Origin of the sequence: Maridesulfovibrio sp., from assembly GCF_963666665.1 — a bacterium.
Taxonomy (GTDB): Bacteria; Desulfobacterota; Desulfovibrionia; order Desulfovibrionales; family Desulfovibrionaceae; genus Maridesulfovibrio.
This window is the reverse complement of the sequence record NZ_OY762999.1, coordinates 278,186-393,528: the sequence shown is the minus strand read 5'-3', so window position 1 is coordinate 393,528 and position 115,343 is coordinate 278,186. Positions and strand designations below refer to the sequence as shown.

The window sequence follows — 115,343 nt, the reverse complement described above, 5'->3', positions numbered from 1 at the left end:
GTTTGCTCAAACTGGATATGCCCGGCCTGTCCACCAACCTGCCTTCCGGCAAATTCGACGCCTTCAAAGACCTCATCTTTGATATTGTCGAAGGAGGACACAAAGTTCTGGTCTTCTCCCAGTTCGTACAGATGCTGCATGTAATCCGTTCATGGCTGACTATTAAGGGTATCCCCTTCGCCTACCTTGATGGCTCCAGTAAAGACCGTTTTGAACAGGTTGACCGCTTTAACGACAGCCCGGATATCCCCATCTTCCTCATCTCGCTGAAAGCGGGTGGTACCGGACTTAACCTGACCTCTGCCGACTATGTTATCCATTACGATCCGTGGTGGAACCCGGCAGTGGAAAATCAGGCAACTGACCGTACCCACCGTATCGGTCAGAAACGTCAGGTATTCGCGTACAAAATGATCTGCCAGAACACCGTCGAAGAAAAGATTCTCGGCCTGCAGGAAATGAAGAAAAGCGTTGCGGACGCCATTATTCCGGGCCAGTCCGCACTCAAGTCGCTCACCCGTGACGACCTTGAAATGTTGTTCGAAATTTAATGCAGCTGTAACAGTCAAATAAATTCTCATGATTAAATAGGCCCGGAATCAGTCATTGGTTCCGGGCTTTCATATTCAGGAGTAAAATCAATGGACAACGCTGAAAAACTGAATCTTATTGCATTCACGGACACTCCGCTCGCCTATCGCAATTTCCAATTGCATTCTAAGGTTGAAATTAAATTCTGCGCCGATTTGGATGGCTTTTTCCAAGAGGCGCTGAGCAATGACTTTTCCGGGATGATTTTTGAGATGAAAAAAGTTATGAATACTCCGACACGTGAACGCGATAATATTTTCACGATTGCAGCCAATCAACCACTCATGCGCACCCGAATTCATAAGAATATCGCAATTTTTGTGGATGACCCGGATCGCTTTCTTACAGATTGCGTTCAGAAGAAGAAGGCTCTGGTCCGCCAACATGAAAGGGTAAAAGTCAACCTGCAGGCAATGGTCAGCCATGAAGACGATCATGTCATGGTGAATCAGTCCACCGCAAAAATTACAAACCTATCCGAATCAGGATGCTTCCTGACAACAACCGCCGATCTTTCGGATAATCATTTTATCAATATTAAAATTACAGCGTTATCAAACAGACTACCCATCTGCGGTGGCATCAGCTGGAAAACAGATTGTAACGCCAAACTCCAAGGGTATGGCATCCAATTCATACAAATCCACCAAGATCAGACACAGCAACTGTACGATGAATTCATCAAACCCGGGCTGCGCAAGGACACAACTCCAGAAAACTAATCCAGTACAGCCGATCAAGCTCACTCTTCTCAGAAAGTTTTAATTTTTGATGTTGACAAACTTCAACCTCCGTTTTAGTTGAAAATGAATATCAACTTCATAGATAAAATTTAGCGGAGGATAAAATGTTCATTCCCGATTCAATGTGCGGTTGCGCAGCCGAAATCAAACTAAATAACCGTGACGCGATCAGGGTTTCCCTGTTCGACGTGCAGTTTGCCCCGAAAGCGATGGTCCTGATCGGTATGGGAATTAAAAAAATCGCAGCTAAGCATGGCCTTCCGGAGGGGATCATTAAGAAACATATGAAAGGCAACCTGTTTATAGCACCGCCGTCAAAGAATCTATACTTCCTGTTCCATGTACCGGAAATTGATGCAGACATGCATATTACAATTCCCCCCTGCCACTTTGATTTTTTAGGCTAAGACCGGACAACACAATTTTCACGGGAGTTAATCTGGCCAGACTTTCCACTAATTCAAGTTAGGAAAGTCCGTCTCCGGCACCTGCTTCGGCCTGCAGGTGAACAGATTACTCCCGTGATTTTTAACATTCTAACAAGCTAATGGGACAACAGATAAAACAATGAATCAATCAAATAATCAGGTCATAATCTACACAGACAACCCAGAACCATATACAAATTCCAACCTGTCTAAATACATTAATATGGAGTTCTGCTCCTGCCCGAATCAATTCTGCCATGCCCTGCTGGGAAAAAAATATTCCGGGCTGGTACTTGATGTCCGCAAAGTGATGCAAACTCCCTGCTGCGATAGAAACCGGATACTAAGCGTTTCGTCCGGAATCCCGACAATACGCACTCTTGAAAAATACAAACGCCCGGTATTTCTGGACGATCATGAAAACTTCATCTGCGACTGCCTGACCCGCAAAACATCTACTTCAGGCCCAGCATGCCCGATCAATGTTTACCTTGCAGCAGAAATAAGCATGGAAGATGATCCGGCCATGGCCCAGAGGATCCATGGAACAATCCACCATCTTTCCGAGGAAGGATGTTCATTCCACACTAATGACGATCTTAAAAGCAACGACTTTCTATATTTGAAAATACCATCGCTAAATAACAGACTGCCCATATTTTGCGGTCTTTACGTTGAAAATTGTGCTCACCGTTGTTCCTGCGGTTTCAGAGTGAAATTTATAGATATAAAAGAGGATCAGAAGAAAGAAATAAGTGCCATCATTACAGATATCGGAGTACTTCCTAATACGTAGACACCCAGTGTCAGGGTATGCAATACTGTTGCATCATGATCAAACATTATGTGCCGATATCTCGCATCCTGACGACTATACTATCTTGTATACTCTTGTTGCTCTCAACAGGCTGCTCTTTTTTTTACAAACCCATAGAGCAGGCACAGTACTATGCCCTGAATCAACAATATGATGCCGCAGTTGATGAACTGAGCTACCTTATTGATTCCGACGCCCCGGAAGAGGAAAAAGCACAGGCCTTCATGCTTCGCGGCAAGGCTTATACATCACTTAAAGAATACCGCTATGCTTACCGCGACCTGCAGGTGGCATGGAAGCTATCCTGCCACATATACCAAATTTCTCCTGAACCGCAGCAGGCGGCAAAAACAGAGCAACACCAAGAATCGGTAAATGCCACCCAAGAACCTGCCCCTGTGCCATTCAGCCCCGCTCTGGCATGCCTTGAACAACTCCCTCAGCTCATAGACAATCTCAAACCATTTACCAGTGAATTCGGAGCAATTATGGCCACGCAGGAAGCATCAGCCATTATAAAAAAGATGTATCCTGAAATGCCCAGATAGGATTATTCATGCTTATAAAAAATGAGCGGACCGGGTTATCCCGATCCGCTCATTTTGCATTATATAGTCAGCTTTACTTTCTACTTTAATTTCTTGCCGTCATGCCAGGCGCGCCCGACACACTCGCCGACATTCCAGTAGCGGTTGTCAGGCATGGTCAGGGTAAACGGATTTACCTTCTTGATATCCGGTGCGTCATCGGTAAGGACTTCCTCATCGCACCATGTGGCGACAACTTCACCGACAAAAAGCGTATCATTGGGCAATTCCATAGAATCAAAAACCTTGCACTCAATGGCTACCGGGCATTTGCTGATCACAGGAGCATTTTCCAGCACACCGGTTTCAACTTCAAACAGGCCGGACTTATCAAGTTTTGAACCGGAAACCAGCCCAACAAAGTCAGTAACTTCAACCATATCCACAGAAGGGATATTCACGCTGAATTCACCGCTGGCCTTGATCGCAGCATTTGAAAAATGCCGTTTACCCACAGATATCATCATCAGGGACGGATTATAATTAACGCGCGACACCCATGCCAGAGCCATGAAATTGTTACGCCCCTCATACCTTGAACCCAGAATTGTCTGTGGCATTGGCAGGGTGAACCCCTGAACGCCTATATTTTTCTTAGCCATTTAAACTCCTATGTAAAAAATCAGCAGAGCTAACAATTCCATAAATATTCATTGAATGCCACTGGAAATTACAAGAACAGCAGCAACGATACAGCCATCACCGCCATACCGCTGACCAGCCCGTAAATTGAGAGATGGTGCTCACCGTATTCCTCGGCAGCAGGCAATAATTCATCAAGGGAAATAAACACCATAATCCCGGCAACTCCGGCAAAGATTATCCCGAATACGGTCTCGGACATAAACGGCATAAGTAACATATAGCCGACCAAAGCACCGATAGGCTCGGCCAGACCGGACAGGAATGAATAAATAAAAGCCTTCTTCTTATCCCCGGTGGCGTAATAGATTGGAACTGAAACCGCGATACCTTCCGGAATGTTATGGATAGCAATAGCTACAGCAATAGCAATACCCAGACTGGGATCACTGAGCGCTGCAGTAAATGTAGCAAGTCCTTCGGGGAAGTTATGGATGCCGATTGCAAGAGCAGCCATAGTACCCATACGAAACAGCTTCCGCTTACCATGTTCGCTCTCCAATCCCCCGCTCTTTTCGAGACCATTCGGGGTCATATCCTCAATGCGATGCATCTCGTGCGGGTTCTCGTAGGACGGCACGAGTTTATCGATCAGGGCAATTAGAGCGATACCGCCGAAGAAAGCGATAACTGCGGCCCATGTTCCCGCGACCATACCCATATCGGCCTGCAAGGCTACTTTGGCTTTAACCATGATTTCCATAAAGGAAACGTAAATCATCACCCCGGCGGAGAAACCTAGCGACAGGGAAAGAAAGCGCGGATTGGTACGCTTGGCGAAAAAGGCCAATGCAGAACCGATACCTGTGGAAAGTCCGGCAAATGCAGTCAGCCCAAAAGCAAATAACACACTTTCTGTAAACATACCCTGTCTCTACTTTTTCATATTAAAACTACAGACTAACGGGGCCTCAATTATCAAAATCTTACGCGGTCCCAGTTGGGAATCCGGGTTAGCCTTGATAATCGGGACAAGGTTATCCTGATTGGAAATATCCACCTTGTTCACCCCGCTGTTCCTTGTTGCGTGGCAAAGCCAAATGTGCCCTTCGTCGTCAGGCACAATAAGTCCGACATGATAATGCAGGATCTTATAATTCTTGAATTTTATAGCCTTGCTCATAGAGAAAAGATAAACATGCCCGGGTGTCATCTGCTTTATGACATCAGCCCATGCCGCACGGTCGCTAAGTTCAAAACCGCGCAGACTCATGCCGTTGTTCTCTTCAATTACAGCAGTCTGGCCGAAAGGAAGTACGGCTCTACGATTCATCCCCTCAGTCAAGTTAAGGACAAGGTCGTAACCAAAGTCCCAATCCTCACCAAAAGGAGAATCCGGGCCGCTGTCCGCAAGACGGTCAATGGTGGTATCAGCAAGGCTGAAATTACGCGCAAAATAGTAGCGTGAAGCCGCAACGGTAAATCCGCTGCAATTAAGCCCCGGTTCCTTGAGGTAAACTCCCGGCTCTGCGAAAAAAGTAAAGTCGCCGAAACGGTTTATGGCGGCATCTCCACGGTAGGGAATACCCTCAAAATACCCAAGGATACCCACCGGACTTGAACATTTAACAGGAGCAGATCCCAATCCACGCGGATCGGGAATACTTGTTTTGACACACCCCGCCATGAGCGAAACAGTCAAAACAAGCAACGATATACAAACTTTCCTACAGAGCATTTAAACCTCTTTCTCTAAATCACCCGGTTCGGAAGCAAGACTCCTGAACCGCTCGATATTCTTACGTCCCCCAAGCACGCCGACAATATCCCCCTGCTCAAACTGAAATGATCCGTCCGGGTTCTGGATAAAATGATCGTCCCGCAGCACCCCGGCCACGGAAACCCCGGTTACAGTACGGATTTTACTGCCGGCAAGGGATCTTCCCATTATTTCGGCATGTTCACTCACTTCAACCCAGCTCAAATTGAGAGATTCAGCAGCCTTGCTCAAACGGAAAAGCTGGGCGGACTTGGGATAATTCCGTTCTACATCAGTGGTATACCTCTCCCGGCGCATGGAATCCATCACATTTTGAATTTCAACTGCAGGAAGACAAAAATTAAACAGGGTCTGGCGGACCATCTCCAATCCGGTCTCAAATTCAGGCATAATGATATGATGTGCGCCAAGTTCATTGAGAACTTCAAGATGTTCCGGGTTGCGGGACAGAGCCACAATCGGGCATTGGGGGGCCAGATGATGCACCTTCTGCAGCACGGAAGAAGACCCACGCACCGAAGGAATTGTCAAAAGCACCATCCGTGCGTGAGAAACCCGGGCCGCCTCAAGCACTATCTCCTGTCCGGCGTCACCATAAATAACCGCCCTTCCGTCTTCAGCTGCCAGTTCAACCTTATTGGCGTTAAGTTCCACCACCACGTGCGGAATATCAATCTCCCGCAGCGAATCCGCAACATATGATCCGAAACGACCATATCCGAGAATAACAACATGCCCGTCCAGTTCACTTTCCGGAAGGTTGATGGTCTGCAAAGGATCGCTTTTGCGACGGCTCTGGAGCATTGAATAAAGCGGCCCGGTGCAAGAGGCCATAATCGGAGTCAGCAACATGGTTACGATCCCCACACCCATGAAGAGCGGAAAATACTCCTTGGGGAAAGATCCGGACTCAGCTCCCTGCTGCAAAAGCAGAAAAGAAAGCTCACCAACTTGAAACATGCCTAAGCCCAAGGCCAATGGAATAACGTTTCGATAGTTGAAAAGACGAGCCACGGATCCGAAGATCAAGCCTTTACCCGCAAGTATGGCGACGGCCAGAATCAGGATGGTTCCGATATTTTCCCACACATAAAATGGATCAATTAACATACCCACTGAAGCGAAAAAGATAAGACTGAAAATATCACGCAGAGGCAATATGTCGCTTAAAGCCTGATAGGCATAGCGCGATTCACTAAGTACCATCCCGGCCACAAATGCCCCGAAGGCAAACGACAGACCAAGCATATGGGTGGCATAGCCAATTCCAAGGCCGATAGCACTACAGGAAAGCATGAACATTTCCCGTGAATTCCAACTGGCCACGATGCGCATAAATCCCGGAATAACCCGCGAACCGAGCATGAACATGGACACAAGGAATAGCACGGTCTTGATTCCGGCCAGCCCCAAAGCCTGCAACCCGAATGAGTCTGAGCCAAGCTGGGGCATGATAATCAGCATGGGAACAATGGCTATATCCTGCACCACCAGCATGCCGAGCATTACCCTGCTGGAGAGAGTGCCTACCAGTCCTTTGCTTTCAAGGGTTTTGAGCACAACCATAGTACTGGAAAGGGCAATAAATGCCCCGAACCACATTGATAAATGCGAGTCCCAGCCCATAAGTTGCCCGGTTCCCCATCCGAAAGCCATAGTCAGAATTATCTGCAGGGGAGTCCCGATTAATGCCACATGACGTACCGGTTTGAGTTCCTTGATGGAAAATTCGATACCCAAAGTGAACAAAAGCAGGGCAACCCCGATTTCAGCCAACAATTCAATTTCATGCACGCCGGAAACAGTAATCCCCCCAGTATGAGGACCAACCAGAACCCCGGCAACAATATAGCCCAGCAAAAGGGGCTGACGCAGCATGCGGGCAACAAATCCGCCCAGCATACCCGCAACAATAAGAATAACCAGATCAGAAGCGATTCCCACAGCTACTCCTCAAGATGTTCTGCGCAGTATACGCAATACCTGCTTTCCGGAAGAGTCAGTAACCGGGCAAGGGGAATATCCTCGCCGCACTCTTCACACTCACCAAAGAATGAATCTTTTTCCAAACGATTCAGCGCATCCTCAAGATTTAAAATGCGCTGCCGGGACTGGGCAATCGACGACTTGTTGATACCTTGATTGAGCATGGTATCAAGGCGGGAAAGCCTGCCTATAGCCGCGTCTGGTTTGACCGGTTCCACTGTTTCTTCCAACTCTTTTACCTGTTTGATCAGGCTCTTAATTTCAGTTTTAATTTTATTTCTAAGTTCTTCTTTTTGTTTATCATTCATACGAATCTCCATTAAGAGTCCAATCCTACCCTCGCCAAGTTCTGCTTGCAAGATGAATCGGTCAAAAATCAAAAAGCCCCCTCTGCAGCTGCAGAGGGGGCTTTTTGATTTTATTGCTACTTGTTTATTTGTCAGGCTGGATGTCCTCGATAACTCTATTCAGCTCTGAAGCCATTCCGGCAACATCCTGAACAGCTTTGGCTGATTCACTCATTACCTGTGAAGTTTCAAGGGAGATCCTGCTGATATCCTCAGTGGCCCGGTTGATTTCTTCACTGGTTGCAGACTGTTCTTCAGCAGCTGTGGCGATGGCCCGAACCTGATCAGAAGCATTTACAACCAGTTTAACGATTTCAGCCAAGGTTTGACCAGATTCATTGGCCAGTTCGCTGCTGCGCTGCGCAGAATCAGCGGCATCCTCAGTCGCAGAGATATTCTGCCTGGTCATGTTCTGGATCTTGGATATGGCATTACCGACTTCTCCGGTGGCAGACATGGTATTTTCTGCCAACTTGCGTACTTCATCGGCTACGACAGCAAATCCGCGACCTGCCTCCCCTGCACGGGCAGCCTCAATAGCAGCATTCAGAGCCAAGAGGTTGGTCTGGTCCGCGATATCATTGATAACACTCAGCACGTTACCAATTTCCTTAGCTTCAACACCAAGCTGCTCCATGGAATCTTTCAATTCATCAGCCTGTTTGCGCACGCCGTCAGCAGACTCAATCATCTGCTGCACCAACTTCGAACCATTCTGAGCCTTGTCACGGGCAGCATCTGCATCTTCCGCTGCAAGACCTGCATTCTGAGCAACCTCAAGCACGGTGGCATTCATTTCTTCCATGGCGGTTGAAGTCTCAGCCACACGGTCTCGCTGCTCCTGAGCGCCACGGTTGGACTGCTCAATCTGGGCGGAAAGCTCTTCTGCTGCACTGGAAAGGGATTGCGAAATCTGCTCCGCATCAGCGGCAGCAATGGTTATGCGCTCGTTCTGTTTCTCGATTGCAAGGGCCTGCTGCCTGATTTCAGTCATATCGATCCACATGGTTACAGAACCAAGCATCCGGCCATCCATATCATGAAAAGGAGTGGTCGAAATAAGAACATATTTCAGATCACCCTTATGGGTGGTATACTCTATTTCCTTTTCAATCATGGTTCCAGTTTTCATGGCATCTTGAGCCATTGTTTTTCTGGAAGGATCCCCATAAAAGAAATCCCCGGCGGGAATCCCTTTCACCTGGTCCGGTTGCTTGCCAATTGCAATAAAATCACAAATAAGCTTGTTGGCCCAAAGGATATCACCATTAGGATCCACAATAGCACACGGAGCGGTCAAACCGTTAAGCACACCATCTGAAAAACCGAGTTTATTTTTAAGCTCTTCAACCATGGTACTAATCTTGCCTGCAAGAATTTCAAATTCATACCGATAGGTTCCCTTCAACTCAGCTCTAAGGTTGCCTTCTGCAATTTCAGTTGAAAACTCAAGAATATTGTCAACAGGCCTGAGCACCAACTTTTTAAGAATAAAGACCATTATTCCGCTAAGCAGTATAATTACAACAAAACCGCCTTCAAGCAGGACATTGCGCTGATGAGTTGCTGCAGCTGTCAGGTCGTCCTCATAGGCACTGACCACAATGGCCCACCCTGTGACGGGCATAGTTTTGAAAACCATAAATTTTTGACGGCCTTCCCATTCATAGGCAATGCCTCCTTCCTTCTTGGAAAGAACAGTCTGGGTAAAATCGTATTTAGAAATGTCCTCAAGATACAACTTTTTATTTATCGCATGAGCAATAACGCGGCCTGTACTATCCAGCATAAAACTATAGCCGTCTTTGCCCACTCTGAACGGATCGATAAAACTTTTGGTATACCGTTCCCACTTGGGGAAAACGCCTATTCCGCCGACAACTTTACCAGATGAATCACGTACAGCATGAGCGATAGCAAAAATTAATATTCCGCCACCACTTTTAGAGATGAGAATTTCATTCTGAATATAAAACTCTGTACCGGAAAGAACCTTCTTAACATATCCGCGAGAGGAACGGTCTGCCCCGGCCATACTACTGCCTTTTGCATTATATCCAGCGACAACTTTACCGTTTTTATCAAATAAGAAGGCTGCCCAATAATCACTGGAAGAATCAATCAACGATTTCAGGAGTCCGTCGATGGGACCGGTATTGCCCGACTCGAGCGCTTCTTTTGCTGGTTCACCTTTAGCCATGATCCTGACAACATCAGAAGTCTGTCCCATATAAAGTTCTAGGGCTTTTGCAGATTGGTCAACCATGCTTTGCATGGCATTTTTCTGTTCTTTAAAAACAGCTTGATAAGTACTGTCCGCAACCCACCAGACCCCGATGGAAATAGTTAAGGCTATAAGGACAAATACAATGACAGCGACAACTGAATTAATACTCTTAACCTTCATACGCAGTCTTCCCATTTTAATCGTTAGTAAACCCACCACCTATTCCAACAAATTTATAAAAAAATATAACACAAGTGCAACAAATTAAACAATCATGAATCGATTAGAAAATTGATGCATCCAATGTATCGGACGCTTTTGCTGAAAAGTTAACAGACCCACTCCACCATTGCCTGATAACGTTTTTTCTGCCACAAGGGGAAAACACAAAAGCAAATAGCAACCAAAGAGGTAATAAAAATGAGCAACGAACCTGATAAGATCATATATTCAATGGTCCGGGTAAGTAAATTTTACGAAAAGAAACCCATCCTGAAAGATATCTCCCTTTCATACTTTTACGGAGCAAAAATCGGTGTACTGGGCCTGAACGGTTCCGGTAAAAGTTCGCTCCTGAAAATTCTGGCCGGGGTCGATGACAGCTTTGAAGGAGAAACACATATTTCTCCCGGCTTCACCATCGGTTACCTCGAACAGGAACCGCTGGTAGATGAAACTCGTACTGTTCGTGAAGTAGTTGAAGAAGGCGCTGCAGAAGTAGTGGCGCTCGTTAATGAATTCAATGAAATTAACGCACAGTTTGCTGAGCCCATGGAACCGGAAGAAATGGACGCCCTGCTTGATCGTCAGGCCAAGGTTCAGGAACAGATGGACAATTGCGGGGCATGGGACCTCGACTCCCGGCTTGAGATGGCCATGGATGCCCTGCGCTGCCCTCCCGGAGACACTCCGGTTTCCGTAATCTCCGGTGGAGAAAAACGCCGCGTGGCCCTTTGCCGCCTGCTGCTTCAGGAGCCGGACATCCTGCTTCTTGACGAACCCACCAACCACCTTGATGCTGAATCTGTTGCATGGCTGGAAAGACACCTCCAGAACTACGCTGGAACCATTATCGCCGTAACCCATGACCGTTACTTCCTCGACAATGTCGCCGGATGGATTCTGGAACTGGACCGCGGCCGTGGTATTCCTTGGAAAGGCAACTATTCCTCTTGGCTTGAACAGAAAGAAAAACGTCTGTCCAACGAAGCCAAATCCGATGAAAAACGCCGCAAGACACTTGCACGCGAACTGGAATGGATTCGCATGTCTCCCAAAGGCAGACGATCCAAGAGCAAGGCCCGTATCAGCGCATACGAATCCCTTGCCAACCAGCAGAGCGATGAATATTCACGTGACCTGGAACTCTACATCCCGCCGGGACCGCGCCTCGGTAAACAGGTTATCGAGCTTAAAGGTGTACACAAGCAGGCTGGAGACAAGCTGCTTCTTGAAAACACCAGCTTCATGATCCCCGCAGGTGCAATTGTCGGTATCATCGGACCCAACGGTGCCGGTAAAACCACCATGTTCAAAATGATCAGCGGACAGGAGCAGCCGGATCAGGGTGAAATAATCATAGGGGAAACCGTACAGGTTACCCACGTTGACCAGCACCGCGATGCCCTTGATCCTGAAAAATCAGTCTACGAAGTAATTTCCGGCGGCAACGAATTCGTTAAGCTGGGTGACAGGGAAATCAACGCCCGTGCCTATGTCGGCAAGTTCAACCTTACCGGGTCAGAACAGCAGAAAAAATGCAAAGTCCTTTCAGGTGGGGAACGTAACCGCGTCCACCTCGCGCTCATGCTTCAGGAAGGCGGAAACGTACTCCTGCTTGACGAACCGACCAACGACCTTGACGTAAACACCATGCGCGCACTCGAAGAAGGCTTGAACAACTTCGGCGGATGCGTACTGGTTATTTCTCACGACCGCTGGTTCCTTGACCGTATAGCGACCCACATTCTCGCCTTTGAAGGCGACTCTTCTGTATACTATTACGAAGGTTCCTACTCTGAGTATGAGGAAGACCGCAAAAAAAGACTGGGCAAAGATGCAGACCAGCCTCACCGCATTAAATACAGAAAACTTACCAGATAAAATAAAACTGGGAAGAAAGTTAAACTTTCTTCCCAGTTTTTTATTTTACTGAAACTTCATTGAGATGAACCTGCCGAACAATCTTTAGACCTGCCGGGCAGACAAGATCGCGACCGCATTTCTTGGCTCGGTACAGCTGTTCATCTGCCTCTTGAATCAAACTCTTGAAATCATCATGCCCACGCAGCTCAGCCACTCCGAGACTGACAGAAACAGGTAAATAGGACTCTCCCACCTTGAACATACGTTCACGGATACAGGAGCGCAGTCTTTCGGCCACCTTTATCCCGTCATGCACCCCGGAATGGGGAAGAATTATCAAAAACTCTTCTCCTCCTAAACGACCGAAATGATCCACTTCCCGTAGAACGTCGCTGCAACGAGAAGCTGTTTCCTTTAAAACTTCATCTCCCACACAATGCCCGTAATCATCATTGACCTTCTTAAAATGGTCAATATCCATCATCAGCACTGACAGCTTGCTGTTGAAGCGGAGTGCGGACTTGAAAAGACAGTCACCGGCTTCAAGAACCCTGCGGCGACTGCATACTCCGGTAAGCTCATCAACAGCCACCAGCTTTTTCAAATCTTCCATTGCTGCATACTCCCGGCGCAAAGACCTGCCGAAAGTATAAAGAAAAAAAGCACCGAAAGCATTAGCCAGCAAAAGATAAACTGCAGAGTTTACGAAAGAACTTGAGTGGACAGGCAGGACTGATGCCAACGCAGCCAGATACAGAACAGATCCGCTAACAGCAGCTACAAAGGGCTGTATGATACGGGGCGGCAGAAGAATATAATAAGCCAAGACAATAAAAACAGTCACCGGCACACTAAGTGAGCCGATATCAATAAATTTAACTGCCAGCTCCAATGACTCTGCTGCCAGAACCGAGAACATACACAAGGACATGCATAGGTATTGTACCTTTAATCTGACATTGTCTGCCAAAAGCAGGATAAACGCAAAAACGGCCAGCAGGCATGCGCTCAAGTTTCCTAGCAAAATAGTATGAAATTCAGTCCCGGAACCAAGAACGGTATAATTCCTGTACCCGTCTGCAATATATGTAACTATCGTGACGAAATATAAAAAAAGAAGTCTAAACCTGACAGAAGGCCATTTATCTCTTTGAAATGACTTTTCAAGAGCAGAATCTTTAAACTCGCCCATAAAATTTAATTTATCCACAGCTCCCCCTCGAGCAAAAACGAGGGCAAGATTTAACTTTAGGAACGAGTTAAGTCAAGTTTGGTTACATTTCCTTATGCAGCAAAAGATTGAGCGCGAACTAGAATAATACAAATAATACTTTTCACATCGCAGATTAATACATCAATACAACACCTTAATCTCTCAATACAGAGATTAAACCATTTTTTATAACAAAAACAACCCTCGCACCATGAACTACCGCATCAGTTACACAGGCAGTCCATTCTTCAACTATCTCATCCCCTTTGAGTTCATAGCTGATATTCTCCCACTGGTAGCGGGAAACGGTCTTCATTTTATTAAAATATTTTCCAAGAGATGGTTCACATCCGTTCGGCAACCCACAGCAGGCCCGCCACAACGAAAGACTTCCGGCAACAATATTCCAATTCAAACCGGCAGGAATCCCGGCAATCTCCGTGGCTGCCTGCATTGGAATCATGACTTTCCCTGCATCTGAAAACACATGGTTTATTTCTGCTCTCCCTTCCTGAATCAGCTGGACATTTCCCAACTTAAACGGAGATACGTGTCCGAAATAAACAGTCCTTAAACTTCCGCCTTCAAGTTCAAAATCCAATACCAGCTTAGGGATTTGACCCCGCTCCTGCAAAAGATCCATACCTTTAAACCTGAGCAGGCCAAAATCAGAAGGAACCGTCAGCTCCGAAATATCATTCGGTTTTCCAAGCAATAAAGATAGAAGGTAAAGCGCAGGTTTCTCAAAACTATAAGAATAAATTTCATTTACCAACATCAGAAACCCTTTCTTCATGCTGCTCACATGCTCCAGTAATACCGATCTTGCTCAAGCCTTCATTCAAAATGCGTGAATAAAAAAGCCCTTGTTCATCCTTTCGAAATGCAACAAACAACTCATTAACACCAAAAGCCCTTGGATCGATCTGGACAGTTTCGCTACGCTTTCCAACGTCCTGATCAGTAACTGCCAGATAACTGAAGACCAAAGGATCAACCACTGCGCAATTGATCCTGCCTTTGATGACTTTCATGATATTACTTTTGTCGGAAGGGGCAAAATCAGCATCAATGGTGCCGTTAGCCACAGCCATATCCAGCTCGGGAGTATTCACATATCCGGCTACAAAGCCCACCCGCAGTCCGGCCAGATCATCAACATTTTTCCAGCTGACCGGATTCTTTTTACGTTCCAGCAGACTAACGGGACTACAACCATAACTTTTTGAAAAAATGTACTTTTCAGCTCTTTCTTTGGAATAGTATTCAGGGAAGTAACCTGCGACCATAAAATCCGTTTCCACCATACGCATTGTTCTTTTCCAAGGCATAAACAAAATCTTCAATTCATAGCCCATGGCCGCGAAAGCTTGACGTACAATTCTGGCACTGGTCCCGCCTTCAGGGAGCCGTTCTCCTACATACGGCGGCCATTCAAGGGAGCTGAGATAGATCACATTCTCGGCACTTGCGTTTGCAACACTGATCCCCAGCAAAAGCAGTATCATCGCAAAAAAAATTTTGAAGCGCCCGACAGACATAAATCAACTCCATCTATATTTTGATAAATATGTACCTTATCAGTTAGTTGAGCAAGAACAAAACAAAAAAAGAAATGCGCCATTAAATGCCGCATTTCAATCTAACCACAACCGGATATTTATGTAAACAGGAGGAGATTTCAAGCCGCTTTCCACTTCACGAAAGAACTACTGCTACAATTCATTGTTTACACCGGATATCTTCCGGTCAACGACCAGCAGAATCTGTGCTCCAACGTACTCCAAAACGAGTGGACAACCTGACTTTAGCAGCTGACGTCATCAGTCCCCATACAGCTGCTTTCCAGACAAATCGGAAAACAGGGTTGCGACTAATCAGACTCCTTAAAAGGAGCCTCGACACCTCCTCCCGGTTAACTCATCAAAAAAACAACGTCTTTATTATAAAATAAGTCCTTTTTTCTTTTTGTCAGCCTCACATACGCTTAAAACCGTCACCGGGTTCCAATGCATGAACGTGAGCTTCTTCTCTCCGGATAACCGGTGAATATTGATGCATATCATCAGGAACAGTAAAAAATTGCATTGTATCCTGAAGCTTAACTGCCTGCGCAGACAACTCTTCAGAAGTAGACGAAAGCTCTTCTGCAAAAGCTGCGTTGCGTTGAATTACCTCATCGAGTTGAGTGATAGCCTTTGAAATCTGCTGCCCTCCCTCATATTGTTCACGACTGGCGGCAGCAACTTCCCCAACAAGCTCTTCATTGCGGTTGATGTCTTTAATCATGGTATCCAGAACTTGCTTAGCCCTCTCGGCAACCTGCAGACTTGATCCGGTCAGTTCCCTGATCTCCCCGGCTGCCACACCGCTCCTTTCTGCCAGCTTCCGCACCTCTGAGGCTACCACGGCAAACCCTTTACCATGCTCCCCGGCCCTTGCTGCCTCGATAGCAGCATTCAAGGCCAGAAGATTAGTCTGACGTGCAATATCTTCAATTATGGAGGTCTTCTCTGCAATATCCTTCATTGCACCAACGGTTTGAGAAACAGCCTCGCCTCCATTCACAGCTTCCCGGGCAGTTTTCACTGCAATTTCACGGGTCTCCTCTGCAAGCTCTGTGTTTTTGGAAATATTGCTGGTCATCTGGGAAATGGAGGCAGAAACTTCCTCCACGGAAGCAGCCTGCTCTGTGGCTCCGGCTGAAAGGTGCTGGGCAGATGCGGAAACTTCCTCACTTCCTGCAGCAACCTGCTCGGCAGCAGATTTCACTCCCACAACAACCTCACGCAAAGATGAAATCATACTTCCCAGTGAACGCATCAACTTACCGATTTCATTTGGAGAGTCACTTGTGACCGAATCAGAAAGATCCCCGGCAGCCATTTTCCCGGCCACATGCATTCCACCACTGACAGGAACAATTACCAGCCGGCGGACCGAGAAATAAACAATACCGCAAACGACCAGAATGATGATTGCCCCGACAGCGGTCAGAACATTACGTTGCATAACAGCGGCAGAAGCCATGTCACTCTCATAAGCTGTCAACATGACCAGCCATCCCGTTTTGGGATCGGTCTTAAAGATCATGGCCTTGCTGCGTCCCTGCCAGTCATAAAATTCCTTCCCAGCACCGGCAGCAAGTGCCCTTTTCATAAATCCATATTTACTTAAATCCTGCAGAATCAATTTCTCAGCAGGATGATAAAGCACCAGTCCTGTGGCGTCTGTAACGACCCCGTATCCTTCAGTACCGACAACCACAGGCTTCACAAAACGATCCGCAAATTTCGCCCAGTCGCCGAAAACGGCAATCCCCCCCAGCAGACGACCTTTTGCATCCCTGACGGCTGCACTGGCCCCGAAAAGCAGGCTTTTATCAGTTTTGGACCTGAATACAGACTTGGTTATGTAGCTGTCTTCACCTTTTAAGACCGCTTTAACGTAATCCCGGGAACTAATATCGATTCCATCAAGTGCGCCACCCTTGCTGTCCATTCCAGAAACAACTTTGCCATTGCGATCGAATGCGAGAACGGCCCAGATAACGCCATTATTCAGCATGGTTTCTTTAAACAACTTTCCGGCAGTAGAAGCTTTACCTTCAAGTAAGTCCTTCACCGCATCCTGTCCGGAAAGACTCTTAACCACTGCCACTGTATCAGTAACAAATAAGTCCAGCGAAGAAGCAATAATGGCAGCCTGACTGGTGGCTGCCTCCATAGAATTATCAAGAACCATTTTATAGGAAGAATTCTGAACATAGAAAACAAGGCCGCCAATTCCAGCCAGAATGGGTATGATAATTGGCAGCAGTATCACCCTCAACAAACTTCTTGATACCCAGCTCATGCTAATGCTCTCCAGTTAAAATCCTAAAAACAACATGACCACTCACACTGAGTTACAAAATAATCAGACTCAACATTACCCCAACTGGGTATCCTAGTCCAACACAAAAGCTAACAGCGAAGCCACTAACCCCCTTTAATATCCCCGCAAAACAACTAAAAAAGCCCGTAAGCGTGAGCACTTACGGGCAATAAAAAAAGCTGAACTTAAATTATGCGTCAACCATCATTTCAGCACATTCCATGGCAGCTTTAAAGCTATCAAGGGAGGCTTTTCCGGTTCCGGTTATATCATATCCGGTCCCATGATCTGGTGAAGTGCGCGGGAATGGCAGGCCGAGGGTAATGTTCACCGCCTCACTGAAATGAAGGAGCTTGAGCGGAGCCAAGCCCTGATCATGATACATAGCCAGTACTGCGCTGTAATCACCCTGTGCGGCAAAATAAAAAACAGTATCGCCGGGAAACGGCCCTTCCACATCAAATCCTCTGGCCTGCGCTTCAGCAATGGCAGGTTCAATAACCTTGATTTCCTCATCACCTATACGCCCGGACTCCCCGGCATGTGGATTCAGCCCGCAAACAGCTATGGGTTTGGTAAGACCCAGCGACTTTACCAAGCTGTCGGTCAATTCAATACAACGCAGAATCCGCTCCTTGGTGACCAGTCCCTTAATGTCCACAAAACGGGGATGAGTTGTCACAAGGCTGACCTTGAGCTTCGGTCCGCCAAGATGCATGCAGACATTTTCCCGTCCCACACCGGAACGGGTTGCAAGAAATTCAGTATGGCCCGGAAAATCAAATCCTGCCAATTGAAGCATGGCTTTATTCAAAGGACAGGTAACCAGTCCGGCCAGAACTTTACGATTCAGCAGGTCCATGGCAGTTTCCATGGCCTCCCCGGCACAACGTCCGCCCTCAGGATCAGCGAGACCGACCTTCAGCTCAAAATCGTCCAGAGCTTTCGGGCAGAACAAATAATATCCCGGCTCGGTATCAACAATCTGCTCCGGATCATCAAGCACAGTATAAAATTTATCCAGTCCCAACCGCTCAAGATGGTACAGCAGACCATTCTCCGGGCCGATCATCAAATAAGCACGGTCAGCCGGACGCTCAGCAAACAATCGGCAAGCCAGTTCAGGACCCAATCCATTAGGATCACCGAGAGTAATACATATATTTTTTTTCATAACTATTTCCTAAAATAAAAAAGGAGGCCGATAGCACGACCTCCCAATAATTAATAAATTTAAAACTACTAAAAAGTTTTGGGATTCTTAAACCCTTTTCACAAAAGGGGTTAAGCCGCCGGAGGCATTCTTCTACCCCTGCTTTGGTCTTAAGGCAATAGCTCCCAAAGGCGGCAGAGTCAGTTCCAGATAATAGGGAAAAGCGCCCAGATCTCCGGCCTTGCGGGCCTCGACCTTGCCGACATTCCCCACGTTGGAGCCGCCGTAAACTTCAGCATCGGAATTGAATATTTCTTCCCAGTTTCCGTCTTGCGGACAACCGAGGCAATACCCGGACCGCACAACCGGAGTGAAGTTGAACACCCAGAGAACGGGACTGTCACCTTCACTCTTGCGCAGAAAACTTATAGTCGAGGACTTGTAATCGTTAAAGTCCACCCACTCGAAACCGGACCAGTCCGTATCGTGCTTATACATGGCCGGATTCTCATGCATGACCCGGTTCAGATCAATGACCGTGTTACGCAATCCCTGATGGGAAGGAAAACCTAGCAGCATCCAATCAAGCTCCTGCCGACAATTCCATTCATTCCACTGCCCGAACTCACAGCCCATAAAGAGCAGATTCTTGCCCGGATGCGCCCACTGATAACTGAAAAGCAAACGCAAGTTAGCCATCTGCTGCCACATGTCACCGGGCATTTTGGAAAGCAACGCTCCTTTACCATGCACCACTTCATCATGAGAGAGCGGCAGGAAAAAGTTCTCGCTGAAAGCGTAGATCATGGAAAAGGTCAGGTTGTTATGATGGTATGAGCGATGGATGGGGCTCTTTTCCATATAATCAAGAGTGTCATTCATCCAGCCCATATTCCATTTAAAGGTAAAACCAAGACCTCCGGTATAAACAGGACGTGACACACCGGGCCATGAGGTTGATTCCTCGGCAATCATCATAGCGCCGGGGAATTGTTCGTGAACTACGGAGTTAAGCTTCTTGAGCAGTTCAATGGCTTCGATATTCTCATTTCCGCCATGCTCGTTGGGAATCCACTCCCCTTCTCGGCGGGAATAATCGAGGTAAAGCATGGAAGCCACAGCATCGATACGCAGCCCGTCAATATGAAATTCCTTAAGCCAGTAGAGAGCGTTGGCGAGCAGGAAGTTGCAGACCTCGTGCCGCCCAAAGTTGAATATGTAGGTCCCCCAATCCGGATGCTCGCCCTTGCGGGCATCGGCATGCTCATAAAGAGATGTACCATCAAAACGTCCCAATCCCCAGTCATCCTTTGGGAAATGACCCGGAACCCAGTCTAGGATAACACCCAATCCGGCCTGATGGCACTGATCGATAAAATAGCGCAGATCATCAGGTGTACCGTGCCGCGAGGTGGGCGAATAGTAATGGGTAGTCTGGTATCCCCATGATTCATCAAGAGGATGCTCGGCAATGGGCATAAGTTCGATGTGGGTGAAGCCCATATCCTTAGCGTAAGGAATCAGCTCTTCGGAAAGCTGGCGATAGGTACGGTAATCCCATCCTTCCCTGCGCCACGAACCGAGATGGACCTCGTAGACAGACACAGGCTTATCCAGAGGCAATCCGGTCTGACGCCGTTCGGACATCCACTTATCGTCCTGCCATTCGTAATTATCAAGCCCCCAAGTCACGGCGGCATGACCGGGACGCATTTCAGTGCGGAAAGCAAGAGGATCAGTCTTAGTCACTTCGTGACCGTCATTCTGAACCACATGATACTTATACATCTGCCCGGGCTTCACACCTGGAATAAAGCCGGCCCAAATACCGGACACTCCCACGGGCATGAGTTTATTGGCCCTGTTATTCCAGCCGTTAAATTCACCGGTAACAAAAATTTCACGGACATTGGGTGCCCAGACCGCAAAACGGTAACCTTCCTGACCTTCCTGCAGGTCAAAATGTGCACCGAGTATGCGGTATAAATCCCAATGTTCCCCTTTGCCGAACAGAAAAAGATCAAAAGGGGCAATATAGACAGGTAAAGTTTCTGGCATCAGGGCAAAGTCCTCTGGTTTGCTGCGATCATCAGTAAATACAACAGCCTGTATAATTTTTTGAACCGACAAGAAAAGGTTCTACAATCTGGCGCCAAGCTCGCGATATAATTTTATATATTCGGCAGCTGAACGATCCCATGTGAATTCCTTACGCATGGCCCGTTTCACCATTTTCTGCCACTCTTCACGGTCATGCCATGCATCCACGGCCTGCATTACCGCTTCATAAAAGAGTTCTGAATCAAGTTTCTCAAAGGTAAAGCCGGTGGCATCAGATGCCGGATACGGAGTAATGGTATCACGCAAACCGCCCACGGCGGTAGCCACCGGTGGAGTACCGAAACGCAGTGCGTAGATCTGGGTCAATCCGCAAGGTTCATAACGTGAGGGCATTAGAAATATATCGGACCCGGCTTGGATTCCGTGAGCCAGATATTCGGTATATCCTACCTGTACGCAGAACTGTCCTGGATACTCCTCCATAAACTCCAGCAAGCGTGCTTCGTACCCTAAATCACCCTCGCCAAGCACGATTACCCCTACATCTTTCTCCATCAGCCTCGGCAGGATGTCAATAAGCAGATCGATCCCCTTCTGCCCGCGCAAACGCCCGATAAATCCAAGAACAGGCTTATTCTCTAACTGGTCGGACATGTAAAAATCACGCAGCATGCTTCTCTTACACTCCTGCTTGCCGCGAATATCTTCAGCAGTGTAGCAGCAGGGTAGGAACTTATCATTACCGGGGTCCCAGATGGAATAATCTGCCCCGTTCAGGATACCGTGCAACTTGTGAGACTGGTTATTCAGAAAGCCCTCCAGACCGCAGCCAAATTCCGGCCCAAGAATTTCCTTAGCATAAGACGGGCTGACCGTGGTCACCGCATCACTATAGGCAATACTGGCCTTAAGCATGTTCAGGTCACCGTAAAACTCGGCCCCGTGCATGGACCATGCTTCGGCAGGCAGGCCGGATTCATGAAACAGCCTCTCGGAAAAACGGCCCTGAAAAGCAAGGTTGTGGATAGTGGTCACGGTCTTCGTATTCTTCCAAAAAGAATCCGTTGCCCGCTCAAAATACAGGTACGGGGGCACCAACGCGGACTGCCAGTCATGGGAATGAATCACCGCCGGAGGCGACGGAAGCATTCTCGCCCACTTAAGCACGGCTTTACAGAAAAAGATGAACCGTTCGCAGTTGTCGAAATAATCACCGTAATGGGTATTGTAATAATGACGACGATCAAAAAATTCACCACGAGACACAAAGTATACAGAAATGCCGTCGTAGTCAGTCTGGTAAATTTCCGCAGTTGTGTCCGGCCATGGATAGCCCACATGCAGATCGGAATACACCAGCCGCAATTTATGACCGTCGAGATTCATACGCCCGTAAAAAGGGGTGATTACAGCGGTCTTGGCACCCTTGGCATGGATTGCAGGAGGCAAAGCTCCCATAACATCGCCAAGGCCCCCGGTTTTTGAAAAGGGGTACATTTCAGAAGTAACATAAAGAACGTCGTGCACTGGTCCGACTCCCTTCAGTTTTCAGCTTGTTATTATTTATTGCCAACAGCAGCGTGGTTCTGCAAACGAACCAGCTTGGATGAAAAATCGCTCAGAATATCGCGATGATCGAAAACGAGATCAGGCAGGCTGTCCAGTTTAAAAAAGCGAGCTCCTCCGGCATCATCACCGGCCTGCAAAGCCGATGTATCACTGGTTACAGCACTATAGGTAACGCTTATGGTATGCTGGCGGTCATCGCGGCAAGGCATGGAATAGACACCCACCAGACCGGTAAGCACCACCTCCAGCCCGGTTTCTTCCTTTGCCTCGCGGACGGCAGCGTGTTCAAGGGTTTCTCCGTAATCAACGAACCCACCGGGCAAAGCCCAGCCCAAAGGAGGATTGTTGCGTTCAATAAGCACAACCCCGAGGATAGGATCATAAATAATAACATCAACAGTGGGAACAGGATTACGGTAATGTACAACGTCTTTCCCGCAGTGGGGACACGGTTTTGATCCGAGCATTAAAACAGCCTTTCTTTAATCAACTACAAATACATGAACTTTTATGCATAACAAGCATATGACTATCAGTTACTATAAATACCGCGAATGGAATTTCATTACAAGGAAATACGCTTTTTTTTCTAAAACTTTACCTTTGTAACATCCAAACACCAGTTCAAAATCTTGTACAACCCTTCTCAGAGCCCGTTAATCAACGCATAAAGGTTGATTCAGGCCGTACTGAAATCCTTAATATGATTTTCTGCGCGGATAGGAAATGAAGACTTTTATGTCTCAACAATGAAAAAGGCCCCGTTGGTTAAATCCAACGAGGCCCGTTTCAGCATTTTCTCAGCAAAAGTTTGAAGGTAATATCTACTTAGCAACTGCTGTGCCAAAGCCCCAAATGCCCACATAGAAGCAACCAACATACTTAAATAACTTAAATAAAATTAAAAACAGGGAACACCGAATGAAGCTAATATTAGTACAATATTTTTAACCTGACTGAAAAATACCGGATGAAACAAGCATCGAGGGTAAAATATTTTTTACCTGAATCACTGATCATGACTAAGACTGCAAAGAAACTATCCATCCGCCAAATTCTAAACGAACCAATGCAGAAAAATCTCACTGCTCACCAATTTTGCCTTAAAATGAAAAAGGCCCCGTCGGTCAATTCCGACGAGGCCTATTTCAGCATTTTGTTCAGCAAAAGTTTGAAGGTAATACTTACGTAGCAACCACTGTGCCAACACTTTACACCCGCACCTAAACGCAAACAAGATACTGAAATAACTTACTTAATCTCAAAAAAAGAACACACCAACCGAAGCTCATATTAGTACAAGTTTTTTTACCTTACAAAAAGATAACGGATAAAACAGGCATCGAGGGTAAAATATTTTTTACCGGACTTACCACCCACGACTTAAGCTGCAAATAAATTTTCCGTCCGCCAAATTCTAAACGAACCAGTTCATAAAATTTCACTGCTCACCAATTTTGACTTAAAATGAAAAAGGCCCCGTCGATCAATTCCGACGAGGCCAGTTTCAGCATTTTTGTTCAGCAAAAGTTTGAAGGTAATTTGTATATAGCAACCGCTGTGCCAACACTTTACAGGCATCACACAAACACTATAATGTGCTAAAATAAAATAATAAATTAAATTTTACTTTTAACACAAATCTCCGCCATTCAGTTCAAAAACTTTTACCATTCCCAAAAGACCCCACCAAATACGGCATCGGAAGTAAAATATTTTTTACCGCACAAATAAAAAGACCTGCCCTTAAAAAAGGACAGGTCAAAAAAATATTTAGATAAGGATTTAATCCACAATCACAAATCCGGCACGGGTTAACTGCTCACGCGTGACCACTCCATCTCGAAATATTTTGATTTTATTTTCCGTGAGCGGTTCCACTACAGTTGATGGATTACCGCCTTTCGGGCCGGGGTCAGGAGTATAAACTCCCTCCACCATGATAGTCAGTTCTGCATCCAACTCTGCGGCAACACCGGTCCCGGGCTTGCCGCTCATATTGGCACTGGTGGCAATAAGCGGAGTGCGAGCCTTAAGGCACAGCTCTGCTGCGTGGGAGTGATCGGTCCAGCGGACTGAAGTATATCCACGAGAATCCTTGACTGCAGAAGGAAGCTCTTCCCGGGCCTTAACCAGAATGGAAAGAGGTCCGGGCCAGAAGAGTCTGGTCAGTTTAAGTAATTCAGGAGAAACAGATTCAGCAACAAGGTCAAGCTGATCAATACTGCCGATAATCAACGGCAACGGCTTGGACACAGGACGCCCTTTAATACGGGCGACACGGTTCGCAGCCCTTTCATCCATGGCATCTGCACCAATGGCGAAAAGGGTTTCCGTAGGATAGACCAGGACCCCTCCGATCCTTATTATATTTACAGCTTCCTGCTCATTCATTCCTGTTTTACTCCAAAAGACGCATTACAGCATACGGAGCGACTATTAATACCAACTTTATGCTTTATGTCCAGCATCTTTTAATGCTCGAGAAATATCATTATTAACAGACTACACAGAAGACTGCAGAAGCTGCATGACTTTATCATCCGTTTGGCATAATAAAAGATGCTGTCAGTATATGAACAAATGGAGATGATAAATGATTGCTGCCACACACAATTTCGAAGCTGAGAAAGTTGAAAACTTCCTATCTGCAGTCAAAAATTCAATCCCTCTCTGGGTTATGGGAACAGAAGAACTTTCCCATCAAACAGGATTAATCAACGTTTTTCAGCACCTTTCGGCTGGCCATCCTATATTTGAGGAAGTCAGCGCCGAACTTTCCCTGCTGGCATGGCAACAGAATCCGCTGAACCGTTCTGCAGCAGTGCGATGCATGGGTTTAAATGAAACATCATGCCCTAACTCTCTGTTGGGCATACTGCAAACATTGATCAAAACCCCGGTGTCAGAAATCCCTCTCCAAGACCTCGAGAACCTCTTTCAGGCAGGGGACCACGCCCTGATTATCCGTCACCTTTTTCCCTTACTGCGTGGATCGGACGGTATCAGCTGGCTGACCCATTCATGGGATACCCTCCTGCGCATGGGTAATGCTGAACTCCCGCAGACAGCACTGGATCTGGTCAACTGGAGCGATGAGTTAACCCAACTGAAACAAAGGCTTAAAGCTCAGTACAATTTTTTATACAGTTCGACAGATGAAACATTGCAGGCCCTGAATGAACTTGATCACGATATCTGGTCATTGTGGCAGGATTATATACGCAGTGAACTATTACTCCGCACCGGACAGACCCAAGAAGGGACGGAACTGCTCGCTGAACTTTGGAAAAACAATTTTTGGAACCTGAACTGGGGACAAAAACTGCACGGCCTGCTTAACCCGATCGACACATCAAACGCCCTCGCCAACTCAGAAGAAGTCGCCATCCTGCTCTACTCGTGGAACAATGGACAGCTTATTGAAAACACGCTCAAGAATGTAGCTGCATCAAATATCGGAAATGCACGGATTTTCGCCTTGAACAACGGTTCTGATGACAGCACAGGACAAGTGGTCAATGACGCACAATATATTTTCCGCAAGGATCGCTACAAGCCGATACATCTGCAGGTTAACGTCGGTGCTCCGGCAGCGCGTAACTGGCTGCTGGCCGAACCGGAGGTACGCAAAGCCAAGTGGGCAGTATTTCTGGATGATGATGTGGAACTTGAACCGAACTGGCTTGAAGAGCTGCTGGCAACCGCACATAGTTACGGAAATCCCGGAGCCGTGGGCTGCAGAATAACATCCACCGGAACACCAAGATCATTGCAATCCGCAGACTACCATCTCTTCCCGCCCGGGAACGGGACTTCACAAATAGAAGGACTGACCGAACGGATCATGGTCTTTGACAGCTGCCGCAACGGGTTTGATTATGGGCAATTTTCTTATACCCGTCCGGCGACGCATGTCTCAGGCTGCTGCCATATGCTGAATATGGAAGCAATCCACAAGTGCGGAGATTTCGATGTACGTTTCAACCCGACCCAGTTCGATGATCTTGAACGTGACCTGCGCGCAGCTCTCGGCGGCTATGAACATGTTTACGCCGGCCAGCTGCGCATCGGGCATATCCAACACTCAAGCCTTGCCAAGGCAAGCAACGTGCGTTCCATGGCTCAGGTCTTCGGGAATAAGATAAAACTGGAGAGCAAATACAGCGAGCATGACCTGAACGTCCTCTTTGGAAAAGACCTGGCCATGCTCTGGCAGGATGCTGAACGCAAATGGAAAGAGCTTGCAGAAGCCCTTACCAACAGATAGCAGAAAAAACTTTATCAGCTATCTGGCTAACCATTCAGCGGTAAGCTTTTCCATCTCTTCGGGAGAAAAAGAAGGATTGTCGTACATGCCCTTGGCGAAACGCTGGGAAAATCCGTGATAAAGAATCAACGCAGCTGCAACGGAAACATTAAAGCTTTGGATCATGCCCTGCATGGGAATATAAACTTCGTCCGGCACCAGTTCCGAAAGCTCCGGGGCAGTTCCGCTATGCTCATTACTCAGGATAACAGCAGAAGGTTTACTGAGATCAAAGTCCATAAGCGGCCTTGCTGTCTCGGAAAAACCTGTTCTAAGCACCTGATATCCCTGTTCGCGCAATCCGCTGACCATCTCCACCGGATCAGTATGTTTGGTGCACTCTACCCATTTCTTCCCTGATGCAGAAGTTTTTTTTGCAAGTTCGGGCCATTGTGATACAGTATAGTATAAATGTATGCCGTAAATGCCGAAAGCATCACAGCTCCTAAGGATGGCCGAAACGTTGTGGGGATCCCATACATTATCAATAATAAGGGTAAAATCCTTCTGGCGTTTTGCCAGAACATCCCTAACCCGTGCTTCTCTTTGAGGTGTTCTTTGTCTTTCCATGGCGTACTGGGTACCCAACCTTTTGCAAGTTTGCAAGGGTTGACCTGAAACATGTTGCAGCGCAACAAAAAGTAGAACATAAGCACCCACATTTGATTGATTTAAAAAAAATGATGTGTAATGATTTCAGAGGATATTTATTTCACGGAGGCTTTAATGCGTGCGCTGATTGCAGAGGATGAATTTGTAGGACGGAAACTGCTCTCGACCTTTCTTGCTCCACTTTTCGTGATTGATGTTGCGGTCAATGGAAGAGAAGCGGTGGAAGCATACAAAATGGCATACGAAGAAGGAGATCCATATAGTCTAATACTTATGGATATCATGATGCCTGAACAGGACGGACTCTCCGCCCTCGAAGAAATTAGAACTTTTGAGAATGAAAAAGGAATGTCCCAGAACTGCAAAGTCATTATGACCACAGCTCTGGACGACCCCAAAACAGTCATCCGTTCCTTCCACGATGCAGAAGCATCAGCTTTCATTGTCAAACCCGTGAACAGGGAAAAACTTTACAAAGAGCTCGAAAAAATCGGGCTGATGAACAAATAGATTTTCCGGCAGATGGAGCACCACTTATGAGTGAAGACGATTCTCTAATTGAAGAATTCTTTTCCGAAGTAAATGACAAGTACTACCCGCAGGTACTTGAAGGAATCGACCTCCTTGATGAACAGCGCATTGAGGAAGGCATTGAGGTGCTCTCACGCCCGCTGCACACCATCAAGGGTGTCACCGGATTCATGTCCGGCTTCGAGCCGGCCTCCACTTTTACCCACAAGGTTGAAGATTACCTGAAGAAGATGCAGGCAGGAGAGGTTGAACACGATCTCATGCAAATTGCTCTTGCCATTGAATCCGTTAACACAATCTTCATGCTTATCGAACAGCTGCGGGAATCCGGCAGCTTCGACAAGTCCCTGACTGATGACATTGAATCACGGCTCTCAGGCGAAAGCCAGAAAACCGGAGCAGCAGATGAATCCGGCCTCAATCCGATTGAGATGGAACAACTTACGGATGCCCAGATATTCACCCTCAAAGTAAATAGAATATACAGTTCCGAACAATTGAAAATGGTTGAAGAAAGTCTGCTGTCAATAAATGACGAAAACAGGGTCCTTTTTGATTTTGGGATCACCATGTCCGTAGGTTCAGCATTTTTCGAATTGATCGCCTCATATTCAGAAAATTGTGATATTGGCGTTACCGGCATGAACAGTCATTGCACGAGCACCTTTTATTCCTGGGGCTTCCAGCGTTACCTGACGGTATTTGACAGCAGGGATAGCTTTCTGAACAACACTGGAGTTTGAGGATAATGAAGGACAGTATTTCCAGTTGCATAAGCCAGCTTCAAGAATCAATTGTCAGCCTTGAGCACGGTTCCTGTGATATCAATGATGTGCTGAAAGCACTGGGACTTGATAATGCCCAGATGAGATCGGCCCAGATAATCGCCCTTATGGATATGCTGAGTGACGGCATAACTCCCATCACCCCCGACCTGATCACTTCACTGCTTGATATCGCTGAAGCCCAGAAAAAATTTTTCTATTGCATCGGAGGACTGCTTGATCAAGGCGGAGCCCCGGTTGAGTCAAGAAAAGAAACGGAACCTGTATGTGATACAGAGTCTAGAGAAAAACTTGCAAGCGCACCGGATAAATATGAACAGGAAATGATGGCCGAGATGCTGGCCATGACCGGCGAAGCCCCCCCTGAAGATGAGGGCTGGGAAAAAGTTGAGTCCCAGAGTGATTTTTCACCCGCTGAAACAGAACAGGCTTCTGAGCAAACGGAAGACATTGAATCTGAACCAGTTGCAGCAGCCGCAAAACAGATTCCGGACGAAGAACAAAGCACCACGGTCCAGCCAACTCCCGCTAAAAAGAAAGATACACAGGCGATTTCATCCATCCGAGTTTCGACCCAGCAACTGGATTCATTGATTGAACTGGTAGGAAAACTGATGGTTACCTATGCAGTCATAGCTCAGACCAAAACGGACAATATTTCTAAAATTGCATCCAGTCTTTCCGAACTGGATAAAGTTATCCGCAATCTGCAATCAGAAGTGGATGAAATCAGGCTGGTGCCCTTGAAGCAGATCTTTATGCCCATGCACAGGCTGGTCAAGTCGACTTCCCAGAAGCTCGACAAGCGCATTAAATTCACCATCAACGGTGAAGAACTGGCCCTTGATAAAACTATCGTGGAATGCCTCAATGAACCGCTGGTACACCTGCTGCGTAACGCGCTTGACCATGGTATTGAGTCCGCCGAAGACCGCCAGATGTGTGGCAAAGATGAAATGGGCAATGTCAGCTTGAATGCTTTCCGCAAAGGAGAATTCGCCTACATTGAAATTTCCGATGACGGTAAGGGACTTGATGCAGATGTGTTGCTCAGCAAAGCCATGGAGCGCGGCCTTGCTGATCCTGAAAAGGAATATGCCAAGGAAGAAATTTACGAGTTTATCCTTCAATCCGGATTCTCCACAGCAAGTGCTGTCACGGATATTTCCGGGCGCGGTGTTGGCATGGACGCGGTAGTCACAGCTATTCAGAATACGCTTGACGGTAAGGTTTCCATTTCCAGCGAACTTGGCAAGGGTTCCACCTTTACCATTGCCATCCCATTAAGCCGCTCGGTGAATGAAGGTATTGTGGACGCACTTGTAACAACGGTAGGACCCGAAACATTTATCTTTCCCAGCCGGGAAGTGCTTGAAGTATACGAACCGGTGGAAAAAGAATTTACCGATCTTCCTGACGGCCGTGAAACTGTTTCCGTACGTGGAAAAGTTCATCCTCTTATCCGCATGTACAAAGTTTTTGACCTCCCGGCTCCATCCGAAGAAGTCATACCCAAGGTCATCCTCGTCAAGATGGGGGATACTGTTGCCGCGATTATGGTTGATGAAGTTCTGCGCCAGCAGAAGGCCGTGGTAACCGGATTCACCCTGCCGGTAAATTCCATCTACAAGCTGCCCATTCTCGGTTTCGGAATGATGGGCGAGCATGATGCCCTTGTAGTGGATACGGAAACCCTGATTGCTTCCTACATGGAAGGAGATTCCTGACGCCCGTTCATGACCTTCCGTTAATTTCTCAACACCGCAATTTTACTTCTGAGAGTGAATTATCCGCCACTCTCGTGCTCCTGTATTAAAAGAATCACACAAAATACTGCCTGTCATCATGGTCTTTCAGCTGAAAGTGATATAATATTATGTTACGAAATAGAATATTTAGCCTGAGCTATCCCTTTGAGGGGGCAGAAAATGATCCATTTCATAAGAATCTTATTTTGTTGCATAGTTCTTATATGCGCGACAGCCTCTTTTGCAGACCAAGAGGATATACCGCAAGCAGCCGTAGCAACGGACTATTGGCCTCCTTTCAGAATCAAACTGCAGGGAGACAAGCTTGGCGGAATTGATATCGATATGATGGACCTGATTGGAAAACGGATGGGAGTAAATTTCAACATTACCCGAATTCCATGGCCTCGCTGCCTTCTGTATATGAAAAACGGTCAAAAAGACTTCATGACCGGAATTGCAAAAAACAGCGAAAGAGAAAAATATATAGTCTACTCAGATATCCCCTATTATTCATGTCGCCCGGCATTTTATACTCTTAAGGAGTCAGGATTCACCATAAATAAGTATGAAGACCTGAAAAGAATGAAAATCGGCTACACCCGTAATTCTGCATATTTTCCCAGATTTGATGCAGACTCCTCCCTATATAAAATTGATAAGGACTCGGAAAAACAACTTCTGGATATGCTGACGGCCGGTCGCCTTGATGTAATTATCGGCACTGACTGTCAGGTGGACTACGAACTGAGGATACGCAAGCAGCAAGGAATAATTGTAAAACAACCATATACACCAGATTACAGCATAGACCTGTACATCGGCGCATCCAAGAAATCCAGATGGAACTTCAGAATGCGAGAACTGAATAAGGTACTCCGGGAACTCAAAAAACAAGGTGTGATCAAAGACATAGCTGAAAAGTACCTCAATAAAGATTAAAAATACGGCCACAATTTTCCAAGTCCACAGGAATAACTTTTCTCTGTGGGCTTTGTCTGTTATGCATGCGAGTTCACGCGAACGACAATCAACAGCTCAGGAATTTAGCAGATGAAAAAAGCCATCCTTTTTGCAGCACACGGATCAAAAAACAGAGCCGCCAGCTCAGCTATGGGCAATATTTTGAAGATGGCTAAAGAGGCCCATCCGGACATCCCGGTCTTCAGTGCTTTCACTTCCGGACATGTACTTAAAAAACTTCGTGAACAAGGCCAGAAACTACCTACAGTTAAGCAGAATCTTGAAAATTTATCTGCAGAAGGATTTACTCATGTAGTGGTTCAGTCACTGCATGTTATTCCCGGGACTGAATTCACCAACATCAGCAGGCTGCTGGACCGAGTCGAAAAAGGCGAAATTGAATTTGAAAAAGCAGTGCTCGGCGAACCGCTGCTGACCAACGATCAGGAAATCGACGAAATTTCCGACATCATACTCGCTTTGCTGGAAGACCGAGATCCGCAAAAAGAGGCGCTGATCCTCGTTGCACACGGCTCCAAATATTCCGATAGCGGTAATTCCCTGTACGACAAATTCAAGGAAGTTCTGGAAGCAAAAGACAAAAACGCATACCTCGGAAAACTCAACTCGGAAGGAGGCATTGAAGAAATCAGTGACCGCATCGAAAAATCCGGGGTAAAGAGAGCATACCTTCTCCCTCTGCTCTTCGGGGCCGGTGACCATGTAAAAAAAGACATGGCCGGGGAACATGAAGGATCATGGAAAAATGTTGTAGCTTCACGCGGAATAGAGCCGATTACCGTAGTGCAGGGTGTCGGGGAATTTGATATTTTCGCCCAGCGCTGGATGGACAAACTCGAAAAGGCCATCAGGCAACTGGAAGAATAATCGGTTCATAAAAAATTTGCTGCTTGATTGTCCCCCGCACCGCATATACATTATGCTGGTGCGGTTAATTTTTTTAAAGACTGAAAACAATGAACAAAAAAATCATCGTGCGCAGTCATGACGGGAAAGTCATGGAGCTTGCACCACCAGAAGGGCTGAACATAGCCCAAACCCTTTTCCTGAACGGAGCATTCCAAGGAGTGCCACTCTGTTCGGGCATGGGGCGGTGCGGCTTATGTAAGGTGCGCTTTGAATCCGACCCGCCACAACCACGCAAGGAAGAGCTACATAAGTTTTCCACCGAAGAGATAGAATCGGGATGGAGGCTATCCTGCCTGCATCAGGCAAAAGCAGCCGCAATATTTCTACCCAAACCGGAAAGGGTCGTTCCAAAAGTTTCAGATAAATTTTCCCGGGAGCTAACCGAAGATCTCGCCCTTGCAGTAGATCTGGGCACCACTGGGATGCACTGGGCTTTCACGCTAAATGGAGAAACCGTAAAATCCGGACAGGAGCTTAATCCTCAGATCGGCCTCGGCAGCGAGGTAATGTCCCGGCTGGCCTTTGCAGCAAAACCGGAACAGCGCAAGATTCTTTCCAAACTGGTAACCGATCGGCTGCAATCTATCATTTTAGAAACAGTCCCGGTAAAAGAGCTGGTTGTCTCCGGCAACCCGTCCATGACCTCCATCCTTGCGCAGGATGATGTGGAAAGTTTAAGCCGCGCACCTTACTCCCTGCCGGATAAGGGAGGTAAGCGGGTAAAACTTGACGCAAAGCTCCCTGAAGCGTACATCCCGCCACATCTGGCTCCGTTTGTTGGAGCAGATATAACCGCCGGGATCGTGGCCCTGAATTTTTCCGAAGTAAAAGCGCAGCCGCCATATCTCTTCGCTGATCTCGGCACCAACGGCGAGTTTGTACTCTGCCTTTCCGAAGAGGAATACATTGTCTGCTCCGTTCCTATGGGGCCGGCCCTTGAAGGAGTGGGCATGAGCAACGGACGTACAGCCGGACCGGGGGCAGTGTCTGCTTTCACCCTGACCCCGTTAGGACTTACGCCGACAGTCATAAAAGCGGATACACCGGAACAGAAACAAAAGCCCGGTATAACCGGGACAGGTTACCTCTCACTCTGTTCCCTGCTGCTCAAATCAGGTGTGCTGACCTGCGAAGGGCAATTCGGTGCGGGAAACACTCCTTTTGCCGCAAAGCTGGCCGACAAGAGGACAGAGAGAAACGGGACTCCGGTCCTTGATCTGGGATACGAGGGATTAACCCTTCCGGCCCCGGATGTGGAAGAAATATTAAAAGTAAAAGCGGCCTTCAACCTCGCAATGTCCGCCCTGCTGAACAAAGCCGGGCTGGCTCCTTCCGATCTTAAAGAACTGATCCTCGGCGGGGCAATGGGCCAGCACGTAAATATAAATGATCTGGTTGCTACCGGATTCATCCCTGCGGAAAGCGCTGCAATCACCCGCGCCGCAGGCAACACCTCCCTTAAGGGAGCAATAGTTTTAACACACAATCAAGAAGCAAGGGATTTCGCCGCCAGCCTGCCCGCATGTTCCAAAGTTCTGGAACTTGCCGGAAGCAGCGATTTTGGACAGAAATACCTTGAGAGGATGATTTTCAAATATGTCTATTAAAGTAAGTTCACTTTTCCCCCTGCCGACCAAGGAAGTATCCAAGGAATTGGATAACTACATAAAAATTTTACAAAAAACAGTTCCCCTGAAAAGCAAGCACAGCACGGAACTGAAATACGCCATCCGCGATCTCTCCCGAGACCTGACCGGCGAACGAGCAAACCTGTCCAACGACTACATGGGTGATCCACGCAGCCTGAACGCATACCTGCGTTACTTCCTGCCTTGGAACCTGTACCGCTTGGCGCGTTTATTTCAGGGGCTGGACATCAAATTACCCGACAACGGTGTGGTCGTTGACCTCGGAGCCGGACCGCTTACTGTGGCTCAGGCCCTGTGGATCGCAAGGCCGGACCTGCGCGAAAAAAAGCTGACCTTCATCAACGTAGACCGCACCCCCAAACCCATGCGCGAAGGCAGTCGTCTCTTCGAAGCATTGGCCGGAGAAAAATCCCCATGGCGCATGGTTAACGTCAAAGGCGGCTCCACCTCCAAAATACGCGAGAAAGCACACCTGCTGGTCACCGCCAACATGGTTAACGAAGTATCCGCCGGAACACGCACCCCGCTCCCGGTATGGGCGGAAAAATTCTGCCTGTCCATGGTCCATAAACTGGCCCCGGAAGGACGAATCCTGATCATCGAACCGGGTATCCGCCGTTCCGGCAGGGTTCTTTCTGTAATCCGTCAGGAATTCGTGGAAGCAGGTTTTCCCATTCTCGGCCCCTGTACTCACACCGAAGAATGTCCCATGAGTGGCGAACAGGGAAAGGCATGGTGCCATTTCAACTATGATTCCGATCACGCTCCGGCATGGCTGCAGAAACTTTCAGCCCAATGCCGCCTCGAAAAGGACAATGTCAGCCTGAGCTTCCTCTATGTAGGTCTGCGAAAGGAAGAAGTTGAAAATCCACGCGAAGGCGAAATGCTCATCCGTGCGATATCAGAATCCTTCAGACTCGATGAAGGCGGCTTCGGACAATACGGCTGTGCGGCTCAAGGCCAGATTTTGCTATCAGCACAAGGTGGAGCAAAAACCTTGTATCCCGGTGGACTTATCGGTATGCCCATCCCTGAAGAAGAAAAGCGGGATGAAAAATCAGGCGCACTGATAGTCCCCCTGCCCATGCGTGAAGGTGACAAGCGTAAACGTGAAGCAAAAGCAGCCAAACCGCAGCAGAAGCAAGATTCACGTTCTTTTAAAGACAGAAAGTAATTGAATATGGAATTTATTGATCTTGGATTAATCCCCCACGGGGAAGCAGAAAAAATCCAACTGGCAAGACTGAAACAAGTCATGGAAGGCACTGCCGGTGATGCTCTTTATCTTTTGGAGCATCCTCCGGTGGTTACCCTGGGCCGTCAGGGCGGACTGGAAAACCTGCTCATCAGCGAGGAAGCTCTGAATGCCATGGGAGCAGAGGTAGTTCAGACCGCAAGGGGGGGCAATATCACCTGCCATTACCCCGGCCAACTGGTGGTCTACCCGGTCATGCGCATTGAAAAACGGCGCGGCGGAATCAAGAAATTCTTCTATGACATGGAAGAGACCGCAATCCGCACTGCTGCCCGATTCGGTGTGGAAGCAGCCAGAAGTGAAGGAAGGCCCGGAGTCTGGGTCGGTCCCGGAAAGCTCTGCTCCATCGGCATCGGGGTCAAAAAATGGATCACCTACCACGGCTTGTCATTCAATGTTTCCAGTGACATGAAACTTTTCGACGCCATCACCCTCTGCGGGTTGCACGGCGCGCACCCCACCTCCCTTTCACGGGAGGCTGGCAAGGAAATTTCTACCGAGGAAGTAAAAAATGTCTTCAGAGAAGAATTCGGAAAAGTATTTGCGGATACCGCCTTGGCTGCGGGTTAAACTGCCCACCGGAAGAACTTTCAACGATACCAGCAAAATGCTGGATGACCTGAATCTGAACACGGTCTGCCAGTCCGCAAAATGCCCCAACTGCTGGGAGTGTTTCTCCCGTAAAGTGGCTACATTCCTGATCATGGGCAATAACTGCACCCGAGACTGTGCCTTCTGTAACATCTGTCCTGGTCAGATCGAACCGCTTGATGCGGACGAACCGCGCCGTGTGGCAGAGGCAGTAACGCGTCTGGGCCTGAAATACGCAGTCATCACTTCTGTAACCCGCGATGACCTCGATGACGGTGGTGCAGCCCACTTTGCGGAAACCATCGAACGTATCCGCGCCGAGCATCCCGAATGCAAAATTGAAGTGCTCATCCCGGATTTTCAGGGCAACCTTGATGCGCTCAAAACCGTAATCTCCGCCAAGCCGGACGTGATCAACCACAATGTGGAAACTCCGCCCGCGCTCTACCCGGAAATCCGCCCGCAGGCCGATTACAAACAAAGCCTAGAACTCATCGAACGGGTCAAACAGCTTAGTGATATTCACGCCAAATCAGGGCTCATGGTGGGCCTAGGCGAAACAGATGAACAGGTCTATCAAGTTATCGACGACCTCGCAGCCATCAATTGCGACATCATCACCATCGGCCAGTACATGCGCCCCTCAAAAGCGCATCCGGCTGTAAAACGCTACGTGGAACCTGCTGTTTTCGATGAATACGCTGAATACGGCAGAAAGCTTAGTGTGCCCCATATGTTCTGTGCACCGCTTGTCCGCAGTTCCTTCAATGCCGCCGAGGCGTTCGACAAGTTATAAACACTGTCATTTACATCGCTAATCGCGACTGTACATTGATAATCGCGACTAGCACAACGCTAATCGCGACTGAGCAATGATCCCATATACTAAAATAATAAAAAGTCACTTACATTTATTGATTATAAATGTGGGTGACTTTTTGCTTTTAGCGCAGGACGTACACTTAAACTCAGTGCGGCAGTCTTCTTAAAAATATGTCAGGGTCAAAATTATCCATGTGGCCAGTCCGGCCTAAGATTCAAGAAGGTGAATCTTTGACCTCTTGGTTGACCAGAACGGCTAACGAATATGGCTATAAACCATATATATTATGTCAAATTGCTCTAAATAAAAAAGTACATCCATACACAGACTTTGATCTAAATTTAAAAGGCAACGATTTAAAAATCTTAGCTGAACTATCTGGTCAATCTTTTGATGAGTTAAAAAAAGGAACTTTCAAAGACTTGCATGGTTGGACTTTGCAGCATTCAAAAAACAAAAAGATGTTGCTTGATAATCGGCTTAGCCTCCCTCCCCGTCAAAGAAGGGTTGCAGTATGCCCAGAATGCCTAACAAACTCAAAATACGGAAAACCTTACTTGCGAAAAGAATGGCGCATTTCATACAATACAGTATGCCACGAACACAAGCTACAGCTAATTGACAAGTGCACAAGATGTAAAAAACCATTCTATTCTACAAGCCCATTCATTCTGAGCACCAAAAAACAAATCTGTCATCACTGTAAGAAACCAATACAAAAAATGAAAAAACAGTGCAGAGAAAATATTTACTATAAAAACATGTTTTTAGATGATATATTTCAAGGTAATGGAGAGGGTGCAATTTATCACTTAAATTTTTATTACAATATAAGACTATTCGATTACATTAGACCTAAAAACTATAGCCTTCCAGAATTCATTAACTTTAAAGCCACCAAGAAAGATTTAAGGTTAATACGCAAACATAATGGAGACCCTTTAGGTAAAATTAATATCCACTTAAGACATGTGCTGATGCCAATACTAATTCATATATATGAATACTATGAAAATGTAATGCGAGATCGTCTCAAAGAACTGCAAAACATATATAAAAACAACAAATAACACCTAATATACACGCTCGAATCACACAAACAACCGACTACACTGCAAAGCCGAACTGCGCCTGTCCCCTAAATCAACAAGCCGATCTAGCCACGGTAGAATTTCTTTTTTCCGGTCACTCGAAAGGGGGTATCCTTCTCTCTCTGCAAAAGCCTGAATTAACGAGGCAAGCCTTACAGCATTAGCATTTGAGGCCCATTGCACCCTTGAACTCCATAATTCTTTAGGAATTAAATCAAGCTGATTAAAAAAAACGTCTGTCTCGTAATGCTCAAATGAACGCTCAACTAGTGTGAGCCAAGCTGTGAACACTCCGGCAACATCTCCTACTGAAGACAAAACTTGATCAACTAATCCCATAAGAATTGCGACTTCAGACCAATCGTTATTCGCGAAACGTATAGACTTCATACACTTGGGTTCAAGTTGTGCACAAAAATAGACTTTACAATGTCTAATAGCTTTCAAAACAATTCTCCCCTACCTAGAACAACAGATCAAAACTTAGATCTTAATTAATAAAAAATTAAATCCATCAACATATGATGTCCTTACGTTTAAGTTCCCATCAGATCATCCTGCACACCAATACTTTCAAGCAGAGCAGAGTACTGATCAGAGTCTTCCTTGATCTTCAATATAATCTGACGAGCAACTGTTTTCATCTCTGGAACATCAATAGGTGATGCTCCACGTTCAAATACACCGCACAAATGAGAATACTCATTATTTATTCGCTCTGTTAATAAAATAGGGATGTTACCTTCACCAAAAAACTTTGAAATTTTATTATCACCTTCTTTACCGTTAGGATATTTGTAGTACAAATAGATTTCCAAAAATTTCCGAGCATTATTTCCAAAATTATAAAATATTTGGTAGCTCGCATCATCAAGCGTTTCACAAGTTGCGCACTTGTAGATTTGATGGAAAAGGTAATTAAACTCAGTGACGTACTCTTTTAAATATCTCGGCATTGGTGACAGTCGGCTAAAATCGCCGCAACGTTCGATCAAGAAAAATTCTCTAATTTTTACCTTATTTTGTCCTTTGCCTCTATAATCACCAGAAATTCTCTTTAGATACTTCAAAAAATCAAGGCTATGAGTTGAAATAAATAGCTGCCTGTAACTTTTCTTTTTAATAATCTCCGAAGCAATCAAAGTATAAATAAAGAAGATATGATTTGTATCCAGACTGGAAATGGGATCATCGATCCAAATAATAGGCTGACTCCCCTTGGTTTCAATATCCTCAAGCTTTGCCATAAAATAACAAAAAGCTATCAGACTGCACTCCCCTTCACTCAGGTGAAATGCCTTTTTACCATTACGGGTTATTTCAAATCGATACCCTGCAGCACCGCTTGAAGCCTCCTCTACAGCTACTGCCCTAAGAGAAAGAGAATGATGTCCGAAAAAATTATTTAAATAATGATTTACTTGCTCAGCACCTTTACTTTCGTCTTTCAACTGAGATTTTAATTCATTAATCTCAGCGATCTTGGAATCAACTTCATTTTTAACAGCAACTTTATGTGCTTTTGATTTATCTTTTTGGTCTTCTAACTTATCAAGGCTTGTACAAGTATCCTTATAGTTAATATCCGTAGTAAACTTAAAAACACTATGAAGTCGTAAGGATTTTCTGGCTTCGGACTGCTTTTTTTCTAAATTTTGAGTTTTAAGATTAGACTCTTCTCTGATCGATTCATAAAGATCTCGAACTTCGTTCAAATTATGTTCAACAGAAGAAGCTTCATTATACTCAAGAGGAGTAAAAATATCATTTTTGCGATCCTCTAACTGAAGCTTCATAGAAGCAAAAGATGCACTATAACGTTCTGATCTAGTTGCAAACAACTCTAAAAGATCCTTAAGCTCATCATCAAAACTAGAATAGAAATCAGAAAATTCTATTTTAAGTAAATCGCGTGCACGTCCCTTTTCCTTATCTATCAATAACAAAACGTCATCAATCTCAGCCTCTAGATCTTTAGATTCTTGATTGAAATGTTTATCTAACTTTCCCCACAGCTCTTCCCAATGCTCAGCAGGGTGCAAGCTACCACAGAAAGCACATTGATTTCTTTTACTTTTATGGTACTTTCGCCCTGACTCAACCCATTTTGCGAGATCGGTATTATCAAGCCACTCTTGAACTTGGTCAGAAGCCTGTATTTTTTTTTCGATCAGATTCTTGGCTTTAGATGAAATCTCAGAATATTTAAGATTAAAAACAGCGGACTCTTTAATCTCATCTTTAGAATCTTCTTTAAGAAGTTTATGAAAGTCATCTACAACCTTATCAGATAGAGGATCATAAGAATCCTTGATCACAATACCAATATCACGCTTCAATTTAGTTGTATTATAGTTAACATCTCCAAACATCTTATTATTTTTGATAGAGGTAGGAGATTTTGTTGCCTTATTCTGTAATTTTTTATTTAAATCTTTTTCCTTTTCACCATAATTTTGATCTACAACTTTAAAAGCCTCTTGAGCTGTAGACAATTTAGCATACAATCCAGTCTTCTTTTCTTCACTCCCAAGCTCAAATTCAAGTTTTTCAATTGCTTCCTCAAGTTTTGCATTATCTTCTCCTAAAATTGCGAATGAATTAATTTCCTGTGCATCATCAACAATAAACTGGAGATTATCCTTCACAAAATCTTCATTAAAAACTCGCACTACATGGTCATGCCCCTGCAACGAATCATGTCTAAGATTACTGCCATCATGAAAGCTTAGTTGAAACAGGGGAGAATCGTACTTATCCGAAATCTCGCCAACCTCTAAGGCGCGGATTATTCGCGATAAAGTTGTCTTCCCAGAGTAATTACGCCCATACAAAATATTTATCTGCTTAAAATCTACAGGATTACCGCCATTATCTTTGACTGCTGAACTCCAGCAAAAATCCTGAAAAACGGCCATATTCTTTATTGAATCAATTCTTTTAATCTCGCTAGCCATATTCTCCCCCAGAGCACTTAAGATCCTCACATTTATCGTTTTTTACTTACAAACGATCGATTTATTCAAAACCAACACTACAGTTGGCATCCAGCAACCGGTCATCCAAAAGAGGATCATACCAATCCAGAATAAATTTTTCTTTTTGCGCAATACAAATATGGTGAAACAAATCCGATTCCCCTTCCATACCGTGAAGACCATATTCTTACCGCTTTTCAATAAGCATCGACAGCTAACGCAGCATTTGCATAAGCACCACGAGCCTATGAAAGAAATTCATTTATTTGCTCGTTTTAAACGAAAGATCGATAGACTTATTACCACCCCATAATTCTAAACTTATCAACAGGCCAAAAAGTACATCTAAATTATTATAATATCAACCAGATCACTAATTTAAAGTTAATACTCACTCCACTTTTGCCGATAAATTAAAGTGGAGCTTTTTCCGCAGCCAGCGCAACACATCATAAATATTATCAGCAGAAGCTATATACTAACGGACAAGACATGAGAGTGATCTCATGGTGACGCAGGCATCAAAATGAACTACAATTTGGACCATGAAAATCATCATCCTAGGCGACATCCACGGAGACTTCCAAGTCATCAATTATTTGGTAGAAACGGAACAGCCAGATATTATTATCCAGTGCGGAGATTTTGGGTACTGGCCACGTAAGAATGGCTGGCCGCCAAACGATCCGCAATTGAAATTAGGCAATACAAAATTATATTGGTGTGATGGGAACCACGAAGACCATGAATCCCTTGCTAAGATTGCAAGCTCAGGGGAACTGGAAGTTGCCCCCAATTGTTTCTATCAGCCTCGCGGATCAATTTTTACACTGCCAGACAAACGCACAGTACTTTTCTTTGGGGGTGCGGATTCAACGGACAAAGAATCAAGGAAAGAAGGGGATAGTTGGTTTTCTGGTGAAATTCCAACAGTCGCTGACTTCGATAAACTAGCCCCGAATATCCACATCGATATTGTCGTCAGCCATACCTGCCCCAAATCATTTAATCTCAGACAGGCAGCGCCGTTGGGGTATCGCAAATCTTCATGGCTTGCCAAAGCAGATGACCCGACACGCGATATTCTTGATTTGATATTACGGCAATACAGCCCAGCACAGTGGTTTTTCGGACACTTCCATATCCATCAAACCGACAAATTCGAAAACACAGTCTGGACGGCTTTAGCAATCCCCATGGAAGATGAAGAAATCTGGTGGGTTGAACTCAAACAATAATGATCGTTCACAGATACTTCCAACAACTATATCAGTAAGAAAAAACTTAAGGCTAAGCGAGTCTCTATCGACGTACAATAGAACAAAGTACTACGCTTACCGTTCCTTCAGACTCTCACTGGTATACTTGAGCAATGGGGATAAAAAGAATTCAATAAGCCTCCGCTGACGAATTTTAACTTCCGCTGACGCTCGCATTCCCGGACTTAAGTTGACCTTTTTCCCGTTAACCAGAATGTAAGATTGTTTCATATCTACCCGGGCGTTGTAATATAATTCGCCTTCTTCGGTCTGAACGGCATCTCCGGAAACATGTCGAAGAGAACCATCTATGATCCCGTACTCGGTAAAAGGAAAGGCCTCTAGCTTAATCTCAACATCCTGACCTGCACGCACAAAGCCAATGTCCTTGTTTTGTACTTTGGCTTCAATCTCAAGTTTAAAATTCTCTGGGACTATGATCATCAACGGCTGGGCCGGAGTCACTACGCCACCCACGGTATGCACATTCAACTGCTGAACTTTGCCTGACACAGGTGCGGTTATACGTTGCAGGGTATCAACCTGAGTCGCCTTCTTTAGTTCCTGCACTAACGATTCAGCCTGAGTAGAAACCTGCGTTCTCCGTTCAAGAAGATCCCTGCGATATTCTGAAAGGGTCTGAACTCGTTGTTCAAGTGCAAGCAACATTGAAGCTTCCGCCTCTTCATACTTTTGCTGCTCAGTCTTGAAGTCCTGTTCAACCTGAATACGTTGAGTCTCAATTTCCAACCATTCATTTTCGGGCGCTACATCTTGATTATATAACTGCTTGCGCATTGCAGCCTGTTTGGTAATGATCGGCAGAGTATTTTTTAATTTTTCAACAGTATGTTTAGCTGCCTGCATCTGTGCTTTAATACGGCGCACCTCATTGTCATAAGTCTTAAGTTTAGAGAGCAAGGCATCAGCTTCCTGAGCAAGATATCGCTTCTCCTGCTCAACCTCATGTGGTTCAACCCCCTCAGGAGCCTTAAGCCTAGGTTTAAGGCCAAGCTCAGGACTCCACGCAAGCAAAGCATCAAGCCGTGCCTTTTCAAGTCGCGCGGCGTCAAGCTCAGCATCTAAGCGATCAACATCCGCACCACTTGAGGTGGTATCAAGTTCAATAAGTAAATCGCCCTTTTTCACTAATTGACCGTCATGCACTAAAATCTTGGATACCACCCCGTGCTCTAAAGGTTGAATAGTTTTAACTCGCCCAGAAGGAATTACTTTACCTTCAGCAACAGCCACAACATCCGTTTTACCAAGACAAGCCCAGATAACGCCCAGAACAACAAACAGCACAATACACCAGATTATGGCCCGGCCAATTGGCGAAGGAGGAGTTTCTACCACTTCAAGCGAAGCAGGCAAAAACTCCATCTCATCTGAAGCCATTTTAGGCGTGCAGGCCGTTATCGTTCTGGAAATTAAATTTTTAATTCTATCACGCAAAGATTCCTGCGTAGATTCCGGTTCCTCTGGTGCATTAATTTTCCCAAGCGGGGGAGGTAGTTCTTGCATATTTATACGCCCTCCGCTGCGCCCTTGGATTGATAGTTCCAAAGCTGAGAATAATATCCACCAGTGTTAATAAGCTCGTTATGTGGCCCGCTCTCAACAATCTGCCCCTTATCCACAACTACAATACGATTGCAATCTTTAACAGTGGACAACCTATGAGCAATGACCAGCACAGTACGGTTCTGGCAGATGGCGGCCATATTCCTCTGGATAATATGCTCTGATTCATAATCAAGAGCAGAAGTAGCTTCATCAAGAATCAAAATCCTTGGGTTGGTGAGCAAAGCTCTGGCAATCGCTATACGCTGACGCTGTCCACCGGAAAGCCCTGTTCCCTGTTCCCCAATGACTGTGTCGTATCCTTCTGGAAGTTCGAGGATAAAATCATGCGCCCCGGCAAGCTGTGCGGAGCGAACAACTGTTTCCATAGGAGCACCGGGGTCTGCCAGAGCAATGTTATCCCGCACAGTGCGGTTGAAAAGCATATTTTCCTGCAACACAACACCAACCTGACGCCTGAGCCAAGCTGTATCCACCAAAGTAAGATCAATCCCGTCAACCAAGACCCGTCCTTTCTCCGGGACATAAAGTCGCTGAACAAGATTGGTGAGAGTGCTTTTACCTGATCCGGAACGGCCAACAATACCCAGCATTTCCCCTTTTTTGATGTTCAGATTTACATCCTGAAGAATGAAGGGCCCGTCCTGCCGATACCTGAAACTGCAATTTTCAAATTTAACCTCTCCCTGCAGTGAAGGGAGGGTTGAACGATTTGGATTATATCCCGGTTCTGTAGGGTTGTTGAGAATATCCCCTAATCTCTCAAGAGAAACTCCTGCCTGTTGGAAATCTTGCCAGACCTTAGAAAGGCGCAGAATTGGCCCACTAACGCGTCCAGCCATCATATTGAAGGCAATGAGCTGCCCTATGCTTAAATCGCCGTCAATGACGCTTCTAGAGCCAATCCAGAGTATAAGCAGCGTGGTAATCTTACTTAAAAATGTAGTTGCTTGTACTGCAAAATTACCAAGATTATCGGTCCTGAAGGCAGACTTCACATATCCGGCCAACAAATCTTCCCAATGACGCTGGAACTGAGGCTCCACTGCCATGGATTTTAGGGTCTGTACCCCTGTGATTGTTTCAACCAAAAAGGCTTGCGATTCTGCACCGCGCTGGAACTTTTCATCCAGCCTGCGCCTTAAAACGGGAGTGACGAACACTGAAAGTCCCACATAAAAGGGCAAAATACCAAGCACCAGCAAAGTCAATTTCCAACTATAAAAAAACATCACCAGAATAAAAACAAAAGTGAAAAACAAGTCGATAACAATAGTTAAAGTAGATCCGGTCAAAAATCGGCGTATACTTTCAAGTTCACGCACCCGCGCAACCGAATCCCCAACTCTACGGGCATTGAAATAGGCCAACGGCAAGGAGACAAGGTGTGAAAACAGCTTAGCACCTAGAGTCACATCCACTCTGTAAGTCGTATGCGAAAAGAGCCACGTTCGCAGCCCTCCTAAAACAACCTCAAACGCAAAAATTGCCAAGAGGCCTATGGCCAAAACATCAAGGGTAGTAAGTCCCTTATGAACAAGGACTTTATCAATAACCACCTGAAAGAAGAGAGGAGTAACCAAGCCGAACAATTGCAAGAAAAACGAAGCCAGCAAAACCTCACTGAACAATCGTTTATACTTAAGCAGAGCCGGAATAAACCAGCTGATATTAAACTTACGAACAGCTTCGGGCAGCAGAGTTCGTTTGGTTATAAGCAGCAACCTGCCGGACCATAATTTCGAGAACTCATCTAAAGGAACCTTTTCCGCCCCTTTTCTGAATGGATGCTGCAAAAGGACATCGTCCTCGCGTGCTCCCCCCATTATCATCCAAGTTCCATCGTTCATCAGAGCCATGGCCGGAAAAGGAACTTTCGAAAGTTTATCACAGCTCCGATCAAGCACCTTTGCTTTGAGCTCCAGAGCACGAGCAGCCTTCACTAAATCCAATTGCCCCATCACCTCACCCGGAGGAGCGAACCTGTGTTTAATCCCATCCGGATCAGCTGCAACTCCATGATAACGGGCAAGTAGTACTAAGGAAACAAGCCCTGTATCCTGAACTTGATTGGTATCTGTAGACTGGTTTTCGTTGTTTATTTTTTCCCCGGACATGAAAACTATTTCTTTTCCCAGCTTGCGGCGATCATGCTTTGTGCTCCATCTTGAATATCAGCCGGGACGCTCAGTACTCCTGCACTACTAGGAGAATAAGAAGACATTGCCTCAACAAGACCCTGAACTTGACTTTCCATCAATACCGAACCATCTGAAAGCTGAAATTCCTCAACTCGCCAACTAGATGATTTGAACCAATTATCAACAGTGACTTTATCAGCACTGCCAACAACCCCAATTGTCAGGTCCGTTCCATCCTGTGAAAACCATAAATCACTCTGGGTAATTCCTTCCCCAAAATGGGCAACATCATACCCGCTAAAATCATTAACAATATCCTGTCCATCTCCTTTATTAAACAGGTAGCAGTCATCCCCGTAAGCTCCGGCAAGAGTATCAGCCCCAGCTCCACCGACAAGGGTATCGTTACCGTCCATACCCTTGATCATGTCGTCCCCACCATTGCCGTAAATTATATTATCTTCATCGTTTCCATATAAATTTGAAGAGCTGTCATCGCCGTGCAATTCTTCAACATTAGTCGTGAAACACATATTCAATGAACCAGTAACAAAGGCTTTATCGTAGCCAGCCCCACCATCAACAGTCGCATCGCCTGCATTATAGTACAGAACATCATCGCCAGCCCCAGCAAGCAGCGTATCGCGCCCGTAGCCGCCTATGAGGGTGTCATTGCCTGCACCACCATCAAGGAAGTCATTTTCATTACCGCCATCTAAAATGTCGTTGCCCTCGCCGCCATAAAGGGAATCCTCTCCCACATCGCCTATAAGAGTATCGTTGCCTATTGCACCCTCTAAAACATCATTGCCAACAAACCCACTCAGGGTATCGTCACCTGTTCCGCCATTTAAATAATCATTACCAAAATAGCCTTCAACGATGTCATTACCGGCCCCACCATAAAGGGAATCGTCGCCGTAACGACCATTAAGATCATCAGCACCGTCATTACCGTAGACTATATTGTTTTCATCATTACCGAAGACGGTATCATTATTTTGACCACCCTGAATTTCCTCTACATTGGTGGTTTGAGCCAGGTTCAAATAACCGTCAGCCATGGCAGTGTCATAGCCTTCACCACCATCGACACGAATATCCCCATTATCAAAGTAAAGGACATCATCGCCTGCACCAGCCAGCAACGTATCACGCCCGTAACCGCCTATGAGGGTGTCATTGCCTGCCCCAGCGTCAAGGACGTCATTTTCATTACCGCCGATTAATAGGTCGTTTCCATCTCCAGCAGTCAGAGTGTCCGCGCCCAAGCCTCCATCTAGCTTATCATCAACGGCTGATCCCAACATAATATCATTCAAAGCAGTGCCATCCACCTGGTTAATACCACTACCAGTATTATTAACGGTGGTTTTAGCAGTGGCAGCAACTTCCAAATCTCCGTCAGTCACCACGTAGTCAAAACTGACTTCCCCACCCCAATTACTAGGAGTTTCATAAACCCAAGAACCATCTGCGAGCTTTGCAAGAGTTCCAGAACCACTGGCAAGGGTTAAAGATGAGACGCTTAAGGTATCACCATCAATATCTGAAAAATTTTCCAAAAGTTCTTCTGGAGTAATGATCAAATATTCGTTGCTGGAAACAGGCTGCAATATAGGTTCAGCACCTGCAACTGGGGCATCGTTCACTGCGGTTACATTAATCCCTGCACTAGCAGCGGCGCTTAGCTCACCGTCGCTGACTTCGTAGCTCAGGCTGACGGCACCGTTAAAGTTAACCGCAGGAGTAAAAGTCCAAGTACCATCAGCGTTGTCCACCAGCGCACCGGAACCAGAGGCGACACTAAAATTAGTGACGCTAAGGGCATCGCCATCAATATCGGAAGCATCGGCAAGCAAAGATGCGGAAGTAATGACCATGGAGCCATCTTCGGCAACTGAACCAAGGTCGATAGCTGCACCTGCAACCGGGACATCATTCACTGCGATTACATTGAGACCGGCACTGGCTGCGGCGCTTAGTTCACCGTCGCTGACTTCGTAGCTAAAAGCGACTGCGCCGTTGAAATTGGCCGCAGGAGTAAAAGTCCAAGTGCCATCAGCGTTATCCACCAGCGCACCAGAACCGGAGGCGACACTTAAGTTAGCTACGCTAAGAGCATCTCCATCAATATCGGAAGCATCGGCAAGAAGAGCCGCGGAAGTAATGACCATGGAGCCGTCTTCAACAACTGAACCAAGGTCGATAGCTGCACCTGCAACAGGAGCATCGTTAACTGCGCTCACATTGAGACCGGCACTGGCTGCGGCGCTTAGTTCACCGTCGCTGACTTCGTAGCTCAGGCTGACGGCACCGTTAAAGTTAGCCGCAGGAGTAAAAGTCCAAGTACCATCAGCGTTGTCCACCAGCGCACCGGAACCAGAGGCGACACTTAAATTAGTGACGCTAAGGGCATCTCCATCAATATCGGAAGCATCGGCAAGCAAAGATGCGGAAGTAATGACCATGGAGCCATCTTCGGCAACTGAACCAAGGTCGATAGCTGCACCTGCAACCGGGACATCATTCACTGCGGTTACATTGAGACCGGCACTGGCTGCGGCGCTTAGTTCACCGTCGCTGACTTCGTAGCTCAGGCTGACGGCACCGTTAAAGTTAGCCGCAGGAGTAAAAGTCCAAGTACCATCAGCGTTGTCCACCAGCGCACCGGAACCAGAGGCGACACTTAAGTTAGCTACGCTAAGAGCATCTCCATCAATATCGGAAGCATCGGCAAGAAGAGACGCGGAAGTAATGACCATGGAGCCGTCTTCAACAACTGAACCAAGGTCGATAGCTGCACCTGCAACAGGAGCATCGTTAACTGCGCTCACATTGAGACCGGCACTGGCTGCGGCGCTTAGTTCACCGTCACTAACTTCGTAGCTAAGGCCGACCGCGCCGTTAAAATTGGCCGCAGGGGTAAAAGTCCAAGTACCATCAGCGTTATCCACCAACGCGCCGGACCCAGAAGTCACACTCAAATTAGATATACTAAGAGTATCACCGTCAATATCGGAAGCATCGGCAAGAAGAGACGCAGAAGTAATGACCATGGAGCCATCTTCGGCAACAGAACCTAGGTAGATGGCCGCACCTGCAACTGGGGTATCGTTTACTGCGGTTACATTAAGACCGGCACTGGCAGCGGCGCTTAGTTCACCGTCGCTGACTTCGTAGCTAAAGCCGACTGCGCCGTTGAAATTGGCAGGGGTAAAAGTCCAAGTCCCATCACCGTTGTCCACCAGCGCGCCGGAGCCAGAAGTCACGCTTAAATTACTTACACTAAGGGCATCGCCATCAATGTCGGAAGCATTGGCAAGCAAAGATGCGGAAGTGATGACCATGGAGCCGTCTTCGGCAACTGAGCCAAGGTCGATGGCTGCACCGGCAACCGGGACATCATTCACTGCGGTTACATTGAGACCGGCACTGGCTGCTGCACTGAGTTCACCATCGCTGACTTCGTAGCTCAGACTGACTGCACCGTTAAAATTGGCCGCAGGGGTAAAAGTCCAAGTACCATCAGCGTTATCCACCAACGCGCCGGAGCCGGATGCAACACTTAAGTTGGCTACGCTAAGGGCATCCCCATCGGTGTCGCTGGAATTGGAGAGAAGATCCGCAGTGGTAAAGGTCAGGCTGCCTTCTTCTTGAATGTCGCCAAGCGCGGCTATTCCGGAAACTTCAGGCCCAGTATTCAGAACTCTTACTTCTACTAAGGCGTCAACGGAAACAACGTCTGTTCCATCACTGATCTCATAACTGAACCGGACATCTCCACTCCAACCTGCTGCCGGGGTAAATGACCATGTCCCATCTGCATTTTCCAGCAACTCACCCTGCCCTTCAGCGATAGACAAATTGAGAATACTGAGAGAATCTCCCTCGACATCAGAAGCATCCGCAAGAAGGCTTTCGGAAGTAATCGTGAGAACTCGGTCTCGACTGATAAATCCCAGATCAATGTTTCCAGACACAGGTGCGTCATTGACAGTGTAGCCCTCCCGTATATTAGTCCCAGCGCAAAGTAGAGATTTCTGATAAAGACAGCCATGAAGGAGGTTGTTTCGATGCGGAAATCCAGATTCAGTGAAAGTCAGATTCTCAAGATCCTGAAAGAGGCCGAAGGCGGTCGCAAAGTTGCAGACGTTTGCCGTGAGTACAAAGTCAGTCAAGCCACGTACTACAAGTGGAAGTCGAAGTACGGTGGTATGGAAGCTTCCGATATCCGCCGCTTGAAGGACCTTGAAGAAGAAAATCGTAAGCTCAAGAACATGTTTGCCAACTTGAGCCTTGAAAACGAAGCTCTGAAGGATGTCATAGCAAAAAAGCTTTAAAGCCAGCTGAGAAGCGTGAGCTTGTTGACTACCTTTGCAATGAATTTTGTCTCAGTATTCGACAAGCATGCGGTGCGCTGCGTTTAAGCCGCTCAGTATATTGCTACGAACCGAAGCCGCGCGATGATTCGTTACTTATTGAAATGCTTCTTAAGTTGGCTGACCGGTATCCCCGTTACGGGTTCAGAAAATTATTTATCCTGCTGCGCAAGCAAGGACAACGCTGGAACCATAAAAGGGTTTATCGAGTTTACTGCATGCTTAAAATGAATTTCCGGCGAAAGGGTAAGAAACGCTTACCGTCCCGGAATCCTCAGACTTTAGCAGTTCCACCAAAGGCCAATATCTGCTGGTCAATCGATTTTATGCATGACTCGCTGATGAGTGGACAACGGTTTAGAACTTTTAATGTGCTTGATGATTTCAGCCGTGAATGCTTGGCAATTGAAGTCGACACAAGTCTACCCGCCGGAAGGATTACTCGTGTGCTGGACAGAGTCTCAGCGTGGCGCGGTTTTCCTGAGAAAATGAGGATGGATAACGGTCCGGAGCTTATCTCGGTAACATTGGCAGATTGGGCTGAAAGAAATGGTGTTGCGCTGGAATTCATCCAGCCAGGCAAACCGACTCAGAACTCATACATTGAACGTTTCAACAAAACGTTTCGCAACGAGGTTTTAGATTTTTACTTGTTCTCAACGTTATCTGAGGTCAAGGACATAACCGAAGATTGGATTCGTCAATACAACGAAGAGCGACCACATGAATCGCTCGGAGACATGACCCCAGTCGAGTATGTCCAAACACATTCACCCCAAGAAAACTCTACTTACGGCTGGCACTAACTTGGGGAGGTTTACATCATCTCCAGCACCACCGTCTAGAAAATCTTTACCTTTCCCTCCAATAATATAATCATCTCCAGCTCCACCTATAAGGGTATCATCCCCTCCCTTTCCTGCCATCAAATAATTAGAGTTCCCCTCACCTAAAAAACTATCGGCACCATAACTGCCTAGGAGCATACCAAGTCCCAATTCACTTACCGAAAGAGTCTCTTCTGTTGGCGAGACAACAACCCCTATTTCTACCCCGTCACTCGAAGTATAAACATTTATTCTATCTATTTTTTGTTTAAAGACATAATCGGAATTGATGACCCCAAAACCAACTTCAGAAAGTTTACGCTCGTGCCCAGAAACAAGCGCAGTAACAGAATTAACAACCGTATTACCATCAACTACTGAATTTTCATTGATCTTGTTCGTTAGACGAATGCTCTCAACCCCTATATCTTCAAGGTGCTGGAGTTCTCCTTCATCTGTAACGCCATTCTGGTTGAAATCCCTCCATACACTTATTTCCGAATAACGATCATCATTTGAATCAATAAGCCCATCTGCATTAGAATCCAGGGTTGCTAGAGCTTCAAGTCCAGAGGAACATCCTTCAACAAAATGTTCAGAAAAAACTTCATTAAGACTACCAATTACACCATCATGATCTAAATCAACGACAAGTAAACCATCATCTGATGATACCCAACCAGTCGAAACAACTTTCCCACTTGAGTTCATATCAAACAAAACTGAGGAGTCATGCACCCCTACGAGTTCAACACCATCTCCATCAAGGTCAATGACTAATGGATCAACACTATCTATCAAGAACTCAATACCGTAAGCAATGGCAGCAATCCCAGCGGTAGCACCTAGCCCCCCCCCTAGAATTGCACCTGCACCAATCGCAACGACCCCAACACCGGCCTTTGCCAAAGACTTATACCCCTCAGACTCTTCCCCTTTTTTAAAAGCATCTATCGCTTCTGATACATGAGACAACACAGAAATAGCTTCAAGAGGTTTGCCAACTACCTTGCCTAATTCTTTTCCTAAAGCCCTTCCTAAATCATCTCCATACTTTTCAACTCCAGCATTTATCAATGAAGTAAAATTTGAAACATGCCCAAAGTATTCACTTCCTCTATGATCTACATATGCTCTGTAATTATAACTATTTCCACTACTAGTATGTGTAGTTTCACCGCTGTAAACGCTAGTAGAACGGGTATGCCTATTCACAGGTGGGAATGATGAAGAAAATGACCCGCTCTTACTATGTGTAGACCTAACGCTCACGACGTAAACTCCTAACAAAATTATAAATTATAATTGCAAGATAAGATTCGAACAAAAATATAAGATAAACAGCATAAACGGAAGTTGCGCAACTTTTTCTCATTGATATAGCCACAGGATAATCAACAAAGACATTTACACCCAACAGAAACAAAGGGAAAAAAACTATAAAAAATAAAACATACAGTACAATATATTTATTTTTAAATGGAAACATGCGACAAGAAAAAACAGAAAAAATCCTTCTCAGCCAAACAAAACAAAACGCAAAAGCACAAACAGAAAAAAATGCAATGTATTTTATATATGTAATAGCCATTACCTCATCAACAACACCAAAACAAAACATAAGTAATGGACAACTTACGAGCAAAAGAAAAAAGGACTGCAAAAAGAAAAAAGGATTATTACTATAAAAATCAAGACCTTGAAAAACATTAACTTTTCTAAAGTGGTCAAATAAATGCCCCAAAAAAAAAGCTAACGCTGCAACGATCAAGACTGTATACTCGGACTGAGGAAATAGGCTTGTGAACCTATTTCTACCTGGATCGTTATCTATGAGATAAGCTATAAAAAAAGGAACCGTACAAGAAAATATCGTGAAAGTTGATCTATACTTAATCAAAAAGCTACACACTCTACCACTCCACAACAGCAGTACCTGTCCCATCAGGAGCAACCTGACGACTCTTAACAGTCTTCCCTTCAAAAACAGTACGCTTCAAATCTTTCATCACCTCTTCAGCCCCACCAAACGGCGCAACCAAATCAACAAGCCAGAGATTATCTCCATTATTCCATTCATCCGGGCGGAGCTTCACATGCCCGGCCTTAAGTCTTGCTTCAGTCTGCTCATTGACAGATGCCCAGCAAACATAAGCGAAGGGCATTCCGTCTTTGCGGAAAATCCTGAACTGACGCAAACGAACCGGAGGAACGACAAGCCATTTCATATCGGAAAGAAAAAAGTACTCATGGACAGGACTATCCATCATAAGAGCGGTAACAACCCCAAGAACAGATGAAAGATCGGGCTGGGATGAAGCCTTCGCATCATTAGCTTCAGTGTTTACTTCGTGCGAAACATTATCCTTAGAATCAACGACATTCTTATTATTCTCTTCAGGCACAATAGACTCCAATTTTAATCAGCAAGAATTTCAATTTTATTTCCCTGAAGTCAGGGAACAATCGTAAGCGTCCAAACACCTACACCTACAAAGCCCCGATAAGCTGAGGTATGAAGAAAGAAGCAGTCGTTACTTTGTTTCGGCGTTCTTTGACACAGCCCAAGGCATGAGGGCTTCGAGATCGGTGCTGCTTTGCGCATGGGGGAGTTTTTCGAACAGTTCGCAGAGGTAGTCAGCAGGATTTAATTTGTTGGCTTTGGCGGTTTCGATGAGACTGTAGAGGGTCGCGCTCGCCTCAGCACCGCGCGGAGAACCGCTGAACAACCAGTTCTTTCGACCCACCGCAAAAGGACGAATGGCATTTTCAGCGATATTATTGTCGAGTGAGAGTGTCGGATTTTCAAGGAAAACTGTGATCCGGGCCCACTGGCCCAAAGCATAGGAAATCGCTTTACCCAAAAGACTTGTCGGAGGCACTGAACTGCTGCTCTTCGTAATTATTTCGTGGATTTTTTCAAGAATCTGGCTGGATTTTTCCGTCCGCATGGTCAGAATTTCCGTCTCTGAAGCCTCCTCCTTTCGGGCCCGCCCCTCCAGTCGGTAAAGCTTCGCTATCAGGGCAACCACCGTCGATGCCGTGCCTTTTTTCTTTTTCGAACCAGCCTTGAGGACATCCATAAATTTTCGGCGCACGTGTACCATGCAACCAGCGTGAGTAATCCCCTCGGATTCGCCCAAAGCGTTGTATCCGGCATAGCCGTCAGTTTGCAGATATCCCTTGAAATCCCCGACAATCTCAGTGGCAATTTTCCCTGCACGGCTCGGCGCGTAATGAAACAGGACTACCGGTTTTGTCCCGCTCCTGCAGGCTACCCACATGTAGGATTTGGTCGTGTTCTCCCGGCCCGGTTCCTTGAGCACCTGTACCGGTGTTTCGTCGAGATTGATGATCCTGCCGGAGCGCAAATATTCGTACATTAATTCCATAAGCGGTCCGCATCGCTCTGCCGCCAGCACGGTCCAGTTGGACATGGTAGAGCGTGAAATATCGATTCCCAGTCGCTCGAACATCTTGTTCTGGCGATAAAAAGGAAGCCCGTCACAGAATTTGTTGATCAAGATATGGGCCAGAAGCCCCGGAGTGACAATGCCCTGCCGGATCAGCTGGGGCGGCATCGAAGCGATCTTAACGCTCGGCCCGTCACCCTCGGTGCCTTCGCAATTTTTGCAAGCGTATTTGGGGCGGACGTGCCGTAGAACCCGGATTTTAGCGGGGACGTAATCAAGTTTTTCACTTACGACCTCGCCGATGCGACTCAATTCACAGCCGCAAGCGCAGATTTTTTCCTCGTCTGGAATGTCGTGAACAATTTCCTTGCGGGGAATGGATTCGGAGATAGGTTTGCGGCCCTTTTTAGCACGGAAATGCGCCGGAACCTGCACGACCTCCGGTTCGAATGAAGACTGCTCACAAACAAACTCCGCCTCATCAAAAAGGGAATACTGATACTCGTCTTTTGCGGGCTTCTTTGCCATTTCCGATTTCTTGGCAAAGGCGATGGCTTTGAGCAGTTCAACCTGCTCTGACAGCTCTTCAATAACGGCACTTTTATCGGCAATTACCGCATCACGATCGACAATTACCGTATCACGATCAGCGATCGCTGCATTCTGGGCGGCAAGCAGTCTATTCTGTTGCAGAATAAGCTCTTTCAGCTTTTCAGGATCATCGGGAAGAAGTGCTTTGTCCATGCGGAAAAGAGTATGTTATTTTAGCGCAAACACAATTATTTCGTAACATTAAAGAATAGTAGAATAACTCAACGAGGGGTGGGCCTGAGTTCGGACAGGATCAAGGCCTTCAAGCAGCCAACGCAGTTGTCGAGAGCTGAATTCAAGCACCTCCCGTTCCGACTCGGGCCAGAAAAAGCGGTGTTTTTCAAGACGCTTCTGCCACAGGCAAAAACCATTGCTGTCCCAGTACAAAACCTTGATAATCGTGCGTACGCGATTGCAGAAGACAAAGAAATTTCCGGTAAAAGGATCGAGATCCAGGTGGTCGGCCACCATGACCGAGAGTCCATTGACGGCCTTGCGCATGTCGGTTGCGCCAAGCACGATGAATACCTGAGACTTTGAATCAATCGGAAGCATCAGGAAGCAACAACTTCAAGCAATTCTTTCAGGGTAAGCTGGCAAAAACCTGGTTCAATTTCTATCCGAAACCCTCTGGGAACACAAAGACTTATAGGCTTGCAAGTCCGCGACTCTTCTTCTGCTCGCATTGCGGTTTCCGGGATAGGAATAACCTTTTGCGGCTTGGCTGACGCACCCACCCTGCGTTTATGATATCCGAAAGACTTATATGAAAGACTGTGCTCACGACAGTACTCAGCCTGAGAAACACCGCTGTTTCTCCATGCTTCAATATGTTTTTTCCAGAAACGCTGTTTGTTTTTCATAGTCATCCTCCTTCAATGGAAGAGAACTATGCCAGACGGGGGAATAAATGGAAGATGTAGATGTTTGGACGCTTACGAACAATCTCAAAACATGCCTATTTATACATATTTTTAACCAACTTGATTAACGGACTATATCAAAAACGAGACTCGTATTATAATACTGCTCACTTAAATGCAATACTTTTAAAAATATATCTTACGATTACTTAATAAAAAACCTGCCTTGCTAGCAAGACAGGTTGGTTAAATCCAGATTCGAGAGTCATCCCACAAAAATAACTGCATATCGAACTTTAATCGTAGAAGTTTAAACTGCTACTTATTACACTTACGACATGTATTCCGCCGATTAAATTCCCAAACCATATCTGCAAACCATTTTGGGGGATGTCGAAAATCTTTTAGTAACAAATTATAGCGAACAGTCTTTGCTTTCCAGGCAGACTTCAACCTTCTCTTAGGAAAGACCAATAGCCATAGCCCCAACGAGACAATATAATAGCGCAAGTCAATTCGCGCTTCTTCGATCGATCCCCCCTTACTAAGCGAAAATTCCTTAGGAACAATTCCCATTTGGTCACAAAGATATTCATGAAGCTGATTCTTATTGGAAGTCGAGACAATTATCTTACAAAGCTGATGCAATACCTCAAAATAAGACAAATTAAATTTCTTCCGGCACCCCACATGGAAATCATCTAGTAACACTGAATATTGGTCGTAAACTCTCTGATCATAAATAATCGGCTTTTCAGGAGGGACATCGCGCAAATCGGCTTCACATTTGGTGCATTGATATATTTCTCGTGCCTTATCAATATCCCGATTAAAATCACGCCGATGAAAAACTATCGGAGCTCCACATTCAGGGCATGAGTCACGCAACATTATCCCATGCTTAGGACAAAAGACATAAAAAGCAATACGCCACGCACGCCTGTAATACGGTTTCTCGTCTTCCATCAGGCACTGCGGGCAATATTGAACCCCATAACCAATCCGATCTGCACTTTTACTCTTTACGGGAAGAATCCAATGGGTTTGCCCGCTAATACGCATATGCCGCAATATCCAGCCGACATATCCATGTAAAGTTGTTTCGCGCACTCTTAAAACAGGAGTACCTGTCACTTCAGCCATCTTATTTATGACAGCATCTGGCCCATGCCGCCCTATATCCCTAATCCATGGCGAATAATTAAATCCAAACAACATGCGAGACATAGTATGAAGTTTTACTGCATTAGCCTCGGCAATACGCACAATCCATGACGAAAGGAGTTCATCTGGTAAGGGCTTAGGGTGTGCCGGAAGATATTTTCCCTGAAAGCATGCAGTTACCCCCTTAACTGTGGACGGTAGCGCCTGTGGGTTGGCGAGGCCCAATCCAAATTCTCTAATATATCAGCATCTATTTTCTCATATCCTGACCGGATAGCCAAAACAGCTGACTGTGATATGAGTTGGGCTATTTCCCCAATATACCCTTCACTCATTGATAATATTCGTTCTGACAATTCTGCATCAGCTAGCCCCGAAGGATACGCCAAAGGTAACAAACTTTCAAAACTCATCAACAAACGTCTATAATTGTTATCATTACCCCATTGCGGCAAAAAAGCAGTTTCAAATCGGTTAGCCAGTGGAGGATCATTTTGCAATGCCCTATCAGCCTCTTTTGTGCCAACAGCGACAATTGAAATCTTAAGTTTACTACTCAAACTTTTAATAATATTGAGTAATACCTGCCGCTTATTTGGAGACCCCGTCATAAGCTGCTGAAATTCATCAATAATCAATATTTTTACTTTTACAGCTTTGAGTAGTTTTAAAGTTTGCGACTCTTTCGTACCAACTGTGCTGCTAAGTCTGAATGGAGCAGAAAGACATTCCAATATATTATTATAAAAACGTCCCTCTTCGGGCACTGGAGGAGCATGTACATATAGTACAGGAACATTTGCAGCTTCACCTTGAGGATTGTCGTCAGCAGGATGTCTTTTGCAAAAAGTATTAATAAGCAAAGTCTTACCATTGTTAGTTTCACCTGTTAAAAGCAAACTTGGCATACGATGCATCCTTGGATAAGCCAATAAATCTTCTAGCTGCGATATAATTTTTCGTGCTTTAGGGTATTCTATCCAAATAGGAGTCCGTATTTTTGCAATTCTATCTTTTTGTTGCAGGTCCATTAGATGAATTACGCTTTTATGCAAATGCGGAAAATCAAAAGTCATCATATATCATCCACGTAATATATATTTTCAAACGGTTTTAGCTCCTTAGAATTTGTGCAATCATTGCTAGTTTTATTTGAGTCGTTCTTTTTATGTTGGTTAATATTGTTTTTGGTAACCCCAAGCCCCGAAACCCTTTTCTGCCATTTTAATCTTATTGCTTTCGTTTGTTTCACTGCATTTTTCTCAATCATATCCATTCGATCATATGCCTCAAAAATCTTCCGCTCATCAACATCCTTTTGGCCTGCATTCTCCAAGTCTTTCTTTATTTTACGAAATTCCCATATACTGATAGGTGGATGAGAGATATCCCGATATGGGATAGAGTAATACCCCTCCAACTCAGGATCAAAAAACCAAATCACGCTAATATCTCGAGGATCACGCCTAAATATAAATTTACGCTTTAATTTAGAACTCTCCGAGTCTGGGCAATTAATCCACCTACGCAGAACATCACTCCAATATTTAACTTTATCTATCGAGACTCCATCCCTTTGAATTGACCTTTTAATCATTGGCATAAAATCCAGAAGCAAAGCATCTTCATCTACAAATTTAGGATAAGTGCCAACACCAGGATGATGATCATCGCCAAAGGTTCCTTGTTTATATTTTTTATATGGAGTCATATTTAATGAAGAATGCACCTCTTCATGATAAACTTGTGTGATATAAATAGTTAGCCATTCTTCAAACTCAGAAAGAGTTAATGAAGCCTTTTTCTCGGACTTATATCGCCCTCTTTGCTGCACATTGGAAAAAGTTGATCCAGGGAGGTTATGTATTTTTTGTGCAAAATTACCCAATAATCTTTCAATATGGGGACCAAACTGTGGCCGACCAACGGGACGCCATTCGATATTTATCGCATATTGAGCACATGCGTTTTCAAACGACGTACTTCTAAATTCTTTTGCATTATCAACATGAATTGTTTTGGGAGTCCCGTAACAAGGCCATCTTGATTTGATTCCCATCTCAGCTAACCACTTATCCTTCAAAACAATTGACCTATATATACTTAATCCTGTTCCAACATAACCAGGTCTATCAAAAGAAATATAAAAACCTACTACCATTCGACTGTAGACATCCATTGCAAGGGTTATCCATGGACGCCCGATAGCTTGCCGATGAATATCGTCAACAAGGATCAAGTCAACCTGAGTATGGTCAATTTCAACAACAGCTAAAGGAAAATCTGCTCCAGGGAAACTCCCCTTTATTTCACCATAACTATCATTGGCTTCTTTATCACTATGCCGAAGCTTGGTTTTAATATAAGGTGAAATTTCTTTAATCCTATTACGCAATGTATTTATATGAGGCACCGTTAAGCCTTTTTTATAACAATGCCTTTTTATCTTTTTATAAACTTCAGGGATGGATTTCTTTTGGGGGCTTAAATATTCTGTCTCAATAAGACTCTGAACAATGTACTCAACTTCATCTGAAAGTTTCTTTTTCCCTTTATCGTTCCGACTTCTAGGTGCCAATGATGTCAACTTACCTGACTGTTCATACCAATGAAGCCAATTATAAAGTGTGCTCGGATGGATATTTAATTTTTTTCCTCTTTCTTCGACAACATCCCGAGTTCTCCCCTTAAGATCAATCAAAGGCTCTATCGCCTTATACCGTTCCATAGCTAACTTCATTCCTTCTTCTGGCACGGCATCAATTGCAGGAGAATCGTTTAAAACAACTTGAAATGGCTCAACATCTGAAATATGAGCCTCTGTTATTTCATCAGAGCTAAGAACTTTAACCAGCGCAGTATAAAAGTCAGACATCTCAATAAATGCGCATTCTTTCCCATCTACATATACTCGATCCCCTCGATTAAAATGATATGTAGCAGGAGGGCCTAGTTTTTTAAAAACCATATTTCCGACCTCATTGTCAGAGGTAAAGATAAATCACACCCTATTTGAAATGTCCCAATCATATACCATAAAGTGGGCAATAATTCTGCTTGATCCCACTTGTCTTCATAAATGCTCTTCAGAAGGTCAGCAGGAGTACTTGAATGAAGCTTCTTTAACGCATCAAGAATAATCTCTCCATGGTTAGAATCGTAAGTGTTCTGACATTTAAACCTTATCAAGAACTTCACATTCTTCAAAAGTTCAGTTCTAATTTCTTTCTCACTCACAATTTTAAAGCGCCACCTTCTGCTTTTAGCATAAGATAGCGCTTTCATAAATTTGGGCTTCAACTTATCCCAATTCTTCTTCAGATCACTACGATACTTAACTTCAAAAATTGTTGGCTTTAACTCAATCCCGTCATCATAGAAGACCAAAACATCTGGGGTATACTTGCGAAGCTTTCCATTTGAATCGATCCAATTTATTTCTACTGGCTGCACTTCGAAACTCAGGACTTCCGGAAGGAACTCAAGAAGTGACAAGAAGTCCCTTTCCAAGGTAGACTCAAATCCAGCAGGACCGTCTGACTTGGTATTAACAAGTTTACCAGTCACGTTGCGATAATTCTTTGGAATTTTTCTTACAGGCATTTGCAATCCAGTCGTGATTATCGTTGTATATCTTATTTGAAAATATGCTTAAATCACGCCAGTCGTCAATAGCGATGTAAAAACTAGACAAAATCTAGACTTTCAGTCGCGATTAGCGATGTAAATCACAAACACAATTTATTTCAAATCATTACTAAATACGGAATTTCCATTACGGGAATTTCGTATTTTTTTTTGCACAAAACTAAAAAACATTTTGAGAAGAGCTCTTTTAACTTACTTGCTTGCAGATTTTCTAACCTCGACAGTATAGATAGCTATATTTTCATTCGTTAAACATCTTATCACTTCTGGAATTTGCTGCATCGCGATCATCAAGTTAAATCCGTATTTCAATTCTTCAATTCCATCGATAAAACAAAGACCTTCCAAGGTCTCTCGCGCCCCGGTTTTATCTGCAAATTCGAAATACACAAGCCTTTTGCTATCGCTATAATCGAAGGGAGTGCAATCTGTTGTTTCAAAACTCATTTCCGACCACTTTCAAGGTAATACGTTCGTTATCCTTATAAAATAAGCTCTTAAAATGGCCGACTATTTTCATGCTAAGCCACTAATTGGGGCTAATAATAGATGTGCCCTTTCCATAAAAAGCACAGGACTAAGGGAACAAAGACCTACAGTATCCACCTCACTGAACACAACCCAAAAGACAATTATCCACCAATACATTCTTTGATATTTCCTTTACAAAAAAAACAAAAAAACGATATCCATAAGACAAAGAACACATATACTTAAAATAAAAAACAAGGAACACCATGATCCCGAAAATTCTCTTTATCGACGATGATAAGAATATTCTGGATAGCTTCAGGGCTACTATGCACAGCCTTCGCAAGGAATGGAAAAGCTACTTTGCCTCCACCGGACAGGAAGCACTGAAAAAGCTTGGCAAGGCTGAATTTGATATTGTCATTAGCGACACGAAAATGCCGGATATGGACGGAAGTGAGTTACTCCACAAGGTTGCCGAGATCCAGCCAGATACTATCCGCATAACACTATCCGGACATTCGGATATGCAATCATTGCTGAAATCAGCAAAGCATACCCATCAATTCCTGAGCAAACCCTGCAATACAGAAATATTAATCGGCACCATCCGTAAAATGATGGCACTGCGTCCCGTACTGACGGATCACAAAGTCAGGGAAATAATAACCGGGCTTGATACCCTGCCGGTACTACCTGATTTATATATCGAAATTACACGCGAATTGAATAAGTCGGAACCAAATCTGCAAAGACTTGGGGAACTGGTCAAGAAAGATCCGGGCATATCCACAACACTTCTTAAAGTGGTTAATTCCTCTTTCTTCGGCTTCTACAATTCCGTTTCCTGTCCTGCACGAGCCACTATACTACTTGGGACGGATGTCCTGAGAGGGTTGATTCTCGGGGTCCATTTCCTTCAAGAACTTGATACAAATATCCTCGGACCATATTCTATAGAAAAACTCTGGGAACACTGCCTGCAGACAGGCTATCTTGCTAAAGAAATCTGCTCATTTATGGATGAAGACGAACAGACCGTTACCAACTGTTTTGTGGGAGGATTGCTCCACGACATAGGCAAGTTCGTTTTCATCACCGAAATGAATAAAAAATATCAAAAGGTACTGGAACACGTCAGGGAATTCGGTGGTCCGGTAATTGATGTGGAAAAAAAGATTCTTGGTGTCAGTCATGCTGAGGTAGGGGCATATCTGCTAGGACTATGGGGATTCAATGAAGAAATTGTAGAAATGGTTTATTACCACCACTCTCTTAAAAATTGCGATAAAATATTCACTCCTACACACGCAATACATGCTGCAGACACACTTCAACATGAACTTATACCTCACAGTAAGGGCTACATATTTTCAGAATTTAATACAGATAAACTGGCTTTAGCAAAACTTTTAGATAATATTGATGATTGGCGAGACGCATGCAACAACCGACTGGAGATTAGTAACGATGAATAAGAATAGTGTTCTATTTGTAGATGATGAACAGAACATACTTGATACTTATAGAGCACTACTACGCAAACGCTTTAAGGTAGATGTTGCACTTGGACCGGAGGAAGGGATTGAAAAAGTAAAATCTTCCGGGCCGTATGCAATTGTTGTTTCAGACCTGAAAATGCCTAAGATGGACGGAATCACCTTTCTAACGAAAGTAAAGCAGCTTTCCCCGGATACTGTCCGGGTAATGCTCACCGGACATGCAGATCTGGAAGCGGCTATTTCTGCGGTCAACGAGGGTTCGGTTTTCCGTTTCCTGACCAAACCCAGCTCTATTGACGAAATGATCCGCACACTTGAAGCGGCAATGAAGCAGTACTCATTAGTCGTTGCTGAGCGGGAACTCCTACGCGGTACGTTGCGCGGCAGCGTCAAAGTCCTCACCGATATTCTGTCATTAACCAATCCTGAAGCATTTGGACGAAGCGAAAGAGTGCGCCGACTTGCCGGCTACGTAGGACAACATTTAAAACTGAAACAGACCCTTTACCTTGACCTTGCTGCCATGTTGGGACAACTGGGCTGCATAACACTCCCGGAATCTGTTCTACTGAAGGTCTTCACCGGAGAAGAACTCACAGCAGAAGAACAACAGATTTATGACATGCATCCTTCAGTGACTGCTGGCATGCTTTCCCAAATTCCGCGCATGGAAACCGTTTCGCAAATCATCCAGCACCAGAATGACCGACTGGACATAAATCCTACTATGCCCGTGGAATCACGAGTATTGAAAGCCTGCCTGGATTACGATTCCCTAATCCAGCAAAAAACCGACAAAATGGACGCAATCGCCATTTTACGCGGCATGGAAGGAATTTATGACTCCAAGATTTTGGATGTTCTTGAGAAAGGAACTGCCGGGGAAGATGGCTACGTACGCCGGGAAATTGAACTTGGAGAACTCAAGAAAGGCATGATTCTGGACGAAGGTCTCTGGAGTGAAGATGAAGTTCATCTGGTTGCCGAAGGAACTGAGATAACAGAAACCGCAATCATCAGGATAACCAACTTCGGTAGGGCTAAGAAACTCCCACCCAGAATCAGGGTTCTTGTCCCGATTAAGTATCTTGAATAATGAAAAATAATTCTTGAAGCCGTTAACCACAAACTAAGCTGGAAAAAAAATGAGCTACTTGAAAAAATTTATTTCTGTTGCATTCATATTCCTGTTTGCATTCATCCTGTTTGCAGGCACTTCTTCTGATTCCGATCTTGAACAAATAAAAAAAAGAGGAGTCCTGCGGCATCTGGGAATTCCTTATGCTAATTTTATAACCGGACATGAGACAGGGCTCGATGTAGAACTCATCAAACTTTTTGCAGCACACCTCGGAGTCAAATACGAATTCGTGAGCTCCCAATGGTCCACAATTTTCGCAGACCTGACCGGAACAATGGTCAAACCTAAGGGGAACAATGTAGAGTTTCTGGATAAGACACCTATCAAGGGTGACATCATTTGTAATGGATTAACCAAACTTGAGTGGCGCGAAAAAATTATCAACTATTCAGATCCTACCTTCCCCACACAAGTCTGGTGCGTGGCCAAAGGAGATTCTCCATTAAAGCCCATCAAGCCAAGCGGAAATGTCATCAAGGATATCCAGACAGTCAAAAATATGCTTAAAGGAAAAAGAGTCATGGGCAAAGAAGGAACCTGCCTTGCGCCGGGACTTTACGGCATAGATGCCAATATTGCTACTATCATCAATTTTCCAGACAGCCTCAACGATATTGCCCCGGCAATTATCAAAGGAGAAGCGGAAGTGGCATTGCTTGATGTACCAGACTCATTGGTGGCATTGAATAAATGGCCCGGAAAAATAAAAATAATCGGTCCTGTTTCTCCCCAGCAAGTAATGGGCGCCGGCTTTCGCAAAAATTCACCGGAACTACTCAAGGCTTTTAACGACTTTTACGCAAAACTCAGGAAGAGCGGAGAGTACAATAAACTAGTCATGCAATACTATCCGGCAGTTTTCAGTTACTATAAGAATTTTTTCAGCAATTGAGACTAGCAGCAGAAGGAGATTCATTTGTTCAAAAGTAATAAAGCGATCCCGACAGCATTAGCTCTGCTGGCTATTTATGTTCTATTTACCATCTGGACAAACTATAATTCTCAGGTTGATTTACGTAAGTCTTCTTTACAACAATTCAATGAACACTCAAAACATGAGGCCTATTTATTCAGCCACTTCTTTGCCGATAGACAAAATGACCTTGCTGCCCTCTCGATTAGCAGAGATATCTCAAGCTATTTTGAAAACAAAGACATGGGCATGTCCCCTGAATATGGTTTGCAAGCAAGTCTTATTCAACTATCTGAAATACTGAGTAAAATAATTAAAGCAAAAACAATCAACAACGTTCCTGTTTACACCCGGATTTTATTCGTTAGCCAGTCCATGCACATTCTTGCAGATACGGACGACTCCAATCCCCGGAATAAATTATATAGTGGAGATATACCTCAAGACCTGACTCCAGAAAAAATAGGTGTTGTTATAAAAACAATTGATAATGAAACCTATTGCATACTCATGCACCCCTACCTTTTCAGGGGAGAAAAGGTCGGAACTCTTATTGCCTATCTTAACGCAAAGAATGCTCTGCCATTTCGATCAGGTTATAAGTCCGGCTCAGGACTGCGTAGTATGAACTATCTACTCTACAACAAAACTTTATACTCTCCGTTGAACTATATTCCCAAACAGTTAGCGCAAAAAATATCGGACGGGCTTATAATCCCAACGGACAAGGTAACTGAATTAACAATTGATCATGGACAACAGGAAAAACCGCTAGAGCTTCTTATTGTCCGTTCTGCTGTCAAAGAAACACCATTCTCATTACTAAATATTGTCCCAAAAAAGGAACTATTAGGCTCTATTTCACCGCAACATCTATTAATATACACCCTTCTTCTTGCTTTGCTCCTTTTAGGCAGCGGTGTTTTTATCATAAGAATAAACTCCCGCAATTTAATTCTCAAGATCCGGGTGGAAGAAGCAGCAAAACAGGCAAAAAAATTAGAAGTAAACAACAAACAGCTAATTAACGAGATAGAAGCACGCAGCCATGCAGAAAAAAAACTTCAGGATGTTAATGCCCAGCTAGAAAATCGAGTGCTACAACGGACAGCAGACTTGCAAAAACGCACGGAAGAGCTGACTCGCGAAGTTTTGGAACGCCATGAGGCAGAAGAAGCCATGCGACTGATATTCAACAACACCAATGATTCAATTTTTATCCACGACGCAGAAGGACAGATTCTGGACGTAAACGATACCATGCTCGAGAAGTATCAGGTAGACATGGCCACAGTACTTAACATGTCCATAAAAAATGATTTTTCTGCTTCGGAAATGGACATGGATATACTGGATCAATATTGGCAAAAAGCCGTTGGCGGAGAGAAAGTTGCTTTTGAATGGACTTCCAGATGTCCGGGGGACGGCAGAACATTTGAAGTGGAAGTAACCCTGAACCGCATTGAATTTGAAGGGAAAGTGGTCATTCTGGCTAATGTGCACGACATTTCTGAACAGAAAAAAGCATTGATTCAACAGGCGGAACACCAAGAATTTTTGGGAACTATTTTTGAAGGTATCGGAGCTGCAGTATTCGTCTTTGATCCCATCAAAGGCATGATGGTGGATTGTAATAACGTGGGCGAAAAGCTACTCAAAATGAGCCGCAGCGCCATCATAAATGCAACATGCCAGACAACGATAACCTTTAATTCGGATACCCAAAAGGATCTACTCTGCCCGAACTGGCATGAGCAAGGAACGTACGAGGAGGGGATTCTGTATCTTCAAGACTCGACTCCTCTGCCTATTTCCCGCCATCTTTTTGAAATCCATATTGGCGGTATGACCCATCTTGTTCAGGTTGTGTTTGACATCACTGACCGCAAGCACCTTGAAAGAAAACTGAACATTGCCCAAAAGCTTGAATCCATAGGGCTTCTTGCCTCCGGGATTGCACACGAAATAAACACTCCTATCCAATATGTTGGCGACAGCATTCGTTTTATCAAAGACGCATGTACCGACACCAACGAACTGATTGACCTTTACGAAAAACTCCTTAAGTCTGAATCAGCTGAAAACCGCGAAAACATTATCGAAGAAATCGAAGAGCACAAAGATGACATGGATTTGGATTTTATAAGCAGTGAATCCATCAAAGCCTGTGACCGGGCACTGGAAGGAGTCGAACGGGTAGCCACAATTGTTTTAGCCATGAAAAACTTTTCACACTCCGGTGAAGAAAAGATCAAAGCTGTTGATATCAATAAAGCAATCCAGAATACCATCATAGTATCCCGTAATGAGTGGAAATATGTAGCAGACCTTGAAACGGACCTTGACCCCGACCTGCCGCAGGTTCAATGCCTGCCCGGTGCAATCAATCAGGTCCTGCTGAACGTGATTGTAAACGCAGCACATGCAATTGCCGAGAACACACAAGAAGATCAGAAAGGAACAATCTCTGTAAGCACAGAATTAGATCCTCCTTATGCAAGTATCAGTATCAAAGATACAGGCTGCGGAATTTCAAAAGAAAATATACATAAAATATTCGACCCGTTCTTCACGACCAAAGAAGTGGGTAAGGGAACGGGCCAAGGTCTGGCGATTGTTCACGACATCATAATTGAAAAACATGGCGGGACTATAGATATTGAGTCAGAATTAGGTGAAGGTACCACCTTCATTATTAAACTCCCGATTGAACCTGATATCGAAACTGAATCATAATAAAATCTCCCCTGAATCATTATCAGGGGAGATAATCAATCAAGCTAAACCTCGCTGGACCAAACCTGCTACTTAGTCGTCTTGAAACTCAAGGAAAAAGCGAACCAGACACGACGAGTATCATCGAGACGCTTTTCATACTTACCGATGATCACCTGACGTCCCGCAGGACCGATTTTTACATTAATCGGTTTTGCGTTCTTGAGATTAACCAATTCGGGATGTTCAATATTTCGATCTGAAGTTGTAGAAATGCGGGCTCCTGCTGCGGGCATAGGCTTACCTTCATAGTACATCATAACCGGAAGCATATCCCCTTCCTTCATTTTGGTAGGATCCTTGAGAGGTACGATTTCAGCACGCTGTCCGATCGGCTTATCCATACTGTCCGTCCATTCAATGATTGTCTTGGAGAGCTTGTAGGACCGGCCTTCGTCAACGATCTTGCCGCAAACTTGTCTGGGAAGATCAAAATTCTGCCAGCCACCCTCTTCGGTATGGTACCAATACTTGTTATCGAACTCGACAGTCAGCATGGTATAGATGTCGTCGATCCATGCATAAGCCTCACCTTTGTTGTACACAGGCTCAAGAGCAGTTTTCCAATTACTCTCATTGATCCCGGTCAGGGAAGTAATACGGCTGAGGGGATACGGGTCAGTTGATCCGGGATGACCGTACATCAGAAAAGCCTTACGCCCTTTTTTCTCCAACCACATATCATGAGCGGAACCAATTGAGGCAAAGGCCAAAACAAAAACCATTGCTAAAACAATCTTCTTCATCACTTTTCTCCTTATTTGATTATGAAAATGAATTTCATTTCCATTTGGAAGTAGGGATACAAATTCAGAAATCAAATGTCAATACCAATCGGTCTTCAAACTGGCTTCTTGACCTTTACGCTTAATTGTTGCAAGCCAGTGATGCGGTCGGGATGATAACTTGGAAGCTTACTATTCTGTAATAATAAATCAGCCCGAATCCGTCCCAGCACGTGATTCTGCGCCCAACGAGAGGATTACAATGCGCCACGCTCTTCCAGCTATTCTTCTGCTGACAGCTATTTTTTTCAGTACCGCCTGCTCTGCAACAGATGCCGTAAAACCGACAGATCATATCATTGCGGGCTATATCGAAAACGTATCAATCAAAGTCTGGGATCATGAAGCACCGATTATCATGGAAGCAAAACTGGATACCGGTGCGGACAGCTCTTCGCTTCATGCCACAGACATCACAATCCATAAAAATAAAAAACAAGTGTCATTCACCATTACCGACCAGCATGGCAGCACCCAGCGCATCACATGCCCTTATGCCCGGATCGTGCGTATCAAAAAACGTCCCTCCGGCTACCAGCGCCGGCCGGTAATTCCGGTGCAACTCCAAATCGGACAAAAAACTTTTGAAGCTTTCGTCAACCTGACCGACCGCAGCAACTTTTCGTACAAAATGCTTATAGGCCGAAAAGAGCTGCGTCACGGCATCCTAATTGATTCTTCACGCCACCACCGGCTCAGCGAGCCCGTTAAATAAAAATACGCTTTCAAACCGTGAATAACGACGGAAATATCTACTATGAATTCTATACAACTAAAAATACTTGTGGGCCTGCTCCTTACTTTGGGGCTGGGCATATTCAGCTACAAAGCCTTTGTGCTTGACTTTCCCCTGACTCCGGATGAACAGACTGAAATCTGGAACGTTGAAGCCCATGTTTCATTTGAAGCCGAAGGAAGTCCGGTTAAAGCCACCTTGCAAACCCTGAACAAATTGCCGCAGTATACTGTTACCGACGAGTATTATATCGGTGATGACTATGGACTGTTGCACGCCCTGCAATCCGCAGACGGCACTCCGCAGCAGACTCGCAATCCTGATAATATTGTCGCAATATGGTCCCGGCGTTCGGCAAAAGGCAAACAGGACCTTTTCTATTCTGCCCGGTTGAGGCCGAAACACAGCAAGGCTGAAGACAGCTGGGTCCACCCCACAGAAATCCCTAAACTGAGTGATCCGCATTTCACGGAAGCGGAACAGGTTGCTGCGAACTCCCTTATCACTGAAGTAGGAAGCGAATCTGCCGACATAGAAACTTTCGTGCCCCAGCTCATGAAACGGCTCATGGAGCCATCCAGTAACCCCGATGCAGCATATCTGCTCCGCGACACTGAGAATACACTTGGAGCGGTAAATATGGCCGTACGCCTGCTGCATTTTTCAGGCATACCGGCCCAGTCAGTGCACGGAATAACCCTGACCACATCAAATGACGCCGGCTTAAAACACTGGCTGGAACTCTATCACAACGAAAAATGGCACATGTTCGACGTGGCCAACAGACGCTTCGGGACTCCAGTGAATTTCGTCACCTGGTGGCGAGGTAATGCCCCACTGGCTACAGTCAGCGGCGGAAATAATTTAAGTGTGACTCTTTCCGCTGTCCCGGCAACGGTCAGCACTCTGGGCAACGTTGTTGACCGTCTTGCAATAACCGCCCCGACTATTCTGGAATTCTCACTTTTCAACCTCCCGATACAGGCTCAGGCTACCTACAGGGTTATCCTGCTCATCCCTATCGGTGTACTCCTACTGGTCTTTTTGCGTAATGTTATTGGAGTCACCACCTTCGGGACATTCATGCCCGTTCTTATAGCCCTGTCATTTCGCGAAACACAACTGCTCTGGGGACTATGCCTGTTTTCCATCGTCATCATCCTCGGTCTGGCTGTACGCCTTTATCTGGAACACCTGAAACTTCTGCTGGTGCCCCGTCTGGCCTGTGTACTGATAGTCGTAGTACTGCTCATGGCCGGGATCAGTATTATCAGCTTTAAGCTCGGCTTTCCGCGCGGAGTTTCCGTCAGCCTGTTCCCAATGGTTATCCTGAGTATGACCATTGAACGAACATCCGTCATGTGGGATGAACTTGGTGCCGGGAAGGCCATACAGCAGATAATCGGCTCCATGGCTGTAGCAGTTCTTGCCTACATCGCCATGAGCAACCTGTTTATTGAGCACTTGATTTTCGTATTCCCGGAACTCTTTCTCGTGATGCTGGCACTGACCGTCATGATCGGGCGCTATACCGGATTTAGACTTATGGATCTGGTCCGCTTCCGCGCTTTCCTAAAGGAAGGTTAATATGGGCTGGTTCGCCAAACTAAAAAAATTCGGAGTAATAGGGCTTAACGGACGCAATGGGGCTTATGTTCTGCCCAACAATCCGCGTAGACTCTATCCGCTGGTGGATGACAAAATCACCACCAAAGAACTAACTCAGGCTGCAGGACTTAACGTCCCGGAACTTTACGGAGTATTCAGGGCCCAGCATGAACTTAAAAAACTACCTGCCCTGCTGCAAAAACAGGATTCGTTTGTTATCAAACCCGCCCGTGGAGCAGGCGGAAATGGGATTCTGGTCATTACCGGAAAGATCGGCCCACGCTTCCGCAAACCGGATGATTCTCTGGTTGCTGAAGATGCCCTATCTTTCCACATTTCAAATATTCTCAGCGGCATGTACAGTCTCGGAGGAATGCCGGACAAGGCTATGATTGAATACTGCGTACAATTCTCGCCTGTCTTCAAAGACATCGCCTATCAAGGAGTCCCGGATATCAGGATTATCGTCTACAAGGGGATACCTGTAATGTCTATGCTCCGTTTGCCTACAAGGGAATCGGACGGCAAGGCGAACCTGCACCAAGGTGCTATGGGTTGTGGGGTAGATATGTGCACAGGTATGACCACCAGCGCAGTATGGAAAAACGACAACTGCACCCATCACCCGGACACCCTGCATCCTGTTGCAGGAGTAGCAATTCCGGACTGGCCGGAGCTATTAAAGCAGGCCGCATTAGGTTATAGCGTAACCGGTCTGGGCTACCTCGGCGTAGATATTGTTTTGGACAAAAATCTGGGACCACTGATTCTTGAACTCAATGCGCGTCCGGGACTTGCAATTCAAGTCGCCAATAGATGCGGTCTGCAACACAGACTGGACAAAGTCGACAAAGTTCATCAGGACCTGTACACAGAACAAGAGAGAATTCAATATGCCATGGAAAATTTTGGATCATAACATGCTGCAAAAATCTGCAATCCTTCTCTTCGGCTTAAGCTTATGTCTGCTTGCTGGCTGTAAGCAACCCAAAATAATAGTACCGCCGGTGCCTCCCCTTCCGGTTGAAATGGCCAAAGAAAAAGCACCGCTGGGCAAACGGGAAGTGCGGTTGAACATAAATCTGACCAGCCAGCCGGACAAACATAAACTGCGCAATGTCCGCTCACAAAGTATGCCTACAGGAGCACGGATTTCCTATCCTGCCGGAGCGGACATTCTCCGCTTCCTGCAATATGATGAGGAAGTCATCACGCTGCCCAAAATGCAGACGAACCGTGATTTCAAAATAATTCTGCTGACCAGGGATCAAAATCCACCACGGACAATAAATGGCTACTCCAACGTAACTTACGAACTGATGAATTCAGGACTGCCCGGTGGAGTAATCCTGCTGGATTCATTCTTTGGAACTTTGGAAAAAGACGGCACCCTGTCTCCGACTATGTACATCCCCACAGACAGGAAAAATGTTTTCAGGAAAGTTCAGGCAGAAATTAGCCCGCGAAAGCTTCAATTCAAAAAAGTAATCAGAACCAACGTTCTGCCGGATTCCGAACACCATTATGTTATCAGGTTTCTAGGAAAAAAAGGGATGACAATTCTTTTTGAAATCCGTCACCTTGAAGGCGGCAGCCGCCCCAAAGTAGTCAACCGCCAGACCATGGAAATTCCGTTGGGAACCCCGGTGATCGAAATCAACGGGCACAAGTTTAAAGTCCATACGGCGACTACTGAATTTATTGATATTGAGCGGTTGAGCTAACATCTCCATTATTCCCAACTAGGGAGAGTAGAAGGTCTTCCCCTTATCAACTCGTCAATCGCGTAGCGCATCAGCCACGTCTTCTTGTATAATCTCGAATGGTAAGTTCAATGGTCGGGATACCGTTGAACTTATCTATCTTGGGAGAGAAAGCAAAACGCATGGTGGAACCGATGAGTTCGGAACCGAGTTCTTCAGCCATGCGCCATGCCTTGGCGGGCATTTTGCGGGTCTTTTCAAGATCGGTGACGGTAAGTTTTACGTGTGCCTTGCCCATGGGCCTGCGTTCCAGAACTTCCACCGGAGGGGTGGTGAAGACAGGTTCCGGGTTGCCCATACCGAACGGCTGCATGAGCTCAAGCTCCTTGAGCAGCACGTAATCAATATTTTCCAGCGGCAATTCACGGTCAACCTTGAGCGAAGCCTTAAGCGGCTCAGAACCGATCTTATCAATAACCGCCTGATCAAAACGCTCCCGAAATTCGGGAAGAAACTCAGCTTTGAAAGACATCCCGGCTGCCAGCTTATGGCCACCGAAGTTAAGGAAAAGCTCGGACATGGTGGTCAGGCCTTCGTGAATATGAAATTCCTTAATGGAACGGGCCGATCCTTTGACGACTCCGTTCTCCTCACAAAGCATAACGGTGGGGCGATAAAATTTTTCTACTACGCGGGAAGCCACAATACCGATGATCCCCGGATGCCAGCTTTTTGAATAAAGCACCAATCCGGCCCGGTTATCCCTCTTGATATGCTCCTCAGCCTGAGCAAGTGCTTCCTGCAAAATACGGTCTTCTTCAGCACGGCGCTCGGTGTTCAAATCATCCAGAACCTTGGCAATAGGCCTAGCGGTTTCCATATCTTCGGCCATGAGCAACTGAAGCGCCCTGCCAGGATCACCCATACGCCCGGAAGCATTGATACGCGGAGCCAGCCCGAAACCGACCTGTCCGGCACCGATAGCTGCAAACATGTCATAGCCACTGACTACCTTGAGCGCGGCCAGACCGGGACGCTTGGCTTCTTTGAGCAAGAGCAGCCCGTTCTTGACCAGAATGCGGTTCTGGCCCTGAAGTTCCACCACGTCTGCAATGGTGCCGAGAGCTACGAAATCAAGATAAGCGCGCACATCCGCAGGATCACCGGGCAACAGCCTGTTCAGCTGTGCCATGAGCATGAAAGCCACGCCAACACCTGCCAAAGTCGCACATTGGCACTCTTCGAAGGTCTGTCCGTTATATTCTGTGAGCCGGGGGTTGCAAATAGCTGCAGCAGGAGGAAGCTCTTCACCGGGAAGATGGTGGTCGGAAACAACAACGGTCATACCCAGCTCGTTGGCTGCGGCAATTTCAGCGTTGTTGGTAATCCCGCAGTCCACGGTCAAAAGCAGAGTTATGCCCTGTTCATGTAATTTCCTGATTCCATCCACATTGAGGCCGTAGCCTTCTTCCAGACGGTTGGGCAGATAGTGGTCGCATTCGTAACCACGATCGGCAAGAAAAGTCTTAACCACAGCGGTAGAGGTTACGCCATCAACGTCGTAGTCGCCCCAGACGGCCATTTTCTTGCCTGCTGCAAGCCCATCAGCCAGAACCTGAGCCGCCAACTCCAGTCCGGGGATTTCCGTGGGACGGCAGAGGTTGCGCAGACCGGGAGAAAGAAAAAGATCCATATCTTCACGGCTCTGAAAACCACGATTCCAAAGGATTTCCGCAAGCAGTTCGGTAATACCGAGTTCATCAGCAATAGCAGGTATGGAGGAGGGAAGTTCCTCCTCACTTCTAAGCTTCCAGATTTTAGGCAATTGGTGGCTCCGTGGATTTTCAGGCTAGAAATCTATCTCAAGATCTATGATGGGACCGTCTTTCTCTTGTTTCTTCTCAAAGGCTTCAATATCAATATTAAGAGTATCTTCTTCGTCTGAAATATAACCGATGCCTTTAAGATAGGACCAGAACATAAGTCCCTCTTCCAATTCAGGATTCAACTTCAGAGATTTCTTTATGTACTTGATGCAACTATCAAAGCTGCCTTTCTCGTAATAGGCACGGGCAATATTCAAGCAGAGATTCTCGTCATGCTTACTGATCTCTTCAGCCTTGTGATAATACTCAAGAGCCTGCTCGATCATTCCGTTGCGGCGCAGGTTGATACCGAAATCATTGAACAGGTGTTTATGCTGCGGCTCGTAAATGGCTCCGATATCCACCAGTCTGCGGAAGACATCCTCGGCACGGGAGGTTTCCCCGCGCTCGAGGTAGGTCAAACCGAGGCCGAAATTGGCCCGCACATTTTCTTCGTCCACATCAATGGCGTGCCCGAACTCATACTCTGCGCTATAGCTTTCGCCATTAGCGCGATGCCCTTCCCCTCGCTTAATGGAGCCGTTCAGGGCATCCATACTGGGCCGCACAAATTGGGCATAATACTCCGGTTCCGGATTATAATGATCGAGAAACTTATCCCGTTCAACTGTCATCTTCGGCCCGGAAGGGACATTATTGCTGTTCAGTGGCTGCACTTCCAACGCACCGGTACTCTGCTCTTCCACAAACCAGTAAGTCTTTTGTACGGACTGGCGGGTGGTGGTTCCGGTACCGACGGTTGATTCGGTACTGGACGAGAACACTCCGGAAATTCGGCTGGCAGCCATAACAACCTCCCTTAAGAATTCATTTCAGCTACTATCCTGCGTGCAGCTTCAGCCGGACTTTCTGCTCCGGTAATGGGCCTGCCGACAACAAGGAAGTTGGAACCGCGATCCACGGCCTGAGACGGGGTAACAACCCTGCGCTGATCATCAGAAACTGAAGCGGGACGGATGCCCGGAGTCAGGGCCAGAAAATCCTTGCCGCATTTTTCCTTGATGGCTTCCACTTCCAGCCCGGAGCAGACCACACCGTCAAGCCCTGCCTGAGATGAGGCCAGAGCCAGATCGAGAACCGCAGCCCCCAGTCCATCAGGAACCGGGAAGGGAATATCATCTTCGTCCATGCTGGTCAGGATGGTAATAGCCATGAGCAGCGGTCCTGCTTCACCCCCTGCTCCTTCAGCGCGGCCTTCGCGTGCTGCAATGGCCATACGCTCACCGCCCAGTGCGTGCAGACTGAGCATATCGGCTCCGGCACGGGTTGCGGAACGAACTGCACCTTTAACAGTATTGGGAATGTCAAAAAATTTCAGGTCCACAAAAACCTTGAAACCCATTTCTTTAAAACGGGTAATAATCTCAGGTCCTTCAGCGCAGAAAAGTTCAAGACCGACTTTCACCCAAGGGGCTACTCCGCGTACTTTTTCAGCCATTTCAATAGCACTCTGCGCATCTTTAAAATCAAGGGCTACTACTAATTCAGACATATTACTCCCAAGTGCTTAAAATACTTTCAAGAAGTCCCGGATTGCTGCAGGGACGATTTTTTCCGGCAAGATAAATAGCCTTCAGTTCGGAATAAGCTTTGTCCAGATCATCATTAACGATCCAATATTCAAACTTCGGCGCGGAGGCCATTTCTTTCATGGCATTCATCATGCGGCGGTTGATGACATGCACAGTATCGGTGTTGCGCCCTTCAAGACGCTTGCGCAATTCACCGTAGGACGGTGGCATCAGGAAGACAAAAATCCCATCAGGCATTGATTCCATCAGCTGCATGCACCCCTGAAAATCAATGTCGAAAAGGATATCCATGCCCTTGAAGAGCATCTTTTCAACCGGTTCTTTCGGAGTGCCGTAAAAATTGCCATGAACCTCAGCCCATTCCGCAAATTCCCCGGCTTCAAGTTTTTCGTTGAATTGATCAACGCTGAGGAAAAAATAATCCTTACCGTCCTCTTCACCTTCACGAGGGTCACGTGTGGTGCAGGAAATTGAAAAGCCGATCCGAGGAAACTCTTCGCGCAGTTTTTTTACCAGCGTACTTTTTCCAGTACCGGACGGAGCGCAGAGAACCAGCACCTGCCCTTTTTTCTCCGGGATACGTCGATCAGTCATTATCAACCTCCTCGGAAGTATAGCGGTGCCCGATGGTTTCCGCCTGAATTGCCGAAAGGATGACATGATTGGAGTCAGTAACAATAATTGAACGGGTTTTACGGCCCTGAGTTGCGTCTACCAACCGCCCTTCCTGTCTGGCATCCTCACGCAGTCTACGCATGGGGGAAGAGGAAGGGTTGACGATGGTTATCACGCGGCTTGAAACCACGAAGTTACCAAAACCGATATTTAATAATGTCTGCTTCTGCATTTTACCGGATTACTCAATGTTTTGGACCTGTTCACGGCACTTTTCAAGCTCGGCCTTGAACTCGACCACAATCCTGCTTACTTCGAAATCCTGACACTTGTTACCACAGGTGTTGATTTCCCTGAAAGTTTCCTGCAGCAGGAAATCAAGGCGCTTACCGGCGTCCTTGTTGTTGCGCAAAACTTCGAAGATACGCTCAAGGTGGGCATCAAGTCTGGTAATTTCTTCGGAAACATCCAGCTTGTCGGTCAGGATAGCAACTTCCTGCACCATGCGGTCTTCAATGTATTCCGCGCCCAGATTTTCCATGTTTCCTTTCACACGCTCAATCAAAGACTCGCGTTTGGTCTCAAGAATTTCAGGAACCTTAACTTTTACCTTCTCGGTATATTCCTTGAGCAGGGTGAAACGCTCTTCAAGGTCGCGAACAAGGTCTTCGCCTTCGTCTTCTCTGGACTCCTTCCAGTTTGCCAGCGCTTTTTCCAGACCTTCGCTGATGGACTTTGCCATCTGCGGATCTGGTTCACTGGAAGCATCGCGCCAGATACCGGAAATATTGAACAGACGGTTATAGTCCGGAGTAAATTCCACGCCGTCGGCAGCAGCCATTTCTTTAAGCTGATCAACCATGGCTTTGGCCTGCAACTGGTTCAGGCTGATGCCCAGCAGTTCAGTGCTGAAAACTTCAAGGTTCAGAGAGAGGTCCACACGACCGCGGGAACCGTATTTACGGACAATCTTTTCCCAACGGGATTCATAACCGCGCAGGGAGTTGGGCAGACGCCATTTCAGGTCCAGAAAACGGGAGTTAACACTGCGGATTTCCCAAACATGGCTCCATTTGTCTTCTGTGGTCTCAGCGCGACCAAAACCGGTCATACTTACGGGCATTTATTGCTCCTTGGCCTCCGGCGGCTCTCCTAGGTCCAAATTTTTTTCAAAAAATTTCTCTGGACTCTTCAAAAACTTTAATAGGCTTCGCCGGGGTAAATTAAATTATTTTATTTCTACCAGCATGCTGTCTTTGTCAGCACGTACGGGTTTTACTTCTACTAAATCGCGGGGCACTTTATTTTCGAATCCTTCCTCCAGAATACAGGTGGAATAAAATTCACAAATGCCCTTGTTCTTATTTTGAAAAAGGACTTTCAATGAGTCCATTTCTAAAATTTTCAGCAGGAATTCCTGCTTCTTTTCTTCGACCAGCTCACGCAGAATCCGGCCCCTTTCCTTCTTTGTCGGGCCGTCCAACTGCCCCTTCATGGAAGCGGCTGCGGTGCCCGGACGTATAGAGTACGGAAAAACGTGCGCATAAGAAAGAGGAAGTTTACGGCAAAATTCAAGCGTATTATTGAATTCTTCCTCTGTTTCACCGGGAAAACCGGTCAAAATATCCGCTCCAAGCCCAAAAACAGGCCATATGTCCTTAAGCTTGTCCAGAAAGACCAGCACGTCTTCAGGCTTGTAATGGCCTCGGCCCATGCGCTTAAGGACCTGCCGATCACCGCTTTGCAGGGAAAGATGCAGCTGCGGGCAGATCAGCTTAGAATTGGCAAAAATTTCCAACGCCCGTTCTTTAAGCTGCCCCGGTTCAAGGGAACTGATGCGCAACCTCGCACGCCCTCCCCACTCTGAGCCGAACTCATCTTCAATACGCTCCATGAGATCCCAGAAATCAATCTTCTCTTCAAACTCACGGCCGTAATGGCTCAAGTTAATACCGCTTATGATCATCTCGCGGAATCCTGCCTCAAGCAGACGACCGATTTCTTTGAGTACATCATCCGCAGCGCGGCTCACACTCGGCCCTCTGGTAATCGGTACGATGCAGTAGGTACAGCGATGGGAACAGCCGTCCTGAACTTTGACCACCGCCCTTGAGCGTTCGTAGTCATCAATTTCAAAAGGCTGGAAAAATGTTTTGTCGTCAGCAGTTTCAGGCCCATGTTCAAGCTTGAGGAGCTCAAATTTACGTTCCTGCGGGATTACGTCGGCAACTCCGGGAAGTTCTGCCAGTTCCTTGGCAAAAACCTGAGCCGCGCATCCGGCGATAATTATTTTCCCTTCCGGGTTGCGGCGGTTAATACCACGCACAGTCTGGCGCAAATCACGCAGCGCCGCTTGAGTTACAGCGCAGGAGTTAATAATAATCTCGTGGGCCTCGGCATCATTTTCGGCCTGTTCATAGCCCATGCGCAGCCAGCGTTCGCGCACAGATTCGCTTTCGTATTGGTTGATCTTACAACCTAAAGTGGTGATCCAGAATTTTTTCATTACCGTATCCATATTATCCGCCCCTTTTAACATGGAGCCTTAAGATATAAAACTATTACTTTTTATGTTGGGTACTGCGCTTTTTGCGAACATCTTTATCTGGAACTGGCGCGGAGAAATCAGGCTTGGGAGCATTGTAATTAAAGGTATCCAGATAAAAAAGTTCCAGTCCGTAACCGAGTGATTCTTCAATCTCGGCAAGCCGTGCCTTATCTTCATCCGCAACAAAAGTATAAGCTGTGCCCTTGGCATCAGCCCGTCCGGTCCTGCCGGTACGGTGGACAAAAATTTCCACATTGTCCGGCATATCGTAATTTATCACGTGGGAAATATTGGAACAATCAATGCCCCGCGCAGCAAGATCGGTTGCGACAAGCACAGTAAAATCACCGAATTTGAAACCATTAAGAGTGCGGTTACGCTTGCTCTGGGAAAGATCACCATGCAGATCCGCAGCAGCCAGACCGCCCTTGGCCAGACGCTGGGCAAGTCTTCTGGCCCAACGTTTTGTACGGACAAAGACCAATACCCGATTAAACTCAATTTCCTTGAGCAGGACTTTGAGAAAGCTCTGCTTCAAATGCAGGGGAACCGGACAGCTGTATTGGCTGACCCCGTCCGCACTGACTGTAACTGCCACCCGTACAACTTCAGGATCATGCAAAATATTCTTGGAAAGATCGTTGATTTCATCGGGCATGGTAGCGGAGAACATCAGATTCTGCCGCTCGTCAGGCAACTTCGCGAGCACTTTTTCAACTTCATCCATGAACCCCATATCGAGCATACGGTCAGCTTCATCAAGGATCAGGGTATCCACATGGGAAAAGTCGATTTCCTCACGCTCCAACAGATCGAGCAGCCTTCCGGGAGTGGCATTGACCACAGTGACTTTCTTTACTTCCTTGGCCTGCTTGCCGATCCCGGCACCGCCACAAACAGCAGCGCTGCGGATTCCGGTCTGCCGTCCCAATTCTATGAATGTCTCATGAGTCTGCATGGCCAGTTCTCGGGTAGGCGAAAGAACCAGAACCCTCACCGGACCGCGCTTATCAGCTTCTGCAGCCAGCAACCGTTGCAGCACTGGCAATGCAAAAGCAGCTGTCTTGCCCGTTCCGGTCTGGGCCAAGCCCATGACATCGCGCCCCTGAAGCACGGCAGGAATAGCCTTTAACTGTACAGGGGTCGGAACCTCGTATCCGGCACTACGGATGCCCGAAACAAGGCGCATGTCAAATTTAAACTGGTCGAAACTCAAACAGGACTCCATTAAAATTAAAAATAAAAAAAAGCGCGCCCCTTGCGAGGCGCGCGAATCATTATATATTTATGATGTCGTGTAAAGAGCTGAATCTACCACCTGCGCGGCAGCCTGCGCTGTGCCCATTCTGAAAGATAAGGCAACAATTCCTCGCCCAGCTGATGGAGTGGAACAATATTTCCTTCGATTATGATGCCTTGCGGAAACAAGTTCATATCGTGATATTCTCTGGGACCCTGAAAGGCTGTATTTTTAGCCAGCAGGACAGATACATTCATATCCTTACAGAAAGCAATCAATCCTTCAGGGAAGAAAGCGGCATCCTTGATGTTTTTGCCGAGAGTGCGAAACAATGTTCTACAAATCGAGACAAAATGTTCGCGTCGCAAAGGCTGATGCATAGCTGCCACGGTCTCGTTGGAGACAAAAGTTACGACCTTATTGATCAAGGGTTCGTAATTCTTCGCATCACGGGCATCGCCGAGGATAATTTCAGCAATGCCGAGTTCCTTGAAAATCTTGTAGCTCTGCAGACCCACCATTTTATCGTACTCAATACCGTACAGGGTGATGTTCTTGAAGCCGTTGCGGCGGGCATGGATGTGCTGGGCAAGGAGCAGAATTCCGGTTCCGGTTCCGATGTCCAAACCAACATACTCATCCTGTTCAAAGAGCTTGGGAGATATTTTCTGAGTCACGATAGAACGAATAATGTGACTGGTCTTGGTGATATCCGCAAGCATGCGTAAGGAAAAAGACCACTGGCGCAGGTAATTCATAAGCTCAATATCATCATTAGGTTCATTGAGACTGCGGTGGCGACTGAACATTTCACACAGCTTACTGACTTCATCAAGGGGAACAGGTTTATCAAAACCGCCCTTATGCACATAGCAATAGAAAAACTTGAGCACCATTCCCATGATCATGGAATCAGAAATCCGGACAGAAGGATCACTCATGCGGTCCACGTCATCCAGCAGTGGGCTGTCAGTATATAACGATGGATCAATAACCATCTCTTCCGGATCAATTAGCGCATGGTGAATATTACCCATCTCAACTGTGCTTTGTTCCTGCATTTCAACACTCCTTGCGAACATCATATATTAGAATCATGGAGGCATGCTTTACCTACCCAACCGAAGAATGCACAGACCGTTCCCATTTGTTAAGAAAGGTAATTTCTCTATATAAAAAAAGTCTAGAAACTTATGTAAAAACCCTTTTTTTATTAAACTAATTAATTTTAACACTGCATAAAAAAAGGCCGTTTTCAAAGCTGAAAACGGCCTTTGCAGGCAAAAAATACCATTCCATTCAGGCGGCAAAAAATGACACCTGACTATTGCATAACTCAGAATCTGCGAAACGATCCTTCCCCGGAATATTTAGCCCTGATTCTATCCACAACTTCACGGTGGGCTTTAAATGGGTTCAATGGTTCGGCCTTCTCGGCAATGGCAGTAAGATCATGCTGGGAGAATCTCTCAATATGAAGGTTATATCCTTTGATCATGAGATTTTCCAGATTCACACTATCCAGCACGTTGTAGGCCAGAAGTGTTTCAAGGGCGCGCTCATCGCCGTTCATCTCATACTCATTCCAAAGCAGCACAGCGAAATAACCGTCCAGCCCTGCAGCATCACCGCGATCCATACCAAAATAGCGCTCAATACCTTTCAGGCCCCCGGTAATCCCCAGAGAGCGGAAAACAAACCGCAGGTCAATATGGGCGGCTTTAATCTTGATACCGAAATATTTTTCAATGAACGGCACATCGAAACATTTACCGTTAAAGCTGACTATAAGCGGATAACGGGCGATTTCTTCTTCGAAATCATAAAGATTCCTGCCCTGAACATAAGTTTTTATCTCTTTACCGTTCCAAAGTGCGATGGTGGTAATATCGCAACTATGAGCATCAGTACCGGTAGTTTCGATATCAATATACGCCACATTATCTCGGAAATGAGAATACATCCGCCACTGGTCGGAAGCAGGAAGGCGGTCAGCAAACCAGTTAGCATCATACTCTTCAAGCTTCTGCTTCGATTCACCGCAGCCTTTTTCCAATTCATCCATTTTTGCATCGGAAAGGGGTGCGGCAACTCCATCAAGAATGTCGCTCCAGCTATTCGCTCCAGCCTGCCAGATTTTGGCTTCTGTTGTGCTTCCAATTCCCTTGAGATGACAAAAAGTTCTTTCGAGCATTTAAAAACAGCCCTGTTTTTAATGTAGTTAATCTAAGCGGACAAGGTGTCCTTTTATATGGGTTTCCGATAGAATCACCGGAATAATAACCCTACGTCAGGGAGAGGATTAGCCGTAATATCCCTCTTAGTCCAGCAATTACGTAACATTGACATTAAACTGCCACTGATCATACATATATAGATGGTAAAAATATTTACACCATAATAATAGTCGCTATGGAAAATTTGACAATGGAAAAAATTAATTTTCAATACATCATCGATATGATTCAGGCAGAAGTAATAGCTCCTGCCAAAAAAATTCTCACCACTCTGCCACAGGAGTCCCTTTACCTGATTCTTTCGGTAGCTGGTCTGCTTGCACTGCTGGCCGCTATTTTCGCTTTTCTACTGCTACGCCCCAAACCCAAGAGGCAACAGAAGCCCCAAGGCCCCAGAGATTTTGTTCAATTTTTCCAAAACAGTGGAACGATCATGGATATTGCCGCAGCCGCTGAGCATGAAAATGTGCTTGGACGGGGTGTTCTTACTGCGGTGAAGCCCGACCATATGCGTGTCGAAATTATCGAGGAAAACGGAATTTCGCGCCTCAGCCCTACAGCAGAACTGATACTTATGTTTCCTCCGGAACAAAGCGCAGCCGGAAAGGTAAACTCCTTCAGGTCAACCATAGACTCCATTGAATGCGAGACCGGCAACTGCGGCAGAATGGTCCTGAGCCCTCCAGTTAAATTTTCACTAATCAAAAGACGCCGCCACAAACGCAAACGCGTCATCGACCAGCAGTTCATCAGGGTTAAGCTCTGGCTAGGCAAACCGAACAATGATGACACCACATTTACGGACCGGATTCCGGACCTAGCAGTCAATTCATATGACCCCCGCTCCACCGGACACGAAGACAATCAGGTAATCAACATTTCAAATGGAGGTATCGGGGTCGGTGCGTCTCCCGGTCTTGTGGAATCTAAATTCAACATTGATGATGACGTGCTGATCAGTATCTTTATGTTCAATTTCCGGCAGAAAGTTTTCAAGCCGTACTGGTATGCGGGAAAAATTAGATCCATGGAAAACATGGACGGTCAAACCTGCCGGGTAGGTGTTGAATTCACCTGCACCGGAAAGATGCGCGATGAAAATGAACAGAATATTGACTGGGCCAAGATGGCGCTGAAATAATGAAGAATAAAACCTCGCCCAAAAAAACAGGAGTTTGGTTTATAGACCAAGCTCCTGTTTTTTTGGCTGCCTTACAGCTGTAATTCCCACAATTCCTCAGTAAGATGCTGTCCCCATATTTCATGAGTTTTAGTCTTACTGACTTCAAAACCGAACTGACCATATAGTTTCCGGGCAACTTGAAGATTTTCGACAGTCCATAAGATTATTTTTTTATAATTCCTGCTCCTGCAAAACTCCACAGCCTCACTAAGCAATTTCTTACCTATACCATTCCCCCTGAGGTGCGGGTCGACTAAAAACCAGCGCAATTGGGCAACCTCATCATCAACCATAACAATCGCGATAAACGCAACCGGAGTTGTCCCTTCTTCCACAACCCACAAATACTCTTTTCCCGAATTATAATTCAGGACGAATTCAGACAGGGCAGAAGCGACATAGGCGTCAAAAGTCACATCAAAACCATATCGTTCCGAATAGAATGCGGCATGCTTATATGCGATAATCCCGATATCTCCAGATTTATGAGGGCGAATGACCAGAGTTTCCCGTGAAGACTTACCGGAATTAAAAATTCTCTCAATATCCCCCATCGCCGCAACAAGCTGTTTCTGCTGTTCAGAATCAGCATGGCTCAATGATTCCTTGATCTGAGAATTTGACAAATCCTGCAATCTTGCAAGCTCAACCTCTCCAGCAGATGTAAGAGAAACATATTGTCTGCGCGAATCATCGGAAGATTTCTTTTTGACGATCAATCCCTTTTTCTCAAATCTGCTCAGCAGCCTGCTTAGATATGCAGGGTCAAGCATAAGCTCATTTGATAAATCCTTTGCTACAGCCATTTCAACCTGCCCCAGCTCAAACAAAACGCGCCCCTCTGCCAGAGAATACTCGGACTTGAGCAACTTACTGTGCAGCAAACCTAAAACCTGAGTATAAAATCTATTAAAACTCCGAACTCTTTCAACATAATCCTGCTTGACTGTCATATTGATCACCTGCTTATTTAGTAAATTCAGCTATGACCCTGCATATTTTATTTGACTCAGTCAACTAATTTAGTTGACTGAGTCAAATAAAATAAAAACAACTCCCCAATAACCCAAAAATCCCCCGCCGACTCAGTCAGCGGGGGATAATTGTACCGTGGTTACGCAGAAGGACAGTATTATGTATCGTCCTGCAATCTATCCAACCTTGTTAATATAGCGATTGGCAATCAAGGGGGTGCCGCGTGCGACACTGCCGTACCCCTTGAAGCGGGTACTTTCCTTCTTAACCCGCCCTATGTCCTGCCGCAACGATGCATGGAGTTTCTTGGCCTCCGCAGTAAGCTGCCCCTGCAGGTTCTTGAGCTTGTTAAGCTTTTCCAGAATTTCATCCAGACTCACGCTCTCTTTCGTTTCCAGAGCCTTATCGGTGAGAACACCTCTCCTTTCTGCGGCATCAAAGGCATCGTCCACCTCGCCCGCCACAAGAAATCTCAACTCTTCATATCCGATTTCAAGAGCCTGATCCAGAAGTTCCAAGGTTTGGGCCATAGCAGTTACCTCTTGGCTACCTCCCGGAGATCCTCACGAATGATGGAGATAACAGTCTTCCATTTCTCAACAGAAGGCAGGAATTCATATTCAAGCAAATCAGCCAGTAAAATCCAGTCCTCGTTTTCAAGGACTTCGGTCATTTCAGTGAAAAGACCGGAAAAATCTTCCACGACCTTTTCGAAATCATCACTCTGTTTAATAGAAAAATGATCGCGCAGGTTACCGACCATGCCAAGGAAATCCCTGACAACATCAAGAAGATCCTGATAGAGTTCAAGGGCTTCAGCATCGTCTGCCTGTCTGAAAAGTTCAGCAACCTGCTTGCCGCCGCCGGCCATGATGTTCACAACCTTATAAAGTTCAAGAGTAATGGCAGTAGCCATTTCAACAGCGGATGCGCTGATGATTTCAAGGCTGTCGATTTCGGATGTTTCAATATCTTCCGACTGGTTGGGGTAAATTTCACTGAAAGGTTCATTGTTAACCTTAACGTCGGTTACAATGCGGTCATCAAGGTGGCCGTCTTCCATCACCTTGTCAAAAACCTGCTCAAGATTTTCAAAGCTTCTGATATCGAGATCAGTTTTGGTTCCATCAATAACGATCATAATGACTCTCCTCCTAAATTAGGTACGTAATTTTTTCCGGTTGGTCCGGTACACCCCATTTAATACAAGAGTCATGCCAATATTATTCAATAGAAGCAGACATAGCTCCTACCAATGCCATATACCGATTCAACTGATCCATAACCCCTTCCATACTTTCATGGGTTCTGGATTCGATCATCCACATGGAGGAAAGCACTGAAAGCTCAGGACACGATGACAATATATCCTGTATTTTTTGCAGGTTAGCTAAAAACTTCATTTTCATGGCTTCAATAGGATCGACCTGAAGGATCACTACCTGTTTGCTCAGTAAAAAGAGAACATCCCGACAGCTGTTAAGCGCACTGAGCAGTCTGGTCCGCAAATCAGGAGAGAACTCCATTTTGGGAAGTTCTGCTGCAACAAGTTCGTCACCGTCAAGAAAACGACGGTAAAGTTCACGCTGCAAAATAATCCACTTATGCCGATCACTTTGTGTATGACCGGAAAGAGAAGTCAGGGAAATCATCCCCCTTTCATCATGCCCGGTAAGGTAGGCACGCACTCCCCTGTTTTCAATGCGGGGCCACTCTCCACTATCAATAAAAGAAGATACAGCATCAAAAACGACATCAGGTTCAACTTCCCGGCGGCAGATATTTTCATAAGCGCACTTCTTACCAAATGGACAGGGATGGCAATCAAGATCAGGCTCAAAACAGCACAGGTTTGCAGCAGCAGGACCAGTGTCCCACGGCTGTGCAGTTGCGAGAAAAATAGCCGCCAGCGGAGTACCGGACCCGGCAGCGAGGTGCATTGTTCCGGTATCGTTGGTCACCAGCAGGTCTAATCGGCGCAGGACTGCCGCAAGCTCCGGCAGGGATGTCCCTCCCATAAGATTTACGGACGGAAATTCAGCTCCCTGCAGAATACGCTCACCCAACATCTTCTCGCCTTCAGTACCAAGCAGAACCGGGACCAATCGCTTTTCCTTCCACAGCCTGCGGCCAAGCTTCCTGAAATGCTCAACCGGCCACCGCCTGCGGTCCTCACTGGCTCCGGGTTGAAAGCCAACAAAACCCTTTGCTCCGGGAGCAGGATTCTCCAGCATTTTCAGGGCCGCAACCTTCATTTCCGGTGCAGGGTCAGCCAGTTCAAAAGGTGCGGGCCGATTAATTCCGGCGACTTTGCAGAAGAGATCAACCACATTAAAAGGACTGGAGCCGCGGTTGGCGGACGCCATTTGCAGAAATTCGGCCCAGCTGGAAGTGTCGGCATTGAATCCGAAATCGTCCATGGCAAAACCGCGAACTTCACGCCCCCTACCCAGCCTGAGGGTAATCAACCGCGCTGAAACGGATGGGGTCAGGTTTATTACCAGTGCCGGATCAAACGATTCTTCAATTTCGGTGCAATATGATTCAAATACATTAATTGCCTCGCGCCAGTCCCGGTCAAGAGAAGCCAAAAGAGAGGCTCCGGGCAGTGAAAAAGTCCGAGCCACATTGCGCAGGAGCTGGGTAGCCCCGGCAAAATTTTTCAAACACATAACCCCGACTTCGTAGCCCTGATCAGCAAGGGCAGTGATTACCGGCTGGGTCTGTAAAAGATCTCCGAATCGGGTAAGATTTATGACTAGCGCTTTCATGAAAGATGCCTCCGGCAGCCCTTCGTAAGGTTTATTTGTTATCTTTTTAAGGGTATACCTTAACTACGCAGACAACGCTACTCACAGCAAACGGTATCTTCTGCGGGTAAACGGCACAAACTTTCCGCCAAACGGTTTTTACTCCCGCTAAGTGATTTTCTGCCGCCGTTTATCGAAAAGCATGTGCAGGCAAACGGAAAAATGTATATAACTCTAGACATCCGGTAATAATTTTCTGCTGACACATGCACTTTAAAAAAGACCTCAGGAGGCCACCTCATGACTGAAGAACACAAAATTGAAAGTCTCTCCAAAGAGAACAGACTCTTTAATCCTCCTGCCGATTTTCCCGGCGCATGCGTGAAAAGCCTTGAAGAATACAAAGCCATCTATGACCGTTCCATCAACGACATGGAAGGATTCTGGGCCGAACGCGCTGACGAACTGCTCACATGGGACAAGAAGTGGGATAACGTTCTTGATTATGATTTCGACAAACCGGAAATCAAATGGTTTGAAGGCGGCAAGCTCAATGCGTCCGCCAACTGCCTTGACCGCCACATTGAAAACGGCCGTCGCAACAAGGCCGCACTCATCTGGCAGGGCGAGGAAGACCATGAAGTAAAAGTCTATACTTACGACATGCTCCACCGCGAAGTATGCCGCTTTGCCAACGTGCTCAAAAAACTGGGCGTGCAGAAAGGAGACCGAGTATCCATTTACCTGCCCATGATCCCGGAACTGGCTATCGCAATGCTGGCTTGTACCCGAATCGGCGCACCCCATTCCATCATTTTCGCAGGCTTCAGCTCCAACAGTCTGCGTGACCGCATCAACGACTGCGGCGCAAAAGTACACATCACCGGTGACGGCGTTCTGCGCGGCGGTAGAAAAATCCCGCTCAAGCCCAACTCCGATGAAGCACTCAAGGAGTGCCCCTCTGTTGAGCAGTGCATTGTCGTTCCTAGAGCCAACAATGAAATTGAAATAGTTGAAGGCCGTGACCTCCTCTGGGCCGAACTCATGGAAGACCCGGAAATCACCGACAACTGCCCCTACGAACTGATGGATTCCGAAGATCCGCTCTTCATCCTCTACACCTCAGGCAGTACCGGTAAACCCAAGGGAGTTTTCCACACCACCGGCGGCTATATGACTTACGCAGCCCATACCTGCCAATGGGTCTTTGATCTTAAAGATGATGATGTTCACTGGTGCACCGCCGATATCGGCTGGGTAACCGGACATTCATACATTGTATACGGACCGCTGGCCCTCGGTGCTACCAGCATCATGTTTGAATCCGTGCCGACCTACCCGGACCCGGCAAGATTCTGGCAGGTCTGCGAAAAATTCAGGGTAAATATTTTCTACACCGCTCCTACCGCAATCCGTGCACTCATGCGCGAAGGCGACCAGTGGACCAAGAAATACGATCTCTCCAGCCTGCGCATTCTCGGCACGGTTGGTGAGCCCATCAACCCCGAAGCATGGATGTGGTACCACGAAAATATCGGTGACGAAAAACTGCCCATCGTTGATACCTGGTGGCAAACAGAAACAGGCGGACATATTCTTTCTCCCCTGCCGTATGCCACCCCGCTTAAACCAGGTTCAGCAACCCTCCCGCTGCCAGGTATTGATGCGGCAATTGTGGACCGCCACGGCGAAGAAGTCGGTCCCAACGAAGGCGGCTTCCTCGTTATCCGTAAACCGTGGCCCGGTATGCTGCGCGGAGTCTGGGGCAACAAACAACGCTTCAAAGAGCAATACTTTCAGGGCTTCCCCGGCGTATACGAATCCGGCGACGGAGCACGCAGGGATGAAGACGGATACTTCTGGATCATGGGCCGTGTAGATGACGTTATCAACGTTTCCGGCCACAGGCTGGGTACTGCAGAAATCGAATCCGCACTGGTTTCCCACCCGGCAGTTTCAGAAGCAGCTGTTGTAGGTATGCCTCATGAGGTTAAAGGCCAGTCCATCTACGCCTATGTAACCCTCAAGGCTGAATACGATGAGGACGATGATCTGATCAAAGACCTGCGTATGCACGTCCGCAAAGAAATCGGCCCTCTGGCAGCACCGGAAGTAATCCAGTTTGCTCCCTCCCTGCCCAAGACCCGCAGCGGTAAGATCATGCGCCGAATCCTGCGCAAGATCGTTGAAGGCGACACTTCGAACCTCGGCGACACTTCGACACTGGCTGATCCTTCAGTAGTGACCGATCTCATCGAAGGTTATGAAGAAATAATGAATCCATAAGTATGGCAAAAGGTGCCCGGAAGTTGCCCGGTTCTATTCAGGACCGGGCAATAGTTCAGCAGCTCTAACCATACGAAATAGGCTGTCGATAACAGCCTGACCGGATGAGACCGGGATATACGAAAAATGCTTCTATCTATTGTGGAAGGTGGCTATGGAAGCATCGCATATTCCGGTCTATTTTTTTGCCCCCGCTCTTGCAAATACAATCCATGCTGTTACCATGAGAAATAATTATCTCAGTACACTTAGTGCAGGAGTATGCAATGCGGCGAGAAATCGAACAGATATTTTATGGTGAACCGGTTCACGAAGGTGCCGGAGTAAAACTGCATCGGGCCTTCGGATATTTTGAAGCCTCCCTTTTCGACCCTTTCCTTATGCTTGATGACTTTCGGTCCGACAATCCTGGAGATTATTTAAAAGGCTTCCCGTGGCATCCGCACCGGGGTATTGAAACCATCACCTACCTCTTGAAAGGGGATGTTGAACACGGGGACAGTCTCGGCAATACGGCAGTTACCGGGGCCGGAAGCGTTCAGTGGATGACTGCGGGCAGCGGAATCATCCATCAGGAAATGCCCAAGGGCGATAAAAACGGTTCAATGCACGGATTTCAACTCTGGGCCAATTTAAGCTCCGAAAACAAAATGACCGATCCTGAATACCGGGAAATCCCATCCCAAGACATCCCGGTCATTAATCGTGAAGACGGCACAAGCATCAAAATTATTGCCGGAAAGGTAGACGGGGCAAAAGGTCCGGCCAAAGGCATCGGCATTGACCCGGAATATCTGGATGTAACAGTTCCCGCAGGACTTGAATTTATCCACCCCACCAAGCGGGAATACACCGCCTTTGTTTATATCACCGCAGGCAATGGAACTGTTAACGGACAGAAAGTTGAAAACAGGTCACTTGTGCTTTTCGATGAAGGCGACGAACTGGCAGTCAAGGCAGGCAACAGCACGATCAGTTTCCTCTTGCTGACCGGAAAACCGATTAATGAAATGATTTACTGGCGCGGTCCTATTGTCATGCATACTGCGGAAGAGTTGGACAAAGCTTTTCAGGAATATAAGAACGGAACTTTTATTAAACACCCTAAACCACAAGGATTATAAAATGGAATTCCCACAAATTCTGGAAAAACGGAGAGCGGTAAACTACTTCGACCCGACACGTGATGTTGATCAAAAACTGTTGGAGAAAATCATTGAGCAGGCAGGCAACGCACCATCAAGCTACAATTTGCAGCCTTGGAAACTGAAAGTTATACGTGACATGGATCGGAAAAAGGCTCTTCGTGCACTAGCCTTTGATCAGCCCAAAGTAACCGAAGCTCCGGTAATCCTCATAGTACTTGCTGACCGCGATGGGTGGAAGCTGGAAAACCCCACTGTTGAAAATGTTTTCAACAATTTCGTCGCATCAGGAAAAATGCAGACAGAACAAAAAGGATGGTTCGCCGGAGTAACTCAAGGCTTATACGGTCGTGATGAAATGGCAGCACAAGCCTTTGCCAACAAAAACACCGGGCTGTTTGCAATGTCGCTGATGTACGCAGCCACTGCCAACGGTCTGGAATCCCATCCCATGGACGGCTTCGACCTTCAAGGGGTGCGCAAGGAGTTCAACATACCTGAGAATTATTGGATTCCCATGCTTATAGCTATCGGCTACCTGAACCCCGGAACAGAAATTCATCCCAAGGGCTGGCGGCAATCATTTGCGGATATAGTTATCGATTAACATAATACTCCCGAAAAACACCCATAAACGGAGTAAATCAAGGGGCAAACGGCAAAAAGACAAAGCAACACAAGAAAAACACAATTCAAACTCCCGTTCACCGAAAATAGAATGCACCAATAAACCAGTCATGCTTTTATGACTACACGGATAAGGAGAACAGCAGAAATACCCGGATTGGAAAAAACACATAACACTACTATATCGGGGGACGAAATGAGTGACACAAAAGTGATGAACAGATGGTTTGCCGTAGTTGGTGCAGTGCTGATGCAATTGGCACTCGGTGCAATCTACGCATGGTCGGTATTCACCCCATCACTGGTTGCGGCTGGATGGAACAAATTCCAGACTCAGGCTGTATTTTCCATCGCGCTGGTCAGTTTTGCCATCTCCATGGTATGGGCAGGTAAAAAACTCGCTCAGTGGGGGCCCATGAAACTCTCTTTCCTCAGTGCGCTCGTACTGGGAGCTGGTTACGCTCTTGCAGGTCTCATCGGCGGCACAAGCTTTACCGCTATCTGTCTCTTCATCGGTCTCATCGGCGGCGCAGGAATCGGCCTTGGTTACGTGGTTCCCATTGCCGTCGGCATGCGCTGGTTCCCTGATAAGAAAGGATTTATCACCGGTCTGGCTGTAGCCGGATTCGGCTTCGGTGCCATGGCATGGGTTAAACTGGCCGGGGCATGGGGCAACCTGATCGCCTCAATCGGCCTTTCCTCCACCTTCTCAGTATATGGAGTTCTCTTTTGCCTGATGATCGCAGCAGGCGGGATCTTTATGCGCTTTCCCCCGGAAGGCTGGGCACCTGAGGGCTACCACCCTGAAACTAACGCTGCAGCCGCAAACGATGCTGAAGAAGAAAATTTCAGCACCACTGAAATGCTCCGCACTCCGCAATTCTACCTCATTTTCGTCACTTTCACCTTCAGTGCGGCAGCAGGTCTCATGTCAATCGGACTTATGAAACTCTACCCCATGGAAGCTTTGCAGGCATCCGGACACAGCATGGCTGAAGCAAGTGCCATTGCCGGTACAGCCATGGCTGTCTTCTTCAGCCTCGCAAACGGACTGGGACGCATCATCTGGGGTAGCCTGAGTGATAAACTGGGCCGCAAACGCTCCATCCTGCTCATGACCGCCATTCAAGGCGCGACCCTGCTGACCTTCACTACCATGGCCGGAAACGCATTCCTGCTCTACGTAGGTGCAACTATCATCGGCTTTAACTTCGGCGGAAACTTTGCCCTGTTCCCCACCATCACTGCCGATACATTCGGCACCAAAAGCGTGGGACAGAACTATCCGTATATCTTCCTTGCATACGGCGCAGGCGGAATCGGCGGCCCCCTGCTTGGCGGAGTTCTCGGCGATATGGGCAACTTCCCGATGGCCTTCACCATCTGCGGAGTCTGCTGCTTCATCGGTGCTGCAGCCATCGCAATGATCAAGAAACCGAACAGAAGCTTCGACGCCAATCCCGAAACAACATAAAGACATTTCATCAGGGCATTGAGTTCAGCTCATCTCTGAAGAAACTCCTTACGGAAGTACAACTCATTTAACTTCCGTACCCCCTAAAAACTCCCCGCGTTGTGTGGGGAGTTTTTTACTTTGGGGTCCATCTGCTATTGAAATTAAACAGTGAACTGCATACCATCACTATTCGAACATAGGAGTTACAAATGCCAAACCGCTGCCCATGGGCACAACACGAACTCGAAATAACTTACCACGATACCGAGTGGGGAGTTCCCCTGCATGACGACCGGCACCATTTTGAATTCATTATTCTTGAAGGAGCGCAGGCCGGACTTTCATGGCTGACCGTCTTGAAAAAACGCGAGAACTACCGCCAAGCATTCTCCGGTTTCAATCCTGAAATCGTTGCCCGCTTTGATGAAAATGACATTGAACGGTTACGGCAGAATGAAGGAATCATCCGCAACAAGCTCAAGATTAATTCCGCTGTGCGTAATGCCCTGGCATTTCTAGATATTCAAAAAGAATTCGGAAGCTTTGATGCTTACATATGGCAGTTCACGGGCGGAAAGACGATCCAGAACAAATGGCAATCACTGGAAGAAGTTCCTGCCAAAACCCCGGAAGCTGAAGCCATGAGCGAGGATTTAAAGAAAAGGGGATTCAATTTCGTAGGCCCGACAATCTGCTACGCATACATGCAGGCCACCGGAATGGTTAACGATCACCTTGTAAGCTGCTTCCGCCATAAAGAATTGCTTACTGCCGAATAAGACTCATTGAAATATCCCCTTCAATTTATGCTTCATATACGCCCTAATCCTTGACACACCGGACTTCAGGCACTAATTCTTACAAGTTGCCCGAAAGCGCAACCGCAAACCGGAACCGGATTTAATAAAACCCGTCCGGTCTTTTTTTTCTAATGAAATTTTAACAGGCCTAACGCGCCGAATTTCGCGCAGCCTGACAAGGAGAATTCTAATGGCGTACGATGTAAAGCTTTTCAAACTCATCAACGGCGACATGGTTATCGGTAAGTGGGACGAAGCAAATGACAAAATCAACGACCCCGCAGTACTCCAGACCGTACCCTCCCAGCAGGGCGTGCAGATGATGATCCTGCCTTTCGGCTATCCTTTCGATAACGAAATCGAAGGCGAAATCGAAGGCCGCCACATTCTCTACACCTACAAGAACTGTCCCGAAGATATTTCCACCAAATACCTTGAAGCTTCCAGCAACCTGACCCTCTCCACCAGCGGGCTCGGCGGCATGGCCTCAGGCATGGGCGGCGGTAACATCTCCGACATTTCCGAACTGCTGAAAAAATAATTTTTTAAAAGCCTCCGGCACCCACGCCGGGGGCAAAATAATTCCATAAATTGCGCAGAGCGCATCAAATTAAATCCAAGGGTTGAACTTTTGAAAAAGCTGCTCCCCCTTCTACCCCGCCCTACCCGTTATCTGGGTTCGGAATGGGGCTCCGTCCACAAGGACCCCGCTAAGGTCAAGGCTCATATCGCCATTGGTTTCCCGGATCTTTACGAGATCGGCATGTCCTATCTCGGACAGAAAATCCTTTATGAAATCGTTAATAAGCATGATGATTTTTACGCCGAGAGGGTCTACACCCCCTGCGAAGAAACTGCAGAAATCATGCGCGAACACGGCGAGCTGCTGGCCACCCTTGAAAGCGATACTCCACTGAAAGACGTGGACGCACTGGGAATCAGCCTGACCCATGAGCTGTGCTACACTAACGTGCTCTTCATGCTCGACCTTGCCGGTATCCCGCTCAAGTCCGCTGACCGTGACGATTCCTGTCCGCTGGTCATCGGCGGAGGCGGAGCATGCTTCAATGCTGAACCTGTTGCCGATTTTTTTGATGTAATCATGCTCGGCGACGGCGAAGAATCCATCATCAAGGTCATGGAAGTTATTGCCGAATGCAAAGAGCAGGGACTGGGTCGTAAGGCTCGCCTTGAGAAACTTGCTGAACTTCCCGGCATCTACATTCCTGAGTTTTTCGATCCCGAAAATCCCGGAGATTTCTTTGTGGAAAAAGCTGTGGTGGAAGATTTCGAGCCCATCCCATTTCCCAAGGAACAGATTCTGCCCTACGGTCAGGTCATTCATGACCGTCTGACCATGGAAATCGCCCGTGGCTGCACCCGTGGCTGCCGTTTCTGTCAGGCAGGCATCATCTACCGCCCTGTCCGCGAACGCACCCCGGAGACACTGACCAAAACCCTCATGGAAGGTCTGGAAGAAACCGGATACGAGGAGACTTCCTTCCTCTCCCTGAGCACCGGGGACTACTCCGCTCTGGATACACTTTTTGCCCAGTGTTTCGATAACTGCGCAGCTGAACAGATTTCCATTTCACTGCCTTCCTTGCGCGTAGGTTCCCTTTCCGAACCGATCATGGAACGTATCGCCACCATCCGCCGCACCGGAGCCACCCTTGCTCCTGAAGCCGGAAGCCAACGCATGCGTGACGTGATCAACAAGGGCATTACCGAAGAAGCCCTGCTGGAGCATGCGCTCATGCTCTATGAAAACGGCTGGCAAAATATCAAGCTCTATTTCATGATCGGTCTGCCCACTGAGACTTTCGAAGACCTCGACGCCATTGTCGATCTCTGTGTTAAAGTTCGCGACGTGGCAGGCAAGCACATCAAGAAGCTGAACATCACTGCTGCAGTTTCACCTTTCGTACCCAAGCCGCACACCCCCTTCCAGTGGGAACGCCAGATTTCCCTTGAAGAAATCGGTGAACGTTTGGATTACATGCGCGAAAAATTCAATAACCAGAAGCGCATCAAGATGAAATCGCACATTCCTCGCATGACCTTCCTTGAAGGTATTTTCTCACGCGGTGACCGCAGGCTCGGCCCGGTAATTGAGAAGGCTTATAAAAAAGGCGCCCTTTATTCCAGCTGGAAGGATCACCTCAAGCTTGAGCCTTACCTTGAAGCCATGGAAGAGGAAGGCCTTACCCCCGAAGAATTCACCGGAGCACGGGACCATGACGCCCGCCTGCCTTGGGATCATCTTTCATCCGGGGTCAGCAAGAAATTCCTGCTTACCGAACTTAAACGCGGTATATCCGAAAAAATCACCGGAGACTGCCGCTACGAAGAATGCCGCAACTGCGGAGTCTGCAACTTTGACGGTCGCAAATCACTGCTTGAAAAACAGGCAGAAACCATGGACCTGCGTCCGAAAATGGTTTTTGAAACCCGCGACCAGGCCGGCAATGTCCCCGATTTCGTACAGGCAGAAAAACCTGACCTCGGTATCAAGGGCAGCCATTTCCGTCTCTGGTATACCAAGACCGGAACCTCGGCCTACCTGTCGCAGCTGGACCTTCAGCCTGTAATTGAGCGGGCCATGCGCCGCGCAGAACTGCCGCTGACCTTCTCACAGGGATTCCACCCCATGCCGCGAATGTCCTTTGGGCGCGCATTACCAGTAGGTGTGGAAAGCCTGAAAGAATGGATGAACATCATGCTGCGGACAGATGTCAGCGCTCAGGATCTGGTGGACCGCCTCAACAAGCAGATGCCCATGGGAATGAAGATTGTCGGAGCTGACCCGCTGGATTTGTCCAAAAAACAGAAGCATCCCGAGATAGAAGACTTCACCCTGATCTTCACCTGCTCCCCTGAAGAGGCCAAGGAGAAAATCGAGAAGCTGCGTGAGTACGCCCAGTCGGATGAATACTTTGTATCTCACACCACCAAGAAAAAGGTGAAGGAGAAAAACATCCGTCCCATGCTGGTTAAATTTGATGAAATGAATGAACGGACCATAAAACTGACCTTCGACTGGACGTCTATGTACATGAGTCCGGTGAAGATGATCGCCGCCATCTGTCCAGGCACAACGCTGCTGGACTTTGACCTGACCAAAACGGATCAGCGATTCGAATAAAATTGAAATCCCCGCAACCATGAGGCTGCGGGGATTTTTTTATCAAACACTCTCCCACAAGCTAACTTTGCAATTATGGTCATTACTCTGACCTAGTAATTTTTTTCTTTAATTTTTCCAAAATTCCTTCCCACAAAAACCTACATTTTTGTATTTTGCGTCTTTAATTAAATTAAAACACCATTATTTTGTCTTTTTTAATAAAATATTGCGCTATTTTTAGCGCTAAATTCCATATTTCAAATTTTTGCAGCTCACAATCCGCATCAAACCAAAACATTTGACATATATGTTACCTTTTTGTAGTTAGCCACAAAACTGAAGCTTCACACTAATACATTTTTGTCAAAAAAATCCAGACACAACAAAATCACCCCACATAATACACAAAAAAGGAGCTGTAATAATGATAAACACTGGTGATACAGTATTTATTCTCGTTTCAGCAGCATTAGTCCTGCTGATGACTCCCGGACTTGCACTCTTTTACGCTGGAATGGTCCGCAGTAAAAACGTTCTGGGAACTATCATGCAAAGCTTTATCATGATCTCAGTTATCAGCGTTGAATGGATTTATCTCGGATACACCATGTCTTTCGGACCGGACATCGGCGGTATCATCGGCAACCTGTCCTACTTTGCCCTGAACGGCGTAACCGCCGCCCCCAGTGAGACATACGCCACCACTATTCCGCAGATTGTGTTTATGATCTACCAGTGCATGTTTGCAGTGATCACTCCCGCACTTATCACCGGTGCATTTGCCGAGCGAGTCCGTTTCGCTCCGTTCATTGTATTCAGTCTGCTCTGGTCCATCTTGGTATACAACCCGGTCTGCCACTGGATATGGGGCGGAGGCTTTCTTGCAGACATGGGTGTACTCGACTTTGCCGGAGGGCTGGTTGTCCACTTAACCTGCGGTGTAGCAGCTCTTGTGGCCTGTATCTTTATCGGGCCGCGAAACGGATACGGCAAACGCATGTTTATCCCCCACAACCTCCCCATGACCCTGTTGGGAACAGGACTACTCTGGTTCGGCTGGTTCGGCTTCAACGGAGGAAGCGCCCTTGCAGCTGACGGCATAGCAGGGGGAGCATTCGTGGCAACCCACATCGCAGGTATGGTTGGAATGGCTGCATGGTGCGGGATAGAATGGATTCACAGCGGCAAACCAACCTCGCTTGGAGCAGCTTCCGGAGCAATCGCTGGACTTGCCACAATCACTCCGGCAGCAGGATTTGTCAGCCCCAACTCAGCTGTAATTATCGGCCTCCTTGGAGGACTTATCTGTTACGGAGCAGTCATGGCAAAATCACGTTTTGGATATGACGACAGCCTTGATGTCGTAGGAATCCACGGCGTAGGCGGACTGGCCGGAACAATCTGTCTTGGTATTTTCGCCTCCACGGCCATCAACCCGGGGGGCGCAGACGGACTTATCCACGGCAACATCAACTTGCTGATCGCCCAGTTCAAAGGTATCTTTATTGTCGGTGGCTATACCCTTGTTATCAGCTACATACTGCTCAAAGTCATCAACGCTGTTTCGCCGCTGCGTTTGGACCAGAAAGCTGAAGAAGAAGGCATGGACACCAGCGAACATAGCGAAAGCGCATACCAGAACTAATCTTCATTCTTAAGACGGAGCAACCAATGAAAAAAGTTGAAATAATCATAAGGCCCTTTAAACTTGAAGAAATAAAGGAATGCCTGAGCGAAATAGGCATCAAAGGAATGACTGTGTCCGACGTGAAAGGCTTCGGACGTCAGGGCGGACACAAAGAAGTATACCGCGGAGCTGAATATCAGGTCGATTTTTTACCTAAGATCAAAATCGAAATTGTAATTGATGAAGATATCGTAAGCGAAGTTCTGGAGGCTGTGACTGAAACAGCACGCACAGGTCAGGTCGGTGACGGTAAAATCTTCATCTCACCGGTAGAAGAAGTAATCCGTATCAGAACCGGAGAATCCGGACCGGACGCTCTGTAATCCCCCTTACAAATCTCGACAGAAAGAACAACTACCCGATGCCTGGCAAAGCACCGGGGAGTTGTTCTTTCTTCTAGGATTCTGCAACCCTGACCTGATTTCGCCCGGATTGTTTTGCCTTATACATAGCCTTATCCGCCATCCTGACGGTTTCTTCACTTGGCTTACTTCCATCACTTGCTGCACATCCTATACTGACAGTCAATGAATGATGTGCGCCGGAGGAAGGCAAAAAGACCGCATTTGATTCAACTGATTGCCGGATCCGCTCAGCAAGAGTAACAGCATGCTCAAGTTTGGTATTATAAAGCAATATCAAAAATTCTTCGCCGCCGTATCTCCCAAACAGATCATCAGTCCGCAACACCTTTTTCGTTTCTTCAACAAAAGATTTGAGTATTAAATCACCTGCATCGTGACCGTGTGTATCATTAACTGACTTAAAATTATCAAGATCCAAAAGCAAAGCAGCGAAAGCACTCTTGTCTCCATTCAACCTATGAAGAGCCTCATCCAATGCCCGTCTGTTATATGCTCCGGTAAGGGCATCCCTTGTTACGAATTCGATCATTTTACTTCTATTTCTTGCAAGCCATATACTCCCCACGACCCCGGAAATCATTCCCAATAAAATTGCTGCCAATGTAGCAATAATTGTTTTGGTTTTAAGCTCGTGTATGGATTTGTATGCCCCGCTTACTGATTCCTCTCTATACTCAGCAAAACTATCTAAATCCGATGAAATATTTTCTACACACTGGTCAAACGCCTCCATCAATTCTGCCGAGTGCCTGGAAATAAGCCCAACTACTTTTACCTGAAAAATCTGGTCACCCAAAAGCATACAATTGACCCATTCCTGTTTCAGGATAAGCAACCTGCTTTTTTCATCAGCATAAGCAGGATTTTCAATTAATACTTTGAAATAATGATTTACTTCATCTTTCGACTGCTCCCAAATCTTCTTTTCATCCATATTTCCATGAAGTAAATAATCATTAGGGGCCATCATGGAAACCATCAAACCCTTCTGCAAAACTCTCACTGGGCGTATTTCTTCATATATAGTATCTGCGATGAATTCCATCTTTTCAAAGATAGGATGAAAAAATGTAAATACTGTAATCAAGACCAATGATAAAATTGGCAAAAGAGTCAAAGATACAACCATTAAATATCTTGACTGTCGCCCGGCATTAAAATCATTCATACGCACCCGACTTTTTTGCTTTGCATCAAATTCATCTGTCTTCCGCACTTATAATTACTTGCCCCAACCTACTTCTCAGTTCTTTTACATTACCATTTATCCGGGCAAAATGTCATAAGTATTTTCAACCAGAACGTCAGGGAATACTCGCCTGACAAAACGCAAAAAAAGGGAGTGGTAAAAAACCACTCCCTGAAATCTAAAACTCCCGACAGCTTTATACTGGCCGAAGTCCTTTTTATTTATACTGGATAATTCTCTATATACGAGCCCTTAAAACGGAACTTCGTCCATTCCGCTTGCTTCGGAAGGGAATGCGGGACCGAGATCTTCATCATCCGGATAACCGCCGCCCTGAGGGGGTTGGTTGTTGTACTGTTGCTGCTGAGGCTGGCCCTGATAGCCGCCCTGCTGCTGATTGTTATACTGACCGCCGCCCTGCTGCTGGTATCCATTCTGCTGCTGGCCCTGATAGCCGCCTTCCTGCCTGCTGTCGAGGCCCTGAATATTATTGGCTAATATTTCAGTAGTGTAGCGGTCCTGACCGTTCTGGTCCTGCCATTTACGGGTCTGTAATTTGCCTTCAACCATGACCAGACGGCCCTTGGAAAGGTACTTACCTGCGAACTCGGCAGTCTGGCGCCATGCAACAACACGGTGCCATTCGGTTTTATCAACTTTCTGGCCGGAATTGCGGTCCTTGTAGCCTTCATCGGTAGCTACAGAAAGGTTGGCAAAGGCCTGACCGGAGGTTGTGTATGAAAGTTTCGGGTCCTGCCCGAGACGTCCTATCAATATTACTTTGTTCATGCTTCCTGCCATCTAGGCCCCCATTTATCTGAATTTTCTTTTTGAAGCGATCTTTTCCGCAACACTCAGCTCATCTTCAAGATCATAGCTGATGGTATTGGCTTCCGAAGCTTTCCAGTCGCCAAGGGCTTTTTCCATACGCAACTTAAGGTCATATGCCTTACGTATGGATTCGGCCATGGCTTCGGCTTTTTCTTCCGGGATCATACCCAGCTCAAGACGGTCCTTAAGGTCCTCGACAAGTTCGATAACCCCGTGCGGACGCCCTGCGGGCTGCGGTTCTTCCCAAGCGGTCTTAACCAGATAAGGCCAGTTCTTCTCAACTTCGGCTTCATCATATGTACGGGCCATAACCCTGATTTGGAGCACATTTCCCATGCGAAAAATCCTTTAATAATACGGAAAAAAAGAGTCCGTCAATGGCAACATGCAAAAACGCAAAAGCTCTTATTAATCAACCTCTTCCCATTCACTCTGAACACGGTTGACAACTTCCTGAATCTGCTTGAGCTGATCTGCAGGACAAACACCGATCAGCGGCTGGGCAGCGTCAACGTTGTCACCGTTATTGAAGTATACGGAATAAATGAGACCTTCGGGACCGCTGTAGTTGAGCGGGGTTTCCCTTTTCATGCGGGAAACAATGAACAGGTCCATGCCTTCGGTAACCTTAACGGAACGCTCGCCGGACCCCTTGATCTTGGCGTCAACTTCAGGAGTGAAGTAGTACTTTGCTTTTTCCGGAGCATTGAACAGGAAAAGGGCTTTCTTGAGGATCAGCTGAATTACTTCCTCTTTAGAAAGGAAGTGGCGGATCTTGATCAATACTTCTCCAGCTTCGACGAAGCTGCCTTCCAGATCCTGACGGATGGAAACAATCTCACCTTTTTCAGGAGCAGTGATATTCTTGGTATTGCGCTCACGAGTAAGTTTAGCCAGTACGGTACCGGGTTTTTCCTTCCATTCACCGGTAGGGCCTTTCACTTTGTCGCCAACCTTAAGGCCGGTGAATTCAACAGTTCCGGTGTGGGGAACGGATATTTCAATTTCCTCGTAAGGAGAGGCCTTGATACCTTCAAGCATTTCCTTAATATTCAGCATTATATTAACCTCTAGATTATTTTTACTTATATCCCGCCACATTGGACGGAGGTCATTATTATTACATTTAAAAACCGGATCCCTTGAGCCCGGCATCCGGTTCGGGCAATTTGCAGACATTATCAGGCAAAGTCAACCTGCTGCGAAACTCCCTAACACAGAAAACACTTTACGATAAGCACCTACACAAATGTAGGTATATTTATCTATAATACAAATTACGGCCACCCATGGTCATAAGCGCCTTACCGATATTCCGGCCCATTTCGCGCCGATCCCAGATTCCCTGAATATGTCCGCGTGCAAGTGCATTCCATGCATTGTGATAATTAGGCGGTACGGGAATCCCGGTCGTTTCGGTAATAACCCTTGGGCCGGCAAAACCGATCTTGGAAGAGCGTATTCCGAACTGATAAGGTGAACATCCCAGAAAACTTGCCACGGAACCACCATATGAATTGGTATCGTAGATCACCAGATATAAGCCTCCGGCATCCACATACTTGCGCAAAGCCATGGTACAGCGAGGCATTTGAAGCACCCCGTTGGTCCCTTCCTGAATACGGATTCCGGCAGTTCCATGAGCATAAAAAATAAGCGGCAGCTGCTTGCGCTGAGCCCTTTCAGCAGCACGGATGATCTTTTCACCTTCAGCCGCGCCCACAGAACCGCCCCTGAACGGAGCAGCAAGGCAAATGACCACGGCATTGATCCCGTCCATGCGGGTTTCAAAAGTTATGCAGGAAGAACGCAGCCCGGTTTTCTTGCGGGCTTCGTCGAGCTTGAGATCAAAACCTTCGTAGCCCAGCGGGTTGGCAGATTCAATGCCGGAGTTGAATTCAAAACCATCGGCATAGTTGAAAACATTGTACAGATACCATTGATATTCCATCGGGAAATGGTGCCCGCAATTACTGCAGACCCCGGCAAAATCTCCGAACAAATCCGGCGCCCAGAGATCAAGGCACCCCTCTGTCGCTGAGTTGGGGCAGGTAAAAGTACGGTCATCCTTGCACTTGGGACTACTGTATTTCCAGCGGCCTTCTTCAAAACATGGAGACTGGTCAGAAGTGGAAAGACAAAGTAGTTTGTCACGTACATCGCTTGAAATTTTAACCGCCGAGCCATTCTCTGCACTGTTTTTCGTCAGAAGCCTTGCGGTACGTTCCTTGACAAGATGGGCCTCGGCCTGAATCTCTTCCATTCCCTGTTTGGCAGCACGCACAGTGCGCCCCACAAGGTTATAGACAAAAAGCGATTTAGTAGACCAAGCCACACCCTGAACAGCCGCCCCCATCTTCAGGAACAAGGAGCGCTGGTCCATGTATGCAGATGTGGAAAGGTTACGAAATTTCTCATAGCGCTTCTCAACCAGCCTTGAACGGGCACGGGAGCTCAAGGCCCAGCGCATGAAGACATCCTCACCCTCTTCCGGTCCCTTCTGCTTGAGAGCCATAGCCCGGAAAAGTTTGAGCCCCTTCACGGAAATACAAACTTCGTTAGTGGCCCGGATCACCTCGGAACGCAGGGTGCGAAAAAAATCATAACTGGCAGGCTTCGCCCCGAGATTAGGTTCTTTCACCACGCGATCAATGTAACCCATATTCAGGTTTTCCTCGGCAGTAATACCGAGTTTGCGCGCACAATTTCCGATCAGCACACTATCTACCCGTTTGCCGCCCTTGAGATTGGCTTCAATGGCCGCCGCTCCTTCCGGGGAAATTACCGAGTAATACCCGTGCGAAAGCATGAGCCTGCGGTCGGCAAGACCGATGGCTTCAGCTCCGCCGGACCCACCTTCGGAAATAACGGAAATAATGGGCACATCAATCCTGCCCATCTCATAAATATTTTTGGCTATCTGCTGTGCCGCTCCAGGGTAATCCTCGATAGGGTATGAGCCGGGGGTAAAAATATAGGTATGGATAGGAATGCCCTCGGCCTGCGCAACCTTCATGTAATGCAAAGCCTTGGCATTACCCCATGGTTTGGCTGATCCGCCGTTGCGGAATTCCTGCCCGTGCCCTTTCTCCTGCCCAATAACCATAACCGGCTGGTGGACAACTTTCTGCCCCACCCTTCTGGTAATGTAGGCCTGAGCAATGAGCATGGAAGGGTCAATACTGAACTCGCCCAGCCCGCCAAGCTCGGTGTAGTTGTCGTAAACATTTTCCAGAATATCGGTCAGGCAGATGCGCTGCGGATGACGAACAATGCGCACCCGGTCCATGGGAGTAAGCTCTTTTTCCAACTTGGATTCGAGAAAGGAAAACAGATCCTCTAGGCGGGCAAGCTTGCTCAGGGAATCTTTGCTTGAAATGGTCCCGCGCAAACCACGGAACTCATCCAGCTCTGAACCGAGCATGGAAATATTGGCATTTTCGAGATTTCCGAAAATATCCTTAATATAGTTGAGCCTTTCAGAAAGGGCGTCAATGCGCTTATCGATATTCATACAAATCCTGAATTATTTCAGCATAAAATGCTAAAATTCCAACAAACCTGAACTTTTATCAATCAAATACGAAATATTGGACTCAAGCTTACGTCCTGCCCGGTCCTGCCCTTGCAGAATCAGGCCCTTTAAAAATTTAACACCACGCTCCTTGGCGTGCTCCAGATTATCTCCACGGACAATCGCCAAGGCTAGGTTGGGGTCGAATTCAGTGGGGATTTCATACGGACGGTCAGTGGGTACCTGAGTATAAACCTCAAGCCACTCCTTATCCTGCCAACCGAATTTCTCAATGGTACCTACCCACGGGGCAAAATCATTATCCGGATTCTCGGCGATAATGCGGTACTCAATGGCTGCTCCGGAAAGATCGACATCATCCTGAGCATAGCCCAAGGATTCGCCAAGTCCGAGGCGAACCTGCTCGCGCACGATATCCACATTGCGCTCACCCTTAATTGCCGAGATCGCAGCGGAAACTCCGTTCTCAACCTGAATACGGGTGTTGACCTCCATAAGAAAAGGCTCGCCGCGAGGGGTAACAATCCATTCCCACGTACCCACGTTATCATAATTAACGGCCCGGGCCATGGACAGGGAATGTTCAGTTATGCTGTCCAGTACCCCGGACGCATTAAAAATATAGTGAATCTCTTCAGGCGCGAATCCGGGGGCAACTTCAATCCGTTTCTGATTGCCACTGCTCTGCACCGAGCAGTTTCGGGTCCCGAAATGAACATGTTTATGCCCGCTCCTTTCACAAACAACCTGAACTTCAAGATGGTTGAAACCGTAGATACGTTGCTCGATAAGCACGCCTTCATCATTGAACTGACGTTTGGCGTAATTGCGAATACGGCGGTATACGGACCGGAATTCATCAGGATCGTTGACTTCTTCAATGCCCATCCCCCCGCCACCGGCAGATGCCTTGACCATGATGGCCGGGGCCTGAAATCCCTGCTCCCTCTGAAAAGCGAAAAGGCTGTCGGCAAGCTCGACAGCCTCAAGTTCATCATAAATAGGACTGTCGGACCCGGGAACGGTTGGTACTCCCAAACTGCGTGCAAGACGTTTTGTATTTATCTTGTCACCCAATTCCTGAATTACCCGCCACGACGGCCCGATAAATATCAGCGGTTTTTCCCTCTTCACCACCCGACGCGCAAACCTGAAATCCTCTGCAAAAAAGCCGTATCCCGGATGAATAGCCGAGGCTCCGCTTTGATCCGCAACACTGAAAATTTCATTGGCATCACGGTATGAACTGATGCAAAAAAGACTATTCTCGCCACCATTATCCCGCGCAAAACGCACATGACCGCTTTCACTATCCGCCTCAGTATAGACGCAGATAAAATTCTGATTAAGTTCCAGACAGGCTTTGGCTATCCTGATAGCAATTTCACCACGGTTGGCGATAAGGACCTTATGTTCACCTTTGTACACAGTAAATCACCGACTGAAATCAGGAAGCGCCTTTTTTCTTGCGCAGCAGGATCATTCGTTTCTGGACTTCCAAAACCAGCTTATCAAGACGTGCTTCCTGATACTTATCCAGATCGACATAAATACAGCCCATCAACCCTTTGCCGATATCACGCACCACTTTGATATCAAGTCCGGTCAAAAGTTCTTTTTTGCCGAGGACAAAATCAACCTTGAATTGCTGATCCACCTCAAAACTATCGTTGCCGGCAGAAAAAGCCAGACCGTTAACACTGAAATCCTTCACGCTATAAGTGGAAGGATAACCTTCAATCCTGAGAGCCAGTCCGGGAAGACTGGTCCGGAAAGCTCCTCTTGCCGAACTGCTATCGAATGAAATATCCATTCTTCTCTCCAATCACATTCAACTGGTTAACACCGTTGAGAAAACAATAATCTAAAAATCTTTTCCCAAAAATAAAACCACGTTTACTTTGAGAGTGAAATCATAATTCTGTTAATCTTTAATAACCGCGAGCTTAAGGTCCGGTCATAATCTTATCCAGAACAAACTCGACCCGTCGGTTACGTTGACGGTTCCGCTTCGAATTATTAGGGACAAGGGGATCCATTTCCCCAAGCCCGGTCGCGGTAAGCCTATTCGGCTTAATTCCTAATTTCATAAGGTAACGTAACACATTTACCGCACGCAAAGATGAAATTTCCCAGTTGTCTTTCAGCCTGCTATTACTGCTGGGCTGAGTATCATCAGTATATCCTTTAATATTAATGTACTGATCAGGATGGCTGATAAAAAAGTTCTTCAAGGCTTTTATAGCGGACTGCCCTTTTGCACTCAGCTGGACCTGCCCGGGATTAAAAAGCACATCAGAAGGCAGCTTGATAGTGATTTTCCCATCCTCAAATTTGGCGCTCATGATCCCTTCCACACCTTTAGTGGTCTGGAGATATTTCACATCTTCGAAGACCTTCCGCTGAGCCTTGATAATCTGTCTGCGGGTAACTACCTGATTGAGAATGGCCCCGGCTTCCTCACGGGAGACCTTGCTGGTAGCAATCTTCTGCAGTTTCCCGCTGATGGATTTGCTGACCGACTGGAATGTCATATCAAACTTTTTAGCATCAATCTCGGACATGGAATAAAGCAGGATAAAGAAAACCAGCAACAGCATGGATAAATCAGCGAAGGTGGTTATCCACTCATTGGAATCATCCTCTTCAGCTTCTTCTTCCACAAGCAACGAACCTTTCAGGAGTTCATCATCCATGACTTAATCTCCGGATCTGTCCTTGGGAGCCTGGAACGAAGAAAGTTTCTCGTAAACCAGACGGGGGTTATTATTCTCAAGAATGGACTTGGCACCCTCAAAAATAATTTCAAGATGCAGCTGTTCCTGAAGAGTTCTGGCCCTAAGCTTTGCTCCGATTGGAATAAAAAGCAGAGTCGCCAGCAGGGAACCGTAAAAAGTAGTCAGGATTGCTACAGCCATTGCAGGACCGATGGATGCCGGATCCTGCAGGTTGGACAGCATCTGAACCAGACCGATCAGAGTACCGAGCATCCCAAACGCAGGTGCCAGACCGGCGAGACGTTTGTATACGTCCTGAGCGATTTTATGCCGTCTTTTCATGGCTGAAATTTCAATCTGCAAAGTAGCCCGGATAAGCTCAGGATCGGCGTTATCCGCGATCAACTGACATGATTTGCGCAGAACAACGTTTTCCGTCTGGACATTCTCAAGGGCGATTAAACCTTCACGGCGGCTGATTTCAGCAACCTTAACCATGATGTTCACTACTTCGTTTACTTTGACCTTTCTGGAAGAAAAGGCCTTGAACCCTGCAACCATGGCCTGCAGAACTTCTTCAAAAGGAAAAGCAACGCAGATAGAGGCCAAAGTTCCGCCGATAACAATCATCATACCGGGAACGTTGACAAATACATCAACAGCCCCACCTATAAAGATAGCACCGACAACAAGGGAAAGCCCGACCAGCATCCCGATTAAAGTGGAAAAATCCATAGAATCCCGTTCTCTTTTAAGTTACTAGTTAAGACGGATGATAGAGGTAACTCGGCGCATTTTTATGCACCATCCGTACATTAAACCCGAAACTACGAGTAAAACAACCTATGACCTCCCCGGAATCTATACATACTATTAGCAGGCATATACTAGAAAAGATAGATAATTTTCAAACTAACGCCACCGGGATCATTCTCGGTTCCGGTCTCAGCGAAGCCATCACAAAGCTGGATTCGGCCATTGAAATTCCATACTCGGAAATACCGGGATTCCCGCAGTCCACAGTTAAGGGGCATTCCGGCAGTCTTATTTACGGATTTATGGAAGGAAAACCTGTACTTGTATTCAGCGGACGTTTCCATATTTACGAAGGATACAGCGCAGCAGAAGCCTGCACTCCGGTACGGGTTATGGGAGAGCTGGGCATAAAACGAATTTTCATTACGAACGCCGCCGGAGCACTCAATCCGCAATTTGATGCCGGCGACCTCATGCTGATCACCGACCAGATCAATTTCACAGGCCACTCCCCGCTCACCGGTCCCAACAACGACGAATGGGGAGTCCGCTTCCCGGATATGAGTAAAGTGTATTGTGATGAACTGCGTGCCATCGCCGTTTCTGCAGCCAAGGACAAAGGAGTGCGCCTTGAACGCGGTGTTTACGTACAGGTAACCGGTCCAAACCTTGAAACCCCGGCCGAAACCCGTATGTTCAAGAGACTGGGGGCCGATGCAGTAGGCATGTCCACCGCCATTGAGGCCATTGCCGCCGTGCATATGGGCATCAAGGTAATGGGGATTGCCTGCCTGACCAACAAAAACCTGCCGGACTGCATGGCTGAGACAACCCATGAAGCCGTGATCGAACAGGCAGCTAAATCTTCAGCAGCCATGTCCACCCTGATCAGAGAAATTATTTCCCGGCTGGATTGATCCTGACAGGCTCTGATTGCCATTTTTCCGGCTTTATCTGCCCGGTTTTGCCATCACAAATACAAATGCCACGGGGACAAAAGGCTGTTTAAGCGATTCTTTTACTCCGTGGCATTTTCATTGCATTCAACTTTGCGTCAGCAAACTATTGCAATATTACTTATATTTTAAAACAGGGAACTTTCATGAAAGGCAGAACAATCAGCTTGATACTGGCACTGGCCGCACTTCTGGCCCTTGGCGCATGTTCAGCGGGCTATAAAGAGCGGACATTGGACTATCTCGGCAAGCGGCCTACAACCGGACCGTTTTTCAAGGAAGATAATACCCCCATGGTAGAATTGAACTACAAAGCCGGGGATCAGATTTCTAACCAGCTTGAAGAAAGGCTGCCTCCGGGTTCCCCCATCACCGTATCTATGTTCAGGCTGCGCGGCAGTACCCTGCAGACAGACTTTGCCAAGGTTGTCACCGAACAGGTTGCCTCCCGCATTGCCCAGAAAGGATTCGCCATTGTTGCTGACAGCTCCCGCTTTCCCATGGCCGCCCTTGATGAAGACCTCGCCCCGCCGGAAAAATGCGTGCTCGCCGGAGCATATTCCGTCGGCAAGGAACAAATTTTTGTTACCGCTGCAGTTTCAACAATTGCTGACGGTGAAATTCTTGGATCATGGGACTGGACCGTGCCACTCAATTCCAAGACCAAATCCCTGCTGCCCATCAAAGAAGAACCGGATATCTACCCCATGGTCAACACCTCCGGGCCATATGAGAAACGCACTCCGGCTCAATCTTCTGCCCAGCCGCAATACGTGCCGGATCAATCCAACAACCAGCCCGGTTTTGAGCAGGATATTATGAATTAAAACAGTCTTTTTCAAATAGAAACGGGGCATCTCCAAACAACTCGGAGATGCCCCGTTTCAGCTTATATAGTCAAAGGAGGTAGATGAATCCTTCTTTAGCGAATCCTAGAGAGGTACAGGCTGGTCAAGGGTTGTCTTAGCCTTGATTTCACCGGTACGCTTTACAATAATCTTTTCTGCCGGGATATCTGCCCCGGCCTGCTTGAGAGCTGCAGCCACAATTCTGCTGAAATTGGAACAGCAGGGAACCTCCATTTCCAGCACGGTGATGGACTTGATACCGCTCACGCTGAAAATTTCGGACAGACGCTGTACGTAAAGCTGCACATCATCAAACTTCGGGCAGCCCATAAGCACCTTCTTACCGGGCAGAAATCTTTCATGATACCCCGGAAGTGAAACGGCAACACAATCCGCAGTCAGCAACAGGTCAGCACCCTTAAGGAACGGAGCATCAGCAGGCACCAGACGAATCTGGATCGGCCAGTGGGTCAGTTGCGAAGGTCCGGCCTCTGCTTCAGTCGGCACATTGGCCTGCTGGCAAGGAGAAGCTGCCGGAGCAAAAGCCTCAATCCTAGACCCGGCACAGCCGCAACCGCCGGAAGCAGGCTTGGCCTTGGGACCATTCAGATGCAGGCTCTTGGGATCAGGCATGTGATTGGGAACCGCACGGCCCTGTTCAGTCAGCAGTTCCTTAACTGCTTCAGGATCAAAGTCGTCGGCTTCCACTTCAATGACCTTCAGAGCACCTGTGGGACATTCACCCAGACAGGCACCCAAGCCGTCACAGTACTTCTCAGCAACAAGCCTGGCCTTGCCGTCAATAATCTGCAATGCGCCTTCTTCACAGCCCGGTACACACTGACCGCAACCGTCACACAACTCTTCATCTATACTAATCATCTTACGTAATACTTTCATTTTATTATCCTCCTGCGCCCCTGCGAGGCTTAGGATTTAATGCTCTTCCGCGCTTTTTATCTAAGCTGCCTTCGGCAATCCTGCCGGAGGACTTAAACCTTTTAGTAGGTTTTAGTCTGTTTGTAATTCTTCAATTGTGCCTTGGGAATAAAACCAAGACGGAAATTTGTATTAAACTTTAAACAACGCTCTGCCGGGTAAAAATAAATTGTAGTTGAAGTAAAAAGTCTTCCGGAAACAAGGGCGAAGCTTATTAAAAAGTTTTGAAGGGATTGGGTCTGGGGAAGGGGAACTTTTCCCAAAAGTTCCCCTTCCCCAGCCGCCGGAGGCAATTAACCGAGAATTACCTTGAGATCTTCTTCAGGGGTGCTGATAGGCATAATGTTGAAGTTTTCAACGAGGAAGTTCAGCACGTTGGGTGTCACGAATGCCGGGAGACTGGGTCCGAGGCGGATGTCCTTGATGCCGAGGTGCAGCAGGGTCAGCAGAATGGATACTGCCTTCTGCTCGTACCAAGAGAGGATCAGGGACAGGGGCAGGTCGTTGACGCCGCATTCGAATGCATTGGCAAGGGCTACTGCGATCTGGATTGCGGAGTAGGCATCGTTACACTGTCCAATATCCAGCAGGCGGGGAATACCGCCGATGTCGCCGAGCTGCTTGTCGAAGAAACGAAACTTACCGCAGGCGAGAGTCAGGATAACGGTATCCTGCGGGGCCTGCTCTACGAAATCTGTGTAGTAGTTACGGCCGGGCTTGGCACCATCGCAACCACCGACGAGGAAGAAATGCTTGATTGCTCCGGCCTTCACGCCTTCGATTACCTTGTCAGCTACACCGAGCACGGTGTTACGGGCGAAACCACAGAGGACCTTACCGTTGTCAGTATCAGCTTCAAAACCGGGAAGCTCCTGAGCCTTTGCGATAACTTCGGCAAAATCGCCGTTGGTTACGTGGGTAACTCCGGGCCAGCCCACGAGACCGGTGGTGTAAATATTGCCCTTGTAGCTTTCAACAGGCTTCTGGATGCAATTGGTGGTCATAAGGATAGCACCGGGGAACTGTGCAAATTCTTTAGCCTGATTCTGCCATGCGGTTCCGTAATGACCGTAGAAATGGTCAAACTTCTTCAGCTCGGGGTAACCGTGACAGGGCAACATTTCGCCGTGGGTATAAATATTGATTCCGGTTCCTTCGGTCTGCTCGAGAAGCTGGCGCAAATCCTTAAGATCGTGACCGGAAACGAGGATGGCCTTACCGGCCTTGGCACCGAGGGGAACTTCGGTGGGTACCGGATGACCGTAAGCGCCGGTGTTACCTGCATCAAGAAGTTCCATGGCCTTGAGGTTCATTTCACCGCACTTCATAGCCCAACCGACCAGTTCTTCCATGCCGAGCTGCTGCGGAACTACGGAAAGAGCTTCGTGAATCTGAGCGTAGAGTTCATCGTCTTCCTGACCAAGAATGGCAGCATGATCAGTATAAGCTGCAACACCCTTGAGGCCGTATACAAGGATCTGCTTCAAGGAACGTAGGTCTTCATTTTCATCAAAGGAAGTTACGGGGAATGCTTCGCCCTGCTTGCTCAGTTCAGCAGCGGTGCCTGCAACCTTGGTCAGCCTGCCACAGTCTGCACTGACCTTGGCAGCCAGTTCGTCACGAGCAGCAGCAACATCCTTAATGACAGGAACAAATCTTTCGTCATCAAAGTTAACATTGGTCAGGGTGGAGAACACGCCTTCAGCGGTGAGGCGGTTAACTTCGTTGGAAACCGCGATGCCTTCCTTGCGAGCTGCGGTGGCAACGGTACCGAGTTCTACGAGAACCTGTACCAGAAGATCTTGGATCGCAGAAACTTCATCAGTCTTTCCGCAAACACCCTTAACGGTACATCCCTGTCCTTTCGCTGTCTGTTCACACTGGTTACAAAACATTCTAAACTCCTTTTCAGGTAATTGGTTTTCTACTTCTTCATTACCGAATATCGAAGTAACCTTTTTAAGTATTTGATTCAGATCAAATGCCATAATTTTTCTCCCTTCCCGTTAAATACTTTTTTAAAGTTTTACCTGAATGCGGTGTATCATCCGCGATACCCCGCATTCAGAATTGCTTTCTCATTCGTTGAGTCCAAATTAGGAAAACAACGGGTAAAAGTATTTGATTCAGGTCAAGGGAGATATTTTTTATGACTTTTTTAATCTTCCCAAATAATACAGTTTACAGGACACATATCCATTGCCGACTCAATGCACTCTTCATCAGCTCCGTCGGGATTAGTAACCTGAGCAAGATCTCCGGGGCCCATTGCAAAAACATCAGGGCATTCTTCAACACAAGCTTCACATCCGATACAAGCATCAATATCAATAGCTACAGTACGACCCATATTATTTCTCCTTATACTAATAAGCTAAACCAGACGGTTCAGGTAAGAAATTAACATACTCACAAGACCTTCGAAACCATTTTTGCAACCAAAGAACATTAGCTCTATTAAGAATAATTCCTAATAGAGCATTGTAAAGTATAAATCTTAAATTTAATGAGGAGTTAGATACGAGCGACGCCCAGAAACAAGGCATGCAAAGTAATAACTATAACTAAAAATACCATGCGGGCTGTTTTGGGGGTAACTACCGGCAACCGATACCCTAGACTGGAACTGGAACAACTTGAAAGACAATCCCCGCAGAGGGTGCAGGAAATACCGGGACGTCCGGCCTCGATATCTACAGGCTTGAGAGCGTTATAGCGGCAAGCCTTGCTGCACTTCATACATTTGCAGCAATCATCTGAAATTTTCATCCGCCACGGAGAAATACGACCCAGCAGATTGGAAACAATTCCCATGGGACAAAAGGCCGTGCAATGAACCATCATGCCCATCCGGCGGGAAACCCAAAACATGACCGCTATTCCTGCTAAACCGAACAGAGCTGCACTCCAGACCGCTATCGCAACTGAAACTCCAGCCGTACGCATCCCCCACGCTGCACCAACCACCAACACCAGCAGAACCAGACGCAGCCAGATCAGCCGGGAATTGAATTTACGGGAAGGCTTAAGATCACCAACACGGCTGCACTGATCATCCCATGCACCGATGTAACAAAGATGACTGCACCATGCTGGACCGACCAGCAGCACCGATACGGTAAACAGGATGGGCATGAAAAAACCGGAACCGCGATATACCGGCCCTGCGGCAATTAGAGCAGGAACAGGTAAATGAAGCTTTCCGGTCATCAGGAACTGCTCAATTCCTGCAAGACCAAGAGCCAGTTGTCCGAAAAATACCAGCGAAAACAAAGCCCAAATACGTGGACGCATGGCTTTAGCCCCTTCAGGGCTGAACATTTTTCCACCGAGCCATGAAGCATAGCAGGCTAAGAAAAATATCTCCGCCCTGCCCCAACCGGGAAAAAAGCGGTCGGTAAGAAGAATAGGGAAAGCTACCTTGTTGCGGGTAATTTCCAGCAACAGCGCTGTCATTAAGAAGATTGCCGCTCTGAACCAACCCTGATCCTTGCTCCGGCTGAAACGCTCGCGCCCGGCAGGAGAAAAGCAATAGGCGGCAGAGAAAATAGTCGTAGCGAACAACGCGCCCATAATAACAGCCAGCCGCCCCCAATCCCCGCCAACGCCGATACGCAGATTGATCAAACCGGCCCCTTTAGCCAGCCAGATCAGCGATCCGCAGCCGAGCATAACACCTGCGACATTCCCGGCCCAGCGTTCCCGGCTGAAAGCAATTCCGGCAGTTCCGATCATAAATACAGCCAGTCCGCCATCTCCACCACGCAGGGCATGAGCGGCCAAAAGCAGATATGAAAGTGATATTATGAAAAGTCCTGCCATACTACAGCCACCCTTGAAGACATTAATTTTACAGCAATATTTTATCGTGACCGACCCGATCCATGATCCAGCCGAACCGTTTACCGTCTACATAATTATCCATCCAGAGCTTCATGCATCTGGCGATCAAGTCTAAGACTTCATCACCTGAGTATACTCCGGGAAGTTCCATACCAAGCCGAGGATGCCGTCCCAGCCTTCCGCCGACAAGAAAACGCCAGCCGCTGCGGGAACAGGATATCACTTCCGTGGGACAGACATTGGTGCAATATCCGCAGACAAGGCATTTCTCACGGGTTATGACTACCTTACCGTCAATCATTGCCATGGCCTCGTCAGGACAGTTGCGTATGCACTCTTCACAACCGATACAACCTTCATGATCAATGACCGGGACGCAAGCCCTGATCAAACCGATATCGGCAATATGCGGACGGGAACAACCATTGGGACAAGCTGCAGCGCTGACACTGACCAACTTATGCCTGTTGATCTTTTCACCGAACTTTTGCTGCAGGAATTCAGGCCAGTCACTTTCCTCAATCACTGTTTCAATGCGCTCGGCAAAATCCTCATCCACATGCAGGGCAAAACGGCATCCCCCGGAAGTTCCCCGGCAGACATTGATTACAGATACTTTATCCATACTATTTCCTTTCATCATTTTATCAGTTAGTTAATCATACAGGATATAATTCTCGCAAACTCTGACTTAAGTCATTTACCGGGCACCATTAATTATAAAAGAATGTTGTAATGAAAAAGATACACGAGCTTAACAAAATATCCCTTTTCGCAGGCCTCAATGCCGAACAGCTGGCAAAACTTGAACAGATCATCGTTCCTCGTGAATTAAAGAAAGGTGAACAGATTTTTAGCGCAGGAAGTGATGCGACAGGTTTTTATTCCATAAAATCTGGAAAAGTTAAAATCTACCGGGAATCCTTGTCCGGGAAGGAACAGATTATCCATATTTTCGGATCTGGAGAAATTTTCGGAGAAGTGCCGGTTTTTCAAGGAGCATGTTACCCCGCAAGTGCGGTGACACTTGCCAAATCAAAACTGCTTTACTTTCCTCGCGACCGTTTTGAAAAAGTAATCCGTGAAGACCCGGACCTTGCCATGTCCATGCTGGCTCTGCTTTCCGGCAGACTGCGTCAGCTGGTCAATCAAGTGGCTGCACTCAGCCTCAGCGAAGTCCCTGCAAGACTGGCCAGCTACCTGCTCCTGCTCAAATCCACTCAGAATTCCAGCAAGCTGGAGCTGGACCTGCCCAAAGGCCTGATCGCTTCCTATCTGGGAACCATTCAGGAAACCCTGTCCCGCGTATTCAAAAAAATGAGCGAGCAGGGACTTCTCAGAGTTGAAGGAAAAGAAATTGAAATTATTGATGAAGCCTCGCTGGAGTTGATCGCCAGCGGCGAAGAGCAGCTTTAGCCTTTACATTTATAAAGCTCATCCAAATCCATACG

At 46.7% G+C, this 115,343-nt stretch carries 102 protein-coding genes (2 of these 102 running past the window's edge); 40 read left to right on the top strand and 62 right to left on the bottom strand.

What is annotated here, in order from left to right; translation table 11 throughout:
- The 5 genes from ACKU40_RS01670 to ACKU40_RS01650 form a co-directional block, all read left to right on the top strand.
- On the top strand, positions 1 to 551 hold the 3' portion of the coding sequence (locus ACKU40_RS01670; protein WP_320174809.1) for an SNF2-related protein. It extends 2,659 nt beyond the left edge of the window; 551 of the gene's 3,210 nt are visible here — the last part of the coding sequence; its start codon lies off the left edge, out of view; it ends in the stop codon at positions 549 to 551.
- A gap of 90 nt (positions 552 to 641) precedes the next feature.
- Positions 642 to 1,313 (top strand): PilZ domain-containing protein, encoded by a 672-nt coding sequence (locus ACKU40_RS01665; RefSeq protein ID WP_320174808.1) that lies wholly within the window; start codon positions 642 to 644, stop codon positions 1,311 to 1,313.
- Positions 1,314 to 1,438: 125 nt separating this feature from the next.
- Positions 1,439 to 1,741 carry a hypothetical protein gene (locus tag ACKU40_RS01660; protein ID WP_320174807.1) on the top strand — a complete coding sequence of 101 codons (303 nt, stop codon included), beginning with the start codon at positions 1,439 to 1,441 and terminating at the stop codon, positions 1,739 to 1,741.
- Between the two features lie 160 nt (positions 1,742 to 1,901).
- Positions 1,902 to 2,558: a PilZ domain-containing protein gene (locus ACKU40_RS01655; RefSeq protein WP_320174806.1), complete on the top strand. Its 657-nt coding sequence runs from the start codon at positions 1,902 to 1,904 to the stop codon at positions 2,556 to 2,558.
- A gap of 98 nt (positions 2,559 to 2,656) precedes the next feature.
- Complete coding sequence (locus ACKU40_RS01650; protein ID WP_320174805.1) at positions 2,657 to 3,127, top strand: hypothetical protein; 471 nt, start codon at positions 2,657 to 2,659, stop codon at positions 3,125 to 3,127.
- Between the two features lie 80 nt (positions 3,128 to 3,207).
- Here the strand turns inward: ACKU40_RS01650 and ACKU40_RS01645 are convergent, their stop codons facing one another.
- The 6 genes from ACKU40_RS01645 to ACKU40_RS01620 form a co-directional block, all read right to left on the bottom strand.
- Complete coding sequence (locus ACKU40_RS01645; RefSeq protein WP_320174804.1) at positions 3,208 to 3,768, bottom strand: flavin reductase family protein; 561 nt, start codon at positions 3,766 to 3,768, stop codon at positions 3,208 to 3,210.
- 68 nt (positions 3,769 to 3,836) lie between these two features.
- Positions 3,837 to 4,673: a zinc transporter ZupT gene (zupT, locus tag ACKU40_RS01640; protein WP_320174803.1), complete on the bottom strand. Its 837-nt coding sequence runs from the start codon at positions 4,671 to 4,673 to the stop codon at positions 3,837 to 3,839.
- Positions 4,674 to 4,682: 9 nt separating this feature from the next.
- The gene (locus ACKU40_RS01635) at positions 4,683 to 5,486 is read right to left on the bottom strand and encodes a hypothetical protein (protein WP_320174802.1); all 804 of its coding nucleotides are present in this window, start codon (positions 5,484 to 5,486) and stop codon (positions 4,683 to 4,685) included.
- Positions 5,487 to 7,472, bottom strand: coding sequence for a cation:proton antiporter (locus tag ACKU40_RS01630; protein ID WP_320174801.1), 1,986 nt, complete (start codon positions 7,470 to 7,472; stop codon positions 5,487 to 5,489). It abuts the gene before it with no gap.
- A 2-nt stretch (positions 7,473 to 7,474) separates the two neighbouring features.
- Entirely contained in the window at positions 7,475 to 7,822 is a 348-nt protein-coding gene (locus tag ACKU40_RS01625; protein WP_320174800.1) for a TraR/DksA C4-type zinc finger protein, read from the bottom strand.
- A 124-nt stretch (positions 7,823 to 7,946) separates the two neighbouring features.
- Positions 7,947 to 10,268, bottom strand: a complete 2,322-nt coding sequence (locus ACKU40_RS01620; protein ID WP_320174799.1) for a methyl-accepting chemotaxis protein — start codon at positions 10,266 to 10,268, stop codon at positions 7,947 to 7,949.
- Between the two features lie 240 nt (positions 10,269 to 10,508).
- Here ACKU40_RS01620 and ettA point away from each other — a divergent pair, with 240 nt between their 5' ends.
- A complete protein-coding gene (ettA, locus tag ACKU40_RS01615) occupies positions 10,509 to 12,191 on the top strand; it encodes an energy-dependent translational throttle protein EttA (RefSeq protein WP_320174798.1) in 1,683 nt (560 codons plus the stop codon).
- Between the two features lie 40 nt (positions 12,192 to 12,231).
- Here ettA and ACKU40_RS01610 read toward each other — a convergent pair whose 3' ends face one another.
- The 9 genes from ACKU40_RS01610 to ACKU40_RS01570 all read right to left on the bottom strand — a co-directional run bounded on the left by ACKU40_RS01610 (position 12,232) and on the right by ACKU40_RS01570 (position 24,439).
- Complete coding sequence (locus ACKU40_RS01610) at positions 12,232 to 13,092, bottom strand: GGDEF domain-containing protein (RefSeq protein ID WP_320174797.1); 861 nt, start codon at positions 13,090 to 13,092, stop codon at positions 12,232 to 12,234.
- A 448-nt stretch (positions 13,093 to 13,540) separates the two neighbouring features.
- Positions 13,541 to 14,164 carry a hypothetical protein gene (locus ACKU40_RS01605; RefSeq protein ID WP_320174796.1) on the bottom strand — a complete coding sequence of 208 codons (624 nt, stop codon included), beginning with the start codon at positions 14,162 to 14,164 and terminating at the stop codon, positions 13,541 to 13,543.
- Positions 14,151 to 14,927 (bottom strand): transporter substrate-binding domain-containing protein, encoded by a 777-nt coding sequence (locus tag ACKU40_RS01600; RefSeq protein ID WP_320174795.1) that lies wholly within the window; start codon positions 14,925 to 14,927, stop codon positions 14,151 to 14,153. The genes ACKU40_RS01605 and ACKU40_RS01600 overlap by 14 nt, the downstream gene beginning before the upstream one ends.
- Positions 14,928 to 15,363: 436 nt before the next feature.
- On the bottom strand, positions 15,364 to 17,241 hold the full coding sequence (locus tag ACKU40_RS01595) for a methyl-accepting chemotaxis protein (RefSeq protein ID WP_320174794.1): 1,878 nt from the start codon (positions 17,239 to 17,241) through the stop codon (positions 15,364 to 15,366).
- A 211-nt stretch (positions 17,242 to 17,452) separates the two neighbouring features.
- Positions 17,453 to 18,436, bottom strand: coding sequence for a 4-hydroxythreonine-4-phosphate dehydrogenase PdxA (pdxA, locus tag ACKU40_RS01590; protein WP_320174793.1), 984 nt, complete (start codon positions 18,434 to 18,436; stop codon positions 17,453 to 17,455).
- 132 nt (positions 18,437 to 18,568) lie between these two features.
- Entirely contained in the window at positions 18,569 to 20,473 is a 1,905-nt protein-coding gene (gene glgB / locus ACKU40_RS01585; RefSeq protein ID WP_320174792.1) for a 1,4-alpha-glucan branching protein GlgB, read from the bottom strand.
- Positions 20,474 to 20,554: 81 nt separating this feature from the next.
- Positions 20,555 to 21,973 (bottom strand): glycogen synthase GlgA, encoded by a 1,419-nt coding sequence (gene glgA, locus ACKU40_RS01580; RefSeq protein ID WP_320176358.1) that lies wholly within the window; start codon positions 21,971 to 21,973, stop codon positions 20,555 to 20,557.
- A 62-nt stretch (positions 21,974 to 22,035) separates the two neighbouring features.
- A complete protein-coding gene (locus ACKU40_RS01575; protein WP_320174791.1) occupies positions 22,036 to 22,512 on the bottom strand; it encodes an NUDIX hydrolase in 477 nt (158 codons plus the stop codon).
- Positions 22,513 to 23,830: 1,318 nt separating this feature from the next.
- The gene (locus ACKU40_RS01570) at positions 23,831 to 24,439 is read right to left on the bottom strand and encodes an L-threonylcarbamoyladenylate synthase (protein ID WP_320174790.1); all 609 of its coding nucleotides are present in this window, start codon (positions 24,437 to 24,439) and stop codon (positions 23,831 to 23,833) included.
- Positions 24,440 to 24,641: 202 nt separating this feature from the next.
- Between ACKU40_RS01570 and ACKU40_RS01565 the strand changes: the two genes are divergently transcribed.
- Positions 24,642 to 26,315 (top strand): glycosyltransferase, encoded by a 1,674-nt coding sequence (locus tag ACKU40_RS01565; RefSeq protein ID WP_320174789.1) that lies wholly within the window; start codon positions 24,642 to 24,644, stop codon positions 26,313 to 26,315.
- 18 nt (positions 26,316 to 26,333) lie between these two features.
- Here the strand turns inward: ACKU40_RS01565 and ACKU40_RS01560 are convergent, their stop codons facing one another.
- Positions 26,334 to 26,924 (bottom strand): RNA methyltransferase, encoded by a 591-nt coding sequence (locus ACKU40_RS01560; RefSeq protein WP_320174788.1) that lies wholly within the window; start codon positions 26,922 to 26,924, stop codon positions 26,334 to 26,336.
- 156 nt (positions 26,925 to 27,080) lie between these two features.
- Between ACKU40_RS01560 and ACKU40_RS01555 the strand changes: the two genes are divergently transcribed.
- The 10 genes from ACKU40_RS01555 to ACKU40_RS01510 all read left to right on the top strand — a co-directional run bounded on the left by ACKU40_RS01555 (position 27,081) and on the right by ACKU40_RS01510 (position 37,311).
- Entirely contained in the window at positions 27,081 to 27,476 is a 396-nt protein-coding gene (locus tag ACKU40_RS01555; RefSeq protein WP_320174787.1) for a response regulator, read from the top strand.
- A gap of 26 nt (positions 27,477 to 27,502) precedes the next feature.
- Positions 27,503 to 28,240: an Hpt domain-containing protein gene (locus tag ACKU40_RS01550; RefSeq protein ID WP_320174786.1), complete on the top strand. Its 738-nt coding sequence runs from the start codon at positions 27,503 to 27,505 to the stop codon at positions 28,238 to 28,240.
- A gap of 5 nt (positions 28,241 to 28,245) precedes the next feature.
- Entirely contained in the window at positions 28,246 to 30,009 is a 1,764-nt protein-coding gene (locus ACKU40_RS01545; RefSeq protein WP_320174785.1) for a chemotaxis protein CheW, read from the top strand.
- Between the two features lie 201 nt (positions 30,010 to 30,210).
- Positions 30,211 to 30,972 carry a transporter substrate-binding domain-containing protein gene (locus tag ACKU40_RS01540; RefSeq protein ID WP_320174784.1) on the top strand — a complete coding sequence of 254 codons (762 nt, stop codon included), beginning with the start codon at positions 30,211 to 30,213 and terminating at the stop codon, positions 30,970 to 30,972.
- 111 nt (positions 30,973 to 31,083) lie between these two features.
- Positions 31,084 to 31,881, top strand: a complete 798-nt coding sequence (locus tag ACKU40_RS01535) for a sirohydrochlorin cobaltochelatase (RefSeq protein ID WP_320174783.1) — start codon at positions 31,084 to 31,086, stop codon at positions 31,879 to 31,881.
- Positions 31,882 to 31,970: 89 nt separating this feature from the next.
- Complete coding sequence (locus tag ACKU40_RS01530) at positions 31,971 to 33,530, top strand: ASKHA domain-containing protein (RefSeq protein WP_320174782.1); 1,560 nt, start codon at positions 31,971 to 31,973, stop codon at positions 33,528 to 33,530.
- Positions 33,520 to 34,746, top strand: coding sequence for a small ribosomal subunit Rsm22 family protein (locus ACKU40_RS01525; RefSeq protein ID WP_320174781.1), 1,227 nt, complete (start codon positions 33,520 to 33,522; stop codon positions 34,744 to 34,746). Before ACKU40_RS01530 ends, ACKU40_RS01525 begins: the two co-directional genes overlap by 11 nt.
- 6 nt (positions 34,747 to 34,752) lie before the next feature.
- The gene (gene lipB / locus ACKU40_RS01520; RefSeq protein WP_320174780.1) at positions 34,753 to 35,397 is read left to right on the top strand and encodes a lipoyl(octanoyl) transferase LipB; all 645 of its coding nucleotides are present in this window, start codon (positions 34,753 to 34,755) and stop codon (positions 35,395 to 35,397) included.
- Positions 35,339 to 36,214: a lipoyl synthase gene (lipA, locus tag ACKU40_RS01515; RefSeq protein ID WP_320174779.1), complete on the top strand. Its 876-nt coding sequence runs from the start codon at positions 35,339 to 35,341 to the stop codon at positions 36,212 to 36,214. Before lipB ends, lipA begins: the two co-directional genes overlap by 59 nt.
- Positions 36,215 to 36,411: 197 nt before the next feature.
- Positions 36,412 to 37,311 carry a TniQ family protein gene (locus tag ACKU40_RS01510; protein WP_320174778.1) on the top strand — a complete coding sequence of 300 codons (900 nt, stop codon included), beginning with the start codon at positions 36,412 to 36,414 and terminating at the stop codon, positions 37,309 to 37,311.
- A 21-nt stretch (positions 37,312 to 37,332) separates the two neighbouring features.
- Here ACKU40_RS01510 and ACKU40_RS01505 read toward each other — a convergent pair whose 3' ends face one another.
- Together ACKU40_RS01505 and ACKU40_RS01500 are read right to left on the bottom strand one after the other, a co-directional pair.
- Positions 37,333 to 37,779 (bottom strand): hypothetical protein, encoded by a 447-nt coding sequence (locus tag ACKU40_RS01505; RefSeq protein WP_320174777.1) that lies wholly within the window; start codon positions 37,777 to 37,779, stop codon positions 37,333 to 37,335.
- 89 nt (positions 37,780 to 37,868) lie between these two features.
- Positions 37,869 to 40,289, bottom strand: coding sequence for an AAA family ATPase (locus ACKU40_RS01500; RefSeq protein ID WP_320174776.1), 2,421 nt, complete (start codon positions 40,287 to 40,289; stop codon positions 37,869 to 37,871).
- Positions 40,290 to 40,855: 566 nt separating this feature from the next.
- Between ACKU40_RS01500 and ACKU40_RS01495 the strand changes: the two genes are divergently transcribed.
- Positions 40,856 to 41,548, top strand: coding sequence for a metallophosphoesterase (locus ACKU40_RS01495; protein WP_320174775.1), 693 nt, complete (start codon positions 40,856 to 40,858; stop codon positions 41,546 to 41,548).
- A 96-nt stretch (positions 41,549 to 41,644) separates the two neighbouring features.
- Here the strand turns inward: ACKU40_RS01495 and ACKU40_RS01490 are convergent, their stop codons facing one another.
- Genes ACKU40_RS01490 through ACKU40_RS01480 form a run of 3 tightly spaced genes read right to left on the bottom strand, consistent with a single transcriptional unit; the run spans position 41,645 to position 49,280 of the window.
- Positions 41,645 to 43,096 (bottom strand): HlyD family type I secretion periplasmic adaptor subunit, encoded by a 1,452-nt coding sequence (locus ACKU40_RS01490; protein WP_320174774.1) that lies wholly within the window; start codon positions 43,094 to 43,096, stop codon positions 41,645 to 41,647.
- 2 nt (positions 43,097 to 43,098) lie between these two features.
- Positions 43,099 to 45,273, bottom strand: a complete 2,175-nt coding sequence (locus tag ACKU40_RS01485) for a type I secretion system permease/ATPase (protein ID WP_320174773.1) — start codon at positions 45,271 to 45,273, stop codon at positions 43,099 to 43,101.
- Positions 45,274 to 45,278: 5 nt separating this feature from the next.
- A complete protein-coding gene (locus ACKU40_RS01480) occupies positions 45,279 to 49,280 on the bottom strand; it encodes a cadherin-like domain-containing protein (RefSeq protein WP_320174772.1) in 4,002 nt (1,333 codons plus the stop codon).
- Between the two features lie 93 nt (positions 49,281 to 49,373).
- Between ACKU40_RS01480 and ACKU40_RS01475 the strand changes: the two genes are divergently transcribed.
- Positions 49,374 to 50,485, top strand: a protein-coding gene (locus ACKU40_RS01475) for an IS3 family transposase (protein WP_320174771.1) whose coding sequence is annotated in 2 segments (ribosomal slippage) — positions 49,374 to 49,626 and positions 49,626 to 50,485 — 1,113 coding nt in all. Because the reading frame shifts where the segments join, the coding sequence is not laid out codon by codon here.
- Here ACKU40_RS01475 and ACKU40_RS01470 read toward each other — a convergent pair.
- From ACKU40_RS01470 to ACKU40_RS01420, 11 genes are all read right to left on the bottom strand, one after another.
- Complete coding sequence (locus ACKU40_RS01470; RefSeq protein WP_320174770.1) at positions 50,450 to 51,778, bottom strand: hypothetical protein; 1,329 nt, start codon at positions 51,776 to 51,778, stop codon at positions 50,450 to 50,452. The two genes, ACKU40_RS01475 and ACKU40_RS01470, sit on opposite strands and share 36 nt — an antisense overlap.
- On the bottom strand, positions 51,768 to 52,451 hold the full coding sequence (locus ACKU40_RS01465; protein WP_320174769.1) for a hypothetical protein: 684 nt from the start codon (positions 52,449 to 52,451) through the stop codon (positions 51,768 to 51,770). The genes ACKU40_RS01470 and ACKU40_RS01465 overlap by 11 nt, the downstream gene beginning before the upstream one ends.
- Positions 52,420 to 52,911, bottom strand: a complete 492-nt coding sequence (locus ACKU40_RS01460) for a toxin-activating lysine-acyltransferase (protein ID WP_320174768.1) — start codon at positions 52,909 to 52,911, stop codon at positions 52,420 to 52,422. The genes ACKU40_RS01465 and ACKU40_RS01460 overlap by 32 nt, the downstream gene beginning before the upstream one ends.
- Positions 52,912 to 53,040: 129 nt before the next feature.
- A complete protein-coding gene (gene tnpC / locus ACKU40_RS01455; protein ID WP_320173991.1) occupies positions 53,041 to 54,663 on the bottom strand; it encodes an IS66 family transposase in 1,623 nt (540 codons plus the stop codon).
- A 48-nt stretch (positions 54,664 to 54,711) separates the two neighbouring features.
- Positions 54,712 to 55,065: an IS66 family insertion sequence element accessory protein TnpB gene (gene tnpB / locus ACKU40_RS01450; RefSeq protein WP_320173990.1), complete on the bottom strand. Its 354-nt coding sequence runs from the start codon at positions 55,063 to 55,065 to the stop codon at positions 54,712 to 54,714.
- The gene (gene tnpA / locus ACKU40_RS01445) at positions 55,065 to 55,373 is read right to left on the bottom strand and encodes an IS66 family insertion sequence element accessory protein TnpA (protein WP_320173989.1); all 309 of its coding nucleotides are present in this window, start codon (positions 55,371 to 55,373) and stop codon (positions 55,065 to 55,067) included. The genes tnpB and tnpA overlap by 1 nt, the downstream gene beginning before the upstream one ends.
- Positions 55,374 to 55,691: 318 nt before the next feature.
- Complete coding sequence (locus ACKU40_RS01440; RefSeq protein ID WP_320174767.1) at positions 55,692 to 56,762, bottom strand: TniQ family protein; 1,071 nt, start codon at positions 56,760 to 56,762, stop codon at positions 55,692 to 55,694.
- A complete protein-coding gene (locus ACKU40_RS01435; protein WP_320174766.1) occupies positions 56,714 to 57,616 on the bottom strand; it encodes a TniB family NTP-binding protein in 903 nt (300 codons plus the stop codon). Before ACKU40_RS01435 ends, ACKU40_RS01440 begins: the two co-directional genes overlap by 49 nt.
- Positions 57,613 to 59,505: a Mu transposase C-terminal domain-containing protein gene (locus ACKU40_RS01430; RefSeq protein WP_320174765.1), complete on the bottom strand. Its 1,893-nt coding sequence runs from the start codon at positions 59,503 to 59,505 to the stop codon at positions 57,613 to 57,615. Before ACKU40_RS01430 ends, ACKU40_RS01435 begins: the two co-directional genes overlap by 4 nt.
- A complete protein-coding gene (locus ACKU40_RS01425; RefSeq protein WP_320174764.1) occupies positions 59,487 to 60,140 on the bottom strand; it encodes a TnsA endonuclease N-terminal domain-containing protein in 654 nt (217 codons plus the stop codon). The genes ACKU40_RS01430 and ACKU40_RS01425 overlap by 19 nt, the downstream gene beginning before the upstream one ends.
- Positions 60,141 to 60,377: 237 nt before the next feature.
- The gene (locus tag ACKU40_RS01420) at positions 60,378 to 60,632 is read right to left on the bottom strand and encodes a hypothetical protein (protein WP_320174763.1); all 255 of its coding nucleotides are present in this window, start codon (positions 60,630 to 60,632) and stop codon (positions 60,378 to 60,380) included.
- A gap of 290 nt (positions 60,633 to 60,922) precedes the next feature.
- Here ACKU40_RS01420 and ACKU40_RS01415 point away from each other — a divergent pair, with 290 nt between their 5' ends.
- Genes ACKU40_RS01415 through ACKU40_RS01400 form a run of 4 tightly spaced genes read left to right on the top strand, consistent with a single transcriptional unit; the run spans position 60,923 to position 66,948 of the window.
- Positions 60,923 to 62,134 carry a response regulator gene (locus ACKU40_RS01415; RefSeq protein WP_320174762.1) on the top strand — a complete coding sequence of 404 codons (1,212 nt, stop codon included), beginning with the start codon at positions 60,923 to 60,925 and terminating at the stop codon, positions 62,132 to 62,134.
- Positions 62,127 to 63,254 carry an HD domain-containing phosphohydrolase gene (locus tag ACKU40_RS01410; RefSeq protein WP_320174761.1) on the top strand — a complete coding sequence of 376 codons (1,128 nt, stop codon included), beginning with the start codon at positions 62,127 to 62,129 and terminating at the stop codon, positions 63,252 to 63,254. Before ACKU40_RS01415 ends, ACKU40_RS01410 begins: the two co-directional genes overlap by 8 nt.
- Positions 63,255 to 63,303: 49 nt before the next feature.
- A complete protein-coding gene (locus ACKU40_RS01405; RefSeq protein WP_320174760.1) occupies positions 63,304 to 64,191 on the top strand; it encodes a transporter substrate-binding domain-containing protein in 888 nt (295 codons plus the stop codon).
- Between the two features lie 24 nt (positions 64,192 to 64,215).
- On the top strand, positions 64,216 to 66,948 hold the full coding sequence (locus tag ACKU40_RS01400) for an ATP-binding protein (protein ID WP_320174759.1): 2,733 nt from the start codon (positions 64,216 to 64,218) through the stop codon (positions 66,946 to 66,948).
- A gap of 68 nt (positions 66,949 to 67,016) precedes the next feature.
- Here the strand turns inward: ACKU40_RS01400 and ACKU40_RS01395 are convergent, their stop codons facing one another.
- A complete protein-coding gene (locus tag ACKU40_RS01395; protein ID WP_320174758.1) occupies positions 67,017 to 67,733 on the bottom strand; it encodes a DUF4198 domain-containing protein in 717 nt (238 codons plus the stop codon).
- Positions 67,734 to 67,974: 241 nt separating this feature from the next.
- Between ACKU40_RS01395 and ACKU40_RS01390 the strand changes: the two genes are divergently transcribed.
- The 4 genes from ACKU40_RS01390 to ACKU40_RS01375 are packed head-to-tail and all read left to right on the top strand — an operon-like array spanning position 67,975 to position 71,840.
- The gene (locus tag ACKU40_RS01390; protein ID WP_320174757.1) at positions 67,975 to 68,487 is read left to right on the top strand and encodes a RimK/LysX family protein; all 513 of its coding nucleotides are present in this window, start codon (positions 67,975 to 67,977) and stop codon (positions 68,485 to 68,487) included.
- A 42-nt stretch (positions 68,488 to 68,529) separates the two neighbouring features.
- Entirely contained in the window at positions 68,530 to 70,095 is a 1,566-nt protein-coding gene (locus ACKU40_RS01385; RefSeq protein ID WP_320174756.1) for an inactive transglutaminase family protein, read from the top strand.
- Between the two features lies 1 nt (position 70,096).
- Positions 70,097 to 71,035 (top strand): alpha-L-glutamate ligase-like protein, encoded by a 939-nt coding sequence (locus ACKU40_RS01380; RefSeq protein WP_320174755.1) that lies wholly within the window; start codon positions 70,097 to 70,099, stop codon positions 71,033 to 71,035.
- A gap of 1 nt (position 71,036) precedes the next feature.
- A complete protein-coding gene (locus ACKU40_RS01375; RefSeq protein ID WP_320174754.1) occupies positions 71,037 to 71,840 on the top strand; it encodes a hypothetical protein in 804 nt (267 codons plus the stop codon).
- A 70-nt stretch (positions 71,841 to 71,910) separates the two neighbouring features.
- On the opposite strand, the gene recJ is transcribed toward ACKU40_RS01375, so the two are convergent.
- From recJ to ACKU40_RS01325, 10 genes are all read right to left on the bottom strand, one after another.
- On the bottom strand, positions 71,911 to 73,644 hold the full coding sequence (gene recJ, locus ACKU40_RS01370; protein WP_320174753.1) for a single-stranded-DNA-specific exonuclease RecJ: 1,734 nt from the start codon (positions 73,642 to 73,644) through the stop codon (positions 71,911 to 71,913).
- Positions 73,645 to 73,668: 24 nt separating this feature from the next.
- Positions 73,669 to 74,493, bottom strand: coding sequence for a tetratricopeptide repeat protein (locus ACKU40_RS01365; protein ID WP_320174752.1), 825 nt, complete (start codon positions 74,491 to 74,493; stop codon positions 73,669 to 73,671).
- 11 nt (positions 74,494 to 74,504) lie between these two features.
- Entirely contained in the window at positions 74,505 to 75,197 is a 693-nt protein-coding gene (pyrF, locus tag ACKU40_RS01360; protein WP_320174751.1) for an orotidine-5'-phosphate decarboxylase, read from the bottom strand.
- Between the two features lies 1 nt (position 75,198).
- The gene (gmk, locus tag ACKU40_RS01355) at positions 75,199 to 75,831 is read right to left on the bottom strand and encodes a guanylate kinase (protein WP_320174750.1); all 633 of its coding nucleotides are present in this window, start codon (positions 75,829 to 75,831) and stop codon (positions 75,199 to 75,201) included.
- Positions 75,824 to 76,084: a DUF370 domain-containing protein gene (locus ACKU40_RS01350; protein ID WP_320174749.1), complete on the bottom strand. Its 261-nt coding sequence runs from the start codon at positions 76,082 to 76,084 to the stop codon at positions 75,824 to 75,826. Before ACKU40_RS01350 ends, gmk begins: the two co-directional genes overlap by 8 nt.
- Positions 76,085 to 76,093: 9 nt before the next feature.
- Positions 76,094 to 76,975, bottom strand: a complete 882-nt coding sequence (locus ACKU40_RS01345) for a YicC/YloC family endoribonuclease (RefSeq protein WP_320174748.1) — start codon at positions 76,973 to 76,975, stop codon at positions 76,094 to 76,096.
- Positions 76,976 to 77,080: 105 nt separating this feature from the next.
- Complete coding sequence (gene mtaB / locus ACKU40_RS01340; protein WP_320174747.1) at positions 77,081 to 78,358, bottom strand: tRNA (N(6)-L-threonylcarbamoyladenosine(37)-C(2))-methylthiotransferase MtaB; 1,278 nt, start codon at positions 78,356 to 78,358, stop codon at positions 77,081 to 77,083.
- Positions 78,359 to 78,413: 55 nt separating this feature from the next.
- Positions 78,414 to 79,616: a DEAD/DEAH box helicase gene (locus ACKU40_RS01335; protein ID WP_320174746.1), complete on the bottom strand. Its 1,203-nt coding sequence runs from the start codon at positions 79,614 to 79,616 to the stop codon at positions 78,414 to 78,416.
- Positions 79,617 to 79,711: 95 nt separating this feature from the next.
- Entirely contained in the window at positions 79,712 to 80,701 is a 990-nt protein-coding gene (locus ACKU40_RS01330) for a class I SAM-dependent methyltransferase (RefSeq protein ID WP_320174745.1), read from the bottom strand.
- A gap of 275 nt (positions 80,702 to 80,976) precedes the next feature.
- Positions 80,977 to 81,834 carry a ribonuclease H-like domain-containing protein gene (locus tag ACKU40_RS01325; RefSeq protein ID WP_320174744.1) on the bottom strand — a complete coding sequence of 286 codons (858 nt, stop codon included), beginning with the start codon at positions 81,832 to 81,834 and terminating at the stop codon, positions 80,977 to 80,979.
- Positions 81,835 to 82,067: 233 nt separating this feature from the next.
- On the opposite strand from ACKU40_RS01325, the gene ACKU40_RS01320 reads away from it, so the two are divergent.
- On the top strand, positions 82,068 to 83,018 hold the full coding sequence (locus ACKU40_RS01320) for a PilZ domain-containing protein (RefSeq protein ID WP_320174743.1): 951 nt from the start codon (positions 82,068 to 82,070) through the stop codon (positions 83,016 to 83,018).
- 71 nt (positions 83,019 to 83,089) lie between these two features.
- Here ACKU40_RS01320 and ACKU40_RS01315 read toward each other — a convergent pair whose 3' ends face one another.
- From ACKU40_RS01315 to ACKU40_RS01300, 4 genes are all read right to left on the bottom strand, one after another.
- A complete protein-coding gene (locus tag ACKU40_RS01315) occupies positions 83,090 to 84,013 on the bottom strand; it encodes a helix-turn-helix domain-containing GNAT family N-acetyltransferase (RefSeq protein WP_320174742.1) in 924 nt (307 codons plus the stop codon).
- 198 nt (positions 84,014 to 84,211) lie between these two features.
- Positions 84,212 to 84,565, bottom strand: coding sequence for a hypothetical protein (locus ACKU40_RS01310; protein ID WP_015852694.1), 354 nt, complete (start codon positions 84,563 to 84,565; stop codon positions 84,212 to 84,214).
- 5 nt (positions 84,566 to 84,570) lie between these two features.
- Positions 84,571 to 85,176, bottom strand: a complete 606-nt coding sequence (locus ACKU40_RS01305; protein ID WP_320174741.1) for a hypothetical protein — start codon at positions 85,174 to 85,176, stop codon at positions 84,571 to 84,573.
- An 82-nt stretch (positions 85,177 to 85,258) separates the two neighbouring features.
- Complete coding sequence (locus ACKU40_RS01300) at positions 85,259 to 86,806, bottom strand: glycosyltransferase family 9 protein (protein WP_320174740.1); 1,548 nt, start codon at positions 86,804 to 86,806, stop codon at positions 85,259 to 85,261.
- Between the two features lie 279 nt (positions 86,807 to 87,085).
- On the opposite strand from ACKU40_RS01300, the gene acs reads away from it, so the two are divergent.
- The 9 genes from acs to ACKU40_RS01255 all read left to right on the top strand — a co-directional run bounded on the left by acs (position 87,086) and on the right by ACKU40_RS01255 (position 98,236).
- Entirely contained in the window at positions 87,086 to 89,071 is a 1,986-nt protein-coding gene (gene acs / locus ACKU40_RS01295; RefSeq protein WP_320174739.1) for an acetate--CoA ligase, read from the top strand.
- 266 nt (positions 89,072 to 89,337) lie between these two features.
- On the top strand, positions 89,338 to 90,195 hold the full coding sequence (locus ACKU40_RS01290) for a pirin family protein (protein WP_320174738.1): 858 nt from the start codon (positions 89,338 to 89,340) through the stop codon (positions 90,193 to 90,195).
- A 1-nt stretch (position 90,196) separates the two neighbouring features.
- Positions 90,197 to 90,823 (top strand): nitroreductase family protein, encoded by a 627-nt coding sequence (locus ACKU40_RS01285; RefSeq protein ID WP_320174737.1) that lies wholly within the window; start codon positions 90,197 to 90,199, stop codon positions 90,821 to 90,823.
- A gap of 216 nt (positions 90,824 to 91,039) precedes the next feature.
- Complete coding sequence (locus tag ACKU40_RS01280; RefSeq protein ID WP_320174736.1) at positions 91,040 to 92,317, top strand: OFA family MFS transporter; 1,278 nt, start codon at positions 91,040 to 91,042, stop codon at positions 92,315 to 92,317.
- A gap of 191 nt (positions 92,318 to 92,508) precedes the next feature.
- The gene (locus ACKU40_RS01275; RefSeq protein ID WP_320174735.1) at positions 92,509 to 93,078 is read left to right on the top strand and encodes a DNA-3-methyladenine glycosylase I; all 570 of its coding nucleotides are present in this window, start codon (positions 92,509 to 92,511) and stop codon (positions 93,076 to 93,078) included.
- A 211-nt stretch (positions 93,079 to 93,289) separates the two neighbouring features.
- Positions 93,290 to 93,640, top strand: coding sequence for a hypothetical protein (locus ACKU40_RS01270; RefSeq protein WP_320174734.1), 351 nt, complete (start codon positions 93,290 to 93,292; stop codon positions 93,638 to 93,640).
- A gap of 90 nt (positions 93,641 to 93,730) precedes the next feature.
- Positions 93,731 to 96,244 (top strand): TIGR03960 family B12-binding radical SAM protein, encoded by a 2,514-nt coding sequence (locus ACKU40_RS01265; RefSeq protein WP_320174733.1) that lies wholly within the window; start codon positions 93,731 to 93,733, stop codon positions 96,242 to 96,244.
- Between the two features lie 406 nt (positions 96,245 to 96,650).
- Positions 96,651 to 97,871: an ammonium transporter gene (locus ACKU40_RS01260; RefSeq protein ID WP_320174732.1), complete on the top strand. Its 1,221-nt coding sequence runs from the start codon at positions 96,651 to 96,653 to the stop codon at positions 97,869 to 97,871.
- A 26-nt stretch (positions 97,872 to 97,897) separates the two neighbouring features.
- Positions 97,898 to 98,236 carry a P-II family nitrogen regulator gene (locus ACKU40_RS01255; protein ID WP_320174731.1) on the top strand — a complete coding sequence of 113 codons (339 nt, stop codon included), beginning with the start codon at positions 97,898 to 97,900 and terminating at the stop codon, positions 98,234 to 98,236.
- Between the two features lie 73 nt (positions 98,237 to 98,309).
- On the opposite strand, the gene ACKU40_RS01250 is transcribed toward ACKU40_RS01255, so the two are convergent.
- The 9 genes from ACKU40_RS01250 to ACKU40_RS01210 all read right to left on the bottom strand — a co-directional run bounded on the left by ACKU40_RS01250 (position 98,310) and on the right by ACKU40_RS01210 (position 107,285).
- Positions 98,310 to 99,494, bottom strand: a complete 1,185-nt coding sequence (locus ACKU40_RS01250) for a GGDEF domain-containing protein (protein ID WP_320174730.1) — start codon at positions 99,492 to 99,494, stop codon at positions 98,310 to 98,312.
- Positions 99,495 to 99,719: 225 nt separating this feature from the next.
- Positions 99,720 to 100,268: a single-stranded DNA-binding protein gene (locus tag ACKU40_RS01245; RefSeq protein ID WP_320174729.1), complete on the bottom strand. Its 549-nt coding sequence runs from the start codon at positions 100,266 to 100,268 to the stop codon at positions 99,720 to 99,722.
- 12 nt (positions 100,269 to 100,280) lie between these two features.
- Entirely contained in the window at positions 100,281 to 100,634 is a 354-nt protein-coding gene (locus ACKU40_RS01240) for a hypothetical protein (RefSeq protein WP_320174728.1), read from the bottom strand.
- 72 nt (positions 100,635 to 100,706) lie between these two features.
- Entirely contained in the window at positions 100,707 to 101,357 is a 651-nt protein-coding gene (locus ACKU40_RS01235; RefSeq protein WP_320174727.1) for a biotin attachment protein, read from the bottom strand.
- Between the two features lie 202 nt (positions 101,358 to 101,559).
- Complete coding sequence (locus ACKU40_RS01230) at positions 101,560 to 103,812, bottom strand: carboxyl transferase domain-containing protein (RefSeq protein ID WP_320174726.1); 2,253 nt, start codon at positions 103,810 to 103,812, stop codon at positions 101,560 to 101,562.
- Between the two features lie 30 nt (positions 103,813 to 103,842).
- Positions 103,843 to 105,261: a biotin carboxylase N-terminal domain-containing protein gene (locus ACKU40_RS01225; protein WP_320174725.1), complete on the bottom strand. Its 1,419-nt coding sequence runs from the start codon at positions 105,259 to 105,261 to the stop codon at positions 103,843 to 103,845.
- Positions 105,262 to 105,280: 19 nt separating this feature from the next.
- On the bottom strand, positions 105,281 to 105,646 hold the full coding sequence (locus ACKU40_RS01220; protein ID WP_320174724.1) for a PilZ domain-containing protein: 366 nt from the start codon (positions 105,644 to 105,646) through the stop codon (positions 105,281 to 105,283).
- 133 nt (positions 105,647 to 105,779) lie between these two features.
- A complete protein-coding gene (locus tag ACKU40_RS01215) occupies positions 105,780 to 106,529 on the bottom strand; it encodes a flagellar motor protein MotB (RefSeq protein ID WP_320174723.1) in 750 nt (249 codons plus the stop codon).
- Positions 106,530 to 106,532: 3 nt separating this feature from the next.
- A complete protein-coding gene (locus ACKU40_RS01210) occupies positions 106,533 to 107,285 on the bottom strand; it encodes a MotA/TolQ/ExbB proton channel family protein (RefSeq protein ID WP_320174722.1) in 753 nt (250 codons plus the stop codon).
- 110 nt (positions 107,286 to 107,395) lie between these two features.
- Between ACKU40_RS01210 and ACKU40_RS01205 the strand changes: the two genes are divergently transcribed.
- Positions 107,396 to 108,223, top strand: coding sequence for a purine-nucleoside phosphorylase (locus ACKU40_RS01205; protein WP_320174721.1), 828 nt, complete (start codon positions 107,396 to 107,398; stop codon positions 108,221 to 108,223).
- 185 nt (positions 108,224 to 108,408) lie between these two features.
- A complete protein-coding gene (locus ACKU40_RS01200; RefSeq protein ID WP_320174720.1) occupies positions 108,409 to 109,089 on the top strand; it encodes a hypothetical protein in 681 nt (226 codons plus the stop codon).
- A 105-nt stretch (positions 109,090 to 109,194) separates the two neighbouring features.
- Here the strand turns inward: ACKU40_RS01200 and ACKU40_RS01195 are convergent, their stop codons facing one another.
- From ACKU40_RS01195 to ACKU40_RS01175, 5 genes are all read right to left on the bottom strand, one after another.
- Positions 109,195 to 110,010, bottom strand: coding sequence for a 4Fe-4S binding protein (locus tag ACKU40_RS01195; protein WP_320174719.1), 816 nt, complete (start codon positions 110,008 to 110,010; stop codon positions 109,195 to 109,197).
- A 332-nt stretch (positions 110,011 to 110,342) separates the two neighbouring features.
- Positions 110,343 to 111,944, bottom strand: coding sequence for a hydroxylamine reductase (gene hcp, locus ACKU40_RS01190; protein WP_320176357.1), 1,602 nt, complete (start codon positions 111,942 to 111,944; stop codon positions 110,343 to 110,345).
- A 263-nt stretch (positions 111,945 to 112,207) separates the two neighbouring features.
- Complete coding sequence (locus tag ACKU40_RS01185; RefSeq protein WP_015852718.1) at positions 112,208 to 112,399, bottom strand: ferredoxin; 192 nt, start codon at positions 112,397 to 112,399, stop codon at positions 112,208 to 112,210.
- 164 nt (positions 112,400 to 112,563) lie between these two features.
- A complete protein-coding gene (locus tag ACKU40_RS01180; RefSeq protein WP_320174718.1) occupies positions 112,564 to 113,871 on the bottom strand; it encodes a 4Fe-4S binding protein in 1,308 nt (435 codons plus the stop codon).
- A 28-nt stretch (positions 113,872 to 113,899) separates the two neighbouring features.
- Complete coding sequence (locus ACKU40_RS01175) at positions 113,900 to 114,517, bottom strand: 4Fe-4S dicluster domain-containing protein (protein WP_320174717.1); 618 nt, start codon at positions 114,515 to 114,517, stop codon at positions 113,900 to 113,902.
- 110 nt (positions 114,518 to 114,627) lie between these two features.
- On the opposite strand from ACKU40_RS01175, the gene ACKU40_RS01170 reads away from it, so the two are divergent.
- A complete protein-coding gene (locus ACKU40_RS01170; RefSeq protein ID WP_320174716.1) occupies positions 114,628 to 115,308 on the top strand; it encodes a Crp/Fnr family transcriptional regulator in 681 nt (226 codons plus the stop codon).
- Here ACKU40_RS01170 and ACKU40_RS01165 read toward each other — a convergent pair.
- Positions 115,305 to 115,343, bottom strand: the 3' end of a protein-coding gene (locus tag ACKU40_RS01165) for a chemotaxis protein (RefSeq protein ID WP_320174715.1). 966 nt of this gene lie beyond the right edge of the window; the window shows 39 of its 1,005 coding nt (coding positions 967-1,005); the start codon falls outside the window, past its right edge; it ends in the stop codon at positions 115,305 to 115,307. The genes ACKU40_RS01170 and ACKU40_RS01165 overlap by 4 nt on opposite strands.

Coding starts and splice junctions, on each gene's coding strand:
- ACKU40_RS01665 (WP_320174808.1), top strand. CDS start 642: ATGGACAACGCTGAAAAACTGAATCTTATTGCATTCACGGACACTCCG.
- ACKU40_RS01660 (WP_320174807.1), top strand. CDS start 1,439: ATGTTCATTCCCGATTCAATGTGCGGTTGCGCAGCCGAAATCAAACTA.
- ACKU40_RS01655 (WP_320174806.1), top strand. CDS start 1,902: ATGAATCAATCAAATAATCAGGTCATAATCTACACAGACAACCCAGAA.
- ACKU40_RS01645 (WP_320174804.1), bottom strand. CDS start 3,768: ATGGCTAAGAAAAATATAGGCGTTCAGGGGTTCACCCTGCCAATGCCA.
- zupT (WP_320174803.1), bottom strand. CDS start 4,673: ATGTTTACAGAAAGTGTGTTATTTGCTTTTGGGCTGACTGCATTTGCC.
- ACKU40_RS01635 (WP_320174802.1), bottom strand. CDS start 5,486: ATGCTCTGTAGGAAAGTTTGTATATCGTTGCTTGTTTTGACTGTTTCG.
- ACKU40_RS01625 (WP_320174800.1), bottom strand. CDS start 7,822: ATGAATGATAAACAAAAAGAAGAACTTAGAAATAAAATTAAAACTGAA.
- ACKU40_RS01620 (WP_320174799.1), bottom strand. CDS start 10,268: ATGAAGGTTAAGAGTATTAATTCAGTTGTCGCTGTCATTGTATTTGTC.
- ettA (WP_320174798.1), top strand. CDS start 10,509: ATGAGCAACGAACCTGATAAGATCATATATTCAATGGTCCGGGTAAGT.
- ACKU40_RS01610 (WP_320174797.1), bottom strand. CDS start 13,092: ATGTTCTCGGTTCTGGCAGCAGAGTCATTGGAGCTGGCAGTTAAATTT.
- ACKU40_RS01605 (WP_320174796.1), bottom strand. CDS start 14,164: ATGTTGGTAAATGAAATTTATTCTTATAGTTTTGAGAAACCTGCGCTT.
- ACKU40_RS01600 (WP_320174795.1), bottom strand. CDS start 14,927: ATGTCTGTCGGGCGCTTCAAAATTTTTTTTGCGATGATACTGCTTTTG.
- ACKU40_RS01595 (WP_320174794.1), bottom strand. CDS start 17,241: ATGAGCTGGGTATCAAGAAGTTTGTTGAGGGTGATACTGCTGCCAATT.
- pdxA (WP_320174793.1), bottom strand. CDS start 18,436: ATGAAAAAAAATATATGTATTACTCTCGGTGATCCTAATGGATTGGGT.
- glgB (WP_320174792.1), bottom strand. CDS start 20,473: ATGCCAGAAACTTTACCTGTCTATATTGCCCCTTTTGATCTTTTTCTG.
- glgA (WP_320176358.1), bottom strand. CDS start 21,973: ATGTACCCCTTTTCAAAAACCGGGGGCCTTGGCGATGTTATGGGAGCT.
- ACKU40_RS01575 (WP_320174791.1), bottom strand. CDS start 22,512: ATGCTCGGATCAAAACCGTGTCCCCACTGCGGGAAAGACGTTGTACAT.
- ACKU40_RS01570 (WP_320174790.1), bottom strand. CDS start 24,439: ATGAATGAGCAGGAAGCTGTAAATATAATAAGGATCGGAGGGGTCCTG.
- ACKU40_RS01565 (WP_320174789.1), top strand. CDS start 24,642: ATGATTGCTGCCACACACAATTTCGAAGCTGAGAAAGTTGAAAACTTC.
- ACKU40_RS01560 (WP_320174788.1), bottom strand. CDS start 26,924: ATGGAAAGACAAAGAACACCTCAAAGAGAAGCACGGGTTAGGGATGTT.
- ACKU40_RS01555 (WP_320174787.1), top strand. CDS start 27,081: ATGCGTGCGCTGATTGCAGAGGATGAATTTGTAGGACGGAAACTGCTC.
- ACKU40_RS01550 (WP_320174786.1), top strand. CDS start 27,503: ATGAGTGAAGACGATTCTCTAATTGAAGAATTCTTTTCCGAAGTAAAT.
- ACKU40_RS01545 (WP_320174785.1), top strand. CDS start 28,246: ATGAAGGACAGTATTTCCAGTTGCATAAGCCAGCTTCAAGAATCAATT.
- ACKU40_RS01540 (WP_320174784.1), top strand. CDS start 30,211: ATGATCCATTTCATAAGAATCTTATTTTGTTGCATAGTTCTTATATGC.
- ACKU40_RS01535 (WP_320174783.1), top strand. CDS start 31,084: ATGAAAAAAGCCATCCTTTTTGCAGCACACGGATCAAAAAACAGAGCC.
- ACKU40_RS01530 (WP_320174782.1), top strand. CDS start 31,971: ATGAACAAAAAAATCATCGTGCGCAGTCATGACGGGAAAGTCATGGAG.
- ACKU40_RS01525 (WP_320174781.1), top strand. CDS start 33,520: ATGTCTATTAAAGTAAGTTCACTTTTCCCCCTGCCGACCAAGGAAGTA.
- lipB (WP_320174780.1), top strand. CDS start 34,753: ATGGAATTTATTGATCTTGGATTAATCCCCCACGGGGAAGCAGAAAAA.
- lipA (WP_320174779.1), top strand. CDS start 35,339: ATGTCTTCAGAGAAGAATTCGGAAAAGTATTTGCGGATACCGCCTTGG.
- ACKU40_RS01510 (WP_320174778.1), top strand. CDS start 36,412: ATGTCAGGGTCAAAATTATCCATGTGGCCAGTCCGGCCTAAGATTCAA.
- ACKU40_RS01500 (WP_320174776.1), bottom strand. CDS start 40,289: ATGGCTAGCGAGATTAAAAGAATTGATTCAATAAAGAATATGGCCGTT.
- ACKU40_RS01495 (WP_320174775.1), top strand. CDS start 40,856: ATGAAAATCATCATCCTAGGCGACATCCACGGAGACTTCCAAGTCATC.
- ACKU40_RS01490 (WP_320174774.1), bottom strand. CDS start 43,096: ATGCAAGAACTACCTCCCCCGCTTGGGAAAATTAATGCACCAGAGGAA.
- ACKU40_RS01485 (WP_320174773.1), bottom strand. CDS start 45,273: ATGTCCGGGGAAAAAATAAACAACGAAAACCAGTCTACAGATACCAAT.
- ACKU40_RS01465 (WP_320174769.1), bottom strand. CDS start 52,451: ATGGGACAGGTACTGCTGTTGTGGAGTGGTAGAGTGTGTAGCTTTTTG.
- tnpC (WP_320173991.1), bottom strand. CDS start 54,663: ATGGACAAAGCACTTCTTCCCGATGATCCTGAAAAGCTGAAAGAGCTT.
- tnpB (WP_320173990.1), bottom strand. CDS start 55,065: ATGCTTCCGATTGATTCAAAGTCTCAGGTATTCATCGTGCTTGGCGCA.
- tnpA (WP_320173989.1), bottom strand. CDS start 55,373: ATGAAAAACAAACAGCGTTTCTGGAAAAAACATATTGAAGCATGGAGA.
- ACKU40_RS01435 (WP_320174766.1), bottom strand. CDS start 57,616: ATGATGACTTTTGATTTTCCGCATTTGCATAAAAGCGTAATTCATCTA.
- ACKU40_RS01430 (WP_320174765.1), bottom strand. CDS start 59,505: ATGGTTTTTAAAAAACTAGGCCCTCCTGCTACATATCATTTTAATCGA.
- ACKU40_RS01425 (WP_320174764.1), bottom strand. CDS start 60,140: ATGCCTGTAAGAAAAATTCCAAAGAATTATCGCAACGTGACTGGTAAA.
- ACKU40_RS01420 (WP_320174763.1), bottom strand. CDS start 60,632: ATGAGTTTTGAAACAACAGATTGCACTCCCTTCGATTATAGCGATAGC.
- ACKU40_RS01415 (WP_320174762.1), top strand. CDS start 60,923: ATGATCCCGAAAATTCTCTTTATCGACGATGATAAGAATATTCTGGAT.
- ACKU40_RS01410 (WP_320174761.1), top strand. CDS start 62,127: ATGAATAAGAATAGTGTTCTATTTGTAGATGATGAACAGAACATACTT.
- ACKU40_RS01405 (WP_320174760.1), top strand. CDS start 63,304: ATGAGCTACTTGAAAAAATTTATTTCTGTTGCATTCATATTCCTGTTT.
- ACKU40_RS01395 (WP_320174758.1), bottom strand. CDS start 67,733: ATGAAGAAGATTGTTTTAGCAATGGTTTTTGTTTTGGCCTTTGCCTCA.
- ACKU40_RS01390 (WP_320174757.1), top strand. CDS start 67,975: ATGCGCCACGCTCTTCCAGCTATTCTTCTGCTGACAGCTATTTTTTTC.
- ACKU40_RS01385 (WP_320174756.1), top strand. CDS start 68,530: ATGAATTCTATACAACTAAAAATACTTGTGGGCCTGCTCCTTACTTTG.
- ACKU40_RS01380 (WP_320174755.1), top strand. CDS start 70,097: ATGGGCTGGTTCGCCAAACTAAAAAAATTCGGAGTAATAGGGCTTAAC.
- ACKU40_RS01375 (WP_320174754.1), top strand. CDS start 71,037: ATGCTGCAAAAATCTGCAATCCTTCTCTTCGGCTTAAGCTTATGTCTG.
- ACKU40_RS01365 (WP_320174752.1), bottom strand. CDS start 74,493: ATGGCTGCCAGCCGAATTTCCGGAGTGTTCTCGTCCAGTACCGAATCA.
- pyrF (WP_320174751.1), bottom strand. CDS start 75,197: ATGTCTGAATTAGTAGTAGCCCTTGATTTTAAAGATGCGCAGAGTGCT.
- gmk (WP_320174750.1), bottom strand. CDS start 75,831: ATGACTGATCGACGTATCCCGGAGAAAAAAGGGCAGGTGCTGGTTCTC.
- ACKU40_RS01350 (WP_320174749.1), bottom strand. CDS start 76,084: ATGCAGAAGCAGACATTATTAAATATCGGTTTTGGTAACTTCGTGGTT.
- ACKU40_RS01345 (WP_320174748.1), bottom strand. CDS start 76,975: ATGCCCGTAAGTATGACCGGTTTTGGTCGCGCTGAGACCACAGAAGAC.
- mtaB (WP_320174747.1), bottom strand. CDS start 78,358: ATGAAAAAATTCTGGATCACCACTTTAGGTTGTAAGATCAACCAATAC.
- ACKU40_RS01330 (WP_320174745.1), bottom strand. CDS start 80,701: ATGCAGGAACAAAGCACAGTTGAGATGGGTAATATTCACCATGCGCTA.
- ACKU40_RS01325 (WP_320174744.1), bottom strand. CDS start 81,834: ATGCTCGAAAGAACTTTTTGTCATCTCAAGGGAATTGGAAGCACAACA.
- ACKU40_RS01320 (WP_320174743.1), top strand. CDS start 82,068: ATGGAAAAAATTAATTTTCAATACATCATCGATATGATTCAGGCAGAA.
- ACKU40_RS01315 (WP_320174742.1), bottom strand. CDS start 84,013: ATGACAGTCAAGCAGGATTATGTTGAAAGAGTTCGGAGTTTTAATAGA.
- ACKU40_RS01310 (WP_015852694.1), bottom strand. CDS start 84,565: ATGGCCCAAACCTTGGAACTTCTGGATCAGGCTCTTGAAATCGGATAT.
- ACKU40_RS01305 (WP_320174741.1), bottom strand. CDS start 85,176: ATGATCGTTATTGATGGAACCAAAACTGATCTCGATATCAGAAGCTTT.
- ACKU40_RS01300 (WP_320174740.1), bottom strand. CDS start 86,806: ATGAAAGCGCTAGTCATAAATCTTACCCGATTCGGAGATCTTTTACAG.
- acs (WP_320174739.1), top strand. CDS start 87,086: ATGACTGAAGAACACAAAATTGAAAGTCTCTCCAAAGAGAACAGACTC.
- ACKU40_RS01290 (WP_320174738.1), top strand. CDS start 89,338: ATGCGGCGAGAAATCGAACAGATATTTTATGGTGAACCGGTTCACGAA.
- ACKU40_RS01285 (WP_320174737.1), top strand. CDS start 90,197: ATGGAATTCCCACAAATTCTGGAAAAACGGAGAGCGGTAAACTACTTC.
- ACKU40_RS01280 (WP_320174736.1), top strand. CDS start 91,040: ATGAGTGACACAAAAGTGATGAACAGATGGTTTGCCGTAGTTGGTGCA.
- ACKU40_RS01275 (WP_320174735.1), top strand. CDS start 92,509: ATGCCAAACCGCTGCCCATGGGCACAACACGAACTCGAAATAACTTAC.
- ACKU40_RS01270 (WP_320174734.1), top strand. CDS start 93,290: ATGGCGTACGATGTAAAGCTTTTCAAACTCATCAACGGCGACATGGTT.
- ACKU40_RS01260 (WP_320174732.1), top strand. CDS start 96,651: ATGATAAACACTGGTGATACAGTATTTATTCTCGTTTCAGCAGCATTA.
- ACKU40_RS01255 (WP_320174731.1), top strand. CDS start 97,898: ATGAAAAAAGTTGAAATAATCATAAGGCCCTTTAAACTTGAAGAAATA.
- ACKU40_RS01245 (WP_320174729.1), bottom strand. CDS start 100,268: ATGGCAGGAAGCATGAACAAAGTAATATTGATAGGACGTCTCGGGCAG.
- ACKU40_RS01240 (WP_320174728.1), bottom strand. CDS start 100,634: ATGGGAAATGTGCTCCAAATCAGGGTTATGGCCCGTACATATGATGAA.
- ACKU40_RS01235 (WP_320174727.1), bottom strand. CDS start 101,357: ATGCTGAATATTAAGGAAATGCTTGAAGGTATCAAGGCCTCTCCTTAC.
- ACKU40_RS01230 (WP_320174726.1), bottom strand. CDS start 103,812: ATGAATATCGATAAGCGCATTGACGCCCTTTCTGAAAGGCTCAACTAT.
- ACKU40_RS01220 (WP_320174724.1), bottom strand. CDS start 105,646: ATGGATATTTCATTCGATAGCAGTTCGGCAAGAGGAGCTTTCCGGACC.
- ACKU40_RS01215 (WP_320174723.1), bottom strand. CDS start 106,529: ATGGATGATGAACTCCTGAAAGGTTCGTTGCTTGTGGAAGAAGAAGCT.
- ACKU40_RS01210 (WP_320174722.1), bottom strand. CDS start 107,285: ATGGATTTTTCCACTTTAATCGGGATGCTGGTCGGGCTTTCCCTTGTT.
- ACKU40_RS01205 (WP_320174721.1), top strand. CDS start 107,396: ATGACCTCCCCGGAATCTATACATACTATTAGCAGGCATATACTAGAA.
- ACKU40_RS01200 (WP_320174720.1), top strand. CDS start 108,409: ATGAAAGGCAGAACAATCAGCTTGATACTGGCACTGGCCGCACTTCTG.
- ACKU40_RS01195 (WP_320174719.1), bottom strand. CDS start 110,010: ATGAAAGTATTACGTAAGATGATTAGTATAGATGAAGAGTTGTGTGAC.
- hcp (WP_320176357.1), bottom strand. CDS start 111,944: ATGTTTTGTAACCAGTGTGAACAGACAGCGAAAGGACAGGGATGTACC.
- ACKU40_RS01185 (WP_015852718.1), bottom strand. CDS start 112,399: ATGGGTCGTACTGTAGCTATTGATATTGATGCTTGTATCGGATGTGAA.
- ACKU40_RS01180 (WP_320174718.1), bottom strand. CDS start 113,871: ATGGCAGGACTTTTCATAATATCACTTTCATATCTGCTTTTGGCCGCT.
- ACKU40_RS01175 (WP_320174717.1), bottom strand. CDS start 114,517: ATGGATAAAGTATCTGTAATCAATGTCTGCCGGGGAACTTCCGGGGGA.
- ACKU40_RS01170 (WP_320174716.1), top strand. CDS start 114,628: ATGAAAAAGATACACGAGCTTAACAAAATATCCCTTTTCGCAGGCCTC.